Raw genomic sequence first — 115,343 nt, forward strand, 5'->3', positions numbered from 1 at the left:
TTCTTCCTGATAGCGCTGTTACGCTTCAGAAAAACGATTGGCACAATGGCGTAAACATTATTGCCGGATGGCGGCTGCGCCTCATCCGGTCTACAAACGACAGACGTGCGAGCGTAGGCCGGGCAAGCGAAGCGCCCCCGGTAAGGCGCTGGGGCGTTAGTCTTCTTTCGGCAAACACTGCAAGTGGCCGTGGCGCACGCCGCGCTGGGCGATAACATCATCGGCAAAATGCTGTACGTCGCCCATATCGCCCTTCAGAACGGCGATCTCCAGACAGTCATCGTGGTTGATATGGACGTGCAGCGTGGCGACGGATAAATCATGATGATGATGCTGGGTGGAGACGATGCGGCTGGCTAAATCCCGTTTCTCATGTTCATAAACATATGAAAGTACCGCGAAACCCTGTGTACCGTGTTCCTGGGTGGCCTCCTGCGCCAGAGCGCCGCGCAGAATATCACGGATCGCTTCGGAGCGATTGTTATAGCCGCGTCGCTGGCTCAGGCTGTCCAGCGTTTCCAGTAAATCGTCATCGAGGGTGATGGTGACACGTTGCATCTGACTTAAACCTTTTGGTATGGCGCGTCGGCGCATGGGAAGCTCCGCATTTTGTAACACACGTCCGCCGCCAGAGGGAAAAATTAATGTGTCATAACGCTTTTGTTATCGTCTGCGGCGTCAGCGTAAACGGTGTGGGGGTACAGACTGCCAGACTGAGCGTATCGAGCTGACACTGGCTGACCGACAAGGCAGAGGGCAACGTGCTGTCCACGCTGACGATTTGCCAGGCGCTGCCGCCGCGTTGTTTTACGATGGCTTCTTTACGCGTCCAGATACGCCAGAATGCCGCCAGTTGTCGCTCCGGACGTTCCGCTTCCATTTCAGCATGTTCGCCGAGGCTGAATACCGCATTTGCCAGCGAACGCCAGTTATCGCGCGGGCGGATCACTTCAATATCGCAGCCGACTTCACCTTCGTCGCTAAGCAACAGAGCAATAGTGTCGCCGCTATGGCTGAGGTTAAACCACAGCGGCGTTCCGGCGGAAAAAGCCGGTTTACCCTGTTCGCCATACACCATCTCCGGTAGCGGCGAGAGCGCACGGGAAAGCAGCACGCGCCCGGCCAGCCAGCTTGCCCGGCGAACGCCCTGCGGCGCCTGAGCGATTAACGCGTCGGGCAATTGACCTGCGCTTAATGTTGACACTTTTCCCAGAACGATCTGGTACATATCAGGACCAACGTTGCCTATGAAGAAGAGGAGATTGTAGCATCTGTCGCCTCATCCCGGTAAACGGCTTTTCGGTCGGCCTGGCCCCAGTAAGATCGCCAGTTTGCTGCCGCCTTTAGTGGTTTCCATCCAGATTTTGCAGACGCTGGTCAAAGGAACGGACAAGAGCATCCCGACCGGGCCTAATAGCCATCCCCAGACCAATAACGAAAGAAATACCACCAGCGTGGACATTCCCAGACGATGGCCCATCATGCGTGGCTCCATAATGTTGCCAATCACCATATGGACCACCAAAAAGAGCGCGCCGACCAGTACGCACTCGTAAAAACCGTTAAATAACAGCGCCTGAATCATGGGGGGAACGGCGGAAATCACCGAGCCGATATTAGGAACGTAATTGAGCAAAAAGGCCAGTACGCCCCACATTAGCGCAAACTGAATACCCATTAACGCCAGCCCCAGCCAGATAATCGCGCCCGTCCATAAACTGAGCAGCGTTTTCAGCGCCAGATAATGCGAGACGCCTTTCAGGGCGCGGTGCAGGCCGGCAATATGGATTTGTGGATTGTTAAGCGCGAAACGTAATTTATAAGGCACGTGACGCACCTCAAACAGCATAAAAACCACGGTCATCACCAGTAGCACAATGCTTGCCATCGCGCCCGATACGCCGGTCATTAATGTTGTGGTGAAGAGCATGATTTTATCGGAATCCATCCCGCGGAGCATACGTTCCGGCGACATATGTAAATTCAGGAAGGGCATTAACTCCTGAAGGTGTAAGACTTTACGCGTCAGCTCCTTGCTGTATTTAGGCAGCATCGCGATAAATTCATTAAGCGATGCGGCAAGCACACCCACCAGCGCGGTAAGCACGATCAGCATGACGACCACCACAATAGTAATCGCCAGCGGTCGCTTCACGCCCCGACGAATAAACCAGGTCACTAATGGATTAAGAACAATGGCAAAAAAGAGCGCCAGCAAGAGTTGTACAATAATATCCGCCGCGGCATGAATCCCGGCGAGAATAATAACCAGGGAGGCCAGTTTCAGCAGAATATGCATACCCGTTTTGTCGGGTTGAGCGGTTGCCATGAAGTTTTCCTTGTTGTGTTTTTTTCTAAGTGTAGCGGCTGCCCTGATACCGATAATCTGAATCTCACTACTGATTTTCACCGCGCGCCATGATAGAAAAGAAAACATGTTGTAAAAATGCGGTGATACTCATGCCCGAACCCGTCGCTGAACCGGCGCTAAACGGATTGCGCCTCAATCTGCGTATTGTCTCCATTGTGATGTTTAACTTTGCCAGCTACCTGACCATCGGCCTGCCGCTCGCCGTCTTGCCCGGCTATGTGCATGATGCGATGGGATTCAGCGCGTTCTGGGCGGGGCTTATTATCAGCCTGCAATACTTCGCCACTCTGTTAAGCCGTCCCCATGCCGGGCGGTATGCGGATGTATTAGGGCCGAAAAAAATCGTTGTCTTTGGCTTATGCGGCTGTTTTTTAAGCGGACTCGGCTACCTGCTGGCGGATATCGCCAGCGCCTGGCCGATGATCAGTTTGTTGCTACTGGGGCTGGGTCGCGTGATTTTGGGGATTGGGCAAAGTTTTGCCGGCACCGGTTCGACACTATGGGGCGTCGGCGTCGTCGGGTCGTTGCATATTGGTCGGGTCATCTCCTGGAACGGTATCGTCACCTACGGCGCAATGGCGATGGGCGCGCCGCTGGGCGTGCTGTGTTATGCCTGGGGCGGGTTACAGGGACTGGCGCTAACGGTGATGGGCGTGGCGCTGTTGGCGGTACTGTTAGCCCTTCCACGTCCGTCGGTGAAGGCGAACAAAGGCAAGCCGCTGCCGTTTCGCGCGGTGCTGGGGCGTGTCTGGCTGTATGGTATGGCGTTGGCGCTGGCCTCGGCAGGGTTTGGCGTCATCGCGACGTTTATTACCTTATTTTATGATGCTAAAGGCTGGGATGGCGCCGCTTTTGCGCTCACGTTATTTAGCGTCGCGTTTGTCGGCACGCGTTTGCTGTTCCCTAACGGCATCAATCGTTTAGGCGGGTTGAATGTCGCCATGATCTGCTTTGGCGTGGAGATTATTGGTCTGTTACTGGTGGGAACGGCAGCCATGCCGTGGATGGCAAAAATCGGCGTTTTACTCACGGGGATGGGGTTTTCGCTGGTCTTTCCGGCGCTGGGCGTGGTGGCCGTCAAAGCCGTGCCGCCGCAGAACCAGGGCGCGGCGCTGGCGACCTATACCGTCTTTATGGATATGTCTTTGGGGGTTACAGGGCCGCTGGCGGGGCTGGTGATGACCTGGGCGGGCGTGCCGGTGATTTATCTGGCGGCGGCCGGGCTGGTAGCGATGGCGCTATTGCTGACCTGGCGCTTAAAAAAACGGCCTCCGTCTGCACTGCCGGAGGCCGCATCATCGTCGTAAAGGTTATTTAACAACCAACGTATTGATGATGTTTTCAGCCGTGGTTTGCGCTTTTTGCTGATTGTCCGCAGGCAGCGTGACCTGAATCGTCAGCAATTGGTTATCCACTTTGCCCAGCACGATGGAAGAGTACGCCGTCTGGCCCTTCGCGGAGATAATGCTGTCCAGTTGTTGCAACGTATGGCCTTTGAGCTCAATAGACTTATTGGTGACCACCTGAAGCTGCGGGTCGCGGCTACGCTGTTGCTCAAGCAGGCGGTTCGCCAGCACCGGCAACGCTTCATCGGTATTATCGCCGACGATAACAATCACCGCTTTCTGGCCCGTCGGGTCAGAATAAACGTGCATATTATTCGCCTGGGTGCCCAGCTTACCGCTTTGATCGGTCATATCCGCCGGCAGTGAGAAACTGAGTTTGCCATCCATCAGGCTGATGGGCTGACCGGAGGCCTGGCTTTCTGCGGCGGCGCTTTCTGCCGACGCTTTTGTATCGTTGTTATCACAGGCCGCAAGCCCCATAACCAGCAGGCCAATACCGGCATATTTAACCAAATTGCGCATTGACTTCTTCCTTTCGATAAACGGCCATAACGGCTCATTCGCTCATCTTATCACAACTCGGAAAACGAACCTTTAACTTGCCGGTAATGGGGAAATTTCAGATTTATCTGCCAGCTTTTTCAGCAACATATTCAGTAGAACGCCGTACATCGGCAGGAAGAAAATAATGCTGATGAGCACCTTAAAGCAATAATCCACCAGCGCAATTTCCATCCAGTGCCCGGCCATAAAGGCATCGGGGCTTCGCCAGAACGCAATGAAGAAAAAGGCAAGGGTATCGCTGATATTGCCAAACAGCGTTGAAGCGGTCGGCGCCAGCCACCAGCGACGATTTTGGCGCAGGCGGTTAAACACATGGACATCAAGGATCTGTCCCAGCGCGTAGGCCATAAAGCTGGCGGCGGCGATACGGGCGACAAACAGATTAAAGTTCGCCAGCGCGGCGAAACCTTGCCAGGCGCCCATATAGAACAGCGATGACACCACATACGACACCAGCAGCGCGGGGATCATGACGGCGAAGATAATGCGGCGCGCCAGCGGTGCGCCAAAAATACGCACGGTAAGATCGGTGGCGAGAAAAATAAAAGGAAAACTAAACGCGCCCCAGGTCGTGTGGAAACCAAAAATAGTGATGGGGAGCTGCACCAGATAGTTACTGGAAATGATCACCAGTAAATGGAATAGCGATAGCCAGAACAACGCTTTTATGCGCTGTGATTGTGTAAACGGAGTCATATTGTGACCTTTTTGTTGGATGGGGTGAGGGAACCCAATAAAGAACCGCCGCATAATACTGTTTTGCGCTGGCATTGCAATGGCTAATTTTCACGCAATCGTTAACCTGCCTGGCTTACTGACGAAGATGGGCGTAAAATATCGCCGTTTTTCTACCATTGAGACGAAGATGAGCGATCTGTTTTCCTCCCCTGACCATACGCTTGACGCCCTGGGGCTGCGTTGCCCTGAACCGGTAATGATGGTGCGCAAAACGGTGCGCAACATGCAAACTGGCGAAACATTGCTGATTATCGCCGACGATCCGGCGACGACGCGTGATATTCCGGGGTTCTGTACCTTTATGGAACACGATTTGCTGGCGCAAGAGACGGAGGGTCTGCCGTACCGCTATTTATTGCGTAAAGCGCATTAACCGCACGGCAGATAACATTCTGATTAGAAGCTTTCCCAGTTCGCCTGTTCTGCGGCGGGCTGTGGCGTTAAGCCTTTGCTTAACGGCGTCGGCGACGCCTCCCGACGAGGCTGTTTCTGGATGCGGAACGCGGCGACCGCCTGACGAAGTTCGTTAGCCTGATCTTCCAGCGCCGCCGCCGCTGCTGCGGATTCCTCTACCAGCGAGGCGTTTTGCTGCGTCACGCTGTCCATTTCCGATACCGCCTGCGCCACCTGCTCAATGCCTTTGCTTTGCTCATCGGAGGCAGAGGCGATTTCGCCCATAATATCGGTCACGCGAGTCACGGCGTTGACGATCTCTTTCATGGTTTCTCCCGCTTCGCGTACCTGCGTAGAGCCGGTATCAATGCGCGACACGGAGTTTTCAATCAGCACTTTGATCTCTTTGGCGGCCTGCGCGCTACGGCTGGCCAACGTGCGTACCTCTCCGGCCACAACCGCGAATCCTCGCCCCTGTTCGCCGGCGCGGGCGGCTTCTACCGCGGCGTTCAGCGCCAGGATATTAGTCTGGAAGGCGATACCGTCAATCACGCTGGTGATGTCCACGATTTTTTCCGAGCTTTCGGCGATATCGTTCATGGTGCTCACTACGTTATCCACCACGCGTCCTCCTTTACGCGCGGTTTCTGATGCGGTTTTCGCCAGACCCGTCGCCTGTCGTGCGTTATCGGTGTTTTGCCGTACCGTGGCGGTTAACTGTTCCATGCTGGCGGCGGTCTCCTCCAGCGCCGAGGCCTGCTGTTCGGTACGGGAAGAGAGGTCGCTGCTACCGGCGGAAATTTCGCCTGCGCCAGTATAGATAGAGTCTGCGTTATCGCGCACCGCGCTGACGGTACGGATTAACGACTGCTGCATCGTTTTGAGACCGGCGGCCAGTTGGCCCATTTCACTGCGTCCTTCGGCCTCTATCTCATGGGTAAGATCGCCGTCGGCGATAGTTTGAATGTGCGCCATAATCCGTTGCAGCGGGCGGAGTAGAACGCGTTGCAGCCCCAGCCAGATAAACGCCAGCACGATGAGTACGATAAGTAGAATTATCCCCAGCGTCCATTGCATCTGGGTAAAACTGCTCTGGTTCTGATCGCTGGCTAATTTTATTAATTGCGCATTTTGAGAGAGCCACTGGTCATATACCTGCTCCATGTCATCCTGCGCTTTTTGCGCGTCAAGGTTGCCATAGGCGGCGTAATTATCGGCTTTAAGATAGTGGATAGACTGCTGCAAAACGTCATACATCTGCTTAAAGCTGGCTTCGGCCTGGGCATCCAACGCCGGATCTTTGCCTGCGATCGCTTCGGAGTTCACGTAGTTGTTGAAATGCTTTTCCGCTTCGTTGAGCGACGCGCCAGCGTTGGTTAACAGCGTGTTCATGGCGTCCAGCGAGGCGGGATCGCGCTGATTTTTTAACATGCGTATCGCCACGCGGTTAATGGTGACGCGGGTTTCGATCAATGTCTGAAAACTGCCGCCCAGTTCCTGTTGTTGGTAACTCAGCGCGCTCGCATTCTGGAAATTCAGCCGATCGCTGCTGACGGCGGAATAAAACAGTATTCCTGTCACCAGCAATAAGGCGCTAAATATGCCCAGCGTCGCGATAACGCCGGTGATGACTTTGATATTTTTCATAGTGCCTAACATTCCTTATTTTGTAGACGGTATGATCAATATCGGTTGGATAAAAATTAACCTTACATCAAATCACGCTATTTCTGATTAATGGTTTGATAAGTAATAGAAAATAAATAATTTTCGCGTGAATAATATGAACAAAGAAAGGAATATCGCGGGATAACCCGGCGACACGCCGCCGGGTGGGAGAAGATTAGTTTTTACGCAGCAAACGTAGCGCGTTGGCGGTCACCAATACCGTGGCTCCCGTATCCGCCAGGATTGCCAGCCATAGCCCGGTAAAACCCAGTAGCGTCGTCACCAGGAAAATGGCTTTCAGCCCCAGCGCAATGGTGATGTTCTGCCGGATATTCGCGTGGGTAGCGCGCGCCAACGTAATCATCTGCGCTAACCCGCGCAGACGGTTATGAGTAAGGGCGGCGTCAGCCGTTTCCAGCGCGACGTCAGTACCGCTGCCCATCGCAATTCCGATACTAGCGGCTTTCATCGCGGGCGCATCATTAATGCCGTCGCCCACCATCGCCAGCGGCGCTTGTTGGTTAAGGGCGGTGACTGCCCGCACCTTGTCTTCCGGCAGTAGTCCGGCTTTAAATGCCAGATCCAGCTCGCCGGCAATCGCTGCCGCCGCCCGTGGGTTATCGCCGGTCAGAATCACGCCGTTAACGCCTAACTGATGCAGGTCGCGGATGGCGTCGCGCGCATCGTCACGCAATGTATCCTGGAGGGCGAGGACGCCAAGTACGGTCTCGTTACGTAGCACCAGAACCACCGTCTGCCCGGCGTTTTCCAGTTCGCTAATTTGCCCGGCAAACGCTGCCGCAGGCTGTTTTCCCGCCGCGCAAATCAGAATACGTTCGCCGTTAACCTGCGCTTCAATCCCGGTGCCGGCCAGCGTTCGCTGCGATTCCGCCGTCGGGATCGCCAGATCGCGTGTCTGCGCTTCGCGGACAATAGCCTGTGCCAGCGGGTGCGTAGCGCCTTGTTCTACGGCTGCCGCCAGCGCCAACAGTTCAGCTTCGCTGATACCGCTTGCCGGATGAATCGCCGTCACCCGTGGTTTACCGATGGTCAACGTACCGGTTTTATCAAAGGCGACCTGCGTGATACGGCCCAGTTGCTCCAGCGCTGCGCCGCCTTTAATCAATGCGCCGCGCCGTGCCGCCGCCGCCAGCCCGGAGGTAATGGCCGCGGGCGTGGAGATCACCAGCGCGCACGGGCAACCGATGAGCAGCAGCGTCAGCCCTTTATAAATCCACTCCTGCCAGCCGCCATCGAACATCAGCGGCGGAATAAGCGTCACCAGCAGCGCGATGACCATAATGACTGGCGTATAGATGCGGCTGAAACGGTCAATAAACCGCTCAATGGGCGCACGGCGCTCTTCCGCCTCTTCAATCAGCGTCAGGATACGGTCAATCGCGCTGGCGCCAGGTTCAGATAGCACCTCCAGGGTGACGAGACGGTCAACGCTGGTCGCGCCTGCCGGGACTTTGTCGCCCGTTGCGCGCTCCACCGGGATAGACTCGCCGGTGAGCGCGCTTTCATCAAAGCTGGCGAAACCGGAAACCAGTTTACCGTCGGCGGGTAAACGCCCCCCGGCGGCGACTTCGATAATATCGCCCGGTCGCAGGGTATTAATAGCGACCTCTTCCCGCACGCCGTCGCGCAGACGGGTCGCCGTTTCCGGTTTAAGCGCCATTAACGCACTGACGCCTTTACGGGCGCGGCTGGCGGCCCATCCTTCCAGGCGCTCGCCGATGAGGAACAGCAGCAATACCATTGCTGCCTCCGCCGTCGCGCCAATAAACAGCGCGCCAATGGCGGCGACGCTCATCAGCGTTTCAATAGCGAACCAACTGCCGCTTTTCATCAGCCGCAGCGCCTGGCGGGCAATAGGATACAGACCGACCAGGGTGGTGGCGATAAAGGCCAGTTGGCCGAACGGGTGGTTAAATTGCTCCAGCCCCCAGCTTATCGCCATCATAATGATCAGCGTAATAAGCGGCAGGTTCTCTTTAAGACGAGATTCAGGTGCGGCGTCGCGCGAATCTTCACTACGCAAGGTATAACCCGCCTTCTGTACGGCGCGTTCAATTTGCGCGCGGAGGTCGGTGTCGGCATCGACCACTAACTTTTCGGTGGCGAACAGCACTTGCGCCTGGTTGACGCCGCGAATTTGGCGTACCGCATTCTCCACTTTTCGGGCGCAGGCGGCGCAGTCCATGCCGGAGATTTTCCAGGTATAGCGCGTGCCTGCCACGGCAGTAGAAACAGGCGCGCTGGACGCGCAATGTTCTTCGCAGCAGCAGCTATCGGCCTTCTGTATTGCCGGGGCTAATCTGAAGGAGGTAAAGGGCGGGACTTTTTTGCCATCGGTATCAGGGGTCGACATAACGTCCTCCGGTTGATGATAATTTTCTCATTAACCGGAGGATACACTCTGGAGTCGACTCCAGAGTCAAGCGCTATTATTTACAGGTACAGCGAGCGAACAATCAGGAAGTGTCCGGCAAAGTAGCAGGCGGCGGCAATCGCGTTATCCGCCCGGAAACGGCGGCGGTAATGGCTACCCAGCCAGACGATATTGCCGATGAACAGCAGCGTCGCGCCGGTAAAGGCCGAAAGGGCTGGCGCCGTTGGGCGGAAGAACCACAGTTCGCCCGCCAGCCAGACCATGACCAGCGTCATGGCGATAAAAGTACATACCGGCCAGCGTAGCTCCTCCAGTCGCGTCCAGATAACGGCGATAAGCAACGCGCCGACTATCAGTAACGCCAGCGGCAGCGGCCAGAAGAACGACAACGTCATTTGGCTGGCAAAATAAATGGTGTAGAGCAGATGCGATAAGAAAAATGCCCCGACGGCGTACAGCAGGCGTTGACGCGGCAAGAGCGTTAACGCATCGCCGACCAGCGAGGCGCACAGTCCGGCCAACACAAGATAACTGATGGCGTCAAACATCGGCGCTTGCCAGGCCAGTAACAGCAATAGTAATAACGTGACGGGCTTAAAAACCCAGCGTTGCCAGGCTGGCCCGCGATAGGAGGCGTCCACATACAGCCATGCGGACAGGCAGACAGCGATAAACGACCAAAGCATCTTAATTCCTTGAATTCGTTATTTTTTCGCAAACGGTATGCTTGCGGCTCTATTATTCAGTGTAGAGGCCGTGACGGTCAGATGACAACACTATAACGGGCAGGGTATGCTTATTTCCGCATTTTCTGACAGGTTAACAGTATGAGTAAGCCACCGCTTTTCTTCATTATAATCATCGCATTAATCGTAGTTGCCGCGTCGTTTCGCTTCGTTCAGCAACGGCGGGAAAAAGCCGCTAATGAGGCGGCGCCGTTACAGCAAAAGCTGGTCGTGGTTAGCAATAAACGGGAGAAGCCGGTTAACGACCGACGCTCTCGCCAGCAGGAAGTGAGCCCGGCGGGAACCAGTATGCGCTATGAGGTCAGTTTTAAGCCGCTCAATGGCGGTCTGGAAAAAACGTTCCGTTTACAAGCGCAGCAGTACCACGCTTTGACGGTGGGCGATCAAGGTACGCTGAGCTATAAGGGAACGCGGTTCGTCGGGTTTGTTAGCCGTACCCCGGATAACGAATAAACCGTCATCCGGCAGCAAACGTTATTTTTTGTTCTTAAACTTCTTCTGCCAGACCAGCAGCTCAAACACGCCGAACAGGAAAATGCGGATTTTCTCTCCCGTCGTCATCTGCGGACCCTCTTTCGGTATCGTTGATTTCAGCAGCGCCAGTTGCATACCGTGCATCAGCGCCATGAACACCAACGCCACGTTGACGAAGATATTGAGCGGGCGCGGGAAGGGATGCACCAGATTAAGAATCAAAAATGCCCACACGAAGAGCATTAATAAGCGGCCCAGATTAATCAACATCATTTTCTCCTTGCGCGTCGCGCTGATACAGACGATAAGCGACCTGTCCGGCCACCTTTTCTCGATACAATGCCCAGTTCGCCGGAACGGGCGGCAGACCGTTTTCCACCTCGCTTTCTACATAAATTAGCGCGTCGTCGGCCAGCCATCCCTGGGTTTCCAGCAATTGTAACGTCTCTTCCAGCAGCCCTTTACGAAACGGCGGGTCGACAAAGACGACGTGATGCGGCGTTCCCGGCTGGCTGAGGAAGGCCAGAGTATTGGTATTGACGACGCGAGCATTGTTGGCTTTCAGCGTCGCCAGATTTTTTTGCAACTGCTGCGATACGGCGCGATCCATTTCCAGTAACGTTGCCTGGGCCGCATAACGTGATAGCGCTTCCAGACCCAGCGCGCCGCTGCCGGCAAAGCAATCCAGACAATGGGCGTCTACCATTACCGGAGCCAGCCAGTTAAATAACGTTTCGCGCACGCGATCGGTGGTGGGACGCAGACCCGGGCTGTCCGGAACCGGTAATTTACGGCCACGCCATTGCCCGCCAATAATGCGGATTTGGCCGCTGCCAGAGTGAGTCGGTTTTTTCATTTCTCTTGCTCGAACCGCCTGTTGCAAGTTATTCCAGGCGGTGATGTGAATTAAGTTAAGTGATAGACTATTTCATCATTTTTTTAGCTTCCATGTATATAGCGCCGCGAGGGGTGTAGTCGCAGATGGCAAAACAGAAAAAACGTGGCTTCTTTTCCTGGTTGGGCTTCGGTGATAAAGAGCAGAAGCAGGAACAGACCGAAGAACAGCAGATTGTTGAGGAACAACGACCGGTTGAGCCCCCTGTTGAAACGGCGGCAGACGTAGACGCGCAAACGCCCGCGCACAGCAAAGCAGAAACAGAAGCCTTTGCGGAAGAGGTGGTGGACGTTACTGAGAAAGTTCAGGAGAGCGAAAAACCGCAGCCGGTAGAGCCGGAGCCCGCGGCGGCCATTGAGACGGCAGCGCCGCAGATCGCAGTGGAACGCGAGGAATTGCCGCTGCCGGAAGAGGTCAAAGACGAGGCTATCTCGCCGGAAGAGTGGCAGGCCGAAGCGGAAACCGTAGAGGTCATTGCCGCGGTAGAAGAAGAGGGCGAAAACGCGGCGAAATTCACCGACGAAGAGCTGGAAGCGCAGGCGCTGGCCGCTCAGGCGGCGGAAGAGGCGGTGATGGTTGTTCCGCCGGCGGAAGAAGACGCGCCGGTGGAAGCGATCGTTCAGGAGCAGGAAAAACCGACTAAAGAAGGTTTCTTTGCCCGCCTGAAACGCAGTCTGCTGAAAACCAAAGAAAATCTCGGTTCCGGATTTATCAGTCTGTTCCGCGGCAAGAAAATCGACGATGATTTGTTCGAGGAGCTGGAAGAGCAGTTGCTCATCGCTGATGTCGGGGTAGAAACCACGCGTAAGATTATCGCTAATCTGACGGAAGGCGCCAGCCGCAAACAGCTTAAAGATGCCGAGGCGCTGTATGGTCTGTTGAAAGACGAGATGGGCGAGATTCTGGCGAAGGTAGACGAACCGCTTAATATTGAAGGTAAAACGCCTTTTGTTATTCTGATGGTTGGCGTGAACGGCGTGGGTAAAACCACCACTATCGGTAAACTGGCGCGCCAGTTTGAGCAGCAGGGTAAATCAGTGATGCTGGCGGCGGGGGATACTTTCCGCGCGGCGGCGGTCGAACAGCTACAGGTCTGGGGACAGCGTAACAACATTCCGGTTATCGCCCAGCATACCGGCGCGGACTCCGCCTCGGTGATTTTTGACGCTATCCAGGCCGCGAAGGCGCGTAATGTGGATGTGTTAATTGCCGATACGGCAGGGCGTCTGCAGAACAAGTCGCACCTGATGGAAGAGCTGAAAAAAATCGTTCGCGTCATGAAAAAGCTGGACGAAGAAGCGCCACATGAAGTTATGCTGACCATTGACGCCAGCACCGGACAGAACGCGGTAAGCCAGGCCAAACTGTTCCATGAAGCGGTAGGCTTAACCGGTATTACCCTGACCAAGCTGGACGGTACGGCGAAAGGCGGGGTGATTTTCTCGGTAGCTGACCAGTTTGGCATTCCTATCCGTTACATTGGCGTGGGCGAACGTATCGAGGATTTGCGTCCGTTTAAGGCGGACGATTTTATTGAGGCACTTTTTGCCCGAGAGGATTAACAATGATTCGCTTTGAACATGTCAGCAAGGCCTATCTCGGCGGGAGACAAGCGCTGCAGGGAGTGACATTCCATATGCGGCCAGGCGAGATGGCGTTTCTGACCGGCCACTCCGGCGCGGGTAAAAGTACCCTGCTGAAGCTAATCTGTGGGATTGAGCGGCCCAGCGCCGGCAAAATCTTCTTCAGCGGGCATGATATTACGCGTCTGAAAAACCGCGAAGTGCCGTTTTTGCGCCGCCAGATTGGGATGATTTTCCAGGATCACCATCTGCTGATGGATCGCACGGTCTATGACAATGTGGCGATACCGTTAATCATTGCCGGCGCCAGCGGCGATGATATCCGTCGTCGTGTGTCGGCGGCGCTGGATAAGGTTGGACTACTGGACAAAGCGAGAAACTTCCCGATTCAACTCTCCGGAGGCGAACAACAGCGCGTGGGCATCGCCCGCGCGGTGGTCAATAAGCCAGCGGTATTGCTGGCGGATGAACCGACCGGGAACCTGGACGACGCGTTGTCGGAAGGGATTTTACGTCTGTTTGAAGAGTTTAACCGCGTAGGGGTGACGGTACTGATGGCGACGCACGATATTGGACTTATCTCCCGTCGTTCCTATAGGCAGCTCGTCCTGAGCGATGGACATCTGCATGGAGGCCTGGCCAATGAATAGGCGCGACGCGATTAACCAAATCAGGCAGTTCGGCGGACGGCTGGATCGACTGCGTAAGTCTCGCGGCGGAACAGGCGGCGGGCGCAACGCGCCAGGACGCCAGAAGCCGACGCCGAAACCAAACTCACGTAAAACAAATGTCTTTAATGAACAGGTGCGCTATGCCTGGCACGGCGCGCTGCAAGATCTGAAAAGCAAACCGCTGGCGACGTTTCTGACGGTGATGGTGATCGCCATCTCCCTGACGCTGCCCAGCGTCTGTTACATGGTCTATAAGAACGTCAACCAGGCGGCGACTCAGTATTATCCGTCGCCGCAGATCACCGTTTATCTGCAAAAAACGCTGGATGATGATGCGGCGGCGCGGGTCGTTGGGCAGCTTCAGGCCGAGCAGGGCGTTGAGAAGGTCAACTACCTGTCCCGTGAGGACGCGCTGGGAGAATTCCGCAACTGGTCGGGTTTTGGCGGCGCGCTGGACATGCTGGAAGAGAACCCGCTGCCGGCGGTGGCGGTGGTGATCCCCAAACTGGACTTCCAGAGTACCGCCTCGCTTAATACGCTGCGCGACCGTATCTCGCAGATTAACGGCATTGACGAAGTCCGCATGGATGATAGCTGGTTTGCGCGCCTGGCGGCGCTCACCGGGCTGGTGGGCCGCGTGTCGGCGATGATTGGCGTGCTGATGGTCGCGGCGGTCTTCCTCGTTATCGGCAACAGCGTGCGCCTGAGCATTTTTGCCCGTCGCGATACCATTAACGTGCAAAAGCTGATTGGCGCGACCGATGGCTTTATTCTGCGCCCGTTCCTCTATGGCGGCGCGTTGCTCGGTTTTTCCGGCGCGTTTCTTTCACTGATATTGTCTGAAATTTTGGTGATGCGTTTATCATCGGCGGTGACTGAAGTGGCGCAGGTCTTCGGCACGAAGTTTGATCTCAATGGCTTATCGTTCGATGAGTGCCTGTTGCTGCTGCTGGTCTGTTCCATGATCGGCTGGATCGCCGCCTGGCTGGCCACGGTGCAACATTTACGTCACTTTACTCCCGATTGATAAAATCGTGGTATAATCTTTCCCTGCAATGGGCTTCCGTTCGCAGGGAAAGAGTTCCTGTTGTCTCTTCCCCGCGCGTCATCTTTATGTCACAAGATTTGTGCAAATTATGCACAGTGTTACATTGAACTTGTGGATAAAATCACTGTCTGATAAAAGAGTGGGTGATATTCTCGTTGCTCATCGGCTTTGGCACGGTTGTTGCTCGCTGACGGTGCCAGGCAATACTGATTGAGAGGATTTGAATGACCAAAGAAATGCAAAATTTAGCTTTAGCCCCTGTTGGCAACCTGGAATCTTATATCCGGGCGGCGAACGCGTGGCCGATGTTATCGGCTGACGAGGAGCGGGCATTGGCTGAAAGGCTGCATTACCAGGGCGATCTGGAAGCAGCTAAAACGCTGATCCTGTCTCACCTGCGCTTTGTTGTTCATATTGCTCGTAACTATGCGGGCTATGGTCTGCCGCAGGCGGATTTGATCCAGGAAGGCAACATCGGCCTGATGAAAGCCGTACGCCGTTTCAACCCGGAAGTAGGCGTGCGTCTGGTCTCCTTCGCCGTACACTGGATTAAAGCAGAAATTCACGAATACGTGCTGCGTAACTGGCGTATCGTTAAAGTCGCAACCACGAAAGCGCAGCGTAAGCTGTTCTTTAATCTGCGTAAAACCAAGCAGCGTCTGGGCTGGTTTAATCAGGATGAGGTTGAAATGGTGGCGCGCGAACTGGGTGTTTCCAGTAAAGACGTGCGTGAGATGGAGTCGCGTATGGCGGCGCAGGACATGACGTTTGACATGTCTTCGGACGATGAGTCCGACAGCCAGCCAATGGCGCCGGTGCTGTATCTGCAGGATAAATCGTCTAACTTTGCCGACGGCATTGAAGACGATAACTGGGAAGAGCAGGCCGCCAACCGACTGACCGATGCGATGCAGGGGCTCGACGAGCGTAGCCAGGATATTATCCGCGCTCGCTGGCTGGACGAAGACAATAAGTCTACGTTGCAGGAGCTGGCCGATCGTTACGGCGTCTCCGCTGAGCGTGTGCGCCAGCTTGAAAAGAACGCCATGAAAAAGCTTCGCGCTGCGATCGAAGCGTAATCTTCGCGAATTGCCAATGAACCCTCGAATGTGAATTCGGGGGTTTTGTTTTTTGTAGGCCGGATAAGGCGTTTACCCTGCCATCCGGCAACACGTTTGCCCGATGGCGCTTCGCTTATCGGGCCTACGGGCCCTTCCTCTCCCCCACCGACACAAATCTGTTATCTGGATGTAAATTTAGCTATTCCAAAATAATAAAAATCGGGTATGTTTTAGCAGAGTATGCTGCTAAAGCACGGGTAGCTAGCCAATAATCGAAATAAAGTGCTGAACAATAACACCACAACACACGTAACAACCAGAATAATGGGGATTATCAGGATGAATATGAAGGGTAAAACGTTATTGGCAGGATGTATCGCCCTGTCATTAAGCCATATGGCATTCGCAGAGGACATTAAAGTCGCGGTTGTCGGCGCGATGTCCGGTCCGGTGGCGCAGTATGGCGACCAGGAATTTACCGGTGCGGAGCAGGCAATTGCCGATATCAATGCGAAAGGCGGTATTAAAGGCGATAAGCTCGTCGCGGTGAAATATGACGACGCCTGTGACCCGAAACAGGCGGTAGCTGTCGCTAACAAAGTGGTGAACGACGGCATCAAGTATGTTATCGGACACTTATGCTCCTCTTCCACACAGCCAGCCTCTGATATCTACGAAGACGAAGGTATCCTGATGATAACCCCGGCGGCGACCGCGCCGGAGCTGACCGCACGCGGCTATAACCTGATTTTGCGCACCACCGGCCTGGACTCTGACCAGGGGCCAACGGCGGCAAAGTATATTCTGGAGAAGGTAAAACCGCAGCGCATCGCGATTATCCACGATAAGCAGCAGTACGGCGAAGGGCTGGCGCGCGCGGTGCAGGACGGTCTGAAGAAAGGCGGCGTTAATGTCGTATTCTTTGACGGTATCACCGCCGGCGAAAAAGATTTCTCCACTCTGGTAGCGCGCCTGAAGAAAGAGAATATCGACTTTGTCTACTACGGCGGTTATCACCCGGAAATGGGGCAGATCCTGCGCCAGTCCCGCGCCGCAGGGCTGAAAACCCAGTTTATGGGGCCGGAAGGGGTGGCGAACGTCTCGCTGTCTAACATCGCCGGAGAGTCGGCGGAAGGCTTACTGGTTACCAAACCGAAGAACTACGATCAGGTCCCGGCGAACAAACCGATTGTGGATGCCATCAAAGCCAAGAAACAAGATCCTAGCGGCGCATTCGTGTGGACCACCTACGCCGCGCTGCAATCCTTACAGGCGGGGCTGAACCACTCCGACGATCCGGCGGAAATCGCCAAATACCTGAAAGGCGCCACGGTCGACACCGTAATGGGACCGCTGTCGTGGGATGAGAAGGGCGATCTGAAAGGATTTGAGTTCGGCGTATTTGACTGGCATGCGAATGGTACGGCGACAGACGCTAAGTGAGTAACAGCCCGGTGGCGCTTTGCTTACCGGGCCTACAACGAGCACTTCGTAGGCCGGATAAGCAAAGCGCCATCCGGCTTTTTTGCGCCTGTAATCCGCCCGATGTTGAAAAAAATATCACGACGAAATACACTGTATGTACGGTGTATTACCGTACATTATCCAGGAGTCTCTTTCATGTCAGCCCTAAAAAAACAGCGTATCGATCTGCGGCTCACAGACGGCGATAAAAGCATGATTGAAGAAGCGGCCGCCATTACTAATCAATCAATCACGCAATTTATGTTGAATAGCGCAGCGGAGCGAGCCGCAGAAGTGCTTGAACAGCACCGTCGGGTTATTCTTAATGAAGCATCCTGGGCGCGAGTCATGGATGCGCTTAGTCATCCTCCCACCCCCAATGAGAAATTAAAACGCGCGGCGCAACGTCTACAAGACATGGAGTGAACCGTGGACAACCTGACAATAGAGATTCTGGCTGATAACGCAGAATACAACTGGCGGCAGTTCGACTGCGGTGAAGCATCATTAAACCTTTTTTTAACGCAGCATCTTCAGCGCCAGCATAACAACAAAATCTTGCGCGGTTATGTACTCAGAACCACTACGCCAGAACGGCGAGTGTTGGGGTATTACACCCTGTCAGGAAGCTGCTTTGAACGCGCGTCGTTGCCTTCCAGAACCCAGCAAAAGCGCATCCCTTACCAGAATATCCCCAGCGTTACGCTGGGCCGTTTAGCGGTCGATCTCTCATTACAGGGAAAAGGGTGGGGAGCCATATTGGTCACGCATGCGATGAAAGTGGTGTGGTCGGCATCACTGGCCGTTGGGATTCATGGCATCTTTGTGGAAGCGTTAAACGAAAAAGCCCAGGCCTTTTATCAGCGGCTGGGCTTTATTTCTTTATCCGGAGAAAACGAGCACGCGCTGTTTTACCCGACAAAGTCGATTGAGCAACTTTTTGGCTAGCGCTTCTCCCAGCCGTCATGCTGGGCGGTAAAACCTAACGCCTGCATAAACGCGGCCATCACGCTGCGGTCTTCAACACCGACATCTGCCATCCACCACGACGAGACGTTGGGATTATCGCGGATGACTTCTTCTACCAGGTATTGCCCGACGCCGCGGCGGCGGGTGATTTCACGCACGCGTAAGGAATCCAGCGCGCCCTGCGTTCCGCTCAGCGTCACTCTTACGGCGCCCAACAAACGCTCGTTAAACCGCGCAGCATAAATCCGGTGCGTTTCATCTACGCTTAATGAGGAGGCGGAATATTCCGGCCAGATTTTGCCCAGATCGATCTGATCCTGAGCGCTAAAGTGTTCTAAACGAAGAATGGTCAGCTTCATCGACGGCTTGTCCCGATTTCAAAAGATGCGATCAGTGTACCGAAACAGGCAGGCCAGATGCTTTCTCTTTTTTGTGTCATTTACCAGGTTATTAATTTTTTAACAACGATAATTACAGTTTGAAGCATTAGAGAATGGAAAACAGGCAGCATAATTCCCTGAATGCTAGTGAATTATTCCACTTAATATGCCGTTATTTTATGCTGACAAGCGTGCTTTTTTTTGTTTATCTATAGCGAAAAGCAGAATATTATCTTTTCTTAATAGACTGAAAAATAGAGATTTTAATCTTATTATGCTTTAAATGCTGCGCTAACTCATTAATGAGTCAGTAAAAAGCGCACCATTTATAAAAAGTACAGTCTGCTTTTTAACCAGCAAAAAACAAAACATATAACATCACGAATGGGGATACAGGCACATGAAACGGAAAGCGAAAACAATAATCGCAGGGATTGTTGCATTAGCAGTCTCGCAGGGGGCAATGGCAGATGATATTAAAGTCGCCATAGTCGGGGCGATGTCCGGCCCGGTAGCGCAATGGGGCGATATGGAATTTAACGGCGCGCGCCAGGCCATTAAAGACATCAACGCTAAAGGCGGTATTAAAGGTGATAAGCTGGTCGGCGTAGAGTACGATGATGCCTGCGATCCAAAACAGGCGGTGGCGGTGGCCAACAAAATCGTTAACGACGGTATTCAGTACGTTATTGGTCACTTGTGTTCTTCTTCTACTCAGCCAGCATCCGATATCTATGAAGATGAAGGTATTCTGATGATCTCCCCGGGGGCGACTAACCCGGAGCTGACCCAGCGCGGCTATCAGTACATTATGCGTACCGCCGGCCTGGACTCCTCCCAGGGGCCAACGGCCGCGAAATACATCCTGGAAACGGTGAAACCGCAGCGCATCGCTATCATTCACGATAAACAGCAATACGGCGAAGGACTGGCGCGCTCTGTGCAGGATGGTCTGAAGCAGGGCAATGCCAATATTGTCTTTTTTGATGGTATTACCGCCGGTGAAAAAGATTTCTCCGCCCTGATTGCTCGCTTGCAAAAAGAGAATATCGACTTTGTGTATTACGGCGGCTACTACCCGGAAATGGGGCAGATGCTGCGCCAGGCGCGGGCTAATGGCCTGAAAACGCAATTTATGGGGCCGGAAGGCGTGGGTAACGCGTCGCTGTCCAATATTGCGGGCGGTGCGGCGGAAGGCATGTTGGTGACGATGCCAAAACGTTATGACCAGGACCCGGCGAATAAAGCGATTGTCGAGGCGCTGAAAGCCGACAAGAAAGATCCCAGCGGTCCGTACGTCTGGATCACCTACGCCGCCGTCCAGTCGCTGGCGACCGCAATGACGCGTAGCGCCAGCCATGCTCCGCTGGATCTGGTGAAAGATCTTAAAGCTAACGGGGCTGATACCGTTATTGGGCCGCTGAAATGGGATGAAAAAGGCGATCTTAAGGGATTTGAATTTGGCGTCTTCCAGTGGCACGCCGACGGCTCGTCAACCGTCGCGAAGTAATGCCAGAAGATAAGTTATCCCACCGCCCGCACGCCGGGCGGGTTTAAAAAGGTTACCTTATGTCCGAGCAGTTTCTCTATTTCTTGCAGCAGATGTTTAACGGCGTCACGCTGGGGAGCACCTACGCGCTGATTGCTATCGGTTATACGATGGTGTACGGCATTATCGGCATGATCAACTTCGCTCATGGCGAGGTGTATATGATCGGCAGCTACGTCTCTTTTATGATCATCGCCGCGCTAATGATGATGGGAATAGACACCAGTTGGCTCCTGGTGGCCGCCGGATTTATCGGCGCGATTATTATTGCCAGCGCCTACGGCTGGAGTATCGAGCGAGTCGCTTACCGGCCTGTGCGCAACTCCAAGCGCCTGATCGCCCTGATTTCCGCCATCGGGATGTCCATCTTTCTGCAAAACTACGTCAGCCTGACGGAAGGTTCGCGCGACGTGGCGTTACCCAGCCTGTTTAACGGCCAGTGGATTGTGGGCAGCAGCGAAAACTTTTCCGCGTCCATCACCACCATGCAGGCGGTTATCTGGATAGTCACCTTTCTGGCTATGCTGGCGCTCACCATTTTCATTCGCTACTCCCGGATGGGCCGCGCCTGCCGCGCCTGCGCGGAGGATCTGAAAATGGCCAGCCTGCTCGGCATTAATACTGACCGCGTCATTGCGCTAACGTTTGTTATCGGCGCGGCAATGGCGGCGGTGGCGGGCGTGCTGCTCGGTCAGTTCTATGGCGTAATTAACCCCTACATCGGTTTTATGGCCGGGATGAAAGCGTTCACCGCGGCGGTGCTGGGCGGTATTGGCAGCATTCCGGGCGCGATGATCGGCGGTCTGATTTTGGGCGTCGCCGAAGCGCTCTCGTCTGCATATTTAAGTACCGAATATAAAGATGTCGTGTCGTTCGCTCTGCTGATTCTGGTACTGCTGGTGATGCCGACCGGTATCCTGGGGCGTCCGGAGGTAGAGAAAGTATGAAACCGATGCATATTGCGATGGCTCTGTTCTCTGCGGCGATGTTCTTCGTTCTGGCTGGCGTCTTCATGGGCGTACAACTGGAGCTGGACGGCACCAAACTGGTAGTGGATACCGCCGCCGACATTCGCTGGCAGTGGATCTTTATCGGTACGGCAGTGGTTTTTTTCTTTCAGTTGCTGCGTCCGATGTTCCAGAAAGCGGTGAAGCACGTCTCCGGACCGAAGTTTATTCTGCCGGCGATCGATGGCTCTACCGTTAAGCAAAAGCTGTTTCTGATGGCGCTGTTGGTTATCGCCGTGGCATGGCCGTTTATGGTGTCGCGCGGTAGCGTCGATATCGCCACCATGACCATGATTTATATCATCCTCGGTCTGGGGCTGAACGTGGTGGTGGGGCTGTCCGGCCTGCTGGTATTGGGCTACGGCGGCTTTTACGCCATCGGCGCTTATACCTTTGCGCTGCTCAACCACTATTATGGTTTGGGTTTCTGGACCTGCCTGCCGCTGGCGGGATTGGTCTCCGCCGCCGCTGGTTTCCTGCTCGGCTTCCCGGTACTGCGTCTGCGCGGCGACTATCTGGCGATTGTGACGCTCGGCTTCGGCGAAATCGTCCGTATCCTGCTGCTCAACAACACTGAAATTACCGGCGGCCCGAACGGCATCAGTCAGATCCCCAAACCGACGCTGTTTGGTCTGGAGTTTAGCCGCAACACCCGCGAAGGCGGCTGGGATACCTTCAGCAATTTCTTTGGCGTGAAGTACGACCCATCCGACCGGGTCATTTTCCTCTATCTGGTGGCCCTGTTGCTGGTGGTCCTGTCGCTGTTTGTCATTAACCGCCTGCTGCGTATGCCGCTGGGCCGGGCGTGGGAAGCGTTGCGTGAAGATGAGATCGCCTGTCGCTCATTAGGTTTAAGCCCGACGCGCATCAAGCTGACCGCTTTTACTATCAGCGCCGCGTTTGCCGGTTTCGCCGGGACGTTGTTTGCCGCCCGCCAGGGCTTTGTCAGCCCGGAATCCTTCACCTTCGCCGAATCCGCCTTCGTGCTGGCGATTGTGGTGCTGGGCGGAATGGGCTCGCAGTTTGCGGTGATCCTGGCGGCGGTTCTGTTGGTGGTGTCGCGCGAGTTGATGCGCGATTTCAACGAATACAGCATGTTGATGCTCGGCGGTTTAATGGTGTTGATGATGATCTGGCGCCCGCAGGGATTGCTGCCGATGACGCGTCCGCAGTTGAAGCTGAAAAGTGGTCAGGCGAAAGGAGAGCAGGCATGAGTCAGCCATTATTAGCGGTTAACGGCCTGATGATGCGCTTTGGCGGTTTGCTGGCGGTCAACAATGTATCGCTGGAATTGCGTGAGCGGGAAATTGTGTCGCTGATTGGCCCTAACGGCGCGGGTAAAACGACGGTGTTTAACTGCCTGACCGGTTTTTATAAGCCGACAGGCGGTACGATCACGTTGCGCGAGCGGCATCTGGAAGGATTGCCGGGCCAGCAGATCGCCCGCATGGGCGTGGTACGTACTTTCCAGCATGTGCGCCTGTTTCGTGAAATGACGGTGATTGAAAACCTGCTGGTGGCGCAGCACCAGCAACTGAAAACGGGCCTCTTTTCCGGCCTGTTGAAAACGCCCGCTTTCCGCCGCGCGCAAAGTGAAGCGCTGGACCGCGCGGCGACCTGGCTTGAGCGTATTGGCCTGCTGGAACATGCCAACCGCCAGGCCAGTAATCTGGCCTACGGCGACCAGCGTCGGCTGGAGATTGCCCGCTGCATGGTGACGCAGCCAGAAATTCTGATGCTCGACGAACCGGCGGCCGGCCTTAACCCGAAAGAGACCAAAGAGCTGGATGAGCTGATTGCCGAACTACGTAACCATCACAACACCACTATCTTGCTGATTGAACACGATATGAAGCTGGTGATGGGCATTTCCGATCGCATTTACGTGGTGAACCAGGGCACGCCGCTGGCGAACGGCACGCCGGAAGAGATCCGCAACAACCCGGACGTCATCCGCGCTTATCTGGGTGAGGCATAAGATGGAAAAAACGATGTTAACGTTTGAAAAAGTCAGCGCCCACTACGGCAAGATTCAGGCGCTGCACGACGTCAGTCTGCACATCAACCAGGGGGAAATCGTTACCCTGATTGGCGCTAACGGCGCGGGGAAAACGACGCTGCTTGGCACCTTGTGCGGCGATCCGCGCGCCTCCAGCGGACGGGTGGTGTTTGACGGTAAAGACATCACCGACTGGCAGACGGCGAAAATCATGCGTGAAGCGGTGGCGATAGTGCCGGAAGGGCGGCGCGTCTTCTCGCGGATGACGGTAGAAGAGAATCTGGCGATGGGCGGTTTTTTTGCCGAGCGCGATCGGTTTCAGGAGCGTATCAAATGGGTATACGAGCTGTTTCCGCGCCTGCATGAGCGCCGTATCCAGCGAGCGGGCACCATGTCCGGCGGCGAACAGCAGATGCTGGCGATTGGCCGCGCGCTGATGAGCCAGCCGAGGCTATTGCTGCTGGATGAACCGTCGCTGGGGCTGGCGCCGATCATCATCCAGCAGATCTTCGACACCATTGAGCAGTTGCGCGAGCAGGGTATGACCATCTTCCTTGTCGAGCAGAACGCCAACCAGGCGCTGAAGCTCGCCGACCGCGGTTATGTGCTGGAAAACGGCCACGTGGTGCTATCCGATACCGGTGATGCACTGCTGGCGAACGAAGCGGTGCGCAGCGCCTATCTGGGCGGTTAGACTGTGCCAGGGGGAAGCGCGTGCGCCGCCCCCGGTAACGGCAAGCGGTAAAATTTTTCAAAAGAGCCTGATGGCTCTTTTTTTGTACATGTTTGTTGTACAATAAACATGTACAACTGGGGAGGTGTTTATGCGTACGGTTAACTATAGCGAAGCGCGGCAAAATCTGGCCGAAGTCCTGGAAAGTGCGGTGACGGGGGGGCCTGTCACCATCACGCGTCGTGGGCATAAGTCCGCAGTGATCATCAGCGCCGAGGAGTTTGAGCGTTATCAGACGGCGCGAATGGATGATGAGTTTGCTGCCATTATGGCGGTTCATGGCAATGAGCTCAGGGAGCTGGCGGATAAATGACCCTACAACTTATCTCAGCGGAAGAGATAATTCAGTTTCACGACAGGCTTCTCCGCGTTACGCCTGGTGTAACAGGCATGCCTGATCCTGGCCGCGCGGAAGCGCTAATGTACCGGGTACTCAATCAAATCGAATATGAAGGGGTGACCGACGTGTGGCTGCTGGCGGCAATGCATTTGCTCGCTATATCCCGTGGGCATATCTTCAATGATGGTAACAAACGTACCGCCTTATTTATTACGCTGCTGTTTTTAAAGCGTAACGGGATCTCACTCGCTGCGAATCCGGATTTTGTCGATATGACAGTCGATGCGGCGGCAGGGCGGCTTACGCTGGAGCAAATTGCCGTTCGCTTACGCGCCTGAGACGTTAATCCCGGCGACGCTCTGTCTGGTTGGGTTACGGCGTGTGCGCCGTCCCCGGGAATAATGTCGTACCTATCCGTGCCGTAGCTCCCACTTTTCTTTTCCGGCGCTTTCACTGCCTTGCCATCTCTCTGTCGCCTTACTATCTTTTTTTTGTAATAAAAAAGTTATTTTTCTGTCATTCGAGCATGTCATGTTACCCCCGCGAACATAAAACGCGTGATATCGCGCATCCCGGCACAAAAAGAGAGATAACCGATGATATCGTTACGACATACAGCTTTAGGACTGGCGCTGAGTCTGGCATTTACGGGTCAGGCGTTGGCCGTCACCACTATTCCATTCTGGCATTCAATGGAAGGGGAGTTAGGCAAAGAAGTTGATTCACTGGCGCAACGTTTCAACCAGGCCAATCCGGATTACAAAATCGTTCCGGTCTATAAGGGGAACTATGAACAGAACCTGAGCGCCGGGATCGCGGCATTCCGTACCGGCAACGCGCCGGCAATATTGCAGGTTTATGAGGTTGGGACGGCGACCATGATGGCCTCGAAAGCCATTAAGCCGGTTTATGAAGTGTTTAAAGACGCCGGTATTAACTTTGACGAGTCCCAGTTTGTACCGACCGTTGCAGGCTACTACACCGATGCTAAAAGCGGGCATCTGCTCTCCCAGCCCTTTAACAGCTCCACGCCGGTACTGTACTACAACAAAGACGCCTTTAAGAAAGCCGGTTTAGATCCGGAACAGCCGCCGAAAACCTGGCAGGAGCTGGCTGACTATACCGCGAAACTGAGAGCGGCAGGCATGAAATGCGGTTACGCCAGCGGCTGGCAAGGCTGGATCCAACTGGAAAACTTCAGCGCCTGGAACGGTCTCCCCTTCGCCAGTAAAAACAATGGTTTTGACGGTACAGATGCGGTGCTGGAGTTTAATAAGCCAGAGCAGGTGAAACATATCGCGCTGCTGGAAGAGATGAATAAGAAAGGCGATTTTAGCTATGTTGGGCGTAAGGACGAGTCTACCGAGAAGTTTTATAACGGTGACTGCGCGATGACAACCGCGTCCTCCGGCTCGCTCGCCAATATCCGCCAGTATGCCAAATTTAACTATGGCGTGGGTATGATGCCGTACGACGCTGATATCAAGGGCGCGCCGCAAAACGCCATTATCGGCGGAGCCAGTCTATGGGTCATGCAGGGTAAAGATAAAGAAACCTATACCGGCGTCGCCAAATTCCTCGACTTCCTGGCAAAACCGGAAAACGCTGCTGAATGGCATCAAAAAACTGGCTACCTGCCGATTACCACCGCCGCCTACGAGCTGACCCGCGAGCAGGGTTATTACGATAAAAACCCCGGTGCGGATATCGCCACTCGCCAGATGTTGAATAAGCCGCCGTTACCCTTCACCAAAGGCTTGCGTCTGGGCAATATGCCGCAGATTCGTACCATCGTGGACGAAGAGCTGGAAAGCGTCTGGACCGGGAAGAAGACCCCACAACAGGCGTTGGATACCGCAGTGGATCGCGGGAATCAGTTGCTGCGTCGTTTTGAGAAAGCGAGCAAATCTTAAGTGTATAAGTGCCTGATGGCGCTGCGCTTATCAGGCCTACAGCGTTTGTAGGCCGGATAAGGTGCTTGCACCGCCATCCGGCACCTTCCAGGAAAAGAACCTTCATGTCATCATTCCGTCCGGTGTTCCGCTCGCGCTGGCTGCCGTATTTACTGGTTGCCCCGCAGTTGGTTATCACCGTTATTTTCTTTATCTGGCCTGCGGGCGAAGCGCTGTGGTATTCGCTGCAAAGCGTCGATCCGTTTGGTTTTTCCAGCCAATTTGTCGGGCTGGAGAATTTCGTCGCGCTTTTTCACGACAGTTATTATCTCGACGCCTTCTGGACGACGATTAAATTCAGCGCGCTGGTCACGTTTAGCGGCCTGCTGGTCTCGCTGTTTTTCGCCGCCCTGGTGGATTACGTGGTGCGCGGCAGCCGTTTTTATCAGACGCTGATGCTGCTGCCTTATGCCGTCGCGCCCGCCGTCGCCGCCGTATTGTGGATTTTCCTGTTTAACCCGGGGCGGGGATTAATCACCCATTTCCTCGGCGAATTCGGCTATGACTGGAACCACGCGCAAAACAGCGGTCAGGCGATGTTCCTGGTGGTATTTGCGTCAGTCTGGAAGCAGATTAGTTACAACTTTTTATTCTTCTTTGCCGCGCTGCAATCCATTCCCCGCTCGCTGGTGGAAGCGGCGGCCATTGACGGCGCCGGGCCGATTCGTCGTTTCTTCCGGCTTTCTTTGCCGCTTATTGCGCCGGTCAGTTTCTTCCTGCTGGTGGTCAACCTGGTGTATGCCTTTTTCGACACCTTCCCGGTGATCGACGCCGCGACCGCCGGCGGGCCAGTACAAGCTACCACGACGCTGATTTATAAGATCTATCGCGAAGGGTTTACCGGCCTGGATCTCTCGGCGTCCGCCGCGCAGTCGGTGGTGTTGATGTTCCTCGTCATCATTCTGACGGTGGTGCAGTTCCGCTATGTGGAAAGTAAGGTGCGTTACCAATGATAGAGAATCGTCGCGGGCTGACAATATTCAGCCATACCATGCTGATTCTGGGGATCGCGGTCATTTTGTTTCCGCTGTATGTCGCGTTTGTCGCGGCGACGCTGGACGACCGCGCGGTGTTTGAGACGCCGATGACGCTGCTTCCCGGCACGCAGTTACTGGAGAATATCAAAACTATTTGGGTCAACGGCGTCGGTGTTAATAGCGCGCCATTCTGGCTGATGATGCTTAACAGTTTCATTATGGCGTTCAGCATTACGGTAGGCAAAATCACGGTATCTATGCTTTCCGCATTCGCCATCGTCTGGTTTCGTTTTCCCCTGCGTAACCTGTTCTTCTGGATGATTTTTATCACCCTGATGTTGCCGGTTGAAGTGCGTATCTTCCCGACGGTGGAAGTGATCGCCAACCTGAAAATGCTCGACAGCTATGCCGGTCTGACGCTACCGCTGATGGCGTCCGCTACCGCCACTTTCCTGTTTCGTCAGTTCTTCATGACGCTTCCGGATGAACTGGTGGAGGCGGCCCGTATTGACGGCGCGTCGCCGATGCGCTTTTTCCGCGACATCGTGTTGCCGCTGTCAAAAACCAACCTGGCGGCGTTATTCGTCATCACCTTTATCTACGGCTGGAACCAGTATCTGTGGCCGCTGTTGATTATCACCGACGTGAATCTTGGCACTGCCGTAGCGGGTATCAAAGGGATGATCGCCACCGGCGAAGGTACCACGCAATGGAACCAGGTGATGGCGGCAATGTTGCTCACCCTTATCCCTCCGGTCGTAATTGTGTTAGCCATGCAACGGGCGTTTGTGCGTGGTTTAGTGGACAGTGAGAAATAAAAATGGCTGGTTTAAAACTACAGGCAGTAACCAAAAGCTGGGACGGCAAAACCCAGGTCATTCAACCGTTAACGCTGGACGTGGCGGATGGCGAATTTATCGTGATGGTCGGGCCGTCCGGCTGCGGCAAATCAACGTTGTTGCGGATGGTGGCCGGTCTGGAACGCGTGACCAGCGGCGATATCTGGATTGATCGCAAACGTGTCACCGAGATGGAGCCCAAAGATCGCGGCATCGCGATGGTATTTCAGAACTATGCTCTCTATCCCCATATGAGCGTAGAGGAGAACATGGCGTGGGGACTAAAAATTCGCGGTATGAGCAAAGCGCATATTGAAGAACGCGTGCGGGAGGCGGCGCGCATTCTGGAGCTGGACGGCCTGCTTAAACGCCGTCCACGCGAGCTTTCCGGCGGTCAACGGCAGCGCGTGGCAATGGGGCGCGCGATCGTCCGCGAGCCGGCAGTCTTTTTATTCGACGAACCGCTCTCTAACCTCGACGCCAAGCTGCGCGTGCAGATGCGTCTGGAGTTACAACATCTGCATCGTCGTCTTCGTACCACCTCGCTCTATGTTACTCACGATCAGGTAGAGGCGATGACGCTGGCCCAGCGGGTGATGGTGATGAATAAAGGTGTCGCAGAACAGATTGGCACGCCGGTAGAGGTGTATGAAAAACCGGCCAGTCGCTTCGTGGCGAGCTTTATTGGCAGCCCGGCGATGAACCTGTTGGACGGCGTTATCAGCGCTTCCGGCGACCGTTTCGAATTGCCTGGCGGTCTGGCGTTGCCGATTGGTGCGGGCTATCGGGGTCATGCTGGACGTAAAATGACGCTGGGTATCCGCCCGGAGCATATTGCGTTAAGCTCGCAGGCGGAAGGCGGCGTGCCGTTAACGGTAGACACGCTGGAGATTCTGGGCGCGGATAATCTGGCGCATGGGCGCTGGGGCGATCAGAAACTGGTGGTGCGGTTGGCGCATCAGCAGCGCCCGGCGGCGGGCAGTACGCTATGGCTGCATCTGCCGGAACATCAGCGACATCTTTTTGATGGCGAAACAGGACAACGTGTATGAGTAACTGGCCTTATCCCCACATTGTCGCCCATCGCGGCGGCGGTAAACTGGCGCCGGAAAACACTCTGGCGGCGATTGACGTGGGCGCGCGATACGGGCACACCATGATTGAGTTTGATGCCAAACTGTCGAAAGACGGCGAAATTTTCCTGCTGCATGACGATAACCTGGAGCGCACCAGCAATGGTTGGGGCGTGGCGGGCGAGTTGAACTGGCAGGATTTATTGCGTGTGGACGCTGGCGGTTGGTTTAGCGGCGAATTTAAAGGCGAGCCGCTGCCGCTGCTCTCGCAGGTGGCGGAGCGCTGCCGTAAACACGGCATGATGGCGAATATTGAGATCAAACCGACAACGGGGAGCGAAAGGCTAACAGGACGCGTCGTGGCGTTGGCCGCCCGCGAACTGTGGGCCGGGATGACGCCGCCGCTGCTTTCTTCCTTTGAGATAGAGGCGCTGGAAGCGGCGCAGGCGGCAGCACCTGAACTGCCGCGCGGGTTACTACTGGATAAATGGCGTGAAGACTGGCGTGAACTGACGACCCGTCTGGGCTGTGTTTCCCTCCATCTCAACCATAAATTACTCGATGAGACGCGAGTGCAAGAGATTAAGGCCGCGGGTCTGCGGATTCTGGTGTATACCGTCAATCAGCCCCAGCGGGCGGCAGAGCTGCTGCGCTGGGGCGTGGATTGTATCTGCACCGATCGTATTGATGACATCGGCCCTCACTTTCAGTTTTAAGGGCTGTCAGTTTTAAGGGCTGATGGTTTTCAGCGGGATGTCAGGCTGCGGCGTCCCGCTGCCCTGCTGCAACATTGGCTGGGAATGGTTTAGCATCCGGTCCGGATTTCCGCTGCCGCTGAGCATTCCGCCCTGCGTATTGGGCAGCGTTTGCTGACCGAGCATACCGTTGCCCGGCTGTCCCTGCTGAACCCGCTGCGTATTGGCATTCAACTGCGACTGTAGATTTTGCTGCTGGCTGCGCGCCTGCGTTTGCATCTGTTGTTTCAACATACCCTGCTGCTGAATCTGCTGCGTTTGCATCTGCGTCTGCATACGCTGCTGGCTGGGAATCTGATAACCTGGCTGATTAGGGTTATTGAGTGTATTAATTGGCTGGGCCAATACAGCAAAGGGTAACAAAGCCGTAATAAGTAGTAAGCGTTTCATTGTCGTCTCCTCCCGATGAGGCCTCTTTTTAAGTGTACCTCTATTTCGCCATGATGATGATTTTTTAAGCGTTGTGGACCAGGATTAAACGGGACATACACCCATTTATCTGGAGAAAAACAACGATGAAACCAACGTTTATGCGCTGGGTGGCGATCGCCGCTCTGCTGGCCGGGGGGACGTTTAGCGCGGTGGCCAATCCTCCCGTCGCGCCGCCAGTCTCCTATGGTGTTGAAGAAGATGTCTTTCATCCTGTGCGGGCGACGCAAGGGATGGTGGCGTCCGTGGATGCAATGGCGACGCAGGTTGGCGTGGATATCTTAAAGCAGGGCGGTAATGCCGTGGATGCCGCCGTCGCCGTGGGCTATGCGCTGGCTGTGACGCATCCGCAAGCCGGGAATCTGGGCGGCGGAGGATTTATGCTGCTGCGCACTAAAGATGGCGCTACCACGGCGATCGATTTTCGTGAAATGGCGCCTGCTGGCGCGACCCGTGATATGTTCCTCGACGATCAGGGTAACGCCGATGCGAAAAAGTCGCTGACGTCGCATCTGGCATCCGGTACGCCAGGTACCGTGGCGGGGTTCTCGCTGGCGCTGGAGAAATACGGCACGATGCCGCTGAATAAAGTGGTGCGTCCGGCGATGAAGCTGGCGGAAGAGGGTTTTGTGGTTAACGATGCGCTGGCCGACGACTTAAAAACTTACGGCAGCGAAGTGATCCCCAACCATGAGAACAGCAAAGCCATTTTCTGGAAAGACGGCGAGCCGCTGAAAAAAGGCGATAAGCTGGTCCAGAAGAATCTGGCGAAAAGCCTGGAAATGATTGCCGAAAACGGCCCGGATGCGTTTTATAAAGGGGCGATTGCTGACCAGATAGCCGGAGAAATGCAGAATAACGGCGGTCTGATGACCAAAGAGGATTTAGCCAACTATAAAGCCGTTGAGCGTACGCCAATCAGCGGTGACTATCGCGGGTATCAGGTCTTCTCCATGCCGCCGCCGTCCTCGGGCGGTATTCACATCGTGCAAATCCTCAATATTCTTGAAAACTTCGATATGAAGAAGTACGGCTTTGGCAGCGCCGATGCCATGCAAATCATGGCGGAAGCGGAAAAATATGCCTACGCTGACCGCTCAGAGTATCTGGGTGACCCGGACTTTGTGAAAGTGCCGTGGCAGGCGCTGACCAACAAAGCCTATGCGAAAACGCTGGCCGATCAAATTGATATCAACAAGGCCAAACCTTCCAGCCAGATAAAACCGGGCAAGCTCGCCCCGTATGAAAGCAACCAGACCACCCACTTCTCGGTGGTGGATAAAGACGGCAATGCTGTGGCGGTGACCTATACCCTGAACACCACCTTCGGCACAGGAATTGTGGCGGGAAATACCGGTATTCTGCTGAATAATCAAATGGATGATTTTTCTGCTAAACCCGGTGTACCTAATGTTTATGGCCTGGTGGGCGGCGATGCTAACGCGGTCGAACCAAAAAAACGTCCGCTGTCGTCGATGTCGCCCACTATCGTCGTTAAAGAGGGCAAAACCTGGCTGGTGACCGGCAGTCCTGGCGGGAGTCGAATTATCACTACCGTGCTGCAAATGGTAGTAAACAGCATTGATTTTGGCATGAACGTCGCCGAAGCGACCAACGCGCCGCGTTTCCATCATCAATGGTTGCCGGACGAACTGCGGGTAGAAAAGGGCTTCAGCCCCGATACGCTGAAGTTGCTGGAACAGAAAGGGCAGAAAGTGGCGCTGAAAGAAGCGATGGGCAGCACCCAAAGTATTATGGTTGGACCGGATGGTGAACTGTATGGCGCGTCTGACCCGCGTTCGGTGGATGATTTAACGGCGGGATACTGATTTTTAATTCCAGGCCCGGTGTCAGACACCGGGCTATTTGCAGATTATGCCGTGAGCAATCGGGCTGGATTATCAATACAAAGCTTGTGCAGAGTATCGTTGTCTACTCCGCGAGCAGCCAGATAGGCGAGGAAGACATTCGGGACAAACCCCCAGCCATTTCCGCCATTTTTCGCCCACATCTGTTTGAGAAAAACATCATGGCTTAAAACGATTTGGTCGGCGTAACCCAGTGCAATCAGATTCGCTACTGCATCTGCGGTCTCCTGAACGCCCGGCGCGACACCTTCTTTTGGGAAGGTGATGTCCAGACCAATCATGTCAAATTCAAGCCATACGCCACGGTCGAGCATTTTACGTTGATAGACGACATCTTTTCCTGAAGGGTCCGAATGCGCCAGCGAGACTTTTGCCGGAGAGACGTTCATTTCTTCCAGCACGATATCCAGCACCTCATCACCCAGTCGCAGCCACCCTGGCATATGGATATTCATCGCCGTGTGGGGGTTGTTACATTGTGCCAGAGACGCTGCCCGCAGGCTGTTACGCTCCGCTTGGGTAAACGCGGGAGATACGCCGATTTCACCGATCATGCCAGCGCGAATATCCGTCTCGCCAATACCCTGATTCAGTTCTTTATCAATGAGTGAGGCTAACAGCTCAACAGGTTTATGGATCCGGGTACTTTCAAATTTCTCCAGATAAGGTCCGGATGACGCAACGATATTCAAACCCGTTTTTAAGGCAACTTCTCGTAGCGCTGAGGCATCCCGCCCAATGGATTCTGAACCGGTGGCGTCGACAATCGTCCTGCCGCCCAAAGACATAAAGTTATTGATTTCGAAGATAACATCATCAATCTCTTTGCGGTCCATGTTATCGGCGCAGCAGTATGGGTCGTGTTTCAGCCCCCACTGCAGGTCAGCACTGACTTTCTTTCCCACCAGTTGCTGTGAAAAAGCATAATGTGGCTCGTCTACGACCGAAGACAGATCGTTAAACAGATGTTCATGCGGTAGCGTCAGCCCCATATCCGTATGCGCCACCGGGCCTGTTACGGTTTGCAGGAAACCTTTCATTCTGACACCTCCATTCTTTGCGCCATTTTGGATGCTCTGTATTCAGGGATGGTGGTCACAATCGCACCGACTAACGCGAACAGCGTACCGATGATGGTGACCAGGTAGACCGTATTGCCTAATGAAGGGATCAATTCATCAATTAGCACTGAGCCAAGCAGTTGGCCTGCTGTTGACGCTACGCCCAGCATCAATAGCCCTAAGCCTCTCACCAGAATCGCCATTAGCCCGATGGACAGCAGACCCAGCGGACCACCGAGATACATCCACCATGTATCGGGTAACTGGATGGTGACATGGCCTAATGCGATACGTATCGCCAGCGCTGCGCCCAGGACACAAAAGCCGACGATGAAGTTCCATGTAATGGACACCAGCATGGAGCCCGTTGCCTCGGCGACTTTCGCATTCCCCGCAGGCTGCCAGCCAGCGAGTAACCCTGCCAAAAAGGGGAGGATAGCGAGCAGGATAAACGAGGTTGAGTGCCACTGTGGCGACACGACAAAAATGGTGGCGATAACGGCGAACAATGCGCCAGTAATGCGCCATGGCGTAAAATATTTCTTCTCCTCCACACCGATGCCAAAACGGTCGCACAGCAGGCCGGAAAGAAGCAGGGCAGAAATTAATGCCGTTTGAAAGGTGGCAACGCCCAGCGCGCTGGCGGATGCGCCTTCAGAAAATACGACCATAGCCCCGCATAATCCTGCAAACCAATTCCATAGCGGGATTTTTCTCTTTTTAATCAGAGTAGGGATTGAGGCGAATTGCTGGCGTGTTTCTTTGCGCGCAATAATAATAAAAAACATGACGACCAGACCGCTGGCAAACGAGATTACTGCGCAAGCATTACCGTCTTGTAACCAATGTCCTAACTGCCCATTAACGGCAGACTGCATCGGGGAAAGCATACCGGCTAAGATGGTGGCAAGCATCAGTAAGGGGGTTGAGTACTTATTCTTGTTCATACATCAATCCTTATATTTTATAAAAGGAGTAACTTTCGTTACTCCATTGTTTTTTATTTTCTGGCGATGAATTGAAGCGTGTTGACCCACAGGTCGGTATAAAATGGCCATGACATAAACTGCTGGGTTCCCCAGTGTGGGGAGCAGTCACTCATAAAGCAGGCGGTTTTACCCTGTTGGTATTCACCGAACACTAACAATGGGTCATTATTTATTGTTAATACGACATCGGCATCGTCTCTGGCGACGACCTGGTTATATCCAAGAAATACCGGATAATCTGAGAATCCGTTAACAACAGGATGTTCAGGTGAGACAGCCTCAGCACAAATACCCTCTGGCTTTTCTACCCGGTCATCGCCATCAAGCATAATAACTGGCAGAACCTCAGCAAGAACGGTGTTCTTATAATTGGCTTTTGCCTCAATACCCATAAATGACAGGTAACCACCAATCATGAGTAGTCCACCGCCATTTTTGACGTACTCTTTAATGGACTCCAGAGCGTTTGGTTTTATTTTTAGCTGATAAAATGTCTCGTTTTGCAACAGGAAGGTATTACTACCAATGTCGCTAATAACAATCACATCGTAACGGTTTAATTCGTCAATACTCTCTGGAAAGGCAATTTGTACCGTGTGGGCAGGCATGTAATCAATATCAACGCCGCCTTTCCTCAGGAATTCCAGTAACCATGTAGCGCCTTCTTCATATTTACTGGAGGTGAAACTGTCATAACCTTTTGAATGAATCATATGAATATGCCAGGATTCTCCAATAAAGAGCACCTTTAGTTTTTTCTGCGTATTGTTCATAGTCTGCTCCTTGATTTAGTGAGTAGAGATAGTTTGTTTGTAATGTGAACCCTGAATGCGATGAAGAACGGAGTCGTTTTCCGGCATATCAGAGGCATTAGGCGTTTCAACCGCAAGTGAGGCAAATGCGCTGGCGTAGCACAATGCGGATGCCAGTGACTTTCCTTTTGCAAGACCAGATGCGAGGGCGCCATTGAAAGCGTCACCCGCTCCCGCAGTATTTTTTACAACTGCCGGAAATGCCGGGGAATAGATGAATTGTGTGCCATCATAAGCAAGCGAACCTTTGCTACCTAATGTAATAATGGTATTTTTGACGCCTTTCTGATGAATAATTTTGGCCGCGCATTTGGCTGATTCGATATCATTAACCGCCATATTGGCCAGCAGGCCTGCTTCCGTTTCATTTGGCGTAATATAGTCAATGTTATCAATGATGGTGTTAACCATGTCATTGTATGGCGCTGGATTGATAATGACCGGTATGTCATTTTTTTGTGCGAGACGAATTGTTTGCTGCAGCGCTTCGTAATTCGTCTCCAGTTGGACAAGAACAATATCTGAATGAACAATGGCTTCTTTTTGAATGGTGATTTCATCAGGGGAAATTGTCATGTTGGCGCCAGGGTAGATAGCGATGACGTTATCTCCGGTATCTCCATTCACCATGATGGTTGCTGTACCTGTTTGTGTTTCTTTGGTCTGGTAGATAACACTTTTATGGATTTTTGATGAGTTTATAAAATTAATGGCGTAATCGCTAAAATGATCTGAGCCGACTTTAGTAATAAAATGCACATCAGAATCGGCATAGCTTGCTGCTAATGCCTGATTACATCCCTTACCGCCGGGTGAAAAAATAAATTTATCGGCCAGCAATGATTCTCCCGTTGAGGGTAATCTCGGTAGATAACTGATAATATCAACATTGAACGAGCCAATAACACATACATTATTTTTCATGGCAGAGAGACCTTTTTTTATTTTCTGCGCTGATTCATATTTTTCCAGCACATAAGCAATTTCATTTTTTGCGACGTTATCAAGAGAATCAAGGGTAATAAATGCACCACCATGACAGCGAGTAAGATATCCCTGTCCGGCAAGTTCATTGAGATCTGAACGAATAGTTTCCTTTGTTACCTTGAGACTTTTCGCCAGATTTGAAACTTTTACAACTCCCGAAATACTGAGTTCCTTCAATATTCTATGATGGCGTTCAAATTTCATTTTTTACCTCACCGTGGTTAAATTAGTCCCGGGAGGAGTATATTGTTGTGATTGTCACCATAAAGTGATGGCAGAAACCAAAAAAAAACAAAAATGTAATATTAATATTGCTAAAATTACGGAAAAAACGGTGATAAAGCTTAAAGTGGTAATAACCATGAAATTCAGGTGGTTATTGTTTTGATATAGGGGAAGTAGGTTGCAATAACAGGAATGTGATGAAGGTTTGTGACGTTTCGCCCCACAGGGTGGGGCGGGGAAGCGCTATTTCACGCGCGCCATAAAGTACGCATCAACGTACTCACCGTTGCGCAGGCCGTATTTCTTACCGGTGCCTTCGATTTCAAAGCCGTACTTCTTATACACCGCCACCGCGGGCTCGTTATCAACAAACACCGTTAGCTCAATACGCTCGACGCGCAGCCAGTTGTCGCACATGTCGATCATCGTGCGGATCAGCGCGCTGGCAATACCGCGATTGTGCCACCGGGCATCCACGCAGATACCAAAATCGGCCACGTGGCTGCGACGGGGACGTTGGGTGACCTGAATAGAAAGATGGCCAACGACAATATCGTCAATGCAGGCAACCAGTTGTTTAACCCCGGCTTGCTCGGTTAGCCGCGCCTGCCACATTTCGAGGGAAGGATGAGGAACCTGTAGCGTGTTGTGGTACACCTCCGGCTGGGCGTGGATCTGACGAATGGCGTCGTAATCTTTCGGTTCAGCGTGGCGTATCACTATTTCACTCATTCCTTATCTCCTGCAGGGGTAATTGTGTATTTACACTCGCTGAGAAAGAAAATTCCGTCAACCGCATTTTTTTGCAAAAAGAAGTAGACAAGTGCGAATGAGAATGATTATTATTGCCTTGCATTCAGGGGAACCCCTACGGAGAACCTGAAAGCACGACATTGCTCACATTGCTTCCAGTATTACTTTAGCCAGCTTTTGCTGGCTTTTTTTTGGTTTTGTTTCAGCCTGGCTTACTTGTCATTTTGTCCCCGGGAAGTGCTCGTGCTCCTCACGTACATTTAGTACGCTCCGGGCCCTGCGCGCTTGCCGTGAACAAACTGACCGCGACGCCGACGGCCGATCTTGAGGCATCTGCTTTTGTAGGCCCAAAAAGGCAACGCCGCATCCGGCAAAGAATCCAACATTCAGTCTCCTCACGCTTTGCGCTATGGTGTAAACAATCATCTTCAAAAGGATCGTCTCATGACCTTACACTGCGCATTTATTGGATTCGGCAAAAGTACCACCCGTTACCATCTCCCCTACGTTCTGAATCGGAAAGATACCTGGCATGTCGCGCACATTTTCCGTCGTCACGCTAAACCGGAAGAGCAGGCGCCGCACTATTCGCATATTCACTTCACCAGCGATTTGGATGAGGTGTTGGGCGATCCGCAGGTAAAACTGGTGATCGTCTGTACGCATGCTGACAGCCATTTCGAATACGCCAAACGCGCGCTGGAAGCGGGTAAAAATGTGCTGGTTGAGAAACCTTTCACGCCGACGCTGGCGGAGGCAAAAGTGTTGTTCGACCTGGCGCGAAGCAAAGGACTGACCGTTACGCCGTATCAGAATCGGCGTTTTGATTCCTGTTTTCTCACGGCTAAAAAAGCGATTGAGAGCGGGAAACTGGGCAAGATTGTCGAAGTTGAAAGCCATTTTGACTACTACCGACCCGTGGCGGAAACCAAACCGGGCCTGCCGCAGGATGGCGCTTTCTACGGACTTGGCGTCCACACCATGGATCAAATTATTTCGCTATTTGGCCGCCCGGATCATGTCGCGTATGACATTCGTAGCCTGCGTAATAAAGCGAATCCGGATGACACCTTTGAAGCGCAATTGTTCTACGGTGACCTGAAAGTCATTGTGAAAACCAGCCATCTGGTGAAAATCGACTATCCGAAGTTTATTGTTCACGGCACCAAAGGTTCGTTTGTGAAATACGGTATCGATCAACAAGAAACCAGCCTGAAAGCGAACATTATGCTTGGTGAACCCGGTTTCGCCGCTGACGAATCCGTCGGCGTGCTGGAATATGTTAACGATGACGGCGTGACCGTGAAAGAAGAGGTGAAACCGGAAACGGGTGACTATGGCCGCGTCTATGATGCGCTGTACCAGACGTTGACCATCGGTACGCCTAATTACGTCAAGGAATCTGAAGTTCTTACCAATCTGGAAATCCTCGAACGTGCTTTCGAACAGGCAACGCCTGCGACGATAACCCTCGCTAAATAGCCCTTACAGACTCCTCTGCGCTTATTCATATTTTTTGAACAGAGGAGTCAATTTTCACCCTCTATGATCCCGGACGGAATGAGTCCACACTTATTCCATCGAAAACATCTGGGGGTGAACACAATGATCTACTTACGCAAAGCAAACGACCGCGGTCATGCGAATCATGGCTGGCTTGACTCCTGGCATACTTTTTCTTTTGCCGATTATTACGATCCGAACTTTATGGGGTTCTCGGCGCTGCGTGTGATTAACGACGATGTGATCGACGCAGGCCAGGGGTTCGGCACGCATCCGCATAAAGACATGGAAATTTTGACCTATGTGCTGGAAGGCGCCGTAGAACACCAGGACAGTATGGGCAATAAAGAACAGGTTCCGGCCGGTGAATTCCAGATTATGAGCGCCGGGACCGGCATTCGCCACTCCGAGTACAACCCGAGCAAAACGGATCGTCTGCGGCTGTACCAGATATGGATCATTCCGCAAGAAACCGGCATCACGCCGCGCTACGAACAGCGCCGCTTCGACGCCGCGCAGGGCAAGCAACTGGTGCTTTCGCCAGATGCTCGCGATGGTTCGCTGAAGGTCCACCAGGATATGGAGCTGTACCGCTGGGCGCTGCTCAAAGATGAGCAGTCGGTGCATCAGATTGCCGCTGAGCGCCGCGTCTGGATCCAGGTGGTAAAAGGTAACGTGACCATTAACGGCACCAAAGCGACGACCAGCGACGGCCTGGCGATTTGGGATGAGCAGGCAATCTCGATTCATGCCGACAGCGACAGCGAAGTGTTGCTGTTTGACTTGCCGCCAGTCTAACGTGCTGTAACCTTTTGTAGGCCGGATAAGACGCGAAAGCGTTGCCATCCGGCTTTTCATCGTTTGTCATTAATTCCGCACGTCCGTGGTAAACTGGGCAAATCTATCCCTTTTATACCTTTCAGGACGATGAAAAAGAAAAGACCCGTACTTCAGGATGTGGCCGACCGTGTGGGCGTGACCAAAATGACGGTCAGCCGTTTTTTGCGTAATCCGGAGCAGGTCTCCGTCGCGCTGCGGGGTAAAATTGCGGCTGCGCTTGATGAGCTCGGGTACATTCCTAATCGCGCGCCTGACATTCTTTCCAACGCCACCAGTCGCGCCATTGGCGTTCTGCTGCCGTCTTTAACCAACCAGGTCTTTGCGGAAGTGTTACGCGGCATTGAGGCTGTCACCGACGCCCACGGGTATCAAACCATGCTGGCGCACTACGGCTATAAACCGGAGATGGAGCAGGAGCGCCTGGAATCGATGCTCTCCTGGAATATCGACGGCCTGATCCTCACTGAGCGTACCCATACGCCGCGCACCTTAAAAATGATCGAAGTCGCCGGGATTCCGGTGGTGGAACTGATGGACAGCCAGTCGCCGTGTCTAGATATTGCCGTTGGTTTTGACAACTTCGAGGCCGCCCGTCAGATGACCGCCGCGATTATCGCGCGTGGTCATCGTCATATCGCCTATCTGGGGGCGCGCCTCGACGAACGTACTATCATCAAGCAGAAGGGTTATGAACAGGCGATGCGGGACGCAGGACTGGTTCCTTACAGTGTGATGATGGAGCAATCTTCATCCTACTCTTCCGGTATCGAACTCATGCGCCAGGCGCGACGCGAATACCCACAGCTTGACGGTATTTTTTGCACCAACGATGACCTGGCGGTGGGGGCGGCCTTCGAATGCCAGCGCCTGGGGCTAAAAATCCCGGACGACATGGCGATCGCCGGGTTCCACGGTCATGACATCGGCCAGGTGATGGAACCGCGTCTGGCAAGCGTCCTGACGCCGCGCGAGCGAATGGGCAGCATTGGCGCGGAACGTCTGTTGGCCCGCATTCGCGGCGAAACGGTCACGCCAAAAATGTTAGATTTAGGTTTCACCTTGTCACCGGGCGGATCTATTTAGTCTGACAACTTTGAAGTAGCTCACACTTATTCACTTTTGGCACGAATGGTCATTGCGTCGTGAATGGTGCGGTTGGACAATGTTACCGATAACAGTTACCCGTAACAAATTTTGCAACTTGTAGAGTGGGGGCCCGCTTTGAGCACGACTAATCATGATCACCACGTTTACGTTCTGATGGGCGTATCAGGCAGCGGTAAATCCGCTGTCGCAAGCGCCGTGGCGCATCAGCTTCATGCCGCGTTTCTGGACGGCGATTTTCTGCATCCGCGCTGCAATATTGAAAAAATGGCTTCCGGCGAGCCGTTGAATGATGATGACCGCAAACCGTGGTTACAGGCGCTGAACGACGCCGCTTTCGCGATGCAGCGTACCAATAAAATCTCGCTGATCGTCTGTTCCGCACTGAAAAAACATTATCGTGACCTGCTGCGCGAGGGAAACCCGAACCTCTCCTTTATCTATCTGAAAGGTGATTTCGACGTCATTGAAAGCCGTCTGAAAGCGCGCAAAGGTCATTTCTTCAAAACCCAGATGCTGGTGACGCAGTTTGAAACGCTGCAAGAGCCGGGTGCCGACGAACGCGATGTTCTGGTGGTGGATATCGACCAGCCGCTGGAAGGCGTCGTGGCGAGCACCATTGAGGTCATCAATAAAGGCAGTACGCTGTGAGTACATTAACACTGGTTTTAACCGCCGTCGGTTCCGTCTTACTGCTGCTGTTTCTCGTGATGAAGGCGCGTATGCACGCCTTCGTCGCGTTAATGGTCGTCTCAATGGGCGCGGGGCTTTTTTCAGGGATGCCGCTTGATAAAATCGCCGCGACCATGGAAAAAGGGATGGGCGGCACGCTGGGCTTCCTGGCGATTGTGGTCGCGCTGGGGGCGATGTTCGGCAAGATTCTGCATGAAACCGGCGCGGTCGATCAGATAGCCGTCAAGATGCTTAAATCCTTTGGTCATAACCGCGCGCACTATGCGATTGGCCTGGCCGGGCTGATTTGCGCGCTTCCGCTGTTCTTTGAAGTGGCGATTGTGCTGCTGATAAGCGTGGCGTTCTCTATGGCGCGTCATACCGGCACAAACCTGGTGAAGCTGGTCATTCCGCTGTTTGCGGGCGTGGCGGCAGCCGCGGCGTTTTTGTTGCCTGGGCCTGCGCCGATGCTGCTGGCTTCCCAGATGCATGCTGATTTCGGCTGGATGATCCTGATTGGCCTGTGTGCCGCCATTCCTGGCATGATTATCGCCGGGCCGCTGTGGGGGAATTTTATCAGCCGTTATGTTGAGCTGCGTATTCCTGACGACATTACCGAGCCGCATCTGGGTGAAGGTAAAATGCCTTCTTTCGGCTTCAGCCTGTCGCTGATCCTGCTGCCGTTGGTGCTGGTAGGACTGAAAACGATCGCCGCGCGTTTTGTGCCGGAAGGTTCCACCGCTTACGAATGGTTTGAGTTTATCGGCCACCCCTTCACTGCGATTCTGGTCGCTTGTCTGGTAGCGATTTACGGCCTGGCGATGCGTCAGGGGATGCCGAAAGACAAAGTGATGGAAATCTGCGGCCACGCGCTGCAACCGGCGGGCATTATCCTGCTGGTGATTGGCGCAGGCGGGGTGTTCAAACAGGTACTGGTTGACTCCGGCGTCGGCCCGGCGCTGGGCGAAGCGTTAACCGGTATGGGACTGCCGATTGCCATTACCTGCTTTGTGCTGGCGGCGGCAGTGCGCATCATTCAGGGTTCCGCGACCGTGGCGTGTTTAACCGCGGTCGGTCTGGTGATGCCGGTCATAGAGCAACTGAATTTCTCCGGCGCGCAGATGGCTGCGCTCTCTATCTGTATCGCCGGCGGTTCAATTGTGGTTTCTCATGTTAACGACGCTGGCTTCTGGCTGTTCGGTAAATTTACCGGCGCGACCGAAGCGCAGACGCTGAAGACCTGGACGATGATGGAAACTATCCTCGGCACGGTCGGCGCGATTGTCGGGATGATTGCTTTCCAACTGCTGAGCTGAGTCTTGTTGCCCGGTGGCGCTGCGCTTACCGGGCCTGGAAACGGGCACATATCGATACCGTAAGCCGGGTAAGGCGTAATCGCTACCCGGTTTTTTTATTGAGGTGTGCATGGCAATCGCCCAACGACATTTTGCCTCGCCATGTTTCAGTACGCGCATAAAAGCAGGCAAATTTCTACGCTGATCCATAATTAGGATCAATAAAACAGCGACGGAAATGATTCCCTTCCTAACGCAAATTCCCTGATAATCGCCACTGGACTTTCTGCTTGCGCGGTAAGGCAGGATAAGTCGCATTACTGATGGCTTCGCTATCATTGATTAATTTCACTTGCGACTTTGGCTGCTTTTTGTATGGTGAAGGATGCGCCACAGGATACTGGCGCGCATACACAGCACATCTCTTTGCAGGAAAAAAACGCTATGAAAAATGTTGGTTTTATCGGCTGGCGCGGAATGGTCGGCTCTGTTCTCATGCAACGCATGGTAGAGGAGCGCGATTTCGACGCTATTCGCCCTGTTTTCTTTTCTACCTCCCAGTTTGGACAGGCGGCGCCCACCTTCGGCGACACCTCCACCGGCACGCTACAGGACGCTTTTGATCTGGATGCGCTAAAAGCGCTCGATATCATCGTGACCTGCCAGGGCGGCGATTATACCAACGAAATTTATCCAAAGCTGCGCGAAAGCGGATGGCAGGGTTACTGGATTGACGCGGCTTCTACGCTGCGCATGAAAGATGATGCCATTATTATTCTCGACCCGGTCAACCAGGACGTGATTACCGACGGCCTGAACAATGGCGTGAAGACCTTTGTGGGCGGTAACTGTACCGTTAGCCTGATGTTGATGTCGCTGGGCGGTCTCTTTGCCCATAATCTCGTTGACTGGGTATCCGTCGCGACCTATCAGGCCGCCTCCGGCGGCGGCGCGCGCCATATGCGCGAGCTGTTAACCCAAATGGGTCAGTTGTATGGCCATGTCGCCGATGAACTGGCGACGCCGTCTTCCGCAATTCTTGATATTGAACGCAAAGTTACGGCATTGACCCGCAGCGGCGAGCTGCCGGTGGATAACTTTGGCGTACCGCTGGCGGGAAGCCTGATCCCCTGGATCGACAAACAGCTCGATAACGGCCAGAGCCGCGAAGAGTGGAAAGGCCAGGCGGAAACCAACAAGATCCTCAATACTGCCTCTGTGATCCCGGTTGATGGTTTGTGTGTGCGCGTCGGCGCGCTGCGCTGTCACAGCCAGGCGTTCACCATTAAGCTGAAAAAAGAGGTATCCATTCCGACGGTGGAAGAACTGCTGGCGGCACATAATCCGTGGGCGAAAGTGGTGCCGAACGATCGTGATATCACTATGCGCGAATTAACCCCGGCGGCGGTGACCGGCACGTTGACTACGCCGGTTGGTCGTCTGCGTAAGCTGAACATGGGGCCAGAGTTCTTGTCGGCGTTTACCGTAGGCGACCAGTTGTTATGGGGTGCCGCCGAGCCGCTGCGTCGAATGCTGCGCCAGTTGGCGTAGTGGCTATTGCAGCGCTTATCGGGCCTGCGTGTGGTTCTGTAGGCCGGATAAGGCGCGTCAGCGCCGCCATCCGGCGGGGGAATTTGTGTTAAACCAGGGGTGCATCGTCACCCTTTTTTTTGCGTAATACAGGAGTAAACGCAGATGTTTCATTTTTATCAGGAGTTAAGCAGAGCATTGGCTATTCTTTAAGGGTAGCTTAATCCCACGGGTATTAAGCCTAACCTGAAGGTAGGACGACGCAGATAGGATGCACAGTGTGCTGCGCCGTTCAGGTCAAAGAAGTGTCACTACCTGATGTTGAATTCAGTGAGATGGAGTGACGCCACAAAACAGGATGACAAACCATGTCCAGTCGTATCGATAGAGACGTGATTAATGCGCTAATTGCAGGACATTTTGCGGACCCTTTTTCCGTACTCGGAATGCACCAGACCCAAGCCGGACTAGAAGTCCGCGCCCTATTACCTGACGCCACCGACGTATGGGTGATTGAACCCAAAACCGGACGTAAAGTCGGCAAACTGGAATGTCTCGACGCTCGCGGTTTTTTCTGCGGCGTTTTACCCCGACGTAAAAATTTCTTTCGCTATCAGCTCGCCGTGACCTGGCACGGACAGCAGAACCTCATCGACGATCCTTACCGTTTTGGTCCATTAATACAGGAAATGGATGCCTGGCTATTGTCGGAAGGCACCCACCTGCGTCCTTATGAAACGCTGGGCGCGCACGCCGATACGATGGATGGCGTCACCGGCACCCGTTTCTCCGTCTGGGCGCCTAATGCTCGTCGCGTTTCGGTTGTCGGGCAATTCAACTATTGGGATGGGCGTCGCCACCCGATGCGTCTGCGCAAAGAGAGCGGTATTTGGGAGCTGTTTATCCCCGGCGCGCATAATGGACAACTGTATAAATTCGAGCTGCTTGATGCGAACGGTAATCTGCGCATTAAAGCCGATCCCTATGCTTTTGAGGCGCAGATGCGTCCGGAAACGGCGTCGATGATTTGCGGACTGCCGGAGAAAGTGACGCCAAGCGAAGAACGACAAAAAGCCAATCAGTTTGATGCGCCGATCTCGATTTATGAGGTGCATTTAGGTTCATGGCGCCGCCATACGGATAACAATTTCTGGCTGAGCTATCGTGAGCTGGCGGATCAGCTTGTGCCTTACGCCAAATGGATGGGCTTTACGCACCTTGAACTCTTGCCGGTCAACGAACATCCGTTTGACGGCAGTTGGGGCTACCAGCCGACCGGCCTCTACGCGCCGACCCGCCGCTTTGGTACGCGGGACGACTTCCGCTATTTCATCAATGCGGCCCATGCGGCGGGCCTTAACGTCATTCTCGACTGGGTGCCGGGCCATTTCCCGTCCGATGAATTTAGCCTCGCGGAGTTTGACGGCACCCACCTCTATGAGCACAGCGACCCGCGCGAGGGCTATCACCAGGACTGGAATACGCTGATCTACAACTATGGTCGTCGTGAAGTCAGTAATTATCTGGTGGGCAACGCCCTGTACTGGATGGAGCGTTTTGGGATTGATGCGCTGCGTGTCGATGCGGTGGCCTCTATGATCTACCGCGACTACAGCCGCAAAGAGGGCGAGTGGATACCGAACGAGTTCGGCGGTCGTGAAAACCTGGAAGCCATTGAGTTTCTGCGTAATACCAACCGCATTATTGGCGAGCAGGTGCCCGGCGCGGTCAGCATGGCGGAAGAGTCGACAGACTTCGCTGGCGTGACGCGTCCACCGGAAACGGGCGGCCTGGGGTTCTGGTACAAGTGGAATCTGGGCTGGATGCACGACACGCTGGACTACATGAAGCTGGACCCGGTGTACCGCCAGTATCATCACGACAAGCTGACCTTTGGTATGTTGTACAACCATACCGAAAACTTTGTTCTGCCGCTGTCGCACGATGAGGTGGTTCACGGCAAGAAATCCATTCTCGATCGTATGCCGGGCGATGCGTGGCAAAAATTCGCCAACCTGCGCGCCTACTATGGCTGGATGTGGGCCTTTCCCGGCAAGAAACTGCTGTTTATGGGGAATGAGTTTGCCCAGGGACGCGAGTGGAACCATGACGCCAGCCTCGACTGGCACCTGCTGGAGGGGGGCGATAACTGGCACCACGGGGTTCAGCGTCTGGTACGCGATCTCAACCACACCTATCGCCACCATAAAGCGTTGCATGAGCTGGATTTCGATGCTTACGGCTTTGAGTGGTTGGTGGTCGATGACAATGAACGCTCGGTACTGATTTTTGTACGCCGTGATAAAGCCGGTAACGAGATCATCGTCGCCAGCAACTTTACGCCCGTTCCTCGCCACGACTACCGCTTTGGCATCAACCAGCCGGGACGCTGGCGTGAAATTCTCAATACTGATTCGATGCATTATCACGGTAGCAACACCGGCAACGGCGGCGTGGTGCACAGCGATGAGATCGAAAGCCATGGCCGTCAGCACTCTCTTAACCTGACGTTACCGCCGTTGGCGACGATCTGGCTGATGCGGGAGGGGGAATGACGCAGCTTGCGATCGGCGAAGCAACGCCGCATGGCGCAACGTATGACGGTCATGGCGTGAATTTCACGCTCTTTTCCGCTCATGCGGAGCGCGTAGAGCTGTGCGTTTTTGATTCCCGAGGGAATGAGCGTCGCTATGACCTGCCAGGACGTCGCGGCGATGTCTGGCATGGTTATCTGGCAGGCGCCAGGCCAGGTTTGCGCTATGGCTATCGCGTACATGGCCCGTGGCAGCCAGCGCAGGGGCATCGGTTTAATCCGGCGAAGTTACTGCTTGACCCTTATGCGCGCCGGGTCGAGGGCGAACTAAAAGATCATCCGCTGTTGCACGGCGGACACGATGAACCGGACTACCGCGATAACGCGGCGGTGGCGCCGAAAAGCGTGATAATCAGCGACCATTATGACTGGGAAGATGACGCCGCGCCGCGCACGCCGTGGGGAAAAACGGTCATCTATGAAGCGCATGTCAAAGGGCTTACCTACCTGCATCCGGAACTCCCCCAGGAGATACGCGGCACCTATAAAGCGCTCGGTCATCCGGTCATGGTGGCGTACTTCAAACAGCTTGGCATTACGGCGCTGGAACTGTTGCCGGTGGCGCAGTTTGCCAGCGAGCCGCGCCTGCAACGTATGGGGCTGACCAATTATTGGGGTTACAACCCGATGGCGATGTTCGCGCTGCATCCCGCCTGGGCCAGTTCGCCCGAGACGGCGCTGGACGAGTTTCGCGATGCGGTGAAAGCGCTGCATCGCGCGGGGATTGAGGTCATTCTGGACATCGTATTAAACCATAGCGCCGAGCTGGATCTGGACGGTCCAACCTTCTCCCTGCGCGGAATTGATAACCGTAGCTATTATTGGATAAGGGACGATGGCGATTATCACAACTGGACGGGGTGCGGCAACACGCTCAATTTAAGCCATCCCGGCGTGGTGGAATACGCGTGCGAGTGTTTGCGCTATTGGGTGGAAACCTGTCATGTCGATGGTTTTCGTTTTGATTTGGCGTCCGTCATGGGGCGCACGCCGACGTTTCGCCAGGATGCGCCGCTGTTCGCCGCGATTAAAGCGTGTCCTGTGTTATCAACGGTCAAGCTGATTGCTGAACCGTGGGATATTGGCGAGGGCGGCTATCAGGTCGGGAATTTTCCGCCACCGTTTGCCGAGTGGAACGATCATTTTCGCGATGCGGCCCGCCGATTCTGGTTGCCGCGTAACCTGACGACCGGGGAGTTTGCCTGTCGTTTCGCCGCTTCCAGCGATGTGTTTAAACGCAATGGCCGCGCGCCCGGCGCCTCTGTCAATCTGCTCACGGCGCATGACGGTTTTACGCTCCGGGACTGCGTCTGTTTCAATCAGAAACACAATGAGGCGAACGGTGAGGAAAATCGCGACGGCACCAACAGCAATTACAGCGACAATCATGGTAAAGAAGGATTAGGCGGTCCGCTTGATTTAATGGAGCGGCGGCGCGACAGCATTCATGCCCTGCTGGCGACGCTACTGCTCTCTCAGGGAACGCCGATGCTGCTGGCAGGCGATGAACACGGCCATAGCCAGCACGGCAACAATAACGCCTACTGTCAGGATAATGCCTTAACCTGGCTGGACTGGCAGCAGGCAAATCGTGGGTTAACCACGTTTACCGCCGCGCTGATTCGTTTGCGTCAGCAGATACCGGCTTTAACCGGCAATAGCTGGTGGGAAGAAGGCGATGGCAACGTGCGTTGGCTAAATAAAAACGCGCAACCCTTGAGTGCGGATGAGTGGCAAAACGGGCCTAAGCTGATGCAAATTCTGTTGTCGGACCGTTTTCTGATTGCGATAAATGCCACGCTTGAGGTGACAGATATAGTTTTACCCGAAGGGGAATGGCGCGCCGTTCCCCCATTCGCTGGAGAGGATAATCCGGTGATAACGGCGGTCTGGCAGGGACCTGCGCATGGACTGTGTGTGTTCCAGAGAGGATAAAAAAGGAGTTAATCATGGTGAGTTTAGAGAAGAACGATCGTGTAATGTTGGCGCGCCAGCTGCCATTGAAATCTGTTGCCCTAATCCTGGCCGGCGGCCGCGGCACGCGTCTAAAAGATTTAACGAACAAACGCGCCAAACCAGCCGTCCACTTTGGTGGGAAGTTCCGCATCATCGATTTCGCCTTATCTAATTGTCTGAACTCCGGGATTCGCCGTATCGGCGTGATCACTCAGTATCAGTCCCATACGCTGGTGCAGCATATTCAGCGCGGCTGGTCACTGTTTAGCGAAGAGATGAACGAATTTGTCGATCTGCTGCCAGCTCAACAGCGTATGAAGGGCGAAAACTGGTATCGCGGCACGGCAGACGCGGTGACCCAGAACCTGGATATTATTCGTCGCTATAAAGCGGAATATGTCGTCATCCTGGCAGGCGATCATATCTACAAGCAGGACTACTCGCGTATGTTGATCGATCACGTTGAAAAGGGCGCGCGTTGCACGGTGGCCTGTATGCCGGTGCCGATCAAAGAAGCGACGGCGTTCGGCGTGATGGCGGTCGATGAAAGCGACAAGATTATTGATTTTGTCGAAAAACCGGCGAATCCCCCCGCAATGCCTGGTGACGCCAGCAAAGCGCTGGCCAGTATGGGCATTTACGTTTTTGACGCCGATTACCTGTATGAATTGCTGGCGGCAGACGATAAAGATGACGCTTCCAGCCACGATTTCGGTAAAGACATTATCCCCAAAATCACCCGCGAAGGTATGGCTTACGCGCATCCTTTCCCGCTCTCCTGCGTGCAGTCCGATCCACAAGCCGAACCGTACTGGCGCGATGTAGGTACGCTGGAAGCTTACTGGAAGGCGAACCTGGATTTAGCCTCGGTGACGCCGGAGCTGGATATGTATGACCAGAACTGGCCTATCCGTACGCATATGGAATCGCTACCGCCTGCGAAATTCGTGCAGGACCGCTCAGGTAGCCACGGTATGACGCTGAACTCGCTGGTCTCCGGCGGCTGCATTATCTCCGGTTCGGTGGTGGTGCAATCTGTGCTCTTCCCCCGGGTGAGAATAAATTCTTTTTGTAATATTGATTCGGCAGTGTTGTTACCTGAGGTTTGGGTAGGACGCTCCTGCCGTTTACGTCGCTGTGTTATTGACCGTGCCTGTATTATCCCGGAAGGCATGGTGATTGGTGAAAATGCGGAAGAGGACGCTCGTCGTTTCTACCGTTCAGAAGAAGGTATTGTACTGGTCACGCGTGAAATGCTGCGCAAACTGCAGGTCAAACAGGAGCGATAATGCAGGTTTTACATGTATGTTCAGAGATGTTCCCCCTGCTGAAGACTGGGGGGCTGGCGGATGTGATAGGCGCGTTGCCTGCGGCACAAATTGCGGATGGTGTTGATGTTCGCGTTCTGCTTCCAGGGTTTCCCGATATCCGTCGGGGGATACCCGATGCGCATGTGGTGAGCCGCCGCGATACTTTCGCAGGTAAGATATCGCTGCTGTTCGGGCATTATAACGGCGTGGGCATTTATCTGATCGACGCGCCGCATCTGTACGAGCGTCCAGGCAGTCCCTATCACGATACGAATTTATATGCCTATACCGATAACGTGCTGCGCTTTGCCCTGTTAGGGTGGGTCGGTTGTGAAATGGCCTGCGGACTTGATCCATTCTGGCGCCCCGACGTGGTGCACGCCCATGACTGGCACGCCGGGCTGGCGCCCGCCTATCTGGCGGCGCGCGGGCGGCCGGCGAAATCGGTCTTTACCGTACACAACCTGGCCTATCAAGGCATGTTTTATGCAAAGCATATGGATGACATCGAACTGCCGTGGTCATTCTTTAATATGCATGGGCTGGAGTTCAACGGACAACTCTCCTTTTTGAAGGCCGGTTTGTACTATGCCGACCATATAACGGCGGTGAGCCCGACCTATGCGCGTGAAATTACTGAACCGCAGTTTGCTTATGGTATGGAAGGCCTGCTGCGCCAGCGTCATCTGGAAGGGCGCTTGTCCGGCATACTGAACGGCGTGGATGAGAAGATCTGGAACCCGGAATCCGATCTGCTGCTGGCGTCGCGCTACACGCGCGATACCCTGGAAGAGAAGGCGGAAAACAAACGTCAGCTACAAATTGCGATGGGGTTGAAGGTTAACGACAAAGTGCCGCTGTTCGCCGTGGTAAGCCGTCTGACCAACCAGAAAGGTCTGGATCTGGTGCTGGAGGCGTTACCGGGGCTGCTGGAGCAAGGCGGGCAGTTGGCTCTACTCGGCGCGGGCGATCCGGTGCTTCAGGAAGGGTTCCTCGCGGCGGCGGCGGAACACCCAGGGCAGGTTGGCGTACAGATCGGCTATCACGAAGCTTTCTCGCATCGCATTATGGGCGGCGCGGACGTCATTCTGGTGCCCAGTCGTTTCGAACCGTGCGGCTTAACGCAGTTATATGGCTTAAAGTATGGCACGCTGCCTCTGGTGCGGCGTACCGGGGGGTTGGCCGATACGGTCTCCGACAGTTCGCTGGAAAATCTGGCGGACGGTATCGCCAGCGGTTTTGTCTTCGAAGACAGTAACGCCTGGTCGTTGCTACGCGCGATTCGGCGTGCTTTTGTGTTGTGGTCACGGCCTTCGCTTTGGCGGTTTGTACAACGGCAGGCGATGGCGATGGATTTTAGCTGGCAAGTTGCCGCGAAATCATACCGCGAGCTGTACTATCGCTTGAAATAGTCATCCAGGAATCATTTATATGAATGCTCCGTTTACTTATGCATCGCCCACACTCAGCGTTGAAGCGCTTAAGCATTCTATTGCCTATAAGCTGATGTTTACGATTGGTAAAGACCCGGTCATTGCCAATAAACACGAATGGCTGAACGCCACGTTGTTCGCGGTGCGCGATCGTCTGGTGGAGCGCTGGCTGCGTTCTAATCGAGCCCAATTATCGCAGGAAACCCGGCAGGTTTATTACCTGTCGATGGAGTTTTTGATTGGTCGTACCCTCTCTAACGCGCTGCTCTCGCTGGGCATTTATGATGACGTTAAAGGCGCGCTGGAGGCCATGGGCTTAGATCTCGAAGAGCTGATCGATGAAGAGAATGACCCAGGGCTTGGCAACGGCGGCTTAGGACGGCTGGCGGCTTGCTTCCTGGACTCGCTGGCGACGCTAGGATTACCGGGGCGCGGGTATGGCATTCGCTACGATTACGGCATGTTTAAGCAGAATATTGTCGACGGGCGGCAAAAAGAATCTCCGGATTACTGGCTGGAATATGGCAACCCGTGGGAGTTCAAGCGCCACAATACGCGCTATAAAGTGCTTTTTGGCGGGCGCATTCAGCAGGAAGGTAAAAAAGCGCGCTGGATTGAGACGGAAGAGATTCTGGCCGTCGCGTATGATCAGATCATCCCCGGTTACGACACCGACGCCACTAACACACTGCGGCTGTGGAATGCGCAGGCCAGTAGTGAAATCAACCTCGGTAAATTCAACCAGGGCGACTACTTTGCGGCGGTGGAAGATAAAAACCACTCTGAGAACGTTTCACGGGTGCTCTACCCGGACGATTCCACCTATTCCGGACGAGAGCTACGCCTGCGCCAGGAGTATTTTCTGGTCTCGGCGACAGTGCAGGATATCCTGCACCGTCATTATCAACTGCATAAAACCTATGAGAATCTGGCGGATAAAATCGCCATTCACCTCAATGATACGCATCCGGTGCTGTCAATTCCGGAGCTGATGCGCCTGCTGATTGATGAACATAAATTTAGCTGGGATGACGCGTTTGAGGTGTGCTGTCAGGTCTTCTCTTATACCAACCATACGTTGATGAGCGAGGCGCTGGAGACCTGGCCTGTCGATATGCTGGGGAAAATTCTGCCCCGTCACCTGCAGATTATCTTCGAGATTAACGACTATTTCCTGAAAACGTTGCAGGAGCAATATCCCAACGATACCAGCCTGCTTGGACGCGCGTCGATTATTGATGAGTCGAACGGCCGCCGGGTACGGATGGCCTGGCTGGCGGTGGTGGTCAGCCATAAAGTCAACGGCGTTTCTGAACTCCATTCCAACCTGATGGTGCAGTCGCTGTTCGCGGATTTTGCGAAGATTTTTCCGACCCGTTTTTGTAACGTCACTAACGGCGTTACGCCGCGCCGCTGGCTGGCGTTGGCAAACCCGCCGCTGTCTGACGTGCTGGATGAGAATATTGGTCGTACCTGGCGTACCGATCTTAGTCAGCTCAGCGAGCTGAAGCAGCATTGTGATTATCCGCTGGTCAATCATGCGGTGCGTCAGGCGAAGCTGGAAAATAAAAAACGGCTGGCGGTAGTGATAGCGCAACAACTGAATGTGGTGGTGAACCCTAAAGCGTTATTTGACGTGCAGATTAAGCGTATTCACGAATACAAGCGGCAGTTGATGAACGTACTGCATGTCATTACCCGCTATAACCGCATTAAAGAAAATCCGGAGGCTGACTGGGTGCCGCGGGTGAATATTTTTGCCGGTAAGGCGGCTTCCGCCTATTACATGGCAAAACACATTATTCATCTGATCAACGACGTGGCGAAAGTGATTAACAACGATCCGCAGATTGGCGACAAGCTGAAAGTAGTGTTTATCCCGAACTACAGCGTCAGCCTGGCGCAGGTAATCATTCCCGCTGCCGACCTGTCTGAGCAGATTTCGCTGGCAGGGACAGAAGCTTCCGGCACCAGTAATATGAAATTTGCCCTGAACGGCGCGCTCACCATTGGTACGCTGGATGGTGCGAACGTAGAGATGCAGGAGCATGTCGGCGAGGAGAATATCTTTATCTTCGGTAATACTGCCGAAGAGGTGGAAGCGTTGCGCAGGCAGGGTTATAAGCCTCGCGACTATTATGAAAAAGATGAAGAGCTACATCAGGTACTGACGCAGATTGGTAGCGGCGTCTTTAATCCGGAAGAGCCAGGTCGTTACCGCGATCTGGTAGATTCGCTGATTAACTTTGGCGATCACTATCAGGTGCTGGCGGACTACCGCAGCTACGTGGACTGCCAGGATAAGGTGGATGAGTTGTATCGTCGCCCGGAAGAGTGGACGACGAAAGCGATGCTCAACATTGCCAATATGGGCTACTTCTCATCGGACAGAACCATCAAAGAGTATGCCGAAAATATCTGGCATATTGATCCGGTGCGGTTGTAGCGGTTTAACGCTTGAGAACGGGGCCAAACGGCCCCGTTTTTTATCGTGGTATATTCGGGGGGTATGCCGATATTCGTCTGCTGAATCTGTTAGCGGCACTTGGTCTCTGTCATGGAAAAAGGGTTGAGTACTGGTGTATAGTATTAGCAGAAAAATCCATAATTAATTGATAATAATATGAAAAAGATTACGACATCTATTCCGGCTCTCGATAAAATTATGCGCGTATTTGCTTACCTTCTGGAGTGCGATGGCGCAACGTTTACCCAGATCCATCAAAATTCAGGGATTGCGAAAAGCAGTACCTCATCTTTGCTCAACGGCATGGTGGAGCATGGGTTATTACGCCAGGAAAAAGACAAGTATTATCTGGGGCTACGCCTGTATGAATTAGGTAATAAAGCGGCGGAACAGTATGACATTAAAAAAATCGCGTTACCGATTCTTGAAGAGATTCGCGATAACACCGGCCTGACCTGCCATCTTGGCGTTCTGGAGGGCGATGCCCCTATTTACCTTCTGAAAGTCGAAAGCCCACAGGCTATTGTGATTCGAAGCTGGGAGGGCAAGCGCCTCTCATTACATAGCTCAGGGCTGGGAAAGGTGCTGATTGCATGGCTTAGCGGGGAAGAGCTGGAGGAGTTGCTGCCTCCAGATCAGATATTAACGCGTTTTACGGATACGACGATCACGGATGTGAATATCCTTAAGCAGGAGTTAGCAGGAATTCGCCGTCGCGGCTGGGGTTATGATAACGAAGAAGACTCCCTTGGCGTGCGCTGCATTGCGGTGCCGGTATTCAATACGCAGGGGAAAGTGATCGCCGCCCTGAGCGTATCCGGCGTTACGTTCCAGATCCCCGATGATAAACGCGAGTCGCTTGCTACGCTGATGATGGATGCCAGCCGTAGCCTGACGCGTCTGATGTGCTGAAATAAAAAGACATAGCGGGCAAGAAGCCCGCTTTCGTCATCGCTTAAAGTCCCGCACGCTGTAAGATCTGCTTCAAATTCGAAATATGTTCTTCATTTGCCGGAAAAACGGGGGGCATTACATGAGTTGAAATATCGACTCCGCTAAGCTGAATTGCCTTTTTGATTATCCCGAAGAAAGGTGAATCCAGGCTGTAAATAGTGGAAAGCGCGGACAGCCGGCGCTGTAATCCGAACATTGTCTCATACTCTTTTTCACACCACGCGCGGTAGATCCCGCAGGTTAGCTGCGGCGCAAAGTTTGCTGTCGCTGGGATCCCGCCGTTGCCGCCTAAGATAAGCGTATCCATCATATATTCATCATAGCCGGAGAAAATAACGAAGTCCGGACGCACTGGCCTGACATTATTGATGATTTCACGAATATGGCTGATATTATCAACGGTATCCTTAATGCCGATAATATTGGGGTGATCCTGCGCCAGCCGGGTAATTAAATCAACGCTAAGGTCCTGTCCCGTTAATGCTGGAAAGTTGTAGAGAATGACCGGGCTTTTTATGTTATTAGCCACGGTTTTGAAATGATGATAAATATACTCATCGGTCAATCTGGCATAGTAGGGATTGAGTACCAGCACGGCATCGACTTCGAGTCGGTCGGCATGTTGACCATACTCAATCACTTCCTGCGTGCTGGTGCTGCTAATACCTAATAGTACTGGAATACGGCGGTTAATATGACGGACGCAAAACTCTGCGGTTTCCAGACGCAGCGCATTGGTCATATGGCAAAATTCCCCCCCGCTGCCCAGCAGTAATACGCCATTGACCTTGCTTGCAATAAGATGATCCAGCAAGGTTGCCATGCCGACTTTATCTAACTCTCCCTGCGCATTAACAATGGTCGGAACTGGCGGAAATACGCCGTGAAATTTCGTAATCTGAGTCATGTATTGATCCTTAAAACAGGCGAGCCGTAGCCCGCCAGGGATATTATTTAAGCCAGGCTCCGGCCATTAATGATGTTGCATTAGCGGTGAACTGTTTAAAGACGCCGCGACGGTTTGAATAATCAGGTTTCTTCCAGCTTGCTCGACGCTCTTCAAGACAGCGGCGTATTTCCTCTTCTGTTTTAGGCATCCCGTCGATCCCTACAATATTGAGCTTGCGGCCTTTCACATCCATTTCGATTAAATCACCATCTTCCACCAGGGCAATCGGCCCGCCATCAGCGGCTTCTGGCGAGACGTGTCCGACACATGGCCCGCTGGTCGCTCCAGAGAAACGACCGTCGGTAATCAATGCGACTTTTCCGTCGAGGCGTTTGTCATACACGATGGCATCGGTGGTCATCAGCATTTCCGGTGCGCCAGAGCCTTTTGCGCCTTCGTAGCGAATGAAAATGACGTCGCCGGGTTCGATATGGTTATGGATGATGGCCTGCTGAGCGTCTTCTTCGGAGTTAAAGACCCGAGCAGGACCGGTATGGTGGTGCATATCCGGCGCACAGGCCGCGTATTTAATGACCGCTCCTTCAGGCGCGATGTTGCCTTTCAGTACCGCAATCGACCCTTTTTTGGTGGCATTTTCTGGTTTACGGATCACCTCCTCCGGACTGACTTTGTAATTGTTGAGGTAACCGTGGTTGCGGGTAAAGAAGCCGGATTGATGGAGCATTTCCAGGTTGTCGCCGAGCGTACGGCCAGTCACGGTAAGCACATCAAGATCCAGATAATCGCGCAGATACCATTGCACCATTGGCACGCCGCCAGCGAACCACATCATTTCGGTAACGTATTCACCGCTGGGCTGAATATTGGTCAGATAAGGGATTTCGTTATTGATCCGATCAAACAGTTCGGGCTTCAGCTCCCATCCAAGTTCATGAGCGATGGCCGGAAGGTGGATCATCGCATTGGTGCTGCCACCAATAGCAGCATGGACTTTGATAGCATTTTCAAACGCCGCAGGAGTCAGGATCTTATGGGTGGTGATATTTTTCTCCGCCAGATATAGCGCCTGGTGGCCTGCAGTTCTGGCAACGCGGCGAATTTCCGCCAGGGTCGATGGCAGCAAAGCGCTGCCTGGCAGGGCCAGCCCCAAGGCCTCTGACATGCACTGCATGGTACTGGCCGTTCCCATAAACTGGCAGGCTCCGGCGGTGGGGCAACCGCATTGCTGCATGGCTTCCACTTGCTGAATGCCGATTTCGCCTTTCTTCAACTTAGCAGTGATCCCGCCGAGGTCAGAAGTACTCATATTCGGTGCCGGACGCATAGAACCGCCGGGAATATGCAGCAGCGGCAGGTTCAGGCGTGCGGCGGCAATCAGATGCGCCGGGATAGATTTATCGCAGCTTGAGATCAGAATACCGGCATCATAAGGCACCACTGAGGCATGAATTTCGACCATGTTGGCAATAGCTTCTCGAGATGCCAGAATGTAATTCATCCCATCGTGGCCCTGACCCCAGCCGTCGCAGATATCCGTCACATGGTGACGGACGGCGCGACCGCCGCTTTCATGAACACCCAGCACGGCTTCATCGCCCAGTTGGTTAAGATGGAAACTGCCCGGATGACTTTCGCCATAGCAATCATCCACCAGGACCTGCAGTTTATTGACATCTTCTTTGCTGTAATTCATTCCAAGACGCAGGGCGTCGAGCTGCGACCACAGGTCGCGAGCATGTTGACATTTTTGGCTCATTTGGCGATTCCTTCCTGTTTAAGTGACGCACCCGGCGTCGAGGTGTTAGGTGTGTTACTGCTACCTGCAGGACGAGCGGTAACAGAAGGTAAGCTGAAAAGCAGTCCAACGGCGATAAGCAGGGCGGCAACCAGTACGGTCATTCCTGCTGTTTGCGAGAACGTCACCGTTAACAGCCCGACGAGGTACGGACCGATAAAGCCGCCAATGTTGCCCAGGGCGTTGATCGTGCCGCGCACGCCGCCCAGAACGTTGGGGGCGAAGAGTAATGGCGGCAGCGTCCAGAATGGACCGGCATAGGCTTGCAGGAAGAACCCGCAAATAACCATCATGCCGTAGGCGAGCCAGACGTTATCTTTCAGTAATAAGGAGAGGGCGAGGCAGACCGCGAAACCCAGCAGAGGAATAGCCGTGTAAAGGCGGCGATTCATCGTCTTATCACACCATTTGGCGATGTAATACTGACCGATGATGCACAGAACGTAAGGCGCCGCAGTGAGTACCCCAACGATGGTCATGCCGCTGCCGGTCAGGTGTTTAATCAGATTTGGCATCCATAGCGCGAAGCCATAGAAGCCGACCTGTACGAAGAAATAGATACCGACAAGCTTCCACAGGTTGATGCTTTTTAATACGCCGCGAATGCTGCTTTGCTCTCCGCCAATACTCAACGCGCGATCGGCCAGCAATTTTTGTTCGATCCAGGCGCGCTCTTTCGGATCCAGCCACTTTGCCTGATGCGGGTGATCGGAAACCAAAGGTAGCCAGACAAAGAGCAGTCCCAGAGAGAGCAAGCCTTCGATGATAAACATCTCTCGCCAGCCGTAGGTTTCAATAAGCCAGCCGGAAAGCGGCCCGGTAATAATAGAAGCGACGGCCAGGTTCATCTGGAAATAGGCGATAGCCCTGGCGCGCTCCTCATTTGGGAACCAGTGGCCAATCAGCGCCAGAATGGCGGGATACACAGCACCTTCCGCCACGCCGAGCACAAAGCGGATAATCAACAACTGCGTCGGTGTCTGAACAAAACCGGTCAGCAGGGCAAAGCCACCCCAGGCGACGATTGTCCAGGCAATTAACTTTTTGGCGCTTAGCCGCTCGGCTATCTGACCGCCGGGAATTTGCAGGAAGATATAACCAATAAAGAAGATCCCGGCGACCAGACCGGCAAAAGAAGCCGTCATGCCTAAATCTTCATCCATGCCGCCTGCGATCCCAATGGCGATATTGGTCCTGTCCATATAGGCCACGATATAAACGAGGATCGTGGCTGGAATAATATGCAGCCAGCGCCCTCGTGTGGTCGGTTTCTCTATTTCAATGCTCATCATTGCATCCCTTTAGTATCAAAAATGTGTTCTGTATATGGAACTACTGTTCTGTATATTGACACTATGCCGACGTATTCATACAGCGTCAATTCCATACTCTAAGGAAGGTTATATTTTGTGATTTGCTTCAAAAATGAACGGAGATAAGGTGAGAAAGAGCGGATAACCCAATGGAAACTGCTCATCGGTCTAATACATAGCCAAAATTGTGCGCTGCCTCACAGGATAAGATGATGCTCTCACCTGGTCATTGTGCGTTCAGAGTAAACAGCATTAAATTCTTTATGTGGAATTTGTGTTCTGTATATTGAACTTTAATGCTTTTTAAGGAGAAACAATGGTTACTACCGCGATCTTTCCGTCACGATATGTTCAGGGTAAAGGAGCATTGACAACGCATCTCCCGCAGGAATTGGCCGCACTCGGTCATAAGGCGCTGATTTTGCAGGATCCTGTTGTTCACAACACCTACCGGGATACAGTTGCAACAGCACTGCACGGGGTGATTGAATTTGATATCGAAGTGTTCAGTAGCGAGTGCAGTGATGAGGAAATTGCTCGCATCTCCGCACGCGCGCAGGAAATTGGCGCCGATGTGATTGTCGGTATGGGGGGCGGGAAAACCCTGGATACGGCAAAAGCAACCGGCGCCAGCCTGCGGCTGCCTATTGCCGTGGTTCCTACTCTGGCCTCAACGGATGCGCCGTGCAGTTCACTGGTTGTTATCTATACGCCAGAAGGGCAATTCAAACGCTACCTGATGATTCCACGTAACCCGACGCTTGTGCTGGTGGACAGCAGTATTATTGCTGCCGCGCCGGTACGCTTTTTGGTTTCCGGGATAGGCGATGCGCTGGCAACCTGGTTTGAAGCGGAAGATTGCCGCATCAAAGGGGCAGGCAATATGACCACCAGGCCAGGACCGATGACCGCATTTGAGCTGGCGCGCTTTTGCTACACCACCTTAATGCGCTATGGGCGCCTGGCGAAGCTTGCCTGTGAACAACATCAGGTTACTCCGGCGCTCGAACATGTTATCGAAGCGAATACGCTATTATCCGGGCTCGGTTTTGAAAGCGGTGGGCTGGCGGCGGCGCACGCTATTCATAATGGTCTGACGGTACTGCCCGCCACGCACAAATACTGGCATGGGGAAAAGGTTGCGTTTGGCACGCTGGCAATGCTTATGCTCACCGATAGAGCGCCTGAGCTTATCGAGGAGGTTTATCAATTTTGTGAAGATATAGGCTTGCCCACCACGCTGGCGGATATTGGTCTGGCTGGCGTTAGCGATGATGAACTGCTGGCCGTTGCCAGAGCGTCTTGTCAAACAGGGGAAACGATGCACAACGAGCCGTTTACCATTACGCCGGAGGCTGTGCAGGCGGCATTGCGGGCCGCCGATGCTGTTGGGCAGGCGCGGAAAAAGATCGATCTTGCAGGTTAATGTGAGCCTGTAAATAAAAAACGGCAGCCGGAACTTTCAACTTCTGTCTGCCGCTATCGTGAATGTTTTAACGTCGCGATTTCAGAAAAATGCATGGGGGGTGCTCAGGACTACCGGGTTTATACTTCCGCTATCGCAGGGATTAGCGGATAGAAAAATGAAAAATGCTAAGTGGCTTTTTTTGTCAATCATAATGGCGTTTATCGGCGTGCCGCTGCTGGTGAACATTATTACGATTATCGTGGGGGGAATGTGGGCGTGCATTAGCGTTCTTGAAAATAGTATCCCCGTCGCGCAATCTATTGAGAAGGCGACCATTATCCCGGTAGCGCTTCTGGGCGCAGGGTTAATTTTTCTCTGTGGCCGGATATGGGGAAAGGGAAATGCATCAGAGGTAAATCCAGAATGGCGTGATTGCTGCCTGCTTATGCCCGCTCTGGTAGTGCTGATGGGGTGGGTCATCCTGATGTTTCTCACCGATCTTAATATTCGCGCGATAGGGCGTAAACCCATCGCCCAGGTGGTGCAAACGCTTTGGTTAGTACCCAGCGTAATATCCTTTTTCAACGGCTGGGTATGGGCAGTGTTGCTCATCCCGGTTGGCTCGCAGCTCTGTTTTGCATTAGGGTATGGCGGTGCGCGTTGGGGAGTGCTACGCGGCGGTGCGGGCTACACTTGTCGTAATCTGCTGGTGATTTGCCTGCTGTTTTTCGGGAGCTGTGCCGTATACCAGTCACATCTTTATGCCGTGAAGTATCCCGCTCCCGAGAGCAGTGAATATCTTTATTTCCGCGATTATCAGGCGCACACATGGGGCAACAAGCTAACCGGGCTGCGCGATGAACCGACACTTTTGCTCACCCAAAATTGGCCGCGGCTCGATGGCGCAACGGCTGGCTTGCCGTTATACGCCTCGGCTTTTTATGCGCTTACGCGCTTTCCAGATGATATCTGCCCTGAAGACTACCTTGAAAACCAGGGAACCATTGAAGCCTATCAAAATATCCTTAACGGTAATGCCGATCTTATTTTTGTCGCCCAGCCTTCCACTGCTCAAAAGCAATTGGCCGAGGCCAGTGGCGTAAAACTGGTTTACACCCCCTTTGCACGTGAAGCGTTTGTGTTTATCGTCAACCAAAACAATCCCGTGTCATCGTTGAGTGATGTACAAATTCGCGGTATTTTTAGCGGAAGAATCACCCACTGGAATGAGGTGGGCGGAGAGGCAATCGACATTAAGCCCTGGCAGCGACCGGAAAACTCTGGCAGCCAAACGGCGATGCTGGCGAAGGTAATGAAAGAAACAAAGCTGATGCCAGCGCAAACAACATCAGTGGCAACCGCGATGGGGGAAATGGTGGATATCGTGGCTGAGTATCGCAATACGCACAACGCCATTGGCTATACCTTTCGTTATTACGCTACGCAGATGCACAGCAATAAAGAGATTAAATTACTGGCGATAAACGATGTTGCGCCGACGGTTGAAAATATTCGTAACGGCAGTTACCCGTACACGGTTGATGTTTATATGGTTACCCGTGAACACCCCACAGCGGAAACACAAAAGCTGGTGGACTGGTTTCTAAGCCCGCAGGGGCAGCAGTTGGTGCAGGATGTGGGATATGTGCCGCTGTATCCGGCCGCGAAATAAAGGGACTAAATGGAAGATGTTAAATTATATGTGGAACTGGTTGGCGTAGACCCGATCAGCGGCGCTGGTATTCGTATTGCACGGCGTGAATCCACTTCGTGGCATAAAGATATTGTTGCTGAGCTGATTAATCAGGTTCTCCGGTGTGGCGCGGCATTAATCATCGTCGCTGTGCTGACCGCCTGCGATGATCGCCAGGTAAGCTATTTTCCTGATTATGCCGCCATACCCGAGCAGTCCGGTATCTGGACCTGGCTGCCTGTGTTCTTTCCATCGTCCGCCAGTGAAATAGAGATGACGTTTAACCTGGACAGCAATCTTTTTTATGCTGACTTTAGCGTGGCCGACGGTGATAAACGCGCGCATTTTGAAAGCGTGCTGGGGGAGGAGAGCGTGGTTCATTATGTCAACTTTTCTCATAAAAGCTGGTGTAAAACGGGGAAAACTCTCTGGAATAGCGAAGCGCGGGCAAAACCCTTCTTTATTACCCAAATAAGTGTCGATCGCTACCGTATCACTAATCATATGCCCGGCTGTACAAAACCCGGCGAGTGAATGCGGTATGTGGCGAAAAGGGCGGTATAAACCGCCCCGGATTTTATTACGACGCCAGTGAAAGTTGGTGTTTCTCAATATACGCCGCCAGCCACTGGGTGATGCGGGACTGCTGCTCGGCGGTCAGCCACATGCCTTCTTTGGTGCGACGCCAGATAGCGTCTTCAGTACGGCGCACCCATTCGTGATCCACCAGGTACTTGAGTTCCGCTTCGTAAAACTCATGACCGAAATCTTCGCCTAAATCAAGCAGCGACGTGGCTTCGCCGAGAATCCACTCCGTGTTGCTGCCGTAAGTGCGCGAATAGTGACGCGCCAGCGATTCCGTCAGGAATGGGTAACGACGACGCAGCTTCGCCGCGTAATCTTCGCGGCTGCCGTCGATGTCGCCGCCGGGCAGTACGCACGTTTTGGTCCATGCCGGGCCGATGCCTGGATAATAAGACGCCAGTTTTTCCATCGCATGTTCGGCCAGCTTACGGTAGGTCGTGAGCTTACCGCCAAACACGGAAAGCAGCGGCGCTTTGCCGTTTTCATCATGAATATCAAGGGTATAATCGCGAGTGATCGCCTGCGGTGAGTCGGACTCATCATCGCACAGCGGACGGACGCCGGAGTACGTCCAGACGATGTCATCGCGCCCCAGTTGTTTCTGGAAGTGCGCGTTATAAACCTTCAACAGGTAATTAATTTCGCTCTCTTCAATTTTTACCGCTTTCGGATCGCCTTTATATTCGACATCGGTTGTGCCAATGATCGAAAACTCTTCCATCCACGGAATGACAAAGACGATACGCTTATCTTCGTTTTGCAGAATATACGCCTGCTTCTGATTATGGACGCGCGGCACGACGATATGGCTGCCTTTGATCAGGCGGATGCCATACGGCGACGGCAGGTGCATCCCTTCGTCGAAGAACTGTTTGACCCACGGTCCGGTGGCGTTAACCAGTCCGCGCGCCTGCCAGACATATTTTTTACCGGTGTCGATATCTTCCGCTTCGACAATCCACAGGCCATTTTCCCGACGAGCGGCGGTTGCGCGAGTACGGGTAAGGACTTCGCCGCCTTTACGCACCACCATCTGTGCGTTAGCCAGCACCAGACGCGCATCGTCTACCCAGCAGTCGGAGTATTCGAATCCGCGCACGATTTCAGGTTTGAGCACCGAATCTGCGCCAAACCGCACACCGGTGGAACCGGGTAAACTGGTACGTTTGCCGAGGTGATCGTACATAAAAAGACCGATACGGATCATCCAGGCCGGACGTAAATGCGGGCGGTGCGGCAGACGAAAACGCATCGGGAAGGCGATGTGCGGCGCCATTTTCAACAACACCTCACGTTCTGCCAGCGCTTCGCTGACCAGGCGGAACTCGTAGTGCTCAAGGTAGCGTAAGCCGCCGTGGATAAGTTTCGAACTGGCGGAAGAGGTTGCGCAGGCCAAATCCTGCGCTTCCAGCATGAGTACGGACAAACCGCGTCCGGCGGCATCAGCCGCGATGCCTGCACCGTTAATGCCCCCGCCTATCACGATCAGATCTTTGGTTTCCATGCTGCCCTCTTGCACTTTCGTTAAAGTTCAAAAATGTTCGTTATCGAACATAATAGCAAAGAAACGCGCTATTGGTAACATCGAAAAAACATTTTAGAGTGATATGTATAACATTATGGCGTTAAGCTACTCCGTCAACGTACACTGGGCGATAAAATGCCTTAATTGGCTTCACCGGCAATAATGAAAGAGCGATTCATGGAACAATTTGAATGTATCACTGTAGAAGAGGCGTATCAGAAACTGCACCAGGGCGCGGCGGTGCTGGTCGATATTCGCGATCCGCAAAGTTATGCCATGGGTCATGCGCCGCAGGCGTTTCACTTGACTAACGATACGCTGGGCGCGTTTATGCGTGAGCATGGTTTCGATACCGCGGTGATGGTAATGTGCTATCACGGCAACAGTAGTAAAGGCGCCGCGCAGTATCTGCTCCAGCAAGGCTATGATGCGGTTTACAGCATTGACGGCGGGTTTGAGGCCTGGCATCGCCGTTTCCCTGCCGATGTCGCGAATGGCGCGTAATCCCATAAAGATGCAGCCTCCGACGAGAAGGGTATATATACTGTCTTCTTTTGTATGGACTAAGCGACAGCAATAATGTTGATGATTACTTCCTTTGCGAATCCTCGCGTGGCGCAGGCATTTGTTGATTACATGGCCACCCAGGGCGTCATTCTTACTATTCAGCAACATAATCAAAGCGATATCTGGTTGGCAGATGAATCGCAGGCCGAACGTGTGCGGGTCGAGCTGGCGCGGTTTATAGAAAATCCCGGCGATCCGCGTTATCTGGCGGCTAGCTGGCAGTCCGGGCAGACTAACAGCGGGCTACGCTACCGCCGTTTTCCCTTTCTCGCCACGCTGCGTGAACGAGCCGGCCCTGTTACCTGGATCGTGATGCTCGCCTGCGTGCTGGTCTATATCGCGATGAGTCTCATCGGCGATCAGACGGTGATGGTGTGGCTGGCGTGGCCGTTCGATCCGGTTTTAAAATTTGAAGTCTGGCGCTACTTCACCCATATCTTTATGCACTTCTCACTGATGCATATTCTTTTTAACCTGCTGTGGTGGTGGTATCTCGGCGGGGCGGTAGAGAAGCGCCTGGGCAGCGGTAAATTAATCGTCATTACGGTGATAAGCGCGCTGCTAAGCGGCTATGTACAGCAGAAATTTAGCGGCCCGTGGTTTGGCGGGCTGTCCGGCGTCGTCTATGCGCTGATGGGTTACGTGTGGCTGCGCGGAGAGCGCGATCCGCAAAGCGGAATTTACCTCCAGCGCGGCTTAATTATTTTTGCATTATTGTGGATAGTCGCTGGTTGGTTTGACTGGTTTGGCATGTCTATGGCGAACGGCGCGCACATCGCCGGGCTTATCGTCGGTTTAGCGATGGCCTTTGTTGATACGCTGAATGCGCGAAAACGAACGTGAGGCGTATCCGGCCTGTGGTCGAGATATTTTTCCAGGCCGGGTAGGGCAAATGCCGCTATCCGGCGCAAGGTTGGTTACTTTCAGAGATTATTCATGAAACAAACACAACGGCATGACGCGATCATTGAACTGGTAAAAAAACAGGGGTACGTCAGTACGGAAGAGCTGGTGGAGCATTTTTCTGTCAGCCCGCAAACCATTCGTCGGGATCTTAACGATCTGGCGGAACAGAATATGATTTTGCGCCACCACGGCGGCGCGGCGTTGCCCTCCAGCTCGGTGAACACGCCGTGGCACGATCGTAAGGCAACGCAAACGGAAGAAAAAGAGCGCATCGCTCGCAAAGTCGCGGCCCAGATCCCCAATGGTTCAACGCTGTTTATTGATATCGGCACGACGCCGGAAGCCGTAGCGCACGCCCTGTTAGGGCACAGTAATTTGCGGATCGTGACCAACAATTTGAACGTAGCGAACACGCTAATGGCGAAAGAGGATTTTCGTATTATCCTCGCTGGCGGCGAACTCCGTAGCCGCGACGGCGGCATTATTGGCGAAGCGACGCAGGACTTTATCGCCCAGTTCCGTCTCGATTTCGGCATTCTCGGTATTAGCGGTATTGATAGCGACGGCTCGTTGCTGGAATTTGACTACCATGAGGTACGCACCAAGCGCGCGATTATCGAAAATTCGCGCCACGTGATGCTGGTGGTGGATCACTCCAAATTTGGTCGTAATGCGATGGTAAACATGGGCAGCATTAGTATGGTCGATGCGGTCTACACCGATACCCTGCCGCCGCCGGGCGTGATGCAGGTGTTGACGGAGAACCATATCCAACTGGAGCTGTGTTAATTCTGTAAAACGTCCCACGTGAGACCAAAACGCGCCAGGTATTTACGCAGCCGGTCAGCGTCATTCACCGTGGCTTTCCCCTGACGGGAAACGTTGAATAGCTGCCGCCCGGCGTCGGAAAGGGTTTTCGCCTGGCGGCAGATGGCAACGACGTTTTCCAGTTGCATACGGTCAAACAGATCCAGCGCCGTTGCGTCAATGCCCGGCAATCCGTCGAGCGCGGAGGGGCGATGGTCATTCCAGCTATAGCGCAAACGCGCGATTTCATCGTCTACCATTTCGACCGTGATTCGCCCGTTGTCCGCCAGCGTCGCCATGCGGGTGACGCTGGCGGAGAGTTCGCGGAAGTTACCGCGCCAGGCGGCCTGCGGCGAGGTGGCGAAGCTCAGCCAGGCGCGGCGCGCTTCGGTATTAAAACGTACGCTGTCGCCGGTTAGCGCCGCGTGGCGTTCCAGTTCGTAGTCAAGGTTTGGTTCAATATCTTCCTGGCGCTGACGCAGGCCCGGTAGTTCGAAGGTCCAGAGATTAATGCGCGCGTACAGGTCTTCGCGGAATGTCCCCTCCGCCACCCGCTGGCGCAGGTCGCGCACCGTGCCGGCAATCAACTGGAAATCGCTGCTGACCTGCTGGTCGCTGCCGAAAGGGTAAAAGCGTTTCTCTTCAATGGCTTTCAGCAACATGGCCTGTTCATCCGCGCCCAGCTCTCCCACTTCGTCAAGAAACAACATGCCGCCGTCGGCGCTGCGCAGCAACCCTGCACGCTCCTCTCTCGCGCCGGTAAACGCCCCCTTAACGTGGCCGAACAGCGCCGACATCGCCGTGTCGCCGCGCAGGGTGGCGCAGTTCACTTCGACAAACGGGCCGCTGAACTGGTGGCGGGCCAGTTTTAGTTCATAGACGCGACGGGCGAGAAACGACTTGCCCGCGCCGGTCGGGCCGTTGAGCAGGATTGGCGAACGGGAGCGTATCGCGACGCGCTCAATTTGCTCAATCATCCGGTTGAAACACGGGTTGCGGATTGCAATGCCGGACTTCAGGAAGTTGAGCGTCTCCTCCCGCTCCTGAGCGAAGCGGGTGGCGATGTCATTGTAGCGGCTGAGGTCGAGGTCAATAATCGTCACGTCGCCCGTGCTATGCGATTTATCTTTTTTGCGCGGCGGCGAGGTCTGCGCTAATCGCGCCGGTAGATAGCGCGCCTCCGCCAGCAGGAACCAGCAGATCTGCGCGACGTGGGTGCCGGTGGTGATATGAATCAGATAGTCTTCATCTTCGGGATGAAAGGTATGGCTGCGGGCGAAATCGTGCAGGCAGGCGTAAACCTCTTCGAAGTCCCACGGGTTGCGGATCGCGATTTCTACGCCGACGACTTCCGTTTCCGGCGAGACGCTGGCGATATCCTTCTTTAATCCTTCAAACAGCGAGCGAGAGCGGGCATCGTACAGCAGTTCCAGGCGGTGAACGACCAGCGTCTCCTGCTGACACAGACACAAAGTAGGGCGCCATTTTTCCCAACGCTGACTGCCGCGTCCTGCATAGTCGAGCACCGTGCCGATAAAACCAAAGGCCACCGTTTTTCGCATCTTAGATTTCTTTCTAAAAGACGAGATAATTTTATCGCTTTTTAATGGCTGCCGTGCAGGCATTTTTCTTTCATCTGAACGTTAAATAAACAAAGTATTTAAAAATCAATAAATTATAAAATAATTTATTTTCTGGCACGCTGGTTGCAATAACTCTGGCATGGAGAATAACGGAAATGGGAAAAACAAATGGCTAATCCACTTTTGTTCCGTTCGCTGTTAAGGGACGCGCCGCTGGCCAACGCCAGCAATCAGCAAGGCGCAGCGGCCTTTGCCTTCACCCCACGCCATAAACTGGCGCAAATGGTGATGACCGGCTGCATGAACGAGACTTTTTATGCCAGCGGCCAGGCGCAGCTAAATGATGTTCTGGCGACGGCGAAAGATCTCGACGATCTGTTTTTAGCGCAACTGGCGATTTATGGCCGCGAACGCGGGATGATGAAGGATATGCCCGCGCTGTTGACCGCCATTCTGGCGGCGCGTGGTTCGGCGCTGCTGCCGGTAGTATTTGCGCGGGTGATCAATAATGGCCGGATGCTGCGTAACTTTGTGCAGATATTGCGTAGCGGCGTGACCGGGCGGCGCTCGCTGGGGACGCGGCCAAAGAAGCTGGTGCAGCGTTGGTTACAGAACGCCAGCGAAGAGCGCTTATTGCAGGCATCGGTGGGCAATGCGCCGTCGCTGGCGGATATCGTCAAAATGGTACACCCACGGCCGCAGGCGGCGTGGCAGGAAGCCTTCTTCGCCTGGCTGATTGGTAAGCCGTGCGATAAGGCGCAACTGCCGGAAAAAACGCGCGCGCTGCTGGCGTTTCGTGAAGGCGACATGGGCGCGGCCTTACCCGATGTGCCGTTTTTACTGCTGACCAACGCGCCGCTGAGTCGCGAACAGTGGGCGCAGCTGGCGCAGCGGATGAGTTGGCAAACGTTGCGGATGAATTTGAATACGCTGGCGCGTCATGGCGTGTTTGAGAATACAACGCTTGCCGCCAGCGTGGCGCAGCGGCTGGCGGACAGAGCGCAGGTGCGCCAGTCCTGGGTTTATCCTTATCAGTTGCTGTCGGCGTGGAGCAATCTGCAAAGCGGCGTGCCGCAGGTTATTCGCGAGGCTTTAGCGCAGGCGATGGAGTACGCGCTGGAGAACATTCCGCCGTTTCACGGCAATGTGGTGGTCTGCCCGGACGTGTCGGGGTCGATGAAGTCGTCGATAACCGGCTATCGCAAGGGGGCGACCAGTAAGATCCGCTGCGTGGACGTTGCCGGGCTGATCGCCGCCGCCGTGCTGCGTAATCATCCGCAGGCCCGCGTGCTGCCGTTTGAATGCGATGTGGTTGACGTGCAGCTTGATGCGCGCCAGTCGGTTATGCACAACGCGCAAAAGCTGGCGGCGGTTGGCGGCGGCGGCACCAACTGCTCCGCGCCGCTGCGTAGGTTGTTGAACGAGCGGGCGCGGGTGGATCTGGTGATTATGGTGTCGGATAACGAATCGTGGGTTGATAAGTCGCGCCATGGCTCAACGGCCACCATGGAATGCTGGATCGAACTGAAAAAGCGCAACCCGCAGGCGCGCCTGGTGTGTATCGATCTGCTGCCTTACGGTACCACCCAGGCGGCGGAACGAAGCGATATTTTGAACGTCGGCGGCTTCAGCGACGAGGTGTTTACGGTGATAGATAACTTTGTTAACGGTCGCTATGGCAGCGCGCACTGGCTGGAAGAGATTGAAGCCGTGACGCTGTAAAGAGTATTCAGCGCGGCGCGAATGCTGGCCGGGATTACATCTTTCCCGATGCGTATCATCCCGGCTATGAATTTGTCGCGCGGCGCTGAAGGCACGAATGCTGGTGGATCTACACCTTGTATGGCCAGACGCAGGTTCGAACCCTGCCGGGGCTTAGCCCTGTAGCTCAACGGTAGAGCGGGTGATTCACCTTAACTTGTCGTGCCACCCTATTTTGGCGAATGCCTGTGGATCTACATTTGTTGCGGGTTCGAGACCCGTCAGAGCCCGGCTCTGTAGCTCAATGGTAGAGCGGTGTATTCACATAAACTTGTCGCCACCCTAATGATTAAAACGAGAAAAAAATGATGAATTACGAATTGATGACCACCCAGAACGCACCGGTAAAAATGTGGACCAAAGGCGTACCGGTAGAAGACGATGCCCGTCAGCAGCTGATCAATACGGCGAAAATGCCGTTTATTTTCAAACATATTGCCGTTATGCCGGATGTGCATTTGGGGAAAGGATCGACCATCGGTAGCGTGATCCCGACGAAAGGGGCGATTATTCCGGCGGCGGTGGGCGTGGATATCGGTTGTGGGATGAACGCGCTGCGTACCAGTTTAACGGCGGCCGATCTGCCGGAAAACCTGGCGGAACTGCGTAGCGCCATAGAGGCCGCTGTGCCTCACGGGCGTACCACCGGACGCGGGCATCGCGATGTGGGCGCATGGGGAAACCCGCCCGCCAACGTTGATGAAAAATGGGCGCAACTGGAAGCGGGATATCAGTGGTTAACGCAAAAATATCCGCGCTTTTTGAATACCAATAACTATAAGCACCTGGGAACGTTGGGAACCGGTAACCACTTTATTGAGATCTGTCTGGATGAAACCGATCGGGTATGGATCATGCTGCACTCCGGTTCGCGCGGGATCGGTAACGCCATCGGCACCTATTTTATCGGCCTGGCGCAGCAAGAAATGCAGGAGCAGTTAGAAACGCTGCCGTCCCGCGATCTGGCGTATTTTAATGAAGGAAGCGAATATTTTGATGATTATCTGAAAGCGGTACACTGGGCACAACAATTCGCCAGCCTGAACCGCGAGGCGATGATGGAAAACGCGCTGGCGGCGCTCCAGCGCTGCGTGGAAAAACCGATCGCCCTCGATATGGACGAGATAAACTGCCACCATAACTATGTGCAAAAAGAGCAGCACTTTGGCGAAGAGATCTATGTGACGCGTAAAGGGGCGGTTTCGGCGCGGCGCGGTGAGTTCGGTATCATTCCTGGTTCGATGGGGGCGAAAAGCTTTATCGTGCGCGGGCTGGGTAACGAAGAGTCGTTCTGTTCGTGCAGCCACGGCGCCGGGCGCGTGATGAGCCGAACGAAAGCGAAGAAACTGTTTAGCGTTGACGATCAGATTCGCGCCACCGCGCATGTCGAATGCCGTAAAGATGCGGACGTGATCGACGAGATCCCAATGGCGTATAAAGATATTGATGCGGTGATGGCGGCGCAGTCTGACCTGGTGGAAATCATGTACACCCTGCGGCAGGTGGTGTGCGTTAAAGGATAGAAAATGGCAAGGATCATCGCGCTGGATGGCGCACAGGGAGAGGGTGGCGGGCAGATTTTGCGCTCGGCGCTGAGTTTATCAATGATAACCGGCCAGCCGTTTGAAATGAGCGGCATCCGCGCCGGGCGCGCTAAACCGGGGCTGCTACGCCAGCATTTAACGGCGGTGCGGGCGGCAACGGAAATCTGCGGCGCGCGGGTGAACGGCGACGAGCTGGGCTCGCAACAGTTGCGTTTTACGCCGGGGCCGATTCGCGGCGGCGAGTACCGTTTCGCGATTGGTAGCGCGGGCAGTTGTATGCTGGTGCTGCAAACCGTCCTGCCCGCGCTGTGGTTTGCCGACGGTTCATCTCGCGTGGAGGTTCACGGCGGGACGCATAATCAGGCCGCGCCCAGCGCCGATTTTATCTGCCGCGTCTGGGAGCCTCTGTTGGCGAGGATGGGTATCAACCAGCGCACCACGCTGATAAAACACGGCTTTTATCCGGCAGGCGGCGGTGCGGCGGCAACGGTCGTCGAACCGGCAGCGTCTTTACGCGGGCTAACGCTGATATCGCGCGGCGAGACGCGGCGTATCACCGCCGAAGCTTTGCTGGCGGCGGTTCCTTACCACGTTGGCGAACGTGAAGTCGCAACGCTGGAAACCCACTTCCCGCAGGCGGAGAAAAACGTCGTTGCGCTGGAAGGCGGCTGCGGGCCGGGCAACGCGCTGTCGCTGATGATTCAAAGCGAACAGTTGACCGAACTGTTCGCCGCGTTCGGCGTAAAAGGCACCAGCGCGGAAGCGGTAGCTAATCAGGTTGCGCATGAAGCGCGGCGCTATCTCGCAAGCCCGGCGGCGGTGGGAGAGCATCTGGCCGACCAGCTGATTTTACCGCTGGCGCTGGCGGGCGAAGGCGCGTTTACCGTGGCGCGGGCTTCCGCTCACTTGCTTACCAATATTGCGGTGGTGGAACGGTTTTTGCCGGTCAGATTTTCCTGTGAAGCAACCGAAAGTGGCTATCTTGTCCGGGTAAGCGACTAAGTCATCTTTACGAGCATTGCAAGGCAAACATTCAGACCCGGTTTGTATGTGTGTCTCAGTTGAGCTACAATTTGAACTGTATAGAGACACAGTACAGGAGACTAATCGATGGCTGCAAATGCGCTTGTTCGTGCCCGTATCGACGAAACGCTGAAGGACCAGGCGGCAGATGTCCTGGCTGAAATGGGGTTAACCATTTCTGATTTGATACGGATTACACTGACTAAAGTTGCGCGTGAAAAGGCATTGCCTTTTGATTTGCGCATACCCAATGAGTTAACGTCCCGAACGATAGAAAATAGCGAAGCTGGCATTGATATTCATAAAGCCAAAGATGCTGATGATTTGTTTGACCAGTTAGGGATCTGACTATGGGACAAAGGGAAATTGAATATTCGGGACAGTTCCAGAAAGATGTAAAACGGGCACAAAAGCGTCATAAGGATGTCGGCAAACTTAAAACACTTATGACGCTTCTGATTCACCACCCTTTTCCCCTTCCTGCCATTTATAAAGATCACCCGTTACAAGGTTCATATAGCGGATACCGGGATGCCCATATTGAGCCTGACTGGATTCTTATTTATAAGATAACGGATGAATGCCTGCGATTTGAACGAACAGGAACGCATGCCGATTTATTTTAAAAGCGCCGTTTTTGCCCACATGTTAACCGGTGCTTTCAGGTTTTATGATTAAACAAATTTACACACCAGGGCGTTGCCTGTTTTGCCTCAAACCCCGTACCCCATCATCTTCAGCAACTGCTGCGCGTGCTGTACCGCGTCCTGACGGTGCGCGACGCCGAGTTTCTGGTAGAGGTTGCGGATATGCGTCTTAATGGTGGTTGCGGCCACCGCCAGTTCGCCGGCAATCTGTTCGTTGCTGTAACCGGAATAGATAAGCCCTAACACCTGCCATTCACGCTGGGTGAGCGGGCTGGTGCGAATAAGCTCCGGGACATCCGGATGGTTAAGCAGGCGCTCGACGAAGCCTTCGTCAAAATGGGCGAATTTATGCCGGTGATGTTGGTTAATCTCTCGCAGGATGCGCTGCGCGCGATGCTGCTCCATCTCCGGCAGCGTATTGAGTTGAATCAGCTGACGCAATTGTTGCGCCATGGCTTCGCCTTCAATCACAAAATGGCTGATAAATCCGGTGCGGTTGGCAAGCTGTAAGGCATCAAGCAATACGCGCTGGGCGTCGTTTTTCCGCCCGGATTGCCAGTAAAGCTGATTGAGTAACAGCAGATTGCGGTTTAAATCGCTCATTAAGCGCAGGCTACGGGCATTTTCATTTAACTCTTCCAGCACGATTTCCGCAGGCTCGAATTCGCCCAGCAGGATCTGCGCGCGGGCGATATTCCGCCATTGCCCTTGCAGAAAATGGTTATTGGCAAACGCCGGTTTTGGCGTATGGCGTAACCAGTTGGCGGCGGATTTCTTGTCGCCGGTTAACTGCCAGTAAATGACACGCACTTTATCGGCGTTAGAGATCCAGTCACAGTGATAACGGCCATTGCCTAATAAATTTTCCAGTCGGTTAAGCTGACTACGGGCATTATCCAGATCGCCGCGCGCCAGCGAGCACTGCACCAGTAGCGTCAGGCACTGCAACTGTTGTTGCGGCTGGAAGGTGGACAGCACAGCGATACCGCTGCGCGCCGAGGCCTCCGCTTCGTCAAGGCGCGCCCACGCCCACAGCAATTGCGCGCGGATACGTACCAGAAACTCATGCATCGGCAGTTGTTCCAGATGTTGCTCTTTGATCAACTGGAAGGCTCTCTCCTGCGTTTCCCATGCGGCCTGCAGGAATCCCTGGGCGAACTGAATTTCGCTTTGTTGAATTAAGCTCCATAGCGCGTAATGCCAGACGTCATGATGGCGCGCCATTTGTTCGGTTTGCTGCATCAGCGATAAAGACTGGCTGAGATCGCCTTTACAGTGCAGCACCTCACCGTGAACGGAGGTCGCGACAATGCGGCTATAAAACCAGGCGAGAGGAAGCTCATCCAGCGCCAGTTTCGCCAGCCGCTCAGCCTCTTCCGGATTGCCGTCGTTGATGGCGACCTGGGCGCGCAGCGCGTTAAATTCAGCATGCAGCGTGCCGTCCATGACCCCTTTGATCTCTTGCTCGGCGCGCGCCAGCAGCGTATTCACTTCGCTATAGCGGTGTTGGCTTTGCATCAGCCAGGCCTGTAACAACACCAGCCGCGGATTTTCCAGCAGGCTTTCCCACGGCAGCGCTTTTAATGACTCTTCCAGCAGCGCCAGTTCACTGTGATTAAACAGCCCCCACGCATGGTTAAGCAGGATATCGCGCAGCATTTGCGCGTCACCCGCCGCCAGCGCATGATGAATAGCTTCGCTGGGAAAACCTTGTTCCATCCAGCTTTCCGCGGCCGCGCGGTGGATCTCCGGCAGTTCCGCCGCCAGTTCCCACTGGCAACGCTGGCGCAGAAAGCTACCAAACAACGGGTGATAGCTAAACCACTCGCCCGTGTCGTCCATGCGTTGCAGGAATAACCCCTGGCGCTCAATCTCCTCCAGCCGCATCTGGCCGTTTTCTTCGCCGGTCACGCGCACGATCAACGCGTCATTCATTGAGCGTAAGATCGCGCTTTTAAGTAAGAAATGTCGGGTGCTGACATCCACGTTATCCAGTACTTCGTCCACCAGATAATCAGAAAGGTGGCTGGCATTAATCCCGGCAAGACGGCGGGCGGAGTGATGCGCAGAGGTATGGTTCTGGCGCGCGGAGAGGGCGATCAACTGTAGCGCAGTGGCCCAACCGGCCACATCATCGCACATGCGGCTGCTCTCAGCGGCTTCAATGGGCGACGAAAGACGACGGTCAAAAAATTGCTTTGCTTCCTGATGGTTAAAAGCCAACTGCTGGCTGCCGATTTCCAACAGCTGATCGCGCACGCGCAGGTTAGCGATGCCCAGTTGCGGCAAATTACGCGATAATACCACCAGGGTGAAATTTTCTGGCTGATGCCGTAAGAAAAAGCGCATCGCGTCGTGAATCACCGGATTGGTAATCAAATGGTAGTCGTCAATCACCAGATAAAGCGGGCGATGCCACTGCGCCAGTTCAATAAAGAGCTGCGCGAAGAGGGACGTCAGGCTGGCGTACTGACGTTTTTGCGCCATCGCTTCGCTGGTGGAGCAGTGTCCGCCGGTGGCCTGTTGGATAGCGGCAATTAAGTAACTGGCGAATCGCTCTTGCTGGTTATCGCCTTCGTCGAGAGAGTACCAGCCTAATTCATTTTTGCCCGCCGCCCACTGTGAGACAAGCGTGGTTTTCCCATAGCCAGCAGGACTGGTTACCAGGGCGAGCCTGAAATTGTTCGCGCCGGAAAGTTTAGCCAACAGCCGCTCACGAACCACGGTATGGTCGAGACGAACCGGACGACTTAATTTAGACGGAATCAACATAGCAATCACTTCACTGTGGGAAATGGGGGGAACTGCGATTTTTTTTGCGCTTCGTAATTAATAGATATAAGGTCGGCCAGAAAGCATTTTAATGCAAGCTAAGCAGACTTTTTATGTGTCTGAATTTGCACTCTGTCACAATTCTAAATAACGGTATTAAAAAAGTATTCGGCGCGGTTGAAACGAGCGTCAGAGCTGGGCTGAGGTCATATTTCCGTTATTGTAAATAATGTCCTGGACATCATCCGGATTTAACACAATGGCGATACCAGGCGTTTAATTAATTATGTTTAGTGAGTGAATCTCCCGCCACTGAATATTTCAGGTAAGAAACTATTTCGGCGTTCATATAATCTTTCGAAAATACCCCTTCGCGATTTACTGTTATTTCTGTTTATTCATTTGATTATGCGTAACACTGGGTGTCGTTGACAGGAATCGGCGCGTTTATACAGGGGTAAGTGGCGGCGATCACACTTTTATGCTCATCCCCGCTCCTCCTCCCTCCCTAATCATTGCCGGGAGGAGGAAGGTCAACATCGAGCCTGGCAAACTAGCGATAACGTTGTTTTATTACCCGAGGACGGATTTCCTATGTCACAGCCAACCTTCAATAAAGATCAATTCCAGGCCGCCCTGACGCGTCAGTGGCAGCGTTTCGGTTTACTGTCGGCGTCCGACATGACGCCTCGTCAGTGGTGGCAGGCCGTTAGCGGCGCGCTGGCGGAATTACTGAGCGCGCAACCGGTAGCGCAGCCGACGAAAGGCCAGCGTCATGTGAACTACATTTCGATGGAATTCTTGATTGGCCGCCTGACGGGAAATAACCTGTTAAATCTGGGGTGGTACCAGGACGTTAGCGATGTGCTGAAAGCGCACGATATTAATCTGACCGATCTGCTGGAAGAGGAAGTCGATCCGGCGCTCGGCAACGGTGGTCTGGGACGTCTGGCCGCCTGCTTCCTCGATTCGATGGCCACCGTCGGGCAGTCCGCTACGGGCTATGGTCTGAACTACCAGTATGGGCTGTTCCGTCAGTCATTTGTTGAAGGCAAGCAGATGGAAGCGCCGGATGACTGGCATCGCGGCAGCTATCCGTGGTTCCGCCACAACGAGGCGCTGGACGTCCAGGTTGGGATCGGCGGTAAAGTCACCAAAGAAGGGCGCTGGGAGCCAGGTTTTGTGATTACAGGCCAGGCCTGGGATCTGCCGGTGTTAGGCTATCGTAACGGCGTCGCGCAACCGCTGCGTTTGTGGCAGGCGACCCACGCGCATCCGTTTGATCTGACCAAATTCAACGACGGCGCTTTCCTGCGGGCGGAACAGCAGGGTATCGATGCGGAAAAACTGACGAAGGTGCTTTATCCCAACGATAACCACACGGCGGGCAAAAAACTGCGCCTGATGCAGCAATACTTCCAGTGCGCCTGCTCGGTAGCGGATATTCTGCGCCGCCATCATCTGGCCGGACGCAAACTGCATGAGCTGGCGGATTACGAGGTCATTCAGTTGAACGATACTCACCCGACCATCGCCATTCCGGAACTGCTGCGCGTGCTGATTGACGAGCACCAGCTGAGCTGGGATGACGCCTGGGCTATCACCAGCAAAACCTTCGCCTACACCAACCACACCCTGATGCCAGAAGCGCTGGAGTGCTGGGATGAGAGGTTAATCAAAGCGCTGTTGCCGCGTCATATGCAGATTATCAAGCAGATTAACGACAGCTTTAAGACGCTGGTCGATAACACCTGGCCTGGTGATAAGCAGGTATGGGCAAAACTGGCGGTGGTGCATGACCGTCAGGTACGCATGGCCAATATGTGCGTGGTCAGCGGCTTTGCGGTCAACGGTGTGGCGGCGCTGCACTCCGATCTGGTGGTGAAAGATCTGTTCCCGGAATATCACCAGCTTTGGCCGAACAAATTCCACAATGTCACCAACGGCATTACGCCGCGTCGCTGGATCAAACAGTGCAATCCGCAGCTTGCGGCGTTGCTGGATAAAACGCTGAAAAAAGAGTGGGCTAACGATCTCGACCAGTTGATCAACCTCGAAAAATACGCTGACGACGCCACATTCCGTCAGCAATATCGCGACATCAAACGGGCGAACAAAGAACGGCTGGTGAAATTTATCCGGGCCCGTACCGGGATTGAGATTTCGAGCAACGCGATTTTTGATATTCAAATCAAACGTCTGCACGAGTACAAACGTCAGCACCTGAACCTGTTGCATATTTTGGCGCTGTACAAAGAGATCCGCGAAAACCCGCAGGCTGACCGCGTACCGCGCGTATTCCTGTTTGGCGCGAAGGCGGCGCCGGGCTATTACCTGGCGAAGAACATCATTTTTGCTATCAATAAGGTTGCGGAAGCCATTAATAACGACCCGGCGGTGGGTGATAAGCTGAAGGTGGTTTTCCTGCCGGATTACTGCGTCTCGGCGGCGGAAATGCTCATTCCGGCGGCGGATATTTCCGAGCAAATTTCTACTGCCGGGAAAGAGGCGTCCGGCACCGGTAACATGAAACTGGCGCTGAACGGGGCGTTGACTGTGGGAACGCTGGACGGCGCTAACGTTGAAATCGCTGAAAAGGTGGGTGAAGAGAATATCTTTATCTTTGGCCATACTGTGGAAGAGGTCAAGGCGCTCAAAGCCAAAGGCTACGATCCGGTGAAATGGCGTAAAAAAGACAAAGTGCTGGATGCGGTGTTAAAAGAGCTGGAAAGCGGTCAATACAGCGATGGCGATAAACATGCCTTTGACCAGATGCTGCATAGCCTCGGCAAACAGGGGGGCGATCCGTACCTGGTCATGGCGGACTTCGCCGCTTATGTCGAGGCGCAAAAGCAGGTGGATGCGCTGTATCGCGACCAGGAAGCGTGGACGCGCGCCGCGATCCTCAATACCGCGCGCTGCGGTATGTTCAGTTCCGATCGCTCTATTCGCGATTATCAGGCCCGTATCTGGCAGGCAAAACGCTAAGGGAGCGCGATGGAAAATAAACGTCTCGATAGTGCCGCGCTGGCGGCGGGGATCAGCCCCAGTTACATCAATGCTCATGGCAAACCGCAGTCTATTGGCGCTGAAACCAAGAGACGTTTGCTGGCGGCGATGCACGGCACGACAACAGGACCACAGGCGGTCGTGCCGAATGTGAAGGTGTATACCGCGGGTAAAAAAATGGCGTTGCCGGTAGAGGGGCGCGGTGAGTTTGCCTGGCTGTTGACTACGGAAGAGGGCGTGCATTACAAAGGGCGCGTGACGGGCGGTAAAAAACTTAACCTTCCGGCTACATTGCCGGAGGGCTACCACACCCTGACGTTGACCCAGGATGAACAGCGTACGCACTGCCGGATTATCGTTGCCCCGCCGCGATGCTATGAGCCGCAGGCGCTGCTGGAAGGGAAAAAACTGTGGGGGGCCTGCGTCCAGCTTTATACTCTGCGTTCAGAAAAAAACTGGGGTATTGGCGATTTCGGCGATTTGAAGTCGATGCTGGTCGACGTGGCGACACGCGGCGGCGCGTTTATCGGCCTGAACCCGATCCACGCGCTTTATCCGGCGAATCCGGAGAGCGCCAGTCCCTACAGCCCCTCGTCTCGTCGCTGGCTGAACGTGATATATATCGACGTCAACGCCGTCGAAGATTTCCGCCTGAGCGAAGAGGCGCAGGCATGGTGGCAAATGCCCGCCACACAGCAACAGCTGCGACAGGCGCGCGATGCGCAATGGGTGGATTACGCTACCGTTACCGCGCTGAAAATTACGGCGCTGCGGATGGCGTGGACGCGGTTTGCCGCTCGCGACGATGCGCAAATGGCGGAGTTTCGTCACTTTATCGCCCGCGAAGGCGAGAGCCTTTACTGGCAGGCGGCATTCGACGCGCTGCATGCGTATCAGGTAAAAGAGGATGAGCAGCGCTGGGGCTGGCCAGCCTGGCCGGAGGCGTACCAGTCGGTAGAGTCTCCCGCTGTAAAACAATTCTGTGAAGCGCACCGCGAAGAGGTGGAGTTTTACCTCTGGCTTCAGTGGCTGGCCTGGCGCCAATTCGCCGCCTGCTGGGATACCTGCCAGAGTTTTAAACTACCGATTGGTCTGTACCGCGATCTGGCGGTTGGCGTAGCGGAAGGCGGCGCGGAAACCTGGTGCGACCGGGAGCTGTACTGCCTGAAAGCATCTGTCGGCGCGCCGCCGGATATCCTCGGCCCGCTCGGTCAGAACTGGGGGCTGCCGCCAATGGACCCGCATATTATTGTCGCCCGGGCGTATGAGCCCTTTATCGACCTGCTGCGCGCCAATATGCAAAACTGTGGCGCGTTGCGCATTGACCATGTCATGTCGTTGCTGCGTCTGTGGTGGATACCGTATGGCGAAACAGCGGATCGCGGGGCATATGTTCAGTATCCGGTTGACGATCTGTTGGCTATTCTGGCGCTGGAGAGCCAACGTCACCGCTGTATGGTGATAGGCGAAGATCTGGGGACGGTGCCAGTTGAGATTGTCGGCAAGCTGCGCGATAGCGGGGTCTATTCTTATAAAGTGCTGTGGTTTGAAAATGACCTTGAGAAAAACTTCCGCGCGCCAGGCGCGTATCCGCAACAATCGATGGCTGTCGCCTCGACGCACGATCTCCCCACGCTGCGCGGCTATTGGGAATGCGGTGACCTGACGTTGGGTAAAGCTCTGGGGCTTTATCCGGATGAAGTGATTCTGCGCGGGCTGTATGAGGATCGCGAGCGGGCGAAACAGGGTCTATTGGACGCGCTGCATAAATATGGCTGTCTGCCAAAACGCGCCGGGCATAAGGCATCGTTAATGTCGATGACGCCAACGCTAAATCGCGGGCTTCAGCGCTATATCGCCGACAGTAACAGCGGTCTGTTGGGGCTTCAGCCGGAGGACTGGCTGGATATGGCCGATCCGGTTAACGTACCGGGCACCAGCGATCAGTATAAAAACTGGCGGCGGAAATTGTCTGCATCTCTTGAGGCCATGTTTGCCGATGAGGGCGTAAACAAGTTGATTAAGGATTTGGATAAGCGCCGAAAAGCGGCCGCGAAGAAGAAGTAATAAAGCCGGGGATTTCCCCGGCTTTATGATGGTGAGAGCACGTAGGCCTGATAAGCGCAGCGCCATCAGGCAATCCTGGCGCACATTGCTGCCTTATCCGGCCTACAAGCCGCCTCGCTTAAACCACCATACCCAGTAGCAGACAGCCGATCAGGCCGCAGACGGAGATGATCGTTTCCAGCATCGACCAGGATTTAATGGTCTCGCCGATAGTCAAATTGAAATACTCTTTGAACAGCCAGAAGCCCGGGTCGTTGACGTGAGAGAAAATCACGCTCCCGGAACCGACCGCGATAACCATCAGTTCAGGGCTAACGCCGGTAGTGGCGATCAGCGGCGCCGCAATGCCGCCTGCGGTAATCGCCGCGACAGTCGCAGAGCCCAGCGCGATACGCAGCACCGCCGCGATAGACCACGCCATCAACAGCGGAGAGACATTGGTTTCATGCATCATTGAAGCGATGTATTTATCCACGCCGCTATCGACCAGCACCTGCTTGAACGCGCCGCCGCCGCCAATGATCAGCAGCATCATGGCGATAATTTTGATGGAAGAGACCAGCGTATCGTTAATCTGATCCATTGAACGCCCGCGGTTCAGGCCAAAGGTGAACATCGCAATCAGTACGGCAATTAACGTAGCCATTACCGGGTCGCCCAGGAACTCGGCAACGGGCAGGAAAGCGTGGCCTTTTGGCAGAATCATCTCGGCAATCGCACGCATCGCCATCAGAATAACCGGAACCAGCGACGTCCAGACGCTGACGCCAAAGCCCGGCATCTCTTCTTCCGTAAAAGTTTTCGCGCTGTACAGGCCTTCCGGGATCGGCTTATCGATGCCTTTCAGGAAACGGGCGTAAACCGGTCCGGCAAGGATCACGGTCGGGATTGCCAGAATCGTACCAAACAGCAGCGTCTTACCCATATCGGCATGGAAAATCGTGGCGATTGCGGTTGGGCCCGGGTGCGGCGGCAGGAAACCGTGTGTGACGGAGAGCGCCGCGGCCATCGGCACGCCGACGTACAGTAACGGGATATTCGCCGCTGCGGCAATGGTGAATACCAGCGGCAGCATCAGAACGAAGCCCACTTCATAGAACAGAGCGAAGCCGACGGTAAAGCCGGTTAACACGACGGCCCACTGGATATGCTTTTTACCAAATTTCGCGATCAGGGTAGTGGCGATACGTTGAGCGCCGCCGCAGTCGGCAAGCATTTTGCCCAGCATGGCGCCGAACCCCATAATCAGGGCCAGACTGCCAAGCGTACCGCCGACACCGGCTTTGATGGAGCCGATGACTTTATCCAGCGGCATTCCCTGCATCAACCCGACAGCGAGCGCTACCAGGACAAGGGCGATAAATCCGTTCATTTTGAAGCGGATCATCAGAAGAAGTAACAAGATAACACCGATAGCAACGATGACTAATGGCATGATTTACCTGGCCTTTACTTTGTTATGGGTAACGTCATTGTTTCGACGACAAATTCCTGTTGTTCCCGACGGGAACAGAGTCGCAATAGCACCAATACTGATTACCGTTGAAACGAATGAGCGTAGTCAGATGTTATATGGATGTTAGGTGCCCATAAGAATGATACGGGTAACATATGGGTGTTGAAAATGACCCTGGCAGGCAAAATTTAAATTATGAGACACAGGTCATGTTATCGGCGAAAGAAGAAGGACCATTGTTCTGAGATGTGGCTGATAGCGCCGGATGGCGGCGTATACGCCTTATTCGGCCTACGGTGGGGCAGACAAGGCCCGACAGGCGCAAGCGCCATCGGGCATGGATGCGGGAAAATATTAGTAGTAGGAGTGCTCGCCGCGCTGGTGTTCGGTCAGATCGCGAACCCCTTTCAGTTCCGGGAATTCATTCAGCAACTGTTTCTCGATCCCTTCTTTCAGCGTGACGTCAACCATCGAGCAACCGTTACAACCGCCGCCAAACTGCAGAATTGCATAGCCTTCATCGGTAATTTCCATCAGTGAGACGCGACCGCCGTGGCCCGCCAACTGCGGATTAATCTGCGATTGCAGAGCATATTCCACGCGCTCCATCAGCGGCGCGTCATCGGCCACTTTGCGCATCTTCGCGTTTGGCGCTTTCAATGTAAGTTGAGAACCTAGCTGGTCGGTCACGAAATCAATTTCCGCGTCTTCCAGATAGGGCGCGCTCAGTTCATCAACATAAGCGGTCAACAGGTCAAATTTCAGTGCAGTATCGGTGGCTTCTACGGCGTCGGGCGGACAATAAGAAACACCGCACTCTGCGTTAGGAGTGCCGGGATTAATGACAAATACGCGGATTTGCGTTCCTTCTTCCTGATTTGCCAGCAGTTTGGCAAAGTGCGCTTGTGCAGCATCGGAAATACGGATCATAGTAATGGCCTAATAGTTGACTATTTTAGTTGGTTATAATACGCCCATCATCGAGGCTCTACAAGGTTCGACACAGGCACCATACCTGGACAGTCGCTGCGCCGTTGCGCAAAAGCAGTTGCGCGATTTCCGCGACGGTACTTCCGGTAGTGACGACATCATCCACAATAACCATATGGAGACCCTGTACCGGCAATTCAAGGCGAAACGCGTTTTTCAAATTGCGTTTACGTAATCTGGCGCTGAGATGATGTTGTGTTGCGGTCGCCCGTACCCGCGTGATGGTCTGGCTGTCCCACGCGCAGCCCAGCCAGCGCGCTAACGGTTGACATAACAGATCGCTTTGGTTAAATCCCCGCCGCCAGTGTCGGCGCGACCAGAGCGGAACGCTGACGATTCTGTCGGGAAGCTGCAAGCCAGTGCTGCGGCGCGCCATGAGGACTTCCTGCAACAGTAGACGCGCCAGAGCGGCGGCAATTTCGCTGCGGCGGGTAAATTTAAGCTGATGCACCAGTAAACTCAAGGGCGGCGTATAGTCACTGACGCTCACCAGACGCTGCCAGGGCGGCGGTTTTTGCAGGCAGCGACCGCAGGGGAGCGAAGGATGCGCGGCAGGTAATCCGCATTGCGGACACAGACTGACGCGCTGACGAACGGCGCGCGCGCATACGGAACAAATCCCCCAGTGGCTTAACGCCAGCGGCATTCGGCATAGCCAGCATAATCCCGGTACTGTTAGCATAGGTGCATCCTTGTTAGACAAAAGAGAACAGTAACTGATGAATGACATCTGGTGGCAGACCTACGGCGAGGGAAATTGTCATCTTGTGCTGCTGCACGGATGGGGATTGAACGCGGAGGTATGGCATTGCATTCGCGAGGAACTCGGCTCGCATTTTACGCTGCATCTGGTCGACTTGCCGGGCTATGGTCGCAGCTCGGGGTTTGGCGCCATGACGCTTGAAGATATGACGGCGCAGGTAGCGAAAAACGCGCCGGACCAGGCTATCTGGCTTGGCTGGAGCCTGGGTGGCCTGGTGGCGAGTCAGATGGCGCTCACCCACCCTGAACGCGTCCAGGCGCTGGTGACTGTCGCCTCTTCGCCATGCTTTAGCGCGCGTGAAGGGTGGCCGGGAATAAAACCAGAAATCCTCGGCGGATTCCAGCAGCAGCTTAGCGACGATTTTCAGCGCACGGTGGAGCGTTTTCTGGCGCTGCAAACGTTAGGGACGGAGACGGCGCGTCAGGATGCCCGCACCTTAAAAAGCGTGGTGCTGGCGCAGCCTATGCCGGATGTAGAGGTGCTCAATGGCGGACTGGAAATCTTAAAAACGGTCGATCTACGAGAAGCGCTTAAAAATGTGAACATGCCATTTTTGCGTTTGTATGGTTATCTGGACGGTCTGGTGCCGCGTAAAATGGTGCCTTTGCTCGATACGTTATGGCCGCACAGTACATCACAGATAATGGCGAAGGCGGCCCATGCGCCGTTTATCTCGCATCCGGCGGCGTTTTGTCAGGCGCTGATGACGCTAAAATCATCGCTGTAACCAGGGCGTTGCCGGGCCCGGACCATTCTGCAAGGTTAATGGCTTTCAGACGCCAGATCGGCAGGCGCCAGCCCGGTAACCCTAAGCACGGTATCGCGATCGAAACCATCGTTTAGCATGGAGCGGGCAATGCGCAATGCGGCGAGCCGTTGGCCTTCCTGTTTGCCTTGCTGTAGCCCTTTCTGTAACCCGTTACGATGTCCTTCCTGACGTAATCTGTCTGCGATAGTCATGATCTTCTCCTTATGCTGTGGGATACGCATAGCCACCTGGCGGATAAACGTATTGAAGCGCGCGGCGTCGCCAGTGTGCATCATGTAATTAAACAAACTTTGAAGCTGGGTGTCATTAGCGTATCCCTTAACCAGCAGGGCGACCAGCTGTTCGACAAGCCCCATCAGATCACGCTGGCGGATGTGTTTTTGTATGAGTTCCAGCAGCGCGACCCGTCGGTGTCGCATAATCTCGTCGTCCGGCACGACCGTAATATCGACCAGAGGAAAGGCGGTGGCGTATAGCTTACGCGCCATCACCGGGTCGGCAAATTCATCCAGCCAGCATAATGAGAACGGATACGGGCTGCGGTTTCCGTGATAAAACAGCATTGGCACCACTAACGGCAACGTCTTATGCCCGGCCTCCAGGTGCCGTTGCATTGCAGCCATTGCGTAACGCATCAGCCGAAATGCCATATGCGCGTCCGGCGTACTCTGATGTTCAATAACCACGTAAATGTAACCGTCACCTTCACTTGTTTCCAGCGACCAAAGAATATCGGAATAATGGGGGCGTAAATCCTCTTCAATAAAGCTACCGGACTCCAGCCGTAACGTATTCAGATTACAGATTTGACGTAATGTCGTCGGGAGATGAATTTCCAAAAAATCCCGTGCAGTATCGGGGTGGCATAAAAACTGTTTGAATACCGCGTCATGCGGCGTGGATGTTGTTGAGGTCGCCATATCGATCCGTCATCGGTGAAGTTCAATGGCGTGACACTACGCGCAGACCGTGCTGATTGCAGTAGAGGATTAGTGCGCTTGCGAGGCGCATGGGGAGATAAATGCGCACGGCGGTAACGCTTTCATCTTTGTGGAAGGCATGACGCAAAATTGCCCGGCAGCGTGACGCGTACCGGGCAACATAACGCGGAATAAAGGCCGGATAGGACGCGTTACGTCGCTACCCGGCGAAGGTTAACGCAAGGCCCACCATTCGCGCAGGCAGGCTTTACCTTCCGGACAACTTTTACAGCTGCCTGAAAGGCAGCCGTCCGGTTCTTCCGGGATACGTACCGCTTTACCCATGATCTCCAGTTGATTCAGCATGGCGTCGATCATGGGCTGCGGAGCGTGCAGCGTATGGCTGATTTGCGTTGCCTCCATACGCCCCCGTAGCGCCAGTAGATCGCGAACCTGTATCAATGAAGCCATTTTTTACATCCCTTAGTGACAATTGCCCGCAGTGCCCGAACAACAGGAACTGACGTTTTTGCGGGTTGCCAGCAGTTCAATGTCTACACGGCTGCGGGCGCGGCGCAACAGGCTTAACACCACAACGTTAAAGACGATCACTGCCAGAATACAGATCAGGCTGTATGTCGGGTGTTGACTGAAGCTGGTAACCTGGTAGAACAGCGTGGCGAGCGAATAGGCGATATTCAGCCCCCACAGGATGGAGAAGCCCATCCAGCCGCGACTGGACTCGCGGGCGATAGCGCCCATTACCGAGATACACGGTACGTAAAGCAGGACGAAAATCAGGTAACTGTACGCCGCTGCGGCGCTGCCGAATTTTTGACCCATCACGCCCATCGCGCCGGTCGCCATTTCGCCGTCGCCTTTACTCGCTTCGATCGGGTTAGCCAGTACGCTCAGGCTAAAGGTGTCTTTCAGGCTTTGCCAGGTATCGTCAACCGCGCCCAGCAGTTCATCGCCGAGGTGAAAGTCGGCAGGATTAAACGCTTCGTCCTGAATATTTTCGGCGGTGTAGAGCGTGTTCAACGTACCGACGACAACTTCTTTCGCCATGGCGCCCGTAAACAGACCCACGGTCGCTTGCCAGTTATCCTCATGGACGCCGATCGGTTTAAAGACTGGCGTGATGACGCGGCTTACGGAGGCGAGGGCGGAGTCATTAATGTTATCGACGATTTTGCCGCTCAGCGAGAAGCTGTTAAACGCGCTCAGGAAAATACTCACGATGATAATGACTTTACCGGCGCGTAGTACAAAACCTTTCAGGCGTTGCCAGGTCTGGATGATCAGGCTCTTGATATGCGGGACGTGGTAAACCGGCAGCTCCATCACAAACGGAGAGGCTTCGCCGCGCATAATGGTATGCTTCAGCATCAGGCCGGTTAATACCGCCATGACAATACCCAGCACGTACAGCGAGAAGACCGCCAGCGCGCCGTTTTGCCCGAAGAAGGCGGCGGCAAAGACGGCGAAAATCGCCAGGCGCGCGCCACAGGACATAAACGGCGCCATCATGATGGTCATCAGGCGTTCGCGCGGAGCGTCAAGCGTGCGGGCGCCCATCACGGAAGGTACGTTACAGCCGAAGCCGACAATCAGCGGCACGAAGGATTTACCCGGTAGTCCCAGCGCCTGCATCAGGCGATCCATGACGAAGGCCGCGCGCGCCATATAACCGGAGTCTTCAAGGAAGGAGAGGAACAGGTACATCATCCCGATTTGCGGCACCAGCGGCAGGACGGTATTGATCCCGCCGCCAAGACCTTGCGCCAGGAAGATGGTTAACCAATCCGGGAAGTGCAACGTGTAGCCAATCCATTGAATGCCATGAATAAAGATGGCGACGGAACCAGCATCAAACAGGGGTTGCAACGCGCCGCCGATGTTAATGGCGAGCAGGAACATCAGGTACATCACGAACAAAAAAATCGGTAAGCCGAGGAAGCGGTTCAGGATAATTTTATCGACCGCCCTGGTGAAGCGGCTGGGTTCGGCTGTCAGGGTATTGCTGACCACGTCGCAAATAGCGGCGATACACTGGTAACGGGCGTCGGCGATATGCAGCGCCGGGTCGTCCATTTCGTCCTTCAGACGGGCCAGGGAGGTGTCCAGGTTTTGCGCCGCCTCGCCTGCGTAAGCCCGGCTGTAGATATCGCCCTCCAGCATTTGCAGACCCAGCCAGCGGCGCTGTTGTAAAGGCATCTCCTGGGCCATCGCGTCGGCCAGGAAACCCGCTTCGCGCAGCAGCGGCTGGGCATAATGCACCAGTTCGACGTTGTCGTTAGCGTTGTGACGGTCAATGGCCAGTTTCAGCGCCTCGATACCGCGGCCGCGAGTCGATACCAGCGGTACGACAGGGCAACCCAGACGCGTGGACAGAGCGTCGACATCAATACGAACCTGCTGTTTTTCGGCGATATCCAGCATGTTGAGCGCGACAATACAGGGAATACCCAGCTCCAGCAGTTGCAGCGTCAAATAGAGGTTGCGCTCCAGATTGGAGGCGTCCACAACGTTTATCAACAGGTCGGCGTCGCCGCTCAGGATGTAGTGGCAGGCGATCTGTTCGTCGAGAGAGGTTTGTGACGAGATGGTCGTCAGAGAATAGGTGCCGGGTAAATCTACCAGCGTGACCTGGTGGTCAGTTGTCGCGAACTGGCCCTCTTTACGCTCGACGGTGACGCCCGCCCAGTTCCCCACGCGCTGACGCGCGCCGGTGAGTTGGTTAAATAAGGTGGTCTTGCCGGAATTAGGATTACCAATTAAACCAATGGTTAATTTTTTCATTTTTATAGACTCACTGTATTAACAGGAAACCGCTTCCACTTCTATTAACGCCAAATCCTTTTTACGCAAAACCAGACTCACGCGTCGTGTTTCGATATGGATCGGATCGCCTAAGGGCGCGACGCGGACGACATTAAATGAAGAGCCGGGCAACATGCCGAGCGAAAGCAGTTTTTGACGATACGCCGGGCTGATTTCACGCGCAAAGCCGGTGATTTTCCACGCAGTGTCAGGAGTGAATTGCATACGACCTACTTGTTTCTTACTAACTGGATGTATACCTCATGCGGCGCTCAGGGGGGCGGCAGGAGACCCGATGTTTAGCCAACGAAGGAAAGAGTAAATAATCAACAACACAATGATAATGAGAATGGTTTCTATCTTCAACGATTAAAATGTGACGGAATGTACAAATAAGCGATAATTTGCGCCGATGTTGATATGGCTCAACATTTATTTGTCTTTTTGCAAATACCCCTATTGTGCAAATATCCACCGTTTTTAATGTTTAATTAAGGTTTCATCTGTTAATAAAGTGATAATTAATAGTGCGGATAGCAGAAGGAAATTAATTAACAGATTCTAATGGGTAAGATTTAATTGTTAATTAAAAAAGAAAGGGTTGGACGTATTGCAAAATCGCAGGCCGGATAAGAAGTAACCCGGCCTGCGTATTACCCGATTAGCGTTTTTTCCCCATTGCCGCTGCCAGCGCGTCCATCATGGCGCTGTTACCGGCTGGCTGGGCGTCACGACCGCGCGGTTTCGCCGCTTTTGACGCCGGGCGGTTGCCCTGCGCGCGATCGGCGCCGCCGCCGCGGCGAGCGGCGGTTTCGCCGGGCTGTTCGTCCAGACGCATCGTCAGCGCGATACGCTTACGTTGCAGATCCACTTCCAGCACTTTCACCTTCACAATATCGCCCGCTTTCACCACGGTGTGTGGATCTTCAACGAACTTATTCGAGAGCGAGGAGATATGCACCAGGCCATCCTGATGAACGCCGATATCGACAAACGCGCCGAAGTTAGTGACGTTAGTGACCGCCCCTTCCAGAATCATCCCCGGCAGCAGGTCGTTCATGGTTTCGACGCCATCGGCGAATTGCGCGGTTTTAAATTCAGGACGCGGGTCGCGGCCCGGTTTTTCCAGCTCTTTGATGATATCGCTCACGGTCGGTACGCCGAATTTATCGTCGGTAAAATCAGCGGCCTTGAGGTGACGCAATTCGTTGCTGTTGCCCATCAGATCTTTTAGCGCTTGCTGCGTCGCCGCCAGAATGCGTTCGACAACCGGATAGGCTTCCGGGTGGACGGTTGAGGCATCCAGCGGGTTATCGCCGTGGTTAATACGCAGGAAGCCCGCGCACTGTTCAAACGCTTTCGGCCCCAGACGGCTCACCTTCAACAGTTGCTGGCGGTTCTGGAACTGACCGTTCTCATCGCGCCAGGCGACGATGTTTTGCGCCATCATGCGCGTTAAGCCTGCGACGCGGGTCAGCAGCGGTACGGAGGCGGTATTCAAATCGACGCCGACGGCATTTACGCAGTCTTCGACCACCGCATCCAGTTTACGGGCCAACTGGGTCTGGCTGACATCGTGTTGATATTGGCCGACGCCGATCGATTTCGGATCGATTTTCACCAGTTCCGCCAGCGGATCCTGCAGACGACGCGCGATAGAGACCGCGCCGCGCAGGGAGACGTCGAGATCCGGAAACTCCTGCGCCGCCAGCTCAGAAGCGGAATACACGGACGCCCCCGCTTCGCTGACGATCACTTTCTGCGCCGTCACGTTCGGGAACTGTTTTTGTACGTCGAGATAGAAGCGTTCGGTTTCACGCGAGGCCGTACCGTTGCCAATCGCGACCAGTTCGACGTGGTATTTTTCGCACAGCGCGGCGATCACGGTAGCCGCTTTGGCCGCCTGACCGGTATGCGGATAAATGGTATCCGTCGCCACCAGCTTGCCGGTGCCGTCAACGACAGCGACTTTTACGCCGGTACGCAGGCCAGGATCAAGGCCCATTGTGGCGCGCAGGCCTGCGGGGGCTGCCATCAGCAGGTCGTGCAGGTTACGGGCAAACACGTTAATCGCTTCATCTTCCGCACGTTCGCGCACGGTGCCCATCAGTTCGGTTTCGAGGTGCATTAAGACTTTGATACGCCACGTCCAGCTCACTACGCCTTTGCGCCAGCTATCCGCCGGGGCGTTATTTAGCCGCAGGCCGAGATGGTCCATGATGATCTGCTCGCAGTAGCTCTCTTTCGGCGGCTCATCAAACTGTGGGTCGGCATTGAGCGAAAGTTGCAGAATGCCTTCGTTACGACCACGGAGCATGGCCAGCGCACGGTGAGACGGGACGTTAGCAATGGGCTCATGATGGTCGAAATAGTCGCGGAATTTTGCCCCTTCTTCCTCTTTGCCGTTCACGACGGTGGCGACCAGATGGGCGTTCTTCCACAGGTAATCACGCACTTTCGCCAGCAATGCGGCGTCTTCGGCAAAGCGCTCCATCAGAATGTAGCGTGCGCCGTCGAGCGCGGCTTTCGTGTCCGCCACGCCTTTGTCGCCATCAATGTACTTTGCCGCTTCCACGTCAGGATCGTGGGACGGCTCGTTCCAGAGCAGATCGGCCAGCGGCTCAAGGCCGGCTTCAATGGCGATTTGTCCACGGGTGCGGCGTTTAGGTTTATAGGGCAGGTAGAGGTCTTCGAGCTCGGTCTTACTTAACGTAGCGTTGATGGCGCCAGCCAGCTCATCGGTCAGTTTGCCTTGTTCGGAAATGGACTTGAGGATGGCCTGACGCCTGTCTTCCAGCTCACGCAGATAGCCCAGACGCGTTTCCAGGTTACGCAACTGCGTGTCATCCAGACCGCCGGTGATTTCTTTACGATAACGTGCGATAAACGGCACGGTGTTCCCTTCGTCAAGCAGGCGAACGGCAGCTTCAACCTGCCCGGCATTTGCCTGGATTTCACCCGCAATAATGCGGCAGAAAGAATCATTCATCATGGGTTAGCTTCGTCTTCAGGATAAAAATCAGGGGATAGTTATACGGATTGGCTGGCAAAAATGCCAGCCATCAGCGGGGGCTTAGGATTCTTCTTGTCTTATTTGACGTATTCGATCGCATTGACGTACCAGTTTGCTTCGCCGACAGGGGTGTTGACCACCGCCAGATCGCCCACTTCTTTTTTCAGTAGCGCCCGCGCCATCGGCGAGTCGATAGAGATGTAATCCTTACGTCCGAAAATTTCATCGTAGCCGACAATGCGGAACTTCAGCGTATCGCCGTCATCATTTTCAATTTCCACCCAGGCGCCGAAGAAGACTTTGCCCTCCTGCTGCGGGGAATAATCCACGATTTTGAGATTTTCCATGCATTTGGTCAGATATCTGACGCGTCTGTCGATCTCACGCAGGCGCTTTTTATTATACTGATAGTCGGCATTCTCGCTGCGGTCGCCCAGACTCGCAGCCCAGGTCACTTTTTTGGTGACCTCCGGGCGCTCTTCACGCCAGAGATAATTGAGCTCTTGTTTGAGTGTTTCGTACCCTTCGCGGGTGATCAGGGGCGTTTTCATCTCGTTGATTTACCTTTGCTGTCGATATTGCGCACACGGGGTATAACGTGATCGTCCCGACAGAATAAATAATGGGGTTGCCGATTAATTGTATATTTAAGCTGCTGTTAAATATGCTTTGTAACAATTTAGCCTGAAATTCATACCAGAATTTGCTGGTGACTCACGTGAGCTTTTTTAAGAATACACACTTACATTTGTTGCGAACCTTTGGGAGTACAGACAATGCAAGAGAATTATAAGATTCTGGTGGTTGATGACGATATGCGTCTGCGGGCGCTACTGGAACGTTATCTGACCGAGCAGGGCTTCCAGGTTCGAAGCGTCGCTAACGCCGAGCAGATGGATCGTCTGCTGACCCGTGAATCTTTCCATCTCATGGTACTGGATTTAATGCTGCCAGGTGAAGATGGTCTGTCGATTTGTCGTCGCCTGCGTAGTCAAAGTAATCCAATGCCGATCATTATGGTCACGGCGAAGGGTGAAGAAGTTGACCGTATCGTCGGGCTGGAAATCGGCGCCGATGACTACATTCCTAAACCGTTTAACCCGCGCGAGCTGTTGGCGCGTATTCGCGCCGTGTTACGTCGTCAGGCAAACGAACTGCCCGGCGCGCCGTCGCAGGAAGAGGCCGTTATCGCGTTCGGTAAGTTTAAACTGAACCTCGGTACGCGCGAGATGTTCCGTGAAGATGAACCGATGCCGCTGACCAGCGGGGAGTTTGCGGTACTGAAAGCGTTAGTCAGCCATCCGCGCGAGCCGCTCTCTCGCGATAAGCTGATGAATCTGGCCCGTGGCCGCGAGTATTCCGCGATGGAACGCTCCATCGACGTCCAGATCTCCCGCCTGCGCCGTATGGTGGAAGAAGATCCGGCACATCCGCGTTATATTCAGACCGTCTGGGGCCTGGGCTACGTCTTTGTACCGGACGGTTCTAAAGCATGAGGCGAATGCGCTTCTCACCGCGAAGTTCATTTGCCCGCACGCTGTTGCTCATCGTCACCTTGCTGTTCGTCAGCCTGGTGACGACCTACCTGGTGGTGCTGAACTTCGCGATTTTGCCGAGCCTCCAGCAGTTTAATAAGGTTCTGGCTTACGAAGTCCGTATGCTGATGACCGATAAGCTGCAACTGGAGGACGGCACGCAGTTAGTCGTGCCGCCTGCGTTTCGCCGGGAAATCTATCGCGAGCTGGGGATCTCTCTCTACACCAACGAAGCCGCTGAAGAGGCCGGGCTGCGTTGGGCGCAACACTACGAATTCTTAAGCCACCAGATGGCGCAGCAATTAGGCGGCCCGACGGAAGTGCGGGTTGAGGTCAACAAAAGCTCGCCCGTCGTGTGGCTCAAAACCTGGCTGTCGCCCAATATCTGGGTGCGCGTGCCGCTGACTGAAATTCATCAGGGCGATTTTTCTCCGCTTTTCCGTTACACGCTGGCGATCATGCTCCTGGCGATAGGCGGCGCGTGGCTGTTTATTCGTATACAGAATCGACCGTTAGTGGATCTTGAACATGCCGCCTTGCAGGTAGGGAAGGGAATTATTCCGCCGCCGCTGCGTGAATATGGCGCCTCTGAGGTGCGCTCTGTGACTCGGGCGTTTAACCATATGGCAGCCGGCGTGAAACAATTGGCCGATGACCGTACGCTATTGATGGCGGGCGTCAGCCACGACTTGCGCACGCCGCTGACCCGTATTCGTCTGGCGACGGAGATGATGGGCGAGGAAGACGGTTATCTCGCGGAGTCGATCAATAAAGACATCGAAGAGTGTAACGCCATTATCGAACAGTTTATTGACTATCTGCGTACCGGTCAGGAAATGCCAATGGAGATGGCGGATCTCAATTCCGTACTGGGCGAGGTGATTGCGGCGGAAAGCGGCTATGAGCGTGAGATTAACACTGCGCTTCAGGCAGGCAGTATCCAGGTGAAAATGCACCCGCTCTCGATTAAGCGCGCGGTGGCGAATATGGTGGTCAATGCTGCCCGCTATGGCAACGGCTGGATTAAGGTCAGCAGCGGCACCGAGTCGCATCGCGCCTGGTTCCAGGTAGAAGATGACGGGCCGGGCATTAAGCCGGAGCAGCGTAAACATCTGTTCCAGCCTTTTGTACGCGGCGACAGCGCCCGTAGCACCAGTGGCACAGGGCTGGGGCTGGCGATTGTGCAGCGCATTATCGATAACCATAACGGGATGCTGGAGATTGGCACCAGCGAGCGTGGCGGATTGTCAATTCGCGCCTGGCTACCGGTTCCTGTGGCTCGCGTCCAGGGGACGACAAAAGAGGCATAAGAAAGGGAGGTATTATCCTCCCTTTCTTCTTAACGCTGGATGACGCTGTTCAAAGCCGCCATCCGGCCTGTTCCTTACAGCTTCGGTCCGGCGCTAACCAGCGCTTCGCCTGCCGGGGTATCCGTATACTTCTCGAAGTTCTCAATGAACAGTTTCGCCAGCGCGGTGGCTTTTTCCTGCCATTGTTCCGGCGACGCGTAGGTGTTACGCGGGTCGAGAATGTGGGTATCCACGCCTGGCAGTTCAGTCGGGATCGCCAGATCGAACAGCGGCAGACGGAAGGTTTCCGCGTTATCAAGAGAACCGTTCAGAATGGCGTCGATAATCGCGCGCGTATCTTTGATGGAGATACGTTTGCCGGTGCCATTCCAGCCGGTGTTAACCAGATAAGCCTGCGCGCCCGCTGCCTGCATACGTTTCACCAGCACCTCAGCATACTGCGTCGGGTGCAGCGTCAGGAACGCGGCGCCGAAGCAGGCGGAGAAGGTGGGAGTCGGTTCGGTGACGCCGCGTTCGGTGCCGGCCAGTTTAGCGGTGAAACCCGACAGGAAGTGGTACTGCGTCTGGTTAGCGGTTAAACGGGAAACCGGCGGCAACACGCCGAAAGCATCCGCCGTCAGGAAGATAACCTTGGTGGCGTGACCTGCTTTGGATACGGGCTTAACGATGTTATCGATATGATAGATCGGGTAAGAGACGCGGGTGTTTTCGGTTTTGGAACCATCGTCGAAATCAACGGTGCCGTCTTCGCGCACGGTGACGTTTTCCAGCAGCGCATCACGGCGAATCGCATGATAAATTTCTGGCTCCGCTTCTTTCGACAGTTTGATGGTTTTGGCGTAGCAGCCGCCTTCAAAGTTGAACACGCCGTCGTCATCCCAACCGTGCTCATCATCGCCAATCAGACGACGTTTCGGGTCGGTGGACAGAGTGGTTTTTCCGGTACCGGAAAGGCCGAAGAAGACCGCGACATCGCCTTTTTCACCCACGTTGGCGGAACAGTGCATTGAGGCGATACCTTTGAGCGGCAGCAGGTAGTTCATTACCGAGAACATCCCTTTTTTCATTTCGCCGCCGTACCAGGTGCCGCCAATAAGCTGAATACGTTCAGTCAGGTTGAACGCCACGAAGTTTTCCGAGTTCAGCCCTTGCTCTTTCCACTGCGGGTTGGTGCACTTCGCGCCGTTCATGACAATAAAGTCAGGTTTGAAGCCTACCAGCTCTTCGTCCGTTGGGCGAATGAACATATTTTTAACGAAGTGGGCCTGCCAGGCGACTTCCGTAATAAAGCGCACGGAAAGACGCGTATCGGCATTTGCGCCGCAGAACGCATCAACAATGAATAAGCGTTTACCGGAAAGCTGATGCGTCACCAGACCTTTCAGGTGTTGCCAGGTTTCCTGGGAAAGCGGCTTATTATCGTTTTTACCTTTACCCTTATCGGACCACCACAGCGTATCACGCGTGGTGTCGTCGCGAACAATATACTTATCCTTAGGCGAACGACCGGTAAAAATACCGGTATCAACGGCAACAGCGCCCAGGTTAGTTAACACGCCACGCTCATAGCCTTCCAGACCAGGATTAAGTTCTTCCTGATAAAGGGTGTCGTAGCTGGGATTGTAAACGATATCCTGGACGTCGTTGATACCATAAGCCTTGAGATCTTGCGGGGTTAAATTGTTAACGCGCATATCACTGCTCCTTAGCCAATATATATTACCGAAAATAGTAAGGTTTTTTGAGGTTGGTTAACCGCGACAAGGCTCATAGATTTACGTATCTGGACAAAATCACGATTGACGAAAAACACTGTGACTCCTGTCACGCAGCGGCGGTTATTATGGCAGGAAACCTACTTTTGTTGTGGAAAATGTTCTGAAAACGTTAAAAGGAAGTGTTTTTGACCGACATAATGTGACTGTAATCGCATTCATGTAAGAAAGTTACGTAACACCAACATGAACAATATCGATTCACCTCTCTGCGTTTTTTTCTGAATTATGCATGACGACGCCTGGCGGTGAACAGATGATGCAATAATGCGACTTTCTCATCATTCTGGATAACGACATGGAAAGTGTAGCGCTTTCACGTACTACTCGCTGGGGTATGTTGCTCACCGGTTTGCTGCAGGGCGTCTTGTGCTACCTGCTGATGGCCTGGCTGGTACCACAAAATAGCGACTGGCTGTTCTATGGTATGCCTGCGACGATAGCGTTGTCGTCAATGCTATTGCTTACCGTGGTCTCTTTTAAACAGCGCGCGCTGTGGGGCTGGCTGGGGCTGACCTTTGTGGTCGTGCTGGCAATGAGCGGCTGGCTGAAATGGCAGGTTGAGACGGTGGAGAAATGGCGCCTGGCCGAGCTCCTCTGGCTGTATGGTCTCCGGCTTGTGTTGATGGCGATGCTGGTCTTACCCTGGATGCAATATCAGTTACATTCGCAAACCGGTTCGGCGCGTTATCCCCAGTTTTATATGCGGTTATGGCATAACGTACTGACATTGTTTATCGTCCTGGTCGCCAACGGACTGTTCTGGCTGGTGCTTCTGCTCTGGAGCGCGCTATTCAGGCTGGTGGGCATCCGCTTTTTCAGCACCCTTTTCTTTGAAACTGAAGCCTTTATTTATGTGACCATCGGCCTGATTACGGCGCTGGCGGTCATTCTCGCCCGCACGCAGTCGCGCCTTGTGGCGGCGGTGCAAAAGCTGCTGACGCTGATCGCGACGGGTTTATTGCCGGTGGTGTCGCTGCTGGCATTGCTGTTTATTGTGACGTTACCCTTTACCGGACTGGAGGCGATTTCTGCGCGTGTTTCCGCTGCGGGGCTGCTATCCACGCTGACGCTGATGCTGCTGCTCCTCGTGGCGATTGTCAACGAACCGCAAAAGCGCGTATTACCCTATCCGCGCGTACTACGCGGCATGATTAGCGCCTCGCTGTGCGTTGCCCCGATATATATGCTGCTGGCGGGCTGGGCGTTATGGGTACGTATTCAGCAATACGGCTGGACGCCGGATCGTCTGTATGGCGCGCTGACGGCGTCTGTCTTGCTGGTATGGTCCTTCGGTTATCTGATCGGTCTGTTACGCCGCGGACGCGACCCTGGTGAGTGGCAAGGCAAGGTGATACTGAGCGTCTCTTTGTTGACGCTGGTGATATTGCTGTTGCTGGCCTCGCCTGTACTTGATGTCTGGCGTATTAGCGTCAACAGCCATATGGCGCGTTACCATAGCGGTAAAATTACTGCGGATCAGATCAGCCTGTATATGCTGGATCACAGCGGCAAACCTGGCCAGGAAGCGTTGAAATCGTTGCGGGATGACGAGGCGTTTACGCAGAACAGAAAGCGCAATCGTGAACTGATGACGTTTTTGCAGAGAAATAAGGTCTCTCCGACGGCGGACGATTTAGCGAGGGTGGTGATGATTGCGCCCGGTAGCCAGAAGCCGGATGCCGCATTTTGGGCGTTTGTCAAAGAGCAGAGTTATTCGGACGATTCCTGCCTTGAACCGGATGCCTGCGTGCTGGTGAGTCAGGATCTTAACGGCGACGGTCAGCCTGAGCAGGTGCTGTATAACTTTATTGTTGTCGAGAGCCAGGTCTACGGCTTAAAAGAGGGGAAATGGACGCAGAAAGCGTTCGCCCGACTGCCGGACGGGTTTTCTAAGACGCAACTGTTGCACGCGATTGCCGGGCATCAGTTAGACTCAGCCCCCAAAGCCTGGCGCGATATCATTGTTGATGGTCAGCGGTTGGATGTGGATTACTACAACGAGTAAGCTTTTTGCCGGATGGCGGCATAAATGCCTTATCCGGCCTACGGAGCGGGATGCTGTAGGCCAGATAAGCGCCGCCATCAGGCAATGATGTTGTCGACTGAAAGGCGATTAATGAACCTGTGGATCGGCAGGAGAGGCGTTGTTACGGATCTCCGCGATATCCATCGCATTGAACAGGTAATGATTGCCGCAGTAATCGCAGTGCATATCGATTTCACCTTCTTCCGCCAGAATGCTGTCCACTTCTTCATCCGGCAATGTTTTCAGCGCGCCCGCGCAACGTTCGCGTGAACAGGTGCATTTGAATTCAACATCTTGCGGATCGTAGAGCGTGACTTCTTCTTCGTGATACAAACGCCACAGCACATCATTTGCCGGTAACGTCAGCAGCTCTTCGCTTTTAATGGTTTCCGTCAACATAGCCAGATGGTCGAAATCCTCCGCCTGCGCGTTCTGTGCCGGCATCACCTGAAGCAACATTCCACCTGCCGCCGGTTTACCGTCGACATCGCCGGTACGGATAAACAGGCGCGTCGGCAACTGCTCGGAGCGCAGGAAGTAATCTTCCAGGCACGCCGCCAGAGTATCGCCTTCCAGACCCACCACGCCCTGATAGCGCTCACCCTCTTCCGGCGTAATGGTGATCACCAGATAGCCGTTGCCAACCAGCGTTTTGAGATCCGCATTGTCAGGGATGTCGCCCTGAACGCGAGCCACGCCGCGCATCTGCTGCTGATTATTGCCATTGATCACCGCCAGGCTTAACGGCCCGTCGCCCTGGAGCTGTACCGTAATGTCACCGGCAAACTTCAGCATCGCGGTCAGCAGGCTAGTGGCGACCAGCAGTTCGGCCAGTACGGTTTTCACCGGCTGCGGGTAGGTATGATTGTCGAGGATCTGTTGCAAGGTTTCCGAAACGGTCACCAGCTCGCCGCGAACGGCAAAGTTTTCAAACAGATAACGATGTAATTGGTCATGTTGCGGCATAATCATCTCTCTTGCGGGTGACAGTTATTCGCTGTCGCCGTGTTTAAATCGTAACAGGTCGCGGCGCTCTTTCTTGTCCGGTCGCCTGTCCGGATGCGGCATGGTCAGGGCGTTAAGCTTGCGCGCCTGCGCCATTTTTTCGCGTTTTTCCACGCTTTCCGCCGTCTCTTCATACAGAGCGACGGCTTCGCTGGCCGGACGGCGCTGTTCGGTGATGGCTTTAACGATCACCGTCCGTTCGTCATTTCCCTGACGCAGGGTAAGGGTAGCGTTCAGCTCGACGATTTTGCTCGGCTTACTGCGCTGGCCGTTGTAATGCACCTTACCGCCTTCAATCATCTCGCGGGCCAGCGCGCGGGTTTTATAAAAACGCGCGGCCCACAGCCATTTATCCAGTCTGACCTCAACGGAGGACTTTTCTTTCATGGCGTCTCCTTCACATCAGCGAGGGGATCAGACGGCGGTAGTCGTTCAGGGACGGATGGCGCGTATAGTGCTTTTCCGCCAGGCCGGAATCAGGATTCGTCACGCCAAGACAGTAGCGAATACCAAACCGGGCGGCGGCGTCGAGAATCGGTTCGCTGTCATCGATAAACAGCGTTTTCTCTGCGCTTATTCCCGTTTCCTCAGTGACAGCGCGCCATAACCGCTGATCCTCTTTGGGATAACCAAATGTGTGGGTGGAAAGTAATAAATCAAGGTGTGAGGCCAGACCGGTATGCTCCAGCTTCACCGCCAGGTTATGTGGATGCGCATTGGTGAGCAGAATCCGACGTTTTCCGCTGGCTTTTAACGCATTCAGAAACGGTACGGTATCGTCGCGCAAAACAGCGCGCGGCCCTTGCGCCGTCGTCATAGCGCAAATATCCAGACCCAGACGCTCGCTCCAGTAATCCAGACAGTACCAGTTTAGCGTATGCTGTACGGCATGATACTGCTGACGAATATATTCCTGCGCGTCCTGTGGCGAAATACCCTGCTGCGCGCCGTAGGTTTCCGGTACCAGCTTTTGCCAGAAATAGTTATCGAACGCAAGATCGAGCAGCGTGCCGTCCATATCCAGCAAAACGGTATCCACGTTTTGCCAGTCAATATCAATATGCATGGGGAACTCCAGGGTAACGCAATTTGCGCGACAGGGTAGCATACCCTGTCGCACGGCGGCGCGATCAGATGAGATTTTCCGGAGAGACGGTTAACCTGGGATTGAGGCAGCTTTCATAGTATTCCTGGATGTCCGCCATACGGGTACGGTGGCGTTGATAACGTCTGAACGCCTGAATGCCGTTGTAGACCGCGCTCACTATCATTGCCAGCATCAGCAGCGTGGTACCGAGGTAACGCCACCAGCCGGATTTATCGGGGATACGATGCAGGCTGATATGCTGCGTGCCGTTGGCATCGGTATACACGCTGGTGACAATGCCCTCGGCGCTAAATGGCGTCTGCATGAGCGTTTGCGCCAGACGCTGGAAGGCGCTCCACTGTTCCTGCGCGGGATAGTCATACAGCGGCGTTGACGGCCAGGCCTGATCAACCAGTTCGCTGCCTTCATCGCTGGCGATCAGGAATCCGCCGGGAGCGGGGCTATTCAGCGACTGGGCGGCACGCGCGGTCTCGCGAGAAATAAACGGCGCCGTTGAGGTCGTGACCAGATTTTCCAGCGACTCTGCGCTTACGGGGCGTAGCAGCACGTTGACGCCGTCCAGTTTGCCGGCGTTCGCGCGTTTCACCAGCGCGTTCCAGTCCTTACTGTTACCGAGATTAACCAGCGCATTTTTCAGGCGCACGCACTCGTCTTCCGCCGCGCACAAATCAGCGGTTTTCAGAACAATATCGCCAAAGTCATCTAATAATACCATGCCCGATTTTTGGATCGCGGAGCGTAAAGATGCGCTGACGCGCGAGTCGTCTTCGGGTTTTGGATGGAGCTGACGATTTACCGCCTGGCTTAGCGCCATTGCTTTATTCACCAGGTCTGATTCCGGCAGCGGTAGCGCAGGCGCGTCATTCCAGATGATTTGCGAGCAATCGAACGGCATAAACGGTGAGTTAGACTGCCCGCTCCAGGTCGCGCCGGAATGAATATTACACATTCCTTTACCGCTCAGGTGCAGCGTATCGCCCACCCGCACGCCAGCTTTTTCAAGCTGTTTTACCGTTGTCGCTTCAATGGCTTGCGCGCCTTTCATCCACGATAGCGTGAACTTGATTGGCATATCCAACGGGATCCAGAACAGCAGCATAAACAACACCAGCAGCGAACCGATAGCAATAACAGTGCTGCGTAACCAGTGCTGCAACGGGAAGTTTTTCACTTCATCATGCAGGGATAAAAACCGGCCCTGGCGCGCGACATGGCGATCAAGGTAAATATCAATATCCGTTTGTTGCCCAAGATCCTGCGTAATGTAGGGTTGCCAGTGGGCAGGGTAAATAAGGTCGATGATGCCCAGCGAAATATTGTTAATCTGCTCCTGATTATTCTCCCCAAACAGTCCCCAGCGGCGGGGCGTTCCCCGCAGACAGTGAATTTCCCGCAGCGCGCTTTTCGACGGCGGCGCAAAAAGTCCCCAAAGTCCGGCTGCCAGCAACAGGATAGCGCCGCCTATCATCCACGGTACAAAAACGTCTGGCGTTATCAGGCAGAAAAAGAATAACAAAAAGGAGGCGACGATTAACAACGCTTCGCGCAAGCCAGCCGGGCGGCTGAGCGCATATTCTTCGTGGGTCTCCTGACGGATATTCAACAGCTCAATCTGCTCGCTCTCTTCGCCGCGAATCGACGCCTGCGTAGAGGCCGTATTCTGTAGCGCGTAGCCGCGCGACTCCTGCATATACTCTTGCAGCGTATGGCCGTTTAAAGAGATCACCAGCGGCAGCGTATCCGTGAGGATCAGCTCAACGTTGTTTTCATCATTGATGTACTGTTCCCAGAAAGGCGGCAGATGGACTTCGACGGAGTCGAGGTAGTAGCGCCATTTATTAGGATCGTCAGTGGTAATGCCGTAGCGGGTGATGGAGTGGGTCAGTATCACGACACTGTTGCTTTCCGCGTTTAGCGTCAGCGAGATGGGCGCAGCACTGGCGCCTGTCGGCCCCGGAACTTGCTGGATCTGGCTAAGGTTATCGAGATAGTTTTCTACCGCGCTGCGCTCTTCGGGCAACAGTTTACGCGTTTGCGCGTCCTGAAAGGCGCTGATCCACGGTAAGCTCCCTCGTCTGGACTTTACCCGGAACCGCCATATTGCCAGTAGAGAGCAGGCCAGCAAAGCAGCTATAAAAATCAGAATGGTGCTCATGCTTTCCCCATCTTACTAAGTCTGTCAGGCGTGGTCAGTCGCACCCTGTCCAATAAACATTTTTCTGTGGTTGGCTATCGGCAAGCGTGGAGTTGAACTTGAGCATTGTAAAGCGCATCCCAGTGAAGGCAAATCATAGCAATACCACTAAAAACGGAATATCAGCAAATTCCTGGAGTTATTTCAACCTATTGACTTTTAATTTGAAATAAGAATTAATTTTTATTACGTTACATAAATGTAAATAAACGGCAATTCGCATTGCCGAAACCGTGCGGTATGTCGCACAATGACCACAGATTACACTGCAAAGATTCTCACAATGAGCAAATCATTACAAAAACCCACCATTCTGAAAGTGGAAACCGTCGCACAATCCCGACTGTTTAACGTAGAAAGCGTGGATCTGGAGTTCAGCAACGGCGTGCGTCGCGTGTATGAACGTATGCGACCATCAACCCGTGAGGCGGTAATGATTGTGCCGATCGTTGATGAGCATCTGATTCTTATTCGTGAGTATGCGGTGGGAACCGAATCCTATGAGCTGGGCTTCTCGAAAGGATTGATCGACCCGGGCGAGACCGTTTTTGAAGCGGCGAACCGGGAGCTCAAAGAAGAGGTCGGGTTTGGCGCGCATAACCTGACCTTCTTAAAAAAACTCAGCATGGCGCCCTCTTATTTTTCCAGCAAAATGAATATCGTGGTGGCGGAAGATCTCTATCCGGAGTCGCTGGAAGGCGACGAGCCTGAGCCATTGCCGCAGGTACGCTGGCCGCTGGCGCATTTAATGGATCTGCTGGAAGACCCCGATTTTAACGAGGCCCGCAACGTCAGCGCGCTGTTTCTGGTACGCGAGTGGTTGAAAGCGCAGGGCCGAATTGCCTGATGGCGCTGCGTTGATCAAGCTAACGGAAAGTTTGTCTCCCCGTTCGCCGTCATCCGCTAAACACAATAAAAAAGGCGCCGGAGCGCCTTTTTTGATCAGAACAGTTCGTGTGTTTCACCATTATCAATAATGGTGGTTCCCACCTCGTGTACCGCCTGTTGTGTCGGCTGCGTGCCTTCGATGAAATACTCTTCACGGCTATTACCGCCGCTCGCCAGTTGTCCGGTACTGCGGTCGATATTCACCGTGACGATGCCCGGCGGCGGCGTTAGCGGCTGTTCCGGCACGCCTTCCAGCACGGCTTTCATATAGGCGTCCCATGCAGGTTGCGCGCTCTTCGCGCCGCCCTCATAGCCGGAGATTTGATCTTTGATCGCGCCGGAAGCGGTGGTGCGGCCTAAATCACGGCGGTGATCGTCAAAGCCGATCCATACGGAAGTGACGACGCCAGGACCATAGCCGGAGAACCATGCGTCTTTCGAGCTGTTGGTTGTACCGGTTTTGCCGCCGATATCGCGACGTTTAAGGTCGCGCGCCGCACGCCAGCCGGTACCCATCCAGCCGGGTTCGCCGAAGATATTGGTGTTCAGCGCGCTTTTGATCAGAAACGCCAGCGGCGTATTGATCACATGCGGCGCGTACTCCTGCGTGCCGTTTTGCGCGACCAGCGCCTGGTTTGCCTGTTCCAGCTCAGGCATCGGTACGGCGCTGTTTTGCTGCTCTTGCGAAACCGCGACCTCTTCCACATTGGTGTTTTCCAGCACGTCGGATTTCTGCGTATTGCCGTAAATGACCGGGATATCGCACTCCGGGCAGGCGATTTTCGGTTTCGCTTCGAAGATCACGCCGCCCTGATCGTTCTCAATCTTGCTGATGAAATACGGGTCGATCAGGAAACCGCCGTTCGCCATCACCGCATAACCGCGCGCAACCTGCATCGGCGTGAAGGAGGCGGAGCCCAGCGCCAGCGATTCGGTATGCACGATATTCTGCGCCGGGAAGCCGAAGCGTTGCAGATACTCCGCCGCATAGTCGACGCCCATGGCGCGCATGGCGCGTACCATCACCACGTTTTTCGACTGCCCCAGCCCCTGGCGTAAACGAATCGGTCCGGCGTACTGCGGCGGGGAGTTTTTCGGACGCCAGTCTGAACCTGCCCCGGCGTCCCAGCGGGAAATCGGCACATCGTTGAGCATACTGGCGAGCGTCAGCCCTTTATCCATTGCGGCGGTGTAGAGGAACGGTTTGATGTTCGACCCCACCTGACGCAAAGCTTGCGTCGCGCGGTTAAATTTACTCTGATTAAAATCGAAACCGCCGACCAGCGCCAGTACCGCGCCTGTTTGCGGGTTAAGCGAAACCAGCGCGGAGTTCACTTCCGGTACCTGCGCCAGCCACCAGTCGTTATCCACCTGACGAACCCAGATTTGCTGACCTGTCTGGACGACATCGGTAACTTTACGCGGCGTCGGCCCCTGCTGTGTATCCGAGCGGTAAGGCCGCGCCCAACGCATTCCTTCCATACGTAGCGAAACGGACGTACCGTCGGCAAGCGCAGCGGTCGCCTCTTGCGGATTAGCGCTGGTGACCACGGCGGGAAGCAGCGGTCCGTAGGTCGGCAACGCTTTCAACGTATCGGTAATTTTTTTACTGTCCCACGCCGTTTCGCCCACTTTCCATAGCACATTCGCCGGGCCGCGATAACCGTGGCGCATGTCATAGTCCAGCACGTTATTACGCACCGCCTGTTGCGCGGCCTGCTGCACTTTGCGGGTGATGGTCGTGTAAATACGATAACCATCTTCATAGGCGCTTTCGCCATAACGGTTATACATTTCCTGGCGCACCATTTCCGACAGATAAGGCGCGGAGAAGGCGATTTCCGGCGCGTGATAATTTGCGTCGATAGGTTCGCTACGGGCCTGATCGTACTGCGCCTGAGTGATATATCCCTCGCTTAACATTCGCGAAAGCACTACGTTACGGCGCGCTATCGCCCGATCCATCGAGTAGAGCGGGTTAAAGGTAGAAGGCGCTTTAGGTAGTCCGGCGATAACCGCCATTTCGCTTAGACTAAGCTGGTCGACCGTCTTACCAAAGTAGACCTGTGCCGCCGCGCCAACGCCATAGGCGCGGTAGCCGAGATAGATCTTGTTCAGATAGAGTTCGAGGATCTCATTTTTATTCAGCAACTGCTCAATACGAATCGCCAGAAACGCTTCCTTGATCTTGCGCATCAGCGTGCGTTCGGGGCTAAGGAAGAAGTTTCGCGCCAGTTGCTGGGTAATGGTACTTGCTCCCTGCGATGCGTGACCGGAGAAGAGCGCGACGCTGGCCGCACGGAAAATACCTACCGGGTCAATGCCGTGATGCTCATAAAAGCGGCTATCTTCGGTGGCGATAAAGGCGTTGATCATTTCCGGCGGAATTTGATCGAGCGTAACGGGAATACGACGTTTTTCGCCATATTGCGCGATAAGTTCGCCATCCGCGCTGTAAACCTGCATCGGAATTTGCAAACGCACATCTTTCAATGTCGCGACGTCAGGTAGCTGCGGCTCAATATAGCGATAAAGGCCATAAATCGAGCCTGCTCCCAGCAGGATGCAACATACTGCAAGGATCAATAAATACTTTACGAACTTCACTGGAGATTTCCCATTTAGTGTCATTTGGGCAGTTTATAAACAAACGCGCGGTAGTATAAAGGCAAGCCAGACGCATTGATATACCCGTTAACGCGACGGGTGATAAGGAGATCGACCGTTATGGCTTTTAAAACCTGGCAAATAGGATTGCATATTCAGCAGCATGAAGCGCTGGCCATCGCCGTTATTCGCGGCGCATCGGGCTGGTCCCTGCAACGTTGGTGGCGACTGCCGCTGATGAACGCCTCCACGGCAGAGGGTACGATTCCTGACCCGCAATCGCTGGCTCACGTACTGCGCCCCTGGAGCCGTGAGCTGCCGCTACGTCACCGTATTTATCTCTCTTTTCCCGCAAATCGGACATTGCAACGCGCTTTTCCACATCCGCCGATGCGTCTGCGGGAACGTGAGCAAGTCGCATGGCTTTCACAAACGATGGCGCGTGAGCTGGATATGGATCCGGACTTATTGCGTTTCGACTTTCAGGACGATGCGCTAAGTCCCGCGTTCAACGTTACCGCCGTGCAAAGCAAAGAAATTTCAGAGCTGTTAACGCTGGCGCAAACGCTCAATGTGCGCATCGCTGCTGTAACGCCCGATGCCTGCGCGTTACAGCGCTTGCTGCCGTTTATACCTTCGGGGCGGCAATGTCTGGTCTGGCGCGATGAGAGCCAGTGGCTGTGGGCGACGCGCTATGCGTGGGGGCGTAAATCGGCGCGCGATGCGACGACGCTGCATGACCTTGCCGCAACATTATCCGTCGTGCCGGAACATATTTCGTTATGCGCCGAGGGCGAATTCGACCCCTGGCGCGCCGTAACCGTCCGCCAACCGCCGGTTCCGCCGGACGGTTATCGCTTTGCGATTGCGCTGGGTTTAGCCATGGGGGAGATACGCTGATGGCGCATTCTGTCAATTTGCTCCCCTGGCGGCGCCAACATTACGTAGCGCGTCTGCGGCTGTGGTGCGTGGTATGGGGCGCGTCCCTGCTGCTGATAGCAAGCCTCGCGACGATCGCCCGGTTGGTTTTTTGGCAGGAGGGAAGGATTAATGAACTGCTACTGACGGCGGAAAACGGACACACGACGGCGCTTGCGGCGAACATACCGCAGTTGCAGCAGCGTCAGCGGCAGCAACAGGCGCGATTACAACGTCAGGCGCAGCGTGAACTGACGCAAGCCTGGCAATCTATCTTGACTGACCTTGCCAACCTGTTGCCAGAGCAGGCATGGCTGACAAGCCTCAATTATCAGCAAGAGACGCTAGAGCTGGAAGGGCTGGCGAGAACGTTTGACGCCCTGCTCACGCTTGAGACATCGCTTCGTCACTATGTCAGTTTTCCGCTAAACCGCACGGGCGCCACGCAGCAGGATGCGCAAGGGCGCTGGCAGTTCCATTATCAGTTAACGAGGAGCGCCGCCCGTGAACGCGCTCTTTGATATCTGGTACGGGATGTCGCGCCGTGGTCGGGTTTTTGGTTGGTGTGCAGGCGTGCTGTGCCTGACGCTGACGGTTGCGTTATCTGTGGGCTATCCCGGCTGGAAAACGCTGGATACGCAACAAATGCGGTTAAGCCAGCAGCGCGAGGCCGCCCGGCAACAGTGGCGTCATCTGCGCCGTCTGAGCGTCGCGGCTGAACCGCTTTTCGGGCGCACCGTGGAAAATCCGCGTCCTTTTTCGCCGTTAGATTTCCAGGCGCCTCCCCTGCGTTTGCTGCACTGGCAGCCATCGGCGCAGGGGGGAGAATTGGCGCTGAAAACGTCCTGGGATGCGGTGCCGTCGCTGTTTGTCCGGTTGGCCGAAAGCGAGATGAGCGTAAGTCGGTTTTCATTGTGTAAAGAGGGGGCGGAATTATTGATGACGCTGCAACTGGAGCGCCTGGCGAATGAAGGTTAGCCGCGGTGTATTGCTCTGTTTTTGTTTGCTGATGTTGACAGGAATGCGCGATCCCTTCCGCCCGCCGGAAGATCGCTGCCGGATAGCCGAACTCTCGCAGTGGCGGTATCAGGGCGCGGTGCGTAAAGGCGAGCGATGGACAGGCATTCTTAAAGACAGCCAGCAAAAATGGCGGCGAGTGGAAGAAGGGCAGACGCTGGAAAACGGTTGGACGATTGTCCACCTGACGGCGGAAGCCTTAACGTTAACGACCGGTAAAAATTGTGCGCCGCCGCAGTGGCGGTGGCTACGTCAGGGAGCGGACAATGAAGCGATGGATAGCCATAATACTGATAGCCTTGATGCCCGCCGCGCAGGCGGGAAAAGCGGCGAAAGTGACGCTGGTGGTTGACGACGTCCCTGTGGTGCAGGTTTTGCAGGCTTTAGCCGAGCAGGAGCGGCAGAATCTGGTGGTGTCGCCGGACGTCAGCGGGACATTATCGCTACATCTGACGGATGTGCCGTGGAAACAGGCGCTACAGACGGTGGTCAATAGCGCGGGGCTGGTGCTGCGTCAGGAGGGGAATATTCTCCATGTTCATTCACAGGCCTGGCAGAAAGAACACAGTGCGCGGCAGGATGCCGAGCGGTTAAGGCTTCAGGCTAATTTACCGCTGGAAAACCGCAGCATTAGCCTGCAATACGCCGATGCCGGCGAACTGGCGAAAGCGGGCGAGAAACTCCTGAGCGCGAAGGGAACCATCATGGTAGATAAGCGCACCAACCGCCTGCTGTTACGCGATAACCGCGCGGCCCTGGCGGAGCTGGAAAAATGGGTATCGCAAATGGATCTGCCGGTGGCGCAGGTGGAGCTGGCGGCGCATATCGTCACCATTAACGAAAAGAGTCTACGGGAACTGGGCGTAAAGTGGACGCTGGCTGACGCGACGCAAGCGGGCGCGGTGGGTGACGTGACGACGCTTTCCAGTGATTTATCCGTCGCCGCCGCCACCTCACGCGTCGGGTTTAACATCGGGCGCATTAACGGACGCTTGCTGGATCTGGAGCTGTCAGCGCTGGAGCAAAAGCAGCAGTTGGATATTATCGCCAGCCCCCGGCTGCTGGCTTCCCATCTGCAGCCAGCCAGTATCAAGCAAGGCAGCGAAATTCCTTATCAGGTTTCCAGCGGCGAAAGCGGCGCGACCTCCGTGGAATTTAAAGAAGCGGTGCTGGGAATGGAGGTGACGCCCACCGTTTTGCAAAAAGGGCGCATCCGCCTGAAGTTACATATCAGCCAGAATGTCCCCGGTCAGGTACTACAACAGGCTGACGGCGAAGTGCTGGCGATAGATAAACAGGAAATTGAAACGCAGGTAGAGGTAAAAAGCGGCGAGACGCTGGCGCTGGGCGGTATTTTTTCGCGAAAAAATAAATCGGGTAGCGATAGCGTGCCGCTGTTGGGGGATATTCCCTGGCTTGGTCAGCTCTTCCGCCATGACGGTAAAGAGGACGAGCGACGCGAATTAGTGGTGTTTATCACCCCCAGACTGGTGGCGACAGAATAATTTATGCATAAAAAAGCGCTGTTTTTGCACTGAACGCATCTGCGGGATTTGACGTGCGGATGTATTTAGCATACAAGGAGTACCGATTTGAGAGTCGTGCTTTTCGTTGCTGACGCATTGATTAATGCGCTTTGCCTTGCCGAAGGTGTGCATAAGACCGATGATAAACGGCTGAATGTCCGCTGATGCAGACGTATTGGTTCTGCGGATTGCGCACAATTGTTTGAAAGTAGAGCAATTTGTAGGCCGGATATGTTGTTCTGGCCGCCATCCGGCAACGCTAACTCGGGTTTTGCAACAATCAGGCTTGGTGATTTATTCAGTTGCCAAACCCGCTTGAGTATTGAGATAATTTTCAGTCTGACTCTCGCAATATCTTATGAGGTTTCAGTTCATGTCCTGCTGCGCTGGGTGTCTGTGAAGCGGGTTTACCATTAACGAATAGTCTTAGTAGTACCGAAAAAATGGCAGAGAAACGCAATATCTTTCTGGTTGGGCCTATGGGTGCCGGAAAAAGCACTATTGGGCGCCAGTTAGCTCAACAACTCAATATGGAATTTTACGATTCTGATCAAGAGATTGAGAAACGAACCGGAGCTGATGTGGGCTGGGTCTTCGATGTTGAAGGTGAAGACGGCTTCCGTAATCGTGAAGAAAAAGTTATCAACGAATTGACGGAAAAACAGGGTATTGTGCTGGCAACCGGCGGTGGCTCTGTAAAATCGCGTGAAACGCGTAACCGTCTCTCCGCGCGTGGCGTCGTGGTCTACCTTGAAACGACCATCGAAAAACAACTGGCGCGCACGCAGCGTGATAAAAAACGCCCGCTGTTGCAGGTTGAAGCACCGCCTCGCGAAGTTCTGGAAGCGCTGGCTAACGAACGCAATCCGCTGTACGAAGAGATTGCCGACGTCACCATTCGCACCGACGATCAAAGCGCTAAGGTTGTGGCAAACCAGATTATTCATATGCTGGAAAGCAACTAATTCAAGCAGAATACGCTGGGTAAGCGGGCACAAGTAACTAAGGTGGATGTCGCGTCATGGAGAGGATTACAGTCACTCTCGGGGAACGTAGTTACCCGATCACCATCGCGGCTGGTTTGTTTAACGAACCAGCTTCATTCTTGCCGCTGAAATCAGGCGATCAGGTCATGTTAGTGACCAACGAAACCCTGGCGCCGCTTTATCTGGACAAGGTTCGCGGCTTACTCGAACGGGCGGGCGTTAACGTAGACAGCGTGATTCTTCCTGACGGCGAGCAGTATAAGAGCCTGACGGTGCTGGATACGGTGTTTACGGCGTTACTGAAAAAACCGCATGGTCGTGATACCACGCTGGTCGCGCTTGGCGGCGGCGTGATTGGCGATCTCACCGGTTTTGCGGCGGCCAGCTACCAGCGAGGCGTTCGTTTCATCCAGGTGCCAACTACCTTACTGTCGCAGGTTGATTCTTCCGTGGGCGGGAAGACCGCCGTCAACCATCCCCTTGGCAAAAACATGATTGGCGCGTTTTACCAACCCGCTTCTGTGGTTGTCGATCTTGATTGCCTGAAAACGCTTCCCGCACGCGAACTGGCATCGGGACTGGCAGAGGTGATCAAATACGGCATTATACTCGACGCGGACTTCTTTACCTGGCTTGAGGGTAATCTGGATGCGCTGTTGCGTCTGGACGGCCCGGCGATGGCGTACTGTATTCGTCGTTGTTGCGAGCTGAAAGCCGAAGTTGTTGCCGCCGACGAGCGTGAAGCGGGCTTACGTGCTTTACTGAATCTTGGGCATACCTTTGGCCACGCCATTGAAGCGGAAATGGGATATGGCAATTGGTTACATGGTGAAGCCGTTGCCGCAGGTATAGTGATGGCTGCGCGCGCATCCGAGCGTTTGGGGCAGTTCAGTTCTGCTGATACGCAGCGCATCATCGCTCTACTCGAACGGGCCGGGTTGCCAGTCAATGGCCCTTGCGAGATGTCCGCGCAGGACTATTTGCCGCACATGCTGCGAGATAAAAAAGTGTTAGCGGGGGAGCTGCGTTTAGTGCTTCCGCTGGCCATAGGGAAAAGTGAAGTGCGCGGCGGAGTGTCGCACGAAGTCGTTCTTAGCGCGATTGCTGACTGTCAGCAGGCGTAACAACAAGAAAGGTCAGACTGATATTGCGTAGATGTCAGTCTTTTAGCTTCAGGTTATGCGCAATGTCGTAAGCATTAACCTTTGAGTGGGGTGTTAAATGGATGAATTCAAACCAGAAGACGAGCTGAAACCCGATCCCAGCGATCGTCGTACTGGTCGTTCTCGTCAATCTTCAGAACGCGATAATGAGCCGCAGATCAACTTTGATGACGTTGATCTGGATGCCGACGATCGCCGTCCGACGCGTACGCGTAAAGCGCGTAGTGAAGAACCTGAAGTTGAAGAAGAGTACGAATCCGATGAAGACGATACGGTGGACGAAGAGCGTGTTGAACGCCGTCCACGTAAGCGTAAAAAAGCGGCCCATAAGCCAGCCTCTCGTCAGTACATGATGATGGGCGTTGGCGTGCTGGTGCTGCTGCTGTTGATTATCGGTATCGGCTCCGCGCTGAAAGCCCCCTCAACGTCTTCCAGCGAGCCGTCGGCCTCTGGCGAAAAGAGTATCGATCTTTCCGGTAACGCCGCCGATCAGGCGAATGCGACCCAGCCTGCGCCGGGCGCCACCTCCGCAGAACAAACCGCGGGCAATACGTCGCAGGATATTTCGTTGCCGCCGATTTCTTCAACGCCGACGCAGGGACAGTCGCCTGTGGTCGCTGACGGTCAGCAGCGCGTGGAAGTGCAGGGCGATCTGAATAATGCGCTGACGCAGAATCCAGAGCAGATGAACAATGTTGCGGTGAACTCTACGTTGCCGACAGAGCCTGCAACCGTCGCGCCAGTTCGCAATGGCAGCACGACGCGTCAGGCGGCGGTTAGCGAACCTACTGAGCGTCATACCACGCGTCCGGAACGTAAACAGGCCGTCATTGAACCTAAGAAACCGCAGACCACGGCGAAAACCACGACTGCGGAACCGAAGAAACCGGTCGCGCCAGTGAAACGCACGGAACCGGCAGCGCCGACCGCGACGCCGAAAGCGACCACCACGACGGCTGCACCGACAGCGACGGCAAGCGCTGCGCCGGTACAAACCGCGAAGCCAGCGCAAGCCTCGACGACGCCTGTCGCAGGCGGCGGGAAAAGCGCCGGCAACGTTGGCGCCTTAAAGAGCGCGCCATCCAGCCACTACACATTGCAGCTCAGTAGTTCTTCAAATTACGACAACCTGAACGGTTGGGCGAAGAAAGAGAACCTGAAAAATTATGTGGTATACGAGACGACGCGTAATGGACAACCGTGGTATGTGCTGGTAACGGGGATGTATGCTTCGAAAGAAGATGCTAAACGTGCGGTGTCCACCTTACCTGCCGATGTGCAGGCGAAAAACCCGTGGGCAAAACCGTTGCATCAGGTTCAGGCCGATCTGAAATAATCCAGGCTGTGTCCTGCAATTGCCTGTGAGTGTCGCTGACAGCTATTTTTGTTCAGGACAGGCGCGAGGGGCGCATTTGCTACCGTCAAATGCGCCGTAAAGCAACGCGGCACAGCCTAAAGCGCAGGATGCTGTCGGAGCTTTCTCCACAGCCGGAGAAGGTGTAATTAGTTAGTCAGCATGAAAAAAAATCGCGCTTTTTTGAAGTGGGCAGGGGGAAAATACCCTCTGCTTGATGATATCAAACGACATTTGCCAAAAGGCGAGTGCCTTGTCGAACCTTTTGTGGGTGCCGGATCGGTGTTTCTTAACACCGACTTTTCTCGTTATATCCTCGCCGATATCAACAGCGACCTTATTAGCCTCTATAACATCGTGAAGTTACGTACTGACGAGTATGTACAGGCTTCGCGCGAGCTGTTTATGCCTGAAACTAACCAGGCTGAGGTCTATTACCAACTCCGTGAGGAGTTCAACACCTGCCAGGACCCCTTTCGTCGGGCGGTACTGTTTTTATATCTGAATCGCTACGGTTATAACGGACTCTGTCGCTATAACTTGCGCGGGGAATTTAATGTACCGTTTGGTCGTTATAAAAGACCTTACTTCCCGGAAGCGGAGTTGTACCACTTTGCAGAAAAAGCGCAGAATGCGTTCTTTTACTGTGAGTCATACGCAGACAGTATGGCGCGTGCGGACAAGTCGTCGGTGGTCTATTGCGATCCGCCTTATGCGCCGTTGTCCGCCACGGCTAACTTCACAGCGTATCACACCAATAGTTTTAGCCTGACGCAACAAGCGCATCTGGCGGAAATCGCTGAGAATCTGGTCAGTAACCGGATACCGGTGCTCATTTCCAACCATGATACGGCGCTCACACGCGAGTGGTATCAACTCGCAAAATTGCATGTCGTCAAAGTTAGACGCAGTATAAGCAGCAACGGCGGCACACGTAAAAAGGTGGACGAACTGCTGGCTCTGTACCAACCAGGAGTCGCAACGCCTGCAAGAAAATAATTCTCAAGGAGAAGCGGATGAAACAGTATTTGATTGCCCCCTCAATTCTGTCGGCTGATTTTGCTCGCCTGGGTGAAGACACCGCCAAAGCGCTGGCTGCCGGTGCTGATGTTGTACACTTTGACGTCATGGATAATCACTATGTGCCGAACCTGACTATCGGCCCGATGGTGCTGAAATCCCTGCGTCAGTACGGTATTACCGCGCCAATTGATGTCCACCTGATGGTCAAGCCAGTCGACCGTATCGTGCCCGACTTTGCCACCGCTGGCGCGAGCATCATTACTTTTCACCCGGAAGCCTCCGAACATGTTGACCGCACGCTACAGTTGATTAAAGAACACGGCTGTAAAGCGGGGCTGGTATTCAACCCGGCAACGTCGCTCAGTTATCTCGATTACGTCATGGACAAACTGGATGTGATCCTGCTGATGTCCGTGAACCCAGGCTTCGGCGGCCAGTCTTTTATTCCGCAGACGCTGGATAAACTGCGCGAAGTGCGTCGCCGCATTGATGCGTCCGGTTACGACATTCGCCTGGAAGTGGACGGCGGCGTGAAGGTGAACAATATCGGCGAGATCGCCGCAGCAGGTGCGGACATGTTTGTTGCGGGGTCGGCAATTTTCGATAAGCCCGACTACAAAAAAGTGATTGATGAAATGCGCAGTGAGCTGGCAAAGGTAAGTCATGGATAAGTTGCAGAATATTCGGGGCGTCGCCTTTGATCTTGACGGCACGCTGGTGGATAGCGCGCCGGGTCTTGCCGCGGCGGTGGATATGGCGCTGTATGCGCTGGAACTGCCGGTCGCGGGCGAGGAGCGCGTGATTACCTGGATTGGTAACGGCGCAGACGTATTGATGGAACGCGCGCTGACCTGGGCTCGCGAGGAGCGCGCCACGCTGCGTAAGACGATGGGGAAACCGCCCGTTGATGAAGATATTCCTGCCGAGGAACAGGTACGCATTCTGCGTAAACTGTTCGACAGGTATTATGGCGAAGTGGCGGAAGAAGGCACTTTTTTATTTCCGCATGTCGCCGACACGCTGGGCGCGCTGCACGCCAGCGGATTGTCATTAGGTCTGGTGACGAATAAGCCGACGCCGTTCGTCGCGCCGTTGTTGGAATCGCTTGATATCGCCAAATACTTTAGTGTGGTTATCGGCGGCGATGATGTGCAAAATAAGAAGCCGCATCCGGAGCCGCTGTTGCTGGTGGCAAGCCGGCTGGGCATGATGCCGGAGCAGATGCTTTTTGTCGGCGATTCGCGTAATGATATTCAGGCTGCAAAAGCGGCGGGCTGCCCTTCGGTTGGCCTGACATACGGCTACAATTATGGCGAAGCGATCGCCCTTAGCGAGCCGGACGTCATTTATGACAGTTTTAACGATCTTTTGCCCGCACTTGGGCTTCCGCATAGCGATAACCAGGAAATAAAAAATGACTAAGCCCATCGTTTTTAGTGGCGCACAGCCCTCAGGTGAATTGACCATTGGCAACTATATGGGGGC

At 54.2% G+C, this 115,343-nt stretch carries 104 protein-coding genes and 1 pseudogene (2 of these 105 only partly in view); 66 read left to right on the forward strand and 39 right to left on the reverse strand.

From position 1 onward, the window contains the following. Positions 1–54, forward strand: the final stretch of a protein-coding gene (locus tag ACLJQD_RS13470) for an ABC transporter permease (protein ID WP_017441615.1). Its footprint begins 1,071 nt before the window's first position; only the last 54 of its 1,125 coding nucleotides appear in the window; its start codon lies off the left edge, out of view; the stop codon is at positions 52–54. 102 nt (positions 55–156) lie between these two features. Here the strand turns inward: ACLJQD_RS13470 and nikR are convergent, their stop codons facing one another. The 3 genes from nikR to ACLJQD_RS13485 all read right to left on the reverse strand — a co-directional run bounded on the left by nikR (position 157) and on the right by ACLJQD_RS13485 (position 2,329). Beyond that, positions 157–558 carry a nickel-responsive transcriptional regulator NikR gene (gene nikR / locus ACLJQD_RS13475; RefSeq protein ID WP_001190057.1) on the reverse strand — a complete coding sequence of 134 codons (402 nt, stop codon included), beginning with the start codon at positions 556–558 and terminating at the stop codon, positions 157–159. Positions 559–649: 91 nt separating this feature from the next. Continuing rightward, positions 650–1,228, reverse strand: a complete 579-nt coding sequence (gene acpT, locus ACLJQD_RS13480) for a 4'-phosphopantetheinyl transferase AcpT (RefSeq protein ID WP_000284366.1) — start codon at positions 1,226–1,228, stop codon at positions 650–652. Positions 1,229–1,279: 51 nt separating this feature from the next. Then, complete coding sequence (locus ACLJQD_RS13485) at positions 1,280–2,329, reverse strand: AI-2E family transporter (protein WP_000179589.1); 1,050 nt, start codon at positions 2,327–2,329, stop codon at positions 1,280–1,282. Between the two features lie 89 nt (positions 2,330–2,418). On the opposite strand from ACLJQD_RS13485, the gene ACLJQD_RS13490 reads away from it, so the two are divergent. Beyond that, positions 2,419–3,678: an MFS transporter gene (locus tag ACLJQD_RS13490; protein WP_001576500.1), complete on the forward strand. Its 1,260-nt coding sequence runs from the start codon at positions 2,419–2,421 to the stop codon at positions 3,676–3,678. A gap of 3 nt (positions 3,679–3,681) precedes the next feature. Here the strand turns inward: ACLJQD_RS13490 and ACLJQD_RS13495 are convergent, their stop codons facing one another. Then, positions 3,682–4,239 carry a DcrB family lipoprotein gene (locus ACLJQD_RS13495; RefSeq protein WP_001245278.1) on the reverse strand — a complete coding sequence of 186 codons (558 nt, stop codon included), beginning with the start codon at positions 4,237–4,239 and terminating at the stop codon, positions 3,682–3,684. Between the two features lie 72 nt (positions 4,240–4,311). Continuing rightward, positions 4,312–4,977: a 7-cyano-7-deazaguanine/7-aminomethyl-7-deazaguanine transporter gene (locus tag ACLJQD_RS13500; RefSeq protein WP_000187489.1), complete on the reverse strand. Its 666-nt coding sequence runs from the start codon at positions 4,975–4,977 to the stop codon at positions 4,312–4,314. Positions 4,978–5,146: 169 nt separating this feature from the next. On the opposite strand from ACLJQD_RS13500, the gene tusA reads away from it, so the two are divergent. Beyond that, on the forward strand, positions 5,147–5,392 hold the full coding sequence (gene tusA, locus ACLJQD_RS13505; RefSeq protein ID WP_001541054.1) for a sulfurtransferase TusA: 246 nt from the start codon (positions 5,147–5,149) through the stop codon (positions 5,390–5,392). A 23-nt stretch (positions 5,393–5,415) separates the two neighbouring features. Here tusA and tcp read toward each other — a convergent pair whose 3' ends face one another. The 3 genes from tcp to ACLJQD_RS13520 all read right to left on the reverse strand — a co-directional run bounded on the left by tcp (position 5,416) and on the right by ACLJQD_RS13520 (position 10,161). Then, a complete protein-coding gene (gene tcp / locus ACLJQD_RS13510; RefSeq protein WP_000789682.1) occupies positions 5,416–7,059 on the reverse strand; it encodes a methyl-accepting chemotaxis citrate transducer in 1,644 nt (547 codons plus the stop codon). Between the two features lie 196 nt (positions 7,060–7,255). Continuing rightward, on the reverse strand, positions 7,256–9,454 hold the full coding sequence (gene zntA, locus ACLJQD_RS13515) for a Zn(II)/Cd(II)/Pb(II) translocating P-type ATPase ZntA (RefSeq protein WP_017441614.1): 2,199 nt from the start codon (positions 9,452–9,454) through the stop codon (positions 7,256–7,258). Between the two features lie 80 nt (positions 9,455–9,534). Further along, on the reverse strand, positions 9,535–10,161 hold the full coding sequence (locus ACLJQD_RS13520) for a lysoplasmalogenase (RefSeq protein ID WP_000964735.1): 627 nt from the start codon (positions 10,159–10,161) through the stop codon (positions 9,535–9,537). A 141-nt stretch (positions 10,162–10,302) separates the two neighbouring features. Between ACLJQD_RS13520 and ACLJQD_RS13525 the strand changes: the two genes are divergently transcribed. Beyond that, complete coding sequence (locus ACLJQD_RS13525) at positions 10,303–10,674, forward strand: DUF2500 domain-containing protein (RefSeq protein ID WP_000042851.1); 372 nt, start codon at positions 10,303–10,305, stop codon at positions 10,672–10,674. A gap of 21 nt (positions 10,675–10,695) precedes the next feature. Here ACLJQD_RS13525 and ACLJQD_RS13530 read toward each other — a convergent pair whose 3' ends face one another. Both ACLJQD_RS13530 and rsmD read right to left on the reverse strand, forming a co-directional pair. After that, positions 10,696–10,965, reverse strand: a complete 270-nt coding sequence (locus ACLJQD_RS13530; protein WP_000906759.1) for a DUF1145 family protein — start codon at positions 10,963–10,965, stop codon at positions 10,696–10,698. Then, a complete protein-coding gene (gene rsmD / locus ACLJQD_RS13535; RefSeq protein ID WP_000743275.1) occupies positions 10,955–11,551 on the reverse strand; it encodes a 16S rRNA (guanine(966)-N(2))-methyltransferase in 597 nt (198 codons plus the stop codon). The genes ACLJQD_RS13530 and rsmD overlap by 11 nt, the downstream gene beginning before the upstream one ends. Before the next feature lie 125 nt (positions 11,552–11,676). On the opposite strand from rsmD, the gene ftsY reads away from it, so the two are divergent. The 7 genes from ftsY (at position 11,677) to ACLJQD_RS13570 (ending at position 18,365) form a co-directional block, all read left to right on the forward strand. After that, on the forward strand, positions 11,677–13,152 hold the full coding sequence (gene ftsY, locus ACLJQD_RS13540) for a signal recognition particle-docking protein FtsY (RefSeq protein ID WP_001118686.1): 1,476 nt from the start codon (positions 11,677–11,679) through the stop codon (positions 13,150–13,152). Positions 13,153–13,154: 2 nt separating this feature from the next. Continuing rightward, complete coding sequence (gene ftsE / locus ACLJQD_RS13545; protein ID WP_000617729.1) at positions 13,155–13,823, forward strand: cell division ATP-binding protein FtsE; 669 nt, start codon at positions 13,155–13,157, stop codon at positions 13,821–13,823. Further along, positions 13,816–14,871: a permease-like cell division protein FtsX gene (gene ftsX / locus ACLJQD_RS13550; protein ID WP_001081707.1), complete on the forward strand. Its 1,056-nt coding sequence runs from the start codon at positions 13,816–13,818 to the stop codon at positions 14,869–14,871. Before ftsE ends, ftsX begins: the two co-directional genes overlap by 8 nt. Positions 14,872–15,116: 245 nt before the next feature. Then, positions 15,117–15,971, forward strand: coding sequence for an RNA polymerase sigma factor RpoH (gene rpoH, locus ACLJQD_RS13555; protein WP_000159621.1), 855 nt, complete (start codon positions 15,117–15,119; stop codon positions 15,969–15,971). 321 nt (positions 15,972–16,292) lie between these two features. Then, complete coding sequence (gene livJ / locus ACLJQD_RS13560) at positions 16,293–17,396, forward strand: branched chain amino acid ABC transporter substrate-binding protein LivJ (protein WP_001528146.1); 1,104 nt, start codon at positions 16,293–16,295, stop codon at positions 17,394–17,396. 177 nt (positions 17,397–17,573) lie between these two features. After that, positions 17,574–17,843, forward strand: coding sequence for a DUF1778 domain-containing protein (locus ACLJQD_RS13565; protein WP_001275017.1), 270 nt, complete (start codon positions 17,574–17,576; stop codon positions 17,841–17,843). 3 nt (positions 17,844–17,846) lie between these two features. Continuing rightward, positions 17,847–18,365: a GNAT family N-acetyltransferase gene (locus tag ACLJQD_RS13570; RefSeq protein ID WP_000369560.1), complete on the forward strand. Its 519-nt coding sequence runs from the start codon at positions 17,847–17,849 to the stop codon at positions 18,363–18,365. Here ACLJQD_RS13570 and panM read toward each other — a convergent pair. Beyond that, positions 18,362–18,745, reverse strand: a complete 384-nt coding sequence (gene panM, locus ACLJQD_RS13575; RefSeq protein ID WP_000778873.1) for an aspartate 1-decarboxylase autocleavage activator PanM — start codon at positions 18,743–18,745, stop codon at positions 18,362–18,364. The genes ACLJQD_RS13570 and panM overlap by 4 nt on opposite strands. 421 nt (positions 18,746–19,166) lie before the next feature. On the opposite strand from panM, the gene livK reads away from it, so the two are divergent. From livK to ugpQ, 12 genes are all read left to right on the forward strand, one after another. Further along, the gene (gene livK / locus ACLJQD_RS13580; protein WP_000822976.1) at positions 19,167–20,276 is read left to right on the forward strand and encodes a high-affinity branched-chain amino acid ABC transporter substrate-binding protein LivK; all 1,110 of its coding nucleotides are present in this window, start codon (positions 19,167–19,169) and stop codon (positions 20,274–20,276) included. A gap of 59 nt (positions 20,277–20,335) precedes the next feature. Then, positions 20,336–21,262 carry a high-affinity branched-chain amino acid ABC transporter permease LivH gene (gene livH / locus ACLJQD_RS13585; RefSeq protein WP_000003007.1) on the forward strand — a complete coding sequence of 309 codons (927 nt, stop codon included), beginning with the start codon at positions 20,336–20,338 and terminating at the stop codon, positions 21,260–21,262. Next, positions 21,259–22,536, forward strand: a complete 1,278-nt coding sequence (gene livM / locus ACLJQD_RS13590; RefSeq protein WP_000803764.1) for a branched chain amino acid ABC transporter permease LivM — start codon at positions 21,259–21,261, stop codon at positions 22,534–22,536. The genes livH and livM overlap by 4 nt, the downstream gene beginning before the upstream one ends. Beyond that, entirely contained in the window at positions 22,533–23,300 is a 768-nt protein-coding gene (livG, locus tag ACLJQD_RS13595; protein WP_000082083.1) for a high-affinity branched-chain amino acid ABC transporter ATP-binding protein LivG, read from the forward strand. Before livM ends, livG begins: the two co-directional genes overlap by 4 nt. Before the next feature lies 1 nt (position 23,301). Beyond that, complete coding sequence (gene livF, locus ACLJQD_RS13600) at positions 23,302–24,015, forward strand: high-affinity branched-chain amino acid ABC transporter ATP-binding protein LivF (RefSeq protein WP_000416114.1); 714 nt, start codon at positions 23,302–23,304, stop codon at positions 24,013–24,015. A gap of 130 nt (positions 24,016–24,145) precedes the next feature. After that, positions 24,146–24,367: a type II toxin-antitoxin system Phd/YefM family antitoxin gene (locus ACLJQD_RS13605; RefSeq protein ID WP_001520924.1), complete on the forward strand. Its 222-nt coding sequence runs from the start codon at positions 24,146–24,148 to the stop codon at positions 24,365–24,367. Further along, positions 24,364–24,732 carry a type II toxin-antitoxin system death-on-curing family toxin gene (locus ACLJQD_RS13610; RefSeq protein WP_000174963.1) on the forward strand — a complete coding sequence of 123 codons (369 nt, stop codon included), beginning with the start codon at positions 24,364–24,366 and terminating at the stop codon, positions 24,730–24,732. Before ACLJQD_RS13605 ends, ACLJQD_RS13610 begins: the two co-directional genes overlap by 4 nt. Before the next feature lie 258 nt (positions 24,733–24,990). Beyond that, positions 24,991–26,307: a sn-glycerol-3-phosphate ABC transporter substrate-binding protein UgpB gene (ugpB, locus tag ACLJQD_RS13615; protein WP_000624747.1), complete on the forward strand. Its 1,317-nt coding sequence runs from the start codon at positions 24,991–24,993 to the stop codon at positions 26,305–26,307. A gap of 104 nt (positions 26,308–26,411) precedes the next feature. Continuing rightward, positions 26,412–27,299 (forward strand): sn-glycerol-3-phosphate ABC transporter permease UgpA, encoded by an 888-nt coding sequence (gene ugpA / locus ACLJQD_RS13620; RefSeq protein ID WP_000094074.1) that lies wholly within the window; start codon positions 26,412–26,414, stop codon positions 27,297–27,299. Further along, positions 27,296–28,141 carry a sn-glycerol-3-phosphate ABC transporter permease UgpE gene (gene ugpE, locus ACLJQD_RS13625; RefSeq protein WP_000572196.1) on the forward strand — a complete coding sequence of 282 codons (846 nt, stop codon included), beginning with the start codon at positions 27,296–27,298 and terminating at the stop codon, positions 28,139–28,141. The genes ugpA and ugpE overlap by 4 nt, the downstream gene beginning before the upstream one ends. Before the next feature lie 2 nt (positions 28,142–28,143). Beyond that, a complete protein-coding gene (locus ACLJQD_RS13630) occupies positions 28,144–29,214 on the forward strand; it encodes a sn-glycerol-3-phosphate import ATP-binding protein UgpC (RefSeq protein WP_000907842.1) in 1,071 nt (356 codons plus the stop codon). Beyond that, positions 29,211–29,951 carry a glycerophosphodiester phosphodiesterase gene (gene ugpQ, locus ACLJQD_RS13635; RefSeq protein ID WP_000073542.1) on the forward strand — a complete coding sequence of 247 codons (741 nt, stop codon included), beginning with the start codon at positions 29,211–29,213 and terminating at the stop codon, positions 29,949–29,951. The genes ACLJQD_RS13630 and ugpQ overlap by 4 nt, the downstream gene beginning before the upstream one ends. Positions 29,952–29,963: 12 nt before the next feature. Here ugpQ and ACLJQD_RS13640 read toward each other — a convergent pair whose 3' ends face one another. Further along, entirely contained in the window at positions 29,964–30,380 is a 417-nt protein-coding gene (locus ACLJQD_RS13640; protein WP_017441613.1) for a DUF2756 family protein, read from the reverse strand. A 125-nt stretch (positions 30,381–30,505) separates the two neighbouring features. Between ACLJQD_RS13640 and ggt the strand changes: the two genes are divergently transcribed. Next, the gene (ggt, locus tag ACLJQD_RS13645) at positions 30,506–32,248 is read left to right on the forward strand and encodes a gamma-glutamyltransferase (RefSeq protein ID WP_017441612.1); all 1,743 of its coding nucleotides are present in this window, start codon (positions 30,506–30,508) and stop codon (positions 32,246–32,248) included. 44 nt (positions 32,249–32,292) lie between these two features. Here the strand turns inward: ggt and ACLJQD_RS13650 are convergent, their stop codons facing one another. The 5 genes from ACLJQD_RS13650 to yhhY all read right to left on the reverse strand — a co-directional run bounded on the left by ACLJQD_RS13650 (position 32,293) and on the right by yhhY (position 37,093). Further along, on the reverse strand, positions 32,293–33,327 hold the full coding sequence (locus ACLJQD_RS13650) for a phosphotriesterase (RefSeq protein ID WP_017441611.1): 1,035 nt from the start codon (positions 33,325–33,327) through the stop codon (positions 32,293–32,295). Then, entirely contained in the window at positions 33,324–34,295 is a 972-nt protein-coding gene (locus ACLJQD_RS13655) for a DMT family transporter (protein WP_001038949.1), read from the reverse strand. The genes ACLJQD_RS13650 and ACLJQD_RS13655 overlap by 4 nt, the downstream gene beginning before the upstream one ends. A gap of 53 nt (positions 34,296–34,348) precedes the next feature. Next, the gene (locus ACLJQD_RS13660) at positions 34,349–35,110 is read right to left on the reverse strand and encodes a glutamine amidotransferase (protein WP_017441610.1); all 762 of its coding nucleotides are present in this window, start codon (positions 35,108–35,110) and stop codon (positions 34,349–34,351) included. 15 nt (positions 35,111–35,125) lie between these two features. Next, entirely contained in the window at positions 35,126–36,340 is a 1,215-nt protein-coding gene (locus tag ACLJQD_RS13665; RefSeq protein WP_000667440.1) for a PfkB family carbohydrate kinase, read from the reverse strand. A gap of 264 nt (positions 36,341–36,604) precedes the next feature. Beyond that, entirely contained in the window at positions 36,605–37,093 is a 489-nt protein-coding gene (gene yhhY, locus ACLJQD_RS13670; RefSeq protein WP_001290279.1) for an N-acetyltransferase, read from the reverse strand. A 465-nt stretch (positions 37,094–37,558) separates the two neighbouring features. On the opposite strand from yhhY, the gene ACLJQD_RS13675 reads away from it, so the two are divergent. From ACLJQD_RS13675 to gntU, 5 genes are all read left to right on the forward strand, one after another. Further along, positions 37,559–38,596 carry an oxidoreductase gene (locus tag ACLJQD_RS13675; protein WP_017441609.1) on the forward strand — a complete coding sequence of 346 codons (1,038 nt, stop codon included), beginning with the start codon at positions 37,559–37,561 and terminating at the stop codon, positions 38,594–38,596. Positions 38,597–38,719: 123 nt separating this feature from the next. Then, positions 38,720–39,415: a quercetin 2,3-dioxygenase gene (yhhW, locus tag ACLJQD_RS13680; RefSeq protein WP_017441608.1), complete on the forward strand. Its 696-nt coding sequence runs from the start codon at positions 38,720–38,722 to the stop codon at positions 39,413–39,415. A gap of 129 nt (positions 39,416–39,544) precedes the next feature. Further along, entirely contained in the window at positions 39,545–40,540 is a 996-nt protein-coding gene (gene gntR, locus ACLJQD_RS13685; protein WP_000730239.1) for a gluconate operon transcriptional repressor GntR, read from the forward strand. Positions 40,541–40,678: 138 nt separating this feature from the next. After that, entirely contained in the window at positions 40,679–41,212 is a 534-nt protein-coding gene (gntK, locus tag ACLJQD_RS13690) for a gluconokinase (RefSeq protein ID WP_000108342.1), read from the forward strand. Then, positions 41,209–42,549 (forward strand): gluconate transporter, encoded by a 1,341-nt coding sequence (gene gntU, locus ACLJQD_RS13695; protein WP_000105950.1) that lies wholly within the window; start codon positions 41,209–41,211, stop codon positions 42,547–42,549. Before gntK ends, gntU begins: the two co-directional genes overlap by 4 nt. Here the strand turns inward: gntU and ACLJQD_RS13700 are convergent. Continuing rightward, positions 42,472–42,846 (reverse strand): annotated as a pseudogene (locus tag ACLJQD_RS13700) (MarC family protein); the annotation flags it as partial. The gene gntU and the pseudogene ACLJQD_RS13700 sit on opposite strands and share 78 nt — an antisense overlap. A 126-nt stretch (positions 42,847–42,972) precedes the next feature. On the opposite strand from ACLJQD_RS13700, the gene asd reads away from it, so the two are divergent. The 7 genes from asd (at position 42,973) to ACLJQD_RS13735 (ending at position 54,729) form a co-directional block, all read left to right on the forward strand. Continuing rightward, positions 42,973–44,079 carry an aspartate-semialdehyde dehydrogenase gene (gene asd / locus ACLJQD_RS13705; RefSeq protein ID WP_000799940.1) on the forward strand — a complete coding sequence of 369 codons (1,107 nt, stop codon included), beginning with the start codon at positions 42,973–42,975 and terminating at the stop codon, positions 44,077–44,079. A 347-nt stretch (positions 44,080–44,426) separates the two neighbouring features. Next, positions 44,427–46,613 (forward strand): 1,4-alpha-glucan branching enzyme, encoded by a 2,187-nt coding sequence (gene glgB, locus ACLJQD_RS13710; protein ID WP_000098548.1) that lies wholly within the window; start codon positions 44,427–44,429, stop codon positions 46,611–46,613. Next, positions 46,610–48,586 carry a glycogen debranching protein GlgX gene (glgX, locus tag ACLJQD_RS13715; RefSeq protein ID WP_017441607.1) on the forward strand — a complete coding sequence of 659 codons (1,977 nt, stop codon included), beginning with the start codon at positions 46,610–46,612 and terminating at the stop codon, positions 48,584–48,586. Before glgB ends, glgX begins: the two co-directional genes overlap by 4 nt. Positions 48,587–48,600: 14 nt before the next feature. Continuing rightward, positions 48,601–49,896, forward strand: coding sequence for a glucose-1-phosphate adenylyltransferase (glgC, locus tag ACLJQD_RS13720; protein WP_000253994.1), 1,296 nt, complete (start codon positions 48,601–48,603; stop codon positions 49,894–49,896). Then, positions 49,896–51,329 (forward strand): glycogen synthase GlgA, encoded by a 1,434-nt coding sequence (glgA, locus tag ACLJQD_RS13725; protein ID WP_001197669.1) that lies wholly within the window; start codon positions 49,896–49,898, stop codon positions 51,327–51,329. Before glgC ends, glgA begins: the two co-directional genes overlap by 1 nt. Before the next feature lie 19 nt (positions 51,330–51,348). Further along, positions 51,349–53,796, forward strand: a complete 2,448-nt coding sequence (gene glgP, locus ACLJQD_RS13730) for a glycogen phosphorylase (RefSeq protein WP_000993424.1) — start codon at positions 51,349–51,351, stop codon at positions 53,794–53,796. A 177-nt stretch (positions 53,797–53,973) separates the two neighbouring features. Then, complete coding sequence (locus tag ACLJQD_RS13735; protein WP_000724553.1) at positions 53,974–54,729, forward strand: IclR family transcriptional regulator; 756 nt, start codon at positions 53,974–53,976, stop codon at positions 54,727–54,729. 43 nt (positions 54,730–54,772) lie between these two features. Here the strand turns inward: ACLJQD_RS13735 and ACLJQD_RS13740 are convergent, their stop codons facing one another. From ACLJQD_RS13740 to ACLJQD_RS13750, 3 genes are read right to left on the reverse strand one after another with little or no spacing between them, the layout of a single operon-like run. After that, a complete protein-coding gene (locus tag ACLJQD_RS13740) occupies positions 54,773–55,678 on the reverse strand; it encodes a dihydrodipicolinate synthase family protein (RefSeq protein WP_017441606.1) in 906 nt (301 codons plus the stop codon). 43 nt (positions 55,679–55,721) lie between these two features. Continuing rightward, positions 55,722–57,437, reverse strand: a complete 1,716-nt coding sequence (gene ilvD, locus ACLJQD_RS13745; RefSeq protein WP_000078494.1) for a dihydroxy-acid dehydratase — start codon at positions 57,435–57,437, stop codon at positions 55,722–55,724. Continuing rightward, positions 57,434–58,768 carry an MFS transporter gene (locus ACLJQD_RS13750; protein WP_001518078.1) on the reverse strand — a complete coding sequence of 445 codons (1,335 nt, stop codon included), beginning with the start codon at positions 58,766–58,768 and terminating at the stop codon, positions 57,434–57,436. Before ACLJQD_RS13750 ends, ilvD begins: the two co-directional genes overlap by 4 nt. 337 nt (positions 58,769–59,105) lie before the next feature. Here ACLJQD_RS13750 and ACLJQD_RS13755 point away from each other — a divergent pair, with 337 nt between their 5' ends. The 3 genes from ACLJQD_RS13755 (at position 59,106) to ACLJQD_RS13765 (ending at position 62,424) form a co-directional block, all read left to right on the forward strand. Beyond that, positions 59,106–60,215, forward strand: coding sequence for a glycerol dehydrogenase (locus ACLJQD_RS13755; RefSeq protein WP_000258842.1), 1,110 nt, complete (start codon positions 59,106–59,108; stop codon positions 60,213–60,215). A gap of 157 nt (positions 60,216–60,372) precedes the next feature. Then, entirely contained in the window at positions 60,373–61,869 is a 1,497-nt protein-coding gene (locus ACLJQD_RS13760) for a PstS family phosphate ABC transporter substrate-binding protein (protein WP_017441605.1), read from the forward strand. A 9-nt stretch (positions 61,870–61,878) separates the two neighbouring features. After that, on the forward strand, positions 61,879–62,424 hold the full coding sequence (locus tag ACLJQD_RS13765; protein WP_017441604.1) for a hypothetical protein: 546 nt from the start codon (positions 61,879–61,881) through the stop codon (positions 62,422–62,424). Positions 62,425–62,470: 46 nt separating this feature from the next. On the opposite strand, the gene glpD is transcribed toward ACLJQD_RS13765, so the two are convergent. Beyond that, entirely contained in the window at positions 62,471–63,979 is a 1,509-nt protein-coding gene (glpD, locus tag ACLJQD_RS13770) for a glycerol-3-phosphate dehydrogenase (protein ID WP_017441603.1), read from the reverse strand. A gap of 198 nt (positions 63,980–64,177) precedes the next feature. Here glpD and glpE point away from each other — a divergent pair, with 198 nt between their 5' ends. From glpE to ACLJQD_RS13785, 3 genes are all read left to right on the forward strand, one after another. After that, positions 64,178–64,504 (forward strand): thiosulfate sulfurtransferase GlpE, encoded by a 327-nt coding sequence (gene glpE, locus ACLJQD_RS13775; protein ID WP_000434523.1) that lies wholly within the window; start codon positions 64,178–64,180, stop codon positions 64,502–64,504. A gap of 75 nt (positions 64,505–64,579) precedes the next feature. Continuing rightward, on the forward strand, positions 64,580–65,410 hold the full coding sequence (gene glpG, locus ACLJQD_RS13780) for a rhomboid family intramembrane serine protease GlpG (RefSeq protein ID WP_000928702.1): 831 nt from the start codon (positions 64,580–64,582) through the stop codon (positions 65,408–65,410). Between the two features lie 93 nt (positions 65,411–65,503). Continuing rightward, complete coding sequence (locus ACLJQD_RS13785) at positions 65,504–66,262, forward strand: DeoR/GlpR family transcriptional regulator (protein WP_000815085.1); 759 nt, start codon at positions 65,504–65,506, stop codon at positions 66,260–66,262. Here ACLJQD_RS13785 and rtcR read toward each other — a convergent pair. Then, entirely contained in the window at positions 66,259–67,842 is a 1,584-nt protein-coding gene (rtcR, locus tag ACLJQD_RS13790; protein ID WP_017441602.1) for an RNA repair transcriptional activator RtcR, read from the reverse strand. The two genes, ACLJQD_RS13785 and rtcR, sit on opposite strands and share 4 nt — an antisense overlap. A 189-nt stretch (positions 67,843–68,031) precedes the next feature. Between rtcR and ACLJQD_RS13795 the strand changes: the two genes are divergently transcribed. From ACLJQD_RS13795 to ACLJQD_RS13815, 5 genes are all read left to right on the forward strand, one after another. Then, positions 68,032–69,585: a vWA domain-containing protein gene (locus tag ACLJQD_RS13795; protein ID WP_017441601.1), complete on the forward strand. Its 1,554-nt coding sequence runs from the start codon at positions 68,032–68,034 to the stop codon at positions 69,583–69,585. A 347-nt stretch (positions 69,586–69,932) separates the two neighbouring features. After that, positions 69,933–71,147 carry an RNA-splicing ligase RtcB gene (gene rtcB / locus ACLJQD_RS13800; RefSeq protein ID WP_017441600.1) on the forward strand — a complete coding sequence of 405 codons (1,215 nt, stop codon included), beginning with the start codon at positions 69,933–69,935 and terminating at the stop codon, positions 71,145–71,147. 3 nt (positions 71,148–71,150) lie between these two features. Continuing rightward, entirely contained in the window at positions 71,151–72,170 is a 1,020-nt protein-coding gene (rtcA, locus tag ACLJQD_RS13805) for an RNA 3'-terminal phosphate cyclase (protein ID WP_017441599.1), read from the forward strand. Positions 72,171–72,278: 108 nt separating this feature from the next. Then, positions 72,279–72,539, forward strand: coding sequence for a type II toxin-antitoxin system RelB/DinJ family antitoxin (locus tag ACLJQD_RS13810; RefSeq protein ID WP_017441598.1), 261 nt, complete (start codon positions 72,279–72,281; stop codon positions 72,537–72,539). 2 nt (positions 72,540–72,541) lie between these two features. Continuing rightward, complete coding sequence (locus ACLJQD_RS13815; protein WP_001526148.1) at positions 72,542–72,817, forward strand: type II toxin-antitoxin system YafQ family toxin; 276 nt, start codon at positions 72,542–72,544, stop codon at positions 72,815–72,817. An 87-nt stretch (positions 72,818–72,904) separates the two neighbouring features. On the opposite strand, the gene malT is transcribed toward ACLJQD_RS13815, so the two are convergent. Continuing rightward, positions 72,905–75,610 carry an HTH-type transcriptional regulator MalT gene (malT, locus tag ACLJQD_RS13820; protein ID WP_000907030.1) on the reverse strand — a complete coding sequence of 902 codons (2,706 nt, stop codon included), beginning with the start codon at positions 75,608–75,610 and terminating at the stop codon, positions 72,905–72,907. 594 nt (positions 75,611–76,204) lie between these two features. Between malT and malP the strand changes: the two genes are divergently transcribed. Both malP and malQ read left to right on the forward strand, forming a co-directional pair. Beyond that, positions 76,205–78,598, forward strand: a complete 2,394-nt coding sequence (gene malP / locus ACLJQD_RS13825) for a maltodextrin phosphorylase (RefSeq protein WP_017441597.1) — start codon at positions 76,205–76,207, stop codon at positions 78,596–78,598. A gap of 9 nt (positions 78,599–78,607) precedes the next feature. Then, on the forward strand, positions 78,608–80,686 hold the full coding sequence (gene malQ / locus ACLJQD_RS13830; RefSeq protein ID WP_017441596.1) for a 4-alpha-glucanotransferase: 2,079 nt from the start codon (positions 78,608–78,610) through the stop codon (positions 80,684–80,686). Positions 80,687–80,804: 118 nt separating this feature from the next. Here the strand turns inward: malQ and gntT are convergent, their stop codons facing one another. From gntT to gntX, 3 genes are all read right to left on the reverse strand, one after another. Then, positions 80,805–82,121 (reverse strand): gluconate transporter, encoded by a 1,317-nt coding sequence (gntT, locus tag ACLJQD_RS13835; RefSeq protein WP_001131737.1) that lies wholly within the window; start codon positions 82,119–82,121, stop codon positions 80,805–80,807. 375 nt (positions 82,122–82,496) lie between these two features. After that, positions 82,497–83,072: a Fe-S biogenesis protein NfuA gene (nfuA, locus tag ACLJQD_RS13840; RefSeq protein ID WP_000619387.1), complete on the reverse strand. Its 576-nt coding sequence runs from the start codon at positions 83,070–83,072 to the stop codon at positions 82,497–82,499. A gap of 58 nt (positions 83,073–83,130) precedes the next feature. Then, positions 83,131–83,814, reverse strand: a complete 684-nt coding sequence (gene gntX, locus ACLJQD_RS13845) for a DNA utilization protein GntX (protein WP_000958733.1) — start codon at positions 83,812–83,814, stop codon at positions 83,131–83,133. Positions 83,815–83,851: 37 nt separating this feature from the next. Here gntX and bioH point away from each other — a divergent pair, with 37 nt between their 5' ends. Then, positions 83,852–84,622, forward strand: coding sequence for a pimeloyl-ACP methyl ester esterase BioH (gene bioH / locus ACLJQD_RS13850; RefSeq protein ID WP_017441595.1), 771 nt, complete (start codon positions 83,852–83,854; stop codon positions 84,620–84,622). Positions 84,623–84,657: 35 nt separating this feature from the next. On the opposite strand, the gene ACLJQD_RS13855 is transcribed toward bioH, so the two are convergent. The 6 genes from ACLJQD_RS13855 to greB all read right to left on the reverse strand — a co-directional run bounded on the left by ACLJQD_RS13855 (position 84,658) and on the right by greB (position 91,971). Continuing rightward, positions 84,658–85,584, reverse strand: a complete 927-nt coding sequence (locus tag ACLJQD_RS13855) for an Rpn family recombination-promoting nuclease/putative transposase (RefSeq protein WP_017441594.1) — start codon at positions 85,582–85,584, stop codon at positions 84,658–84,660. A 234-nt stretch (positions 85,585–85,818) separates the two neighbouring features. After that, positions 85,819–86,055, reverse strand: coding sequence for a [Fe-S]-dependent transcriptional repressor FeoC (gene feoC / locus ACLJQD_RS13860; RefSeq protein ID WP_000157589.1), 237 nt, complete (start codon positions 86,053–86,055; stop codon positions 85,819–85,821). A 12-nt stretch (positions 86,056–86,067) separates the two neighbouring features. Further along, entirely contained in the window at positions 86,068–88,386 is a 2,319-nt protein-coding gene (gene feoB / locus ACLJQD_RS13865) for a Fe(2+) transporter permease subunit FeoB (RefSeq protein WP_017441593.1), read from the reverse strand. Positions 88,387–88,404: 18 nt separating this feature from the next. Further along, complete coding sequence (gene feoA, locus ACLJQD_RS13870) at positions 88,405–88,632, reverse strand: ferrous iron transporter A (protein WP_001160955.1); 228 nt, start codon at positions 88,630–88,632, stop codon at positions 88,405–88,407. 436 nt (positions 88,633–89,068) lie between these two features. Next, positions 89,069–91,399 carry a Tex family protein gene (locus ACLJQD_RS13875; RefSeq protein WP_017441592.1) on the reverse strand — a complete coding sequence of 777 codons (2,331 nt, stop codon included), beginning with the start codon at positions 91,397–91,399 and terminating at the stop codon, positions 89,069–89,071. 98 nt (positions 91,400–91,497) lie between these two features. Then, positions 91,498–91,971: a transcription elongation factor GreB gene (greB, locus tag ACLJQD_RS13880; RefSeq protein WP_000856695.1), complete on the reverse strand. Its 474-nt coding sequence runs from the start codon at positions 91,969–91,971 to the stop codon at positions 91,498–91,500. 225 nt (positions 91,972–92,196) lie between these two features. Between greB and ompR the strand changes: the two genes are divergently transcribed. After that, entirely contained in the window at positions 92,197–92,916 is a 720-nt protein-coding gene (gene ompR, locus ACLJQD_RS13885) for a two-component system response regulator OmpR (protein ID WP_001157751.1), read from the forward strand. Then, complete coding sequence (envZ, locus tag ACLJQD_RS13890) at positions 92,913–94,265, forward strand: two-component system sensor histidine kinase EnvZ (RefSeq protein WP_001253818.1); 1,353 nt, start codon at positions 92,913–92,915, stop codon at positions 94,263–94,265. The genes ompR and envZ overlap by 4 nt, the downstream gene beginning before the upstream one ends. Positions 94,266–94,339: 74 nt before the next feature. On the opposite strand, the gene pckA is transcribed toward envZ, so the two are convergent. Continuing rightward, a complete protein-coding gene (pckA, locus tag ACLJQD_RS13895) occupies positions 94,340–95,959 on the reverse strand; it encodes a phosphoenolpyruvate carboxykinase (ATP) (RefSeq protein ID WP_001265689.1) in 1,620 nt (539 codons plus the stop codon). A gap of 379 nt (positions 95,960–96,338) precedes the next feature. Here pckA and ACLJQD_RS13900 point away from each other — a divergent pair, with 379 nt between their 5' ends. Continuing rightward, a complete protein-coding gene (locus ACLJQD_RS13900; protein WP_017441591.1) occupies positions 96,339–98,048 on the forward strand; it encodes a DUF4153 domain-containing protein in 1,710 nt (569 codons plus the stop codon). A gap of 108 nt (positions 98,049–98,156) precedes the next feature. Here the strand turns inward: ACLJQD_RS13900 and hslO are convergent, their stop codons facing one another. The 4 genes from hslO to igaA form a co-directional block, all read right to left on the reverse strand. Further along, entirely contained in the window at positions 98,157–99,035 is an 879-nt protein-coding gene (hslO, locus tag ACLJQD_RS13905; RefSeq protein ID WP_023242768.1) for an Hsp33 family molecular chaperone HslO, read from the reverse strand. Positions 99,036–99,059: 24 nt separating this feature from the next. Then, the gene (gene hslR, locus ACLJQD_RS13910; RefSeq protein ID WP_000660721.1) at positions 99,060–99,461 is read right to left on the reverse strand and encodes a ribosome-associated heat shock protein Hsp15; all 402 of its coding nucleotides are present in this window, start codon (positions 99,459–99,461) and stop codon (positions 99,060–99,062) included. A 10-nt stretch (positions 99,462–99,471) separates the two neighbouring features. Then, positions 99,472–100,140: a GMP/IMP nucleotidase gene (gene yrfG / locus ACLJQD_RS13915; protein ID WP_001520508.1), complete on the reverse strand. Its 669-nt coding sequence runs from the start codon at positions 100,138–100,140 to the stop codon at positions 99,472–99,474. A gap of 64 nt (positions 100,141–100,204) precedes the next feature. Continuing rightward, entirely contained in the window at positions 100,205–102,337 is a 2,133-nt protein-coding gene (gene igaA / locus ACLJQD_RS13920) for an intracellular growth attenuator protein IgaA (RefSeq protein ID WP_000104088.1), read from the reverse strand. Positions 102,338–102,659: 322 nt separating this feature from the next. On the opposite strand from igaA, the gene nudE reads away from it, so the two are divergent. Beyond that, positions 102,660–103,223 (forward strand): ADP compounds hydrolase NudE, encoded by a 564-nt coding sequence (gene nudE, locus ACLJQD_RS13925; protein WP_000045725.1) that lies wholly within the window; start codon positions 102,660–102,662, stop codon positions 103,221–103,223. Between the two features lie 95 nt (positions 103,224–103,318). Here nudE and mrcA read toward each other — a convergent pair whose 3' ends face one another. Next, entirely contained in the window at positions 103,319–105,871 is a 2,553-nt protein-coding gene (gene mrcA, locus ACLJQD_RS13930) for a peptidoglycan glycosyltransferase/peptidoglycan DD-transpeptidase MrcA (protein WP_017441589.1), read from the reverse strand. A 120-nt stretch (positions 105,872–105,991) separates the two neighbouring features. Here mrcA and ACLJQD_RS13935 point away from each other — a divergent pair, with 120 nt between their 5' ends. From ACLJQD_RS13935 to trpS, 12 genes are all read left to right on the forward strand, one after another. Further along, entirely contained in the window at positions 105,992–106,771 is a 780-nt protein-coding gene (locus tag ACLJQD_RS13935) for a hypothetical protein (RefSeq protein ID WP_017441588.1), read from the forward strand. Then, positions 106,771–107,310: a PilN domain-containing protein gene (locus ACLJQD_RS13940; RefSeq protein WP_000951381.1), complete on the forward strand. Its 540-nt coding sequence runs from the start codon at positions 106,771–106,773 to the stop codon at positions 107,308–107,310. Before ACLJQD_RS13935 ends, ACLJQD_RS13940 begins: the two co-directional genes overlap by 1 nt. Beyond that, a complete protein-coding gene (locus ACLJQD_RS13945) occupies positions 107,294–107,767 on the forward strand; it encodes a hypothetical protein (protein WP_017441587.1) in 474 nt (157 codons plus the stop codon). Before ACLJQD_RS13940 ends, ACLJQD_RS13945 begins: the two co-directional genes overlap by 17 nt. After that, complete coding sequence (locus ACLJQD_RS13950) at positions 107,757–108,158, forward strand: DUF2531 family protein (protein WP_000868829.1); 402 nt, start codon at positions 107,757–107,759, stop codon at positions 108,156–108,158. The genes ACLJQD_RS13945 and ACLJQD_RS13950 overlap by 11 nt, the downstream gene beginning before the upstream one ends. Further along, the gene (hofQ, locus tag ACLJQD_RS13955; RefSeq protein WP_017441586.1) at positions 108,073–109,311 is read left to right on the forward strand and encodes a DNA uptake porin HofQ; all 1,239 of its coding nucleotides are present in this window, start codon (positions 108,073–108,075) and stop codon (positions 109,309–109,311) included. The genes ACLJQD_RS13950 and hofQ overlap by 86 nt, the downstream gene beginning before the upstream one ends. Positions 109,312–109,775: 464 nt before the next feature. After that, complete coding sequence (gene aroK / locus ACLJQD_RS13960) at positions 109,776–110,297, forward strand: shikimate kinase AroK (RefSeq protein WP_000818621.1); 522 nt, start codon at positions 109,776–109,778, stop codon at positions 110,295–110,297. Between the two features lie 56 nt (positions 110,298–110,353). Next, the gene (gene aroB, locus ACLJQD_RS13965) at positions 110,354–111,442 is read left to right on the forward strand and encodes a 3-dehydroquinate synthase (RefSeq protein WP_017441585.1); all 1,089 of its coding nucleotides are present in this window, start codon (positions 110,354–110,356) and stop codon (positions 111,440–111,442) included. 97 nt (positions 111,443–111,539) lie between these two features. Beyond that, the gene (damX, locus tag ACLJQD_RS13970) at positions 111,540–112,817 is read left to right on the forward strand and encodes a cell division protein DamX (protein ID WP_017441584.1); all 1,278 of its coding nucleotides are present in this window, start codon (positions 111,540–111,542) and stop codon (positions 112,815–112,817) included. Positions 112,818–112,997: 180 nt separating this feature from the next. Then, positions 112,998–113,834, forward strand: coding sequence for an adenine-specific DNA-methyltransferase (gene dam, locus ACLJQD_RS13975; RefSeq protein ID WP_000742132.1), 837 nt, complete (start codon positions 112,998–113,000; stop codon positions 113,832–113,834). 17 nt (positions 113,835–113,851) lie between these two features. Next, positions 113,852–114,529 carry a ribulose-phosphate 3-epimerase gene (gene rpe / locus ACLJQD_RS13980; protein ID WP_017441583.1) on the forward strand — a complete coding sequence of 226 codons (678 nt, stop codon included), beginning with the start codon at positions 113,852–113,854 and terminating at the stop codon, positions 114,527–114,529. Continuing rightward, entirely contained in the window at positions 114,522–115,280 is a 759-nt protein-coding gene (gene gph / locus ACLJQD_RS13985; protein ID WP_000359652.1) for a phosphoglycolate phosphatase, read from the forward strand. The genes rpe and gph overlap by 8 nt, the downstream gene beginning before the upstream one ends. Then, positions 115,273–115,343, forward strand: partial view of a tryptophan--tRNA ligase gene (gene trpS, locus ACLJQD_RS13990; protein WP_000165562.1) — the beginning only. It continues 934 nt past the right edge of the window; 71 of the gene's 1,005 nt are visible here — the first part of the coding sequence; it begins with the start codon at positions 115,273–115,275; the stop codon falls past the right edge of the window. The genes gph and trpS overlap by 8 nt, the downstream gene beginning before the upstream one ends.

The sequence above is a fragment of the Salmonella sp. SAL04214 genome (assembly GCF_046550615.1).
GTDB classification, from domain to species: domain Bacteria; phylum Pseudomonadota; class Gammaproteobacteria; order Enterobacterales; family Enterobacteriaceae; genus Salmonella; species Salmonella enterica.

Bases quoted from the DNA above. Each gene is read 5' to 3' on its own strand.
- ACLJQD_RS13940 (WP_000951381.1), top strand. From the start codon at position 106,771: ATGGCGCATTCTGTCAATTTGCTCCCCTGGCGGCGCCAACATTACGTA.
- rsmD (WP_000743275.1), bottom strand. From the start codon at position 11,551: ATGAAAAAACCGACTCACTCTGGCAGCGGCCAAATCCGCATTATTGGC.
- nikR (WP_001190057.1), bottom strand. From the start codon at position 558: ATGCAACGTGTCACCATCACCCTCGATGACGATTTACTGGAAACGCTG.
- ACLJQD_RS13675 (WP_017441609.1), top strand. From the start codon at position 37,559: ATGACCTTACACTGCGCATTTATTGGATTCGGCAAAAGTACCACCCGT.
- ugpE (WP_000572196.1), top strand. From the start codon at position 27,296: ATGATAGAGAATCGTCGCGGGCTGACAATATTCAGCCATACCATGCTG.
- ACLJQD_RS13605 (WP_001520924.1), top strand. From the start codon at position 24,146: ATGCGTACGGTTAACTATAGCGAAGCGCGGCAAAATCTGGCCGAAGTC.
- acpT (WP_000284366.1), bottom strand. From the start codon at position 1,228: ATGTACCAGATCGTTCTGGGAAAAGTGTCAACATTAAGCGCAGGTCAA.
- glpG (WP_000928702.1), top strand. From the start codon at position 64,580: ATGTTGATGATTACTTCCTTTGCGAATCCTCGCGTGGCGCAGGCATTT.
- ACLJQD_RS13740 (WP_017441606.1), bottom strand. From the start codon at position 55,678: ATGACTCAGATTACGAAATTTCACGGCGTATTTCCGCCAGTTCCGACC.
- envZ (WP_001253818.1), top strand. From the start codon at position 92,913: ATGAGGCGAATGCGCTTCTCACCGCGAAGTTCATTTGCCCGCACGCTG.
- ACLJQD_RS13520 (WP_000964735.1), bottom strand. From the start codon at position 10,161: ATGCTTTGGTCGTTTATCGCTGTCTGCCTGTCCGCATGGCTGTATGTG.
- ACLJQD_RS13750 (WP_001518078.1), bottom strand. From the start codon at position 58,768: ATGATGAGCATTGAAATAGAGAAACCGACCACACGAGGGCGCTGGCTG.
- nfuA (WP_000619387.1), bottom strand. From the start codon at position 83,072: ATGATCCGTATTTCCGATGCTGCACAAGCGCACTTTGCCAAACTGCTG.
- feoB (WP_017441593.1), bottom strand. From the start codon at position 88,386: ATGAAAAAATTAACCATTGGTTTAATTGGTAATCCTAATTCCGGCAAG.
- ACLJQD_RS13935 (WP_017441588.1), top strand. From the start codon at position 105,992: ATGGCTTTTAAAACCTGGCAAATAGGATTGCATATTCAGCAGCATGAA.
- glpE (WP_000434523.1), top strand. From the start codon at position 64,178: ATGGAACAATTTGAATGTATCACTGTAGAAGAGGCGTATCAGAAACTG.
- ftsX (WP_001081707.1), top strand. From the start codon at position 13,816: ATGAATAGGCGCGACGCGATTAACCAAATCAGGCAGTTCGGCGGACGG.
- ftsE (WP_000617729.1), top strand. From the start codon at position 13,155: ATGATTCGCTTTGAACATGTCAGCAAGGCCTATCTCGGCGGGAGACAA.
- ACLJQD_RS13485 (WP_000179589.1), bottom strand. From the start codon at position 2,329: ATGGCAACCGCTCAACCCGACAAAACGGGTATGCATATTCTGCTGAAA.
- yrfG (WP_001520508.1), bottom strand. From the start codon at position 100,140: ATGCATATTGATATTGACTGGCAAAACGTGGATACCGTTTTGCTGGAT.
- ACLJQD_RS13765 (WP_017441604.1), top strand. From the start codon at position 61,879: ATGGAAGATGTTAAATTATATGTGGAACTGGTTGGCGTAGACCCGATC.
- ugpB (WP_000624747.1), top strand. From the start codon at position 24,991: ATGATATCGTTACGACATACAGCTTTAGGACTGGCGCTGAGTCTGGCA.
- livM (WP_000803764.1), top strand. From the start codon at position 21,259: ATGAAACCGATGCATATTGCGATGGCTCTGTTCTCTGCGGCGATGTTC.
- livG (WP_000082083.1), top strand. From the start codon at position 22,533: ATGAGTCAGCCATTATTAGCGGTTAACGGCCTGATGATGCGCTTTGGC.
- ACLJQD_RS13495 (WP_001245278.1), bottom strand. From the start codon at position 4,239: ATGCGCAATTTGGTTAAATATGCCGGTATTGGCCTGCTGGTTATGGGG.
- rtcA (WP_017441599.1), top strand. From the start codon at position 71,151: ATGGCAAGGATCATCGCGCTGGATGGCGCACAGGGAGAGGGTGGCGGG.
- feoC (WP_000157589.1), bottom strand. From the start codon at position 86,055: ATGGCTTCATTGATACAGGTTCGCGATCTACTGGCGCTACGGGGGCGT.
- feoA (WP_001160955.1), bottom strand. From the start codon at position 88,632: ATGCAATTCACTCCTGACACTGCGTGGAAAATCACCGGCTTTGCGCGT.
- livF (WP_000416114.1), top strand. From the start codon at position 23,302: ATGGAAAAAACGATGTTAACGTTTGAAAAAGTCAGCGCCCACTACGGC.
- ACLJQD_RS13735 (WP_000724553.1), top strand. From the start codon at position 53,974: ATGAAAAAGATTACGACATCTATTCCGGCTCTCGATAAAATTATGCGC.
- malQ (WP_017441596.1), top strand. From the start codon at position 78,608: ATGGAAAATAAACGTCTCGATAGTGCCGCGCTGGCGGCGGGGATCAGC.
- ftsY (WP_001118686.1), top strand. From the start codon at position 11,677: ATGGCAAAACAGAAAAAACGTGGCTTCTTTTCCTGGTTGGGCTTCGGT.
- damX (WP_017441584.1), top strand. From the start codon at position 111,540: ATGGATGAATTCAAACCAGAAGACGAGCTGAAACCCGATCCCAGCGAT.
- ACLJQD_RS13530 (WP_000906759.1), bottom strand. From the start codon at position 10,965: ATGTTGATTAATCTGGGCCGCTTATTAATGCTCTTCGTGTGGGCATTT.
- ACLJQD_RS13810 (WP_017441598.1), top strand. From the start codon at position 72,279: ATGGCTGCAAATGCGCTTGTTCGTGCCCGTATCGACGAAACGCTGAAG.
- livK (WP_000822976.1), top strand. From the start codon at position 19,167: ATGAAACGGAAAGCGAAAACAATAATCGCAGGGATTGTTGCATTAGCA.
- greB (WP_000856695.1), bottom strand. From the start codon at position 91,971: ATGAAAACGCCCCTGATCACCCGCGAAGGGTACGAAACACTCAAACAA.
- ACLJQD_RS13815 (WP_001526148.1), top strand. From the start codon at position 72,542: ATGGGACAAAGGGAAATTGAATATTCGGGACAGTTCCAGAAAGATGTA.
- glpD (WP_017441603.1), bottom strand. From the start codon at position 63,979: ATGGAAACCAAAGATCTGATCGTGATAGGCGGGGGCATTAACGGTGCA.
- asd (WP_000799940.1), top strand. From the start codon at position 42,973: ATGAAAAATGTTGGTTTTATCGGCTGGCGCGGAATGGTCGGCTCTGTT.
- ugpA (WP_000094074.1), top strand. From the start codon at position 26,412: ATGTCATCATTCCGTCCGGTGTTCCGCTCGCGCTGGCTGCCGTATTTA.
- ACLJQD_RS13660 (WP_017441610.1), bottom strand. From the start codon at position 35,110: ATGAACAATACGCAGAAAAAACTAAAGGTGCTCTTTATTGGAGAATCC.
- ACLJQD_RS13565 (WP_001275017.1), top strand. From the start codon at position 17,574: ATGTCAGCCCTAAAAAAACAGCGTATCGATCTGCGGCTCACAGACGGC.
- glgA (WP_001197669.1), top strand. From the start codon at position 49,896: ATGCAGGTTTTACATGTATGTTCAGAGATGTTCCCCCTGCTGAAGACT.
- ACLJQD_RS13795 (WP_017441601.1), top strand. From the start codon at position 68,032: ATGGCTAATCCACTTTTGTTCCGTTCGCTGTTAAGGGACGCGCCGCTG.
- tcp (WP_000789682.1), bottom strand. From the start codon at position 7,059: ATGAAAAATATCAAAGTCATCACCGGCGTTATCGCGACGCTGGGCATA.
- ACLJQD_RS13760 (WP_017441605.1), top strand. From the start codon at position 60,373: ATGAAAAATGCTAAGTGGCTTTTTTTGTCAATCATAATGGCGTTTATC.
- ACLJQD_RS13610 (WP_000174963.1), top strand. From the start codon at position 24,364: ATGACCCTACAACTTATCTCAGCGGAAGAGATAATTCAGTTTCACGAC.
- gntX (WP_000958733.1), bottom strand. From the start codon at position 83,814: ATGCTAACAGTACCGGGATTATGCTGGCTATGCCGAATGCCGCTGGCG.
- ACLJQD_RS13630 (WP_000907842.1), top strand. From the start codon at position 28,144: ATGGCTGGTTTAAAACTACAGGCAGTAACCAAAAGCTGGGACGGCAAA.
- pckA (WP_001265689.1), bottom strand. From the start codon at position 95,959: ATGCGCGTTAACAATTTAACCCCGCAAGATCTCAAGGCTTATGGTATC.
- rtcB (WP_017441600.1), top strand. From the start codon at position 69,933: ATGAATTACGAATTGATGACCACCCAGAACGCACCGGTAAAAATGTGG.
- glgX (WP_017441607.1), top strand. From the start codon at position 46,610: ATGACGCAGCTTGCGATCGGCGAAGCAACGCCGCATGGCGCAACGTAT.
- ACLJQD_RS13875 (WP_017441592.1), bottom strand. From the start codon at position 91,399: ATGATGAATGATTCTTTCTGCCGCATTATTGCGGGTGAAATCCAGGCA.
- ACLJQD_RS13855 (WP_017441594.1), bottom strand. From the start codon at position 85,584: ATGGCGACCTCAACAACATCCACGCCGCATGACGCGGTATTCAAACAG.
- igaA (WP_000104088.1), bottom strand. From the start codon at position 102,337: ATGAGCACCATTCTGATTTTTATAGCTGCTTTGCTGGCCTGCTCTCTA.
- ompR (WP_001157751.1), top strand. From the start codon at position 92,197: ATGCAAGAGAATTATAAGATTCTGGTGGTTGATGACGATATGCGTCTG.
- gntR (WP_000730239.1), top strand. From the start codon at position 39,545: ATGAAAAAGAAAAGACCCGTACTTCAGGATGTGGCCGACCGTGTGGGC.
- glgC (WP_000253994.1), top strand. From the start codon at position 48,601: ATGGTGAGTTTAGAGAAGAACGATCGTGTAATGTTGGCGCGCCAGCTG.
- ilvD (WP_000078494.1), bottom strand. From the start codon at position 57,437: ATGAGCCAAAAATGTCAACATGCTCGCGACCTGTGGTCGCAGCTCGAC.
- rtcR (WP_017441602.1), bottom strand. From the start codon at position 67,842: ATGCGAAAAACGGTGGCCTTTGGTTTTATCGGCACGGTGCTCGACTAT.
- ugpQ (WP_000073542.1), top strand. From the start codon at position 29,211: ATGAGTAACTGGCCTTATCCCCACATTGTCGCCCATCGCGGCGGCGGT.
- rpe (WP_017441583.1), top strand. From the start codon at position 113,852: ATGAAACAGTATTTGATTGCCCCCTCAATTCTGTCGGCTGATTTTGCT.
- ACLJQD_RS13490 (WP_001576500.1), top strand. From the start codon at position 2,419: ATGATAGAAAAGAAAACATGTTGTAAAAATGCGGTGATACTCATGCCC.
- ACLJQD_RS13665 (WP_000667440.1), bottom strand. From the start codon at position 36,340: ATGAAATTTGAACGCCATCATAGAATATTGAAGGAACTCAGTATTTCG.
- tusA (WP_001541054.1), top strand. From the start codon at position 5,147: ATGAGCGATCTGTTTTCCTCCCCTGACCATACGCTTGACGCCCTGGGG.
- hofQ (WP_017441586.1), top strand. From the start codon at position 108,073: ATGAAGCGATGGATAGCCATAATACTGATAGCCTTGATGCCCGCCGCG.
- gntT (WP_001131737.1), bottom strand. From the start codon at position 82,121: ATGCCATTAGTCATCGTTGCTATCGGTGTTATCTTGTTACTTCTTCTG.
- ACLJQD_RS13900 (WP_017441591.1), top strand. From the start codon at position 96,339: ATGGAAAGTGTAGCGCTTTCACGTACTACTCGCTGGGGTATGTTGCTC.
- aroB (WP_017441585.1), top strand. From the start codon at position 110,354: ATGGAGAGGATTACAGTCACTCTCGGGGAACGTAGTTACCCGATCACC.
- ACLJQD_RS13525 (WP_000042851.1), top strand. From the start codon at position 10,303: ATGAGTAAGCCACCGCTTTTCTTCATTATAATCATCGCATTAATCGTA.
- aroK (WP_000818621.1), top strand. From the start codon at position 109,776: ATGGCAGAGAAACGCAATATCTTTCTGGTTGGGCCTATGGGTGCCGGA.
- ACLJQD_RS13650 (WP_017441611.1), bottom strand. From the start codon at position 33,327: ATGAAAGGTTTCCTGCAAACCGTAACAGGCCCGGTGGCGCATACGGAT.
- hslR (WP_000660721.1), bottom strand. From the start codon at position 99,461: ATGAAAGAAAAGTCCTCCGTTGAGGTCAGACTGGATAAATGGCTGTGG.
- rpoH (WP_000159621.1), top strand. From the start codon at position 15,117: ATGACCAAAGAAATGCAAAATTTAGCTTTAGCCCCTGTTGGCAACCTG.
- ACLJQD_RS13640 (WP_017441613.1), bottom strand. From the start codon at position 30,380: ATGAAACGCTTACTACTTATTACGGCTTTGTTACCCTTTGCTGTATTG.
- yhhW (WP_017441608.1), top strand. From the start codon at position 38,720: ATGATCTACTTACGCAAAGCAAACGACCGCGGTCATGCGAATCATGGC.
- ACLJQD_RS13785 (WP_000815085.1), top strand. From the start codon at position 65,504: ATGAAACAAACACAACGGCATGACGCGATCATTGAACTGGTAAAAAAA.
- ACLJQD_RS13655 (WP_001038949.1), bottom strand. From the start codon at position 34,295: ATGAACAAGAATAAGTACTCAACCCCCTTACTGATGCTTGCCACCATC.
- dam (WP_000742132.1), top strand. From the start codon at position 112,998: ATGAAAAAAAATCGCGCTTTTTTGAAGTGGGCAGGGGGAAAATACCCT.
- glgP (WP_000993424.1), top strand. From the start codon at position 51,349: ATGAATGCTCCGTTTACTTATGCATCGCCCACACTCAGCGTTGAAGCG.
- hslO (WP_023242768.1), bottom strand. From the start codon at position 99,035: ATGCCGCAACATGACCAATTACATCGTTATCTGTTTGAAAACTTTGCC.
- ggt (WP_017441612.1), top strand. From the start codon at position 30,506: ATGAAACCAACGTTTATGCGCTGGGTGGCGATCGCCGCTCTGCTGGCC.
- glgB (WP_000098548.1), top strand. From the start codon at position 44,427: ATGTCCAGTCGTATCGATAGAGACGTGATTAATGCGCTAATTGCAGGA.
- livH (WP_000003007.1), top strand. From the start codon at position 20,336: ATGTCCGAGCAGTTTCTCTATTTCTTGCAGCAGATGTTTAACGGCGTC.
- bioH (WP_017441595.1), top strand. From the start codon at position 83,852: ATGAATGACATCTGGTGGCAGACCTACGGCGAGGGAAATTGTCATCTT.
- livJ (WP_001528146.1), top strand. From the start codon at position 16,293: ATGAATATGAAGGGTAAAACGTTATTGGCAGGATGTATCGCCCTGTCA.
- ACLJQD_RS13500 (WP_000187489.1), bottom strand. From the start codon at position 4,977: ATGACTCCGTTTACACAATCACAGCGCATAAAAGCGTTGTTCTGGCTA.
- gph (WP_000359652.1), top strand. From the start codon at position 114,522: ATGGATAAGTTGCAGAATATTCGGGGCGTCGCCTTTGATCTTGACGGC.
- yhhY (WP_001290279.1), bottom strand. From the start codon at position 37,093: ATGAGTGAAATAGTGATACGCCACGCTGAACCGAAAGATTACGACGCC.
- ACLJQD_RS13950 (WP_000868829.1), top strand. From the start codon at position 107,757: ATGAAGGTTAGCCGCGGTGTATTGCTCTGTTTTTGTTTGCTGATGTTG.
- zntA (WP_017441614.1), bottom strand. From the start codon at position 9,454: ATGTCGACCCCTGATACCGATGGCAAAAAAGTCCCGCCCTTTACCTCC.
- ACLJQD_RS13755 (WP_000258842.1), top strand. From the start codon at position 59,106: ATGGTTACTACCGCGATCTTTCCGTCACGATATGTTCAGGGTAAAGGA.
- panM (WP_000778873.1), bottom strand. From the start codon at position 18,745: ATGAAGCTGACCATTCTTCGTTTAGAACACTTTAGCGCTCAGGATCAG.
- nudE (WP_000045725.1), top strand. From the start codon at position 102,660: ATGAGCAAATCATTACAAAAACCCACCATTCTGAAAGTGGAAACCGTC.
- malP (WP_017441597.1), top strand. From the start codon at position 76,205: ATGTCACAGCCAACCTTCAATAAAGATCAATTCCAGGCCGCCCTGACG.
- malT (WP_000907030.1), bottom strand. From the start codon at position 75,610: ATGTTGATTCCGTCTAAATTAAGTCGTCCGGTTCGTCTCGACCATACC.